Origin of the sequence: Agathobaculum sp. NTUH-O15-33 (assembly GCF_033193315.1) — a bacterium.
In the GTDB taxonomy this organism is placed as follows: Bacteria; Bacillota; Clostridia; order Oscillospirales; family Butyricicoccaceae; genus Agathobaculum; species Agathobaculum faecihominis_A.
Map to the genome: position 1 here is coordinate 1,763,281 of NZ_CP136187.1, position 115,343 is coordinate 1,878,623.

At 57.5% G+C, this 115,343-nt stretch carries 107 protein-coding genes, 2 tRNA genes, 6 pseudogenes, 2 riboswitches and 1 other annotated feature (1 of these 118 running past the window's edge); of the genes and pseudogenes, 78 read left to right on the top strand and 37 right to left on the bottom strand.

Annotated elements, in window-relative coordinates:
* Positions 1-13 precede the first annotated feature (13 nt).
* The 3 genes from grpE to RWV98_RS08945 all read right to left on the bottom strand — a co-directional run bounded on the left by grpE (position 14) and on the right by RWV98_RS08945 (position 3,229).
* Positions 14-610 (bottom strand): nucleotide exchange factor GrpE, encoded by a 597-nt coding sequence (grpE, locus tag RWV98_RS08935; RefSeq protein WP_280960373.1) that lies wholly within the window; start codon positions 608-610, stop codon positions 14-16.
* Between the two features lie 18 nt (positions 611-628).
* Positions 629-1,666, bottom strand: a complete 1,038-nt coding sequence (gene hrcA, locus RWV98_RS08940; protein WP_280960374.1) for a heat-inducible transcriptional repressor HrcA — start codon at positions 1,664-1,666, stop codon at positions 629-631.
* Between the two features lie 159 nt (positions 1,667-1,825).
* On the bottom strand, positions 1,826-3,229 hold the full coding sequence (locus RWV98_RS08945) for an NAD(P)/FAD-dependent oxidoreductase (RefSeq protein ID WP_317865342.1): 1,404 nt from the start codon (positions 3,227-3,229) through the stop codon (positions 1,826-1,828).
* A 178-nt stretch (positions 3,230-3,407) separates the two neighbouring features.
* Here RWV98_RS08945 and RWV98_RS08950 point away from each other — a divergent pair, with 178 nt between their 5' ends.
* The 3 genes from RWV98_RS08950 (at position 3,408) to RWV98_RS08960 (ending at position 5,285) form a co-directional block, all read left to right on the top strand.
* Entirely contained in the window at positions 3,408-4,337 is a 930-nt protein-coding gene (locus RWV98_RS08950) for a sugar phosphate isomerase/epimerase family protein (RefSeq protein ID WP_280960376.1), read from the top strand.
* Positions 4,338-4,676: 339 nt separating this feature from the next.
* On the top strand, positions 4,677-4,871 hold the full coding sequence (locus tag RWV98_RS08955) for a hypothetical protein (RefSeq protein ID WP_317865345.1): 195 nt from the start codon (positions 4,677-4,679) through the stop codon (positions 4,869-4,871).
* Between the two features lie 24 nt (positions 4,872-4,895).
* Positions 4,896-5,285: a hypothetical protein gene (locus RWV98_RS08960; RefSeq protein WP_317865347.1), complete on the top strand. Its 390-nt coding sequence runs from the start codon at positions 4,896-4,898 to the stop codon at positions 5,283-5,285.
* 68 nt (positions 5,286-5,353) lie between these two features.
* Here the strand turns inward: RWV98_RS08960 and ribH are convergent, their stop codons facing one another.
* The 4 genes and pseudogenes from ribH to ribD all read right to left on the bottom strand — a co-directional run bounded on the left by ribH (position 5,354) and on the right by ribD (position 8,761).
* Positions 5,354-5,815 (bottom strand): 6,7-dimethyl-8-ribityllumazine synthase, encoded by a 462-nt coding sequence (gene ribH / locus RWV98_RS08965; RefSeq protein WP_317865349.1) that lies wholly within the window; start codon positions 5,813-5,815, stop codon positions 5,354-5,356.
* Positions 5,816-5,830: 15 nt separating this feature from the next.
* A complete protein-coding gene (locus RWV98_RS08970; protein WP_317865350.1) occupies positions 5,831-7,027 on the bottom strand; it encodes a bifunctional 3,4-dihydroxy-2-butanone-4-phosphate synthase/GTP cyclohydrolase II in 1,197 nt (398 codons plus the stop codon).
* A 15-nt stretch (positions 7,028-7,042) separates the two neighbouring features.
* Positions 7,043-7,682: pseudogene (locus RWV98_RS08975) on the bottom strand (riboflavin synthase).
* A complete protein-coding gene (ribD, locus tag RWV98_RS08980; RefSeq protein ID WP_317865354.1) occupies positions 7,664-8,761 on the bottom strand; it encodes a bifunctional diaminohydroxyphosphoribosylaminopyrimidine deaminase/5-amino-6-(5-phosphoribosylamino)uracil reductase RibD in 1,098 nt (365 codons plus the stop codon). The pseudogene RWV98_RS08975 and the gene ribD overlap by 19 nt, the downstream one beginning before the upstream one ends.
* 146 nt (positions 8,762-8,907) lie before the next feature.
* A riboswitch (FMN riboswitch) is annotated at positions 8,908-9,032 on the bottom strand.
* A gap of 209 nt (positions 9,033-9,241) precedes the next feature.
* Here ribD and lepA point away from each other — a divergent pair.
* The 4 genes from lepA to RWV98_RS09000 all read left to right on the top strand — a co-directional run bounded on the left by lepA (position 9,242) and on the right by RWV98_RS09000 (position 13,960).
* Positions 9,242-11,050, top strand: coding sequence for a translation elongation factor 4 (lepA, locus tag RWV98_RS08985; RefSeq protein WP_280960385.1), 1,809 nt, complete (start codon positions 9,242-9,244; stop codon positions 11,048-11,050).
* Positions 11,050-12,192: a radical SAM family heme chaperone HemW gene (gene hemW / locus RWV98_RS08990; RefSeq protein ID WP_317865356.1), complete on the top strand. Its 1,143-nt coding sequence runs from the start codon at positions 11,050-11,052 to the stop codon at positions 12,190-12,192. Before lepA ends, hemW begins: the two co-directional genes overlap by 1 nt.
* 120 nt (positions 12,193-12,312) lie before the next feature.
* The gene (locus RWV98_RS08995) at positions 12,313-12,582 is read left to right on the top strand and encodes an ACT domain-containing protein (RefSeq protein WP_280960387.1); all 270 of its coding nucleotides are present in this window, start codon (positions 12,313-12,315) and stop codon (positions 12,580-12,582) included.
* Positions 12,583-12,595: 13 nt separating this feature from the next.
* Positions 12,596-13,960, top strand: a complete 1,365-nt coding sequence (locus tag RWV98_RS09000; RefSeq protein ID WP_317865358.1) for a PFL family protein — start codon at positions 12,596-12,598, stop codon at positions 13,958-13,960.
* Between the two features lie 395 nt (positions 13,961-14,355).
* Here RWV98_RS09000 and RWV98_RS09005 read toward each other — a convergent pair whose 3' ends face one another.
* A complete protein-coding gene (locus tag RWV98_RS09005) occupies positions 14,356-14,604 on the bottom strand; it encodes a hypothetical protein (RefSeq protein ID WP_317865360.1) in 249 nt (82 codons plus the stop codon).
* A gap of 128 nt (positions 14,605-14,732) precedes the next feature.
* Between RWV98_RS09005 and RWV98_RS09010 the strand changes: the two genes are divergently transcribed.
* Entirely contained in the window at positions 14,733-14,924 is a 192-nt protein-coding gene (locus RWV98_RS09010; protein ID WP_317865362.1) for a helix-turn-helix domain-containing protein, read from the top strand.
* Positions 14,925-15,067: 143 nt separating this feature from the next.
* On the opposite strand, the gene RWV98_RS09015 is transcribed toward RWV98_RS09010, so the two are convergent.
* Both RWV98_RS09015 and RWV98_RS09020 read right to left on the bottom strand, forming a co-directional pair.
* Positions 15,068-16,219 (bottom strand): IS481 family transposase, encoded by a 1,152-nt coding sequence (locus RWV98_RS09015; protein WP_317865364.1) that lies wholly within the window; start codon positions 16,217-16,219, stop codon positions 15,068-15,070.
* A 189-nt stretch (positions 16,220-16,408) separates the two neighbouring features.
* Positions 16,409-16,744: an arsenate reductase family protein gene (locus tag RWV98_RS09020; protein ID WP_317865366.1), complete on the bottom strand. Its 336-nt coding sequence runs from the start codon at positions 16,742-16,744 to the stop codon at positions 16,409-16,411.
* Positions 16,745-16,866: 122 nt separating this feature from the next.
* On the opposite strand from RWV98_RS09020, the gene RWV98_RS09025 reads away from it, so the two are divergent.
* On the top strand, positions 16,867-17,676 hold the full coding sequence (locus RWV98_RS09025; protein ID WP_317865368.1) for a TraX family protein: 810 nt from the start codon (positions 16,867-16,869) through the stop codon (positions 17,674-17,676).
* A 33-nt stretch (positions 17,677-17,709) separates the two neighbouring features.
* Here RWV98_RS09025 and RWV98_RS09030 read toward each other — a convergent pair whose 3' ends face one another.
* From RWV98_RS09030 to gpr, 5 genes are all read right to left on the bottom strand, one after another.
* Positions 17,710-18,534 carry a hypothetical protein gene (locus tag RWV98_RS09030; protein WP_280960392.1) on the bottom strand — a complete coding sequence of 275 codons (825 nt, stop codon included), beginning with the start codon at positions 18,532-18,534 and terminating at the stop codon, positions 17,710-17,712.
* Entirely contained in the window at positions 18,527-19,162 is a 636-nt protein-coding gene (locus RWV98_RS09035; protein WP_280960393.1) for a Ger(x)C family spore germination protein, read from the bottom strand. The genes RWV98_RS09030 and RWV98_RS09035 overlap by 8 nt, the downstream gene beginning before the upstream one ends.
* Positions 19,159-20,598, bottom strand: a complete 1,440-nt coding sequence (locus tag RWV98_RS09040; protein WP_317865370.1) for a spore germination protein — start codon at positions 20,596-20,598, stop codon at positions 19,159-19,161. Before RWV98_RS09040 ends, RWV98_RS09035 begins: the two co-directional genes overlap by 4 nt.
* Positions 20,599-20,656: 58 nt before the next feature.
* On the bottom strand, positions 20,657-21,721 hold the full coding sequence (gene spoIIP, locus RWV98_RS09045; protein WP_280960395.1) for a stage II sporulation protein P: 1,065 nt from the start codon (positions 21,719-21,721) through the stop codon (positions 20,657-20,659).
* Between the two features lie 248 nt (positions 21,722-21,969).
* Positions 21,970-22,857, bottom strand: a complete 888-nt coding sequence (gene gpr / locus RWV98_RS09050; RefSeq protein ID WP_317865372.1) for a GPR endopeptidase — start codon at positions 22,855-22,857, stop codon at positions 21,970-21,972.
* Positions 22,858-22,996: 139 nt separating this feature from the next.
* On the opposite strand from gpr, the gene rpsT reads away from it, so the two are divergent.
* From rpsT to RWV98_RS09085, 7 genes are all read left to right on the top strand, one after another.
* The gene (rpsT, locus tag RWV98_RS09055) at positions 22,997-23,260 is read left to right on the top strand and encodes a 30S ribosomal protein S20 (protein WP_280960397.1); all 264 of its coding nucleotides are present in this window, start codon (positions 22,997-22,999) and stop codon (positions 23,258-23,260) included.
* Positions 23,261-23,664: 404 nt separating this feature from the next.
* Complete coding sequence (locus tag RWV98_RS09060) at positions 23,665-23,937, top strand: autorepressor SdpR family transcription factor (protein WP_280960398.1); 273 nt, start codon at positions 23,665-23,667, stop codon at positions 23,935-23,937.
* Positions 23,934-24,587, top strand: coding sequence for an SdpI family protein (locus tag RWV98_RS09065; RefSeq protein ID WP_317865375.1), 654 nt, complete (start codon positions 23,934-23,936; stop codon positions 24,585-24,587). The genes RWV98_RS09060 and RWV98_RS09065 overlap by 4 nt, the downstream gene beginning before the upstream one ends.
* Positions 24,584-25,492 (top strand): CPBP family intramembrane glutamic endopeptidase, encoded by a 909-nt coding sequence (locus RWV98_RS09070; protein WP_317865376.1) that lies wholly within the window; start codon positions 24,584-24,586, stop codon positions 25,490-25,492. Before RWV98_RS09065 ends, RWV98_RS09070 begins: the two co-directional genes overlap by 4 nt.
* 148 nt (positions 25,493-25,640) lie before the next feature.
* On the top strand, positions 25,641-26,738 hold the full coding sequence (locus RWV98_RS09075; protein ID WP_317865378.1) for an S-layer homology domain-containing protein: 1,098 nt from the start codon (positions 25,641-25,643) through the stop codon (positions 26,736-26,738).
* Positions 26,739-27,136: 398 nt separating this feature from the next.
* Positions 27,137-27,955: a MerR family transcriptional regulator gene (locus RWV98_RS09080; protein ID WP_317865380.1), complete on the top strand. Its 819-nt coding sequence runs from the start codon at positions 27,137-27,139 to the stop codon at positions 27,953-27,955.
* 525 nt (positions 27,956-28,480) lie between these two features.
* On the top strand, positions 28,481-29,368 hold the full coding sequence (locus RWV98_RS09085; RefSeq protein ID WP_280960403.1) for a MerR family transcriptional regulator: 888 nt from the start codon (positions 28,481-28,483) through the stop codon (positions 29,366-29,368).
* Between the two features lie 86 nt (positions 29,369-29,454).
* On the opposite strand, the gene RWV98_RS09090 is transcribed toward RWV98_RS09085, so the two are convergent.
* From RWV98_RS09090 to RWV98_RS09100, 3 genes are all read right to left on the bottom strand, one after another.
* Positions 29,455-30,222 (bottom strand): aspartate/glutamate racemase family protein, encoded by a 768-nt coding sequence (locus tag RWV98_RS09090; protein WP_317865382.1) that lies wholly within the window; start codon positions 30,220-30,222, stop codon positions 29,455-29,457.
* An 82-nt stretch (positions 30,223-30,304) separates the two neighbouring features.
* Positions 30,305-31,480, bottom strand: coding sequence for an iron-containing alcohol dehydrogenase (locus RWV98_RS09095; protein WP_317865384.1), 1,176 nt, complete (start codon positions 31,478-31,480; stop codon positions 30,305-30,307).
* 202 nt (positions 31,481-31,682) lie between these two features.
* A complete protein-coding gene (locus tag RWV98_RS09100; RefSeq protein ID WP_317865386.1) occupies positions 31,683-32,450 on the bottom strand; it encodes a helix-turn-helix transcriptional regulator in 768 nt (255 codons plus the stop codon).
* 925 nt (positions 32,451-33,375) lie between these two features.
* Here RWV98_RS09100 and RWV98_RS09105 point away from each other — a divergent pair.
* The 6 genes from RWV98_RS09105 to RWV98_RS09130 all read left to right on the top strand — a co-directional run bounded on the left by RWV98_RS09105 (position 33,376) and on the right by RWV98_RS09130 (position 38,537).
* The gene (locus tag RWV98_RS09105; protein WP_280960408.1) at positions 33,376-33,690 is read left to right on the top strand and encodes a (2Fe-2S)-binding protein; all 315 of its coding nucleotides are present in this window, start codon (positions 33,376-33,378) and stop codon (positions 33,688-33,690) included.
* A complete protein-coding gene (locus tag RWV98_RS09110; RefSeq protein ID WP_317865389.1) occupies positions 33,687-34,772 on the top strand; it encodes an NAD(P)/FAD-dependent oxidoreductase in 1,086 nt (361 codons plus the stop codon). The genes RWV98_RS09105 and RWV98_RS09110 overlap by 4 nt, the downstream gene beginning before the upstream one ends.
* A complete protein-coding gene (locus RWV98_RS09115) occupies positions 34,769-35,260 on the top strand; it encodes a 4Fe-4S ferredoxin (RefSeq protein WP_280960410.1) in 492 nt (163 codons plus the stop codon). Before RWV98_RS09110 ends, RWV98_RS09115 begins: the two co-directional genes overlap by 4 nt.
* Before the next feature lie 18 nt (positions 35,261-35,278).
* Positions 35,279-35,563: a (2Fe-2S)-binding protein gene (locus tag RWV98_RS09120; protein ID WP_280960411.1), complete on the top strand. Its 285-nt coding sequence runs from the start codon at positions 35,279-35,281 to the stop codon at positions 35,561-35,563.
* Positions 35,560-36,708, top strand: a complete 1,149-nt coding sequence (locus RWV98_RS09125) for an NAD(P)/FAD-dependent oxidoreductase (protein ID WP_317865391.1) — start codon at positions 35,560-35,562, stop codon at positions 36,706-36,708. The genes RWV98_RS09120 and RWV98_RS09125 overlap by 4 nt, the downstream gene beginning before the upstream one ends.
* Before the next feature lie 221 nt (positions 36,709-36,929).
* Positions 36,930-38,537 carry a BCCT family transporter gene (locus RWV98_RS09130; protein WP_317865393.1) on the top strand — a complete coding sequence of 536 codons (1,608 nt, stop codon included), beginning with the start codon at positions 36,930-36,932 and terminating at the stop codon, positions 38,535-38,537.
* A gap of 54 nt (positions 38,538-38,591) precedes the next feature.
* On the opposite strand, the gene RWV98_RS09135 is transcribed toward RWV98_RS09130, so the two are convergent.
* A complete protein-coding gene (locus RWV98_RS09135; protein ID WP_317865395.1) occupies positions 38,592-39,005 on the bottom strand; it encodes an acyl-CoA thioesterase in 414 nt (137 codons plus the stop codon).
* A gap of 304 nt (positions 39,006-39,309) precedes the next feature.
* Positions 39,310-43,040: pseudogene (locus tag RWV98_RS09140) on the bottom strand (phosphoribosylformylglycinamidine synthase).
* Positions 43,041-43,318: 278 nt separating this feature from the next.
* Here RWV98_RS09140 and rpe point away from each other — a divergent pair.
* From rpe to RWV98_RS09160, 4 genes are all read left to right on the top strand, one after another.
* Positions 43,319-44,002, top strand: a complete 684-nt coding sequence (gene rpe, locus RWV98_RS09145; RefSeq protein ID WP_317865396.1) for a ribulose-phosphate 3-epimerase — start codon at positions 43,319-43,321, stop codon at positions 44,000-44,002.
* 306 nt (positions 44,003-44,308) lie between these two features.
* Positions 44,309-45,289 (top strand): ROK family protein, encoded by a 981-nt coding sequence (locus RWV98_RS09150; protein WP_317865397.1) that lies wholly within the window; start codon positions 44,309-44,311, stop codon positions 45,287-45,289.
* Positions 45,286-45,897, top strand: a complete 612-nt coding sequence (locus RWV98_RS09155) for an HAD family hydrolase (RefSeq protein ID WP_280960418.1) — start codon at positions 45,286-45,288, stop codon at positions 45,895-45,897. Before RWV98_RS09150 ends, RWV98_RS09155 begins: the two co-directional genes overlap by 4 nt.
* A gap of 4 nt (positions 45,898-45,901) precedes the next feature.
* Complete coding sequence (locus RWV98_RS09160; protein ID WP_317865400.1) at positions 45,902-46,420, top strand: methyltransferase family protein; 519 nt, start codon at positions 45,902-45,904, stop codon at positions 46,418-46,420.
* A gap of 326 nt (positions 46,421-46,746) precedes the next feature.
* Here the strand turns inward: RWV98_RS09160 and RWV98_RS09165 are convergent.
* From RWV98_RS09165 to RWV98_RS09175, 3 genes and pseudogenes are all read right to left on the bottom strand, one after another.
* Positions 46,747-47,062 (bottom strand): annotated as a pseudogene (locus RWV98_RS09165) (YbjQ family protein).
* Positions 47,063-47,080: 18 nt separating this feature from the next.
* The gene (locus RWV98_RS09170; protein WP_317865402.1) at positions 47,081-48,400 is read right to left on the bottom strand and encodes a hypothetical protein; all 1,320 of its coding nucleotides are present in this window, start codon (positions 48,398-48,400) and stop codon (positions 47,081-47,083) included.
* 177 nt (positions 48,401-48,577) lie between these two features.
* On the bottom strand, positions 48,578-49,543 hold the full coding sequence (locus RWV98_RS09175) for an alpha/beta fold hydrolase (protein ID WP_280960421.1): 966 nt from the start codon (positions 49,541-49,543) through the stop codon (positions 48,578-48,580).
* Between the two features lie 187 nt (positions 49,544-49,730).
* Between RWV98_RS09175 and RWV98_RS09180 the strand changes: the two genes are divergently transcribed.
* On the top strand, positions 49,731-50,072 hold the full coding sequence (locus RWV98_RS09180; RefSeq protein ID WP_280960422.1) for a phenylpyruvate tautomerase MIF-related protein: 342 nt from the start codon (positions 49,731-49,733) through the stop codon (positions 50,070-50,072).
* Between the two features lie 42 nt (positions 50,073-50,114).
* The gene (locus tag RWV98_RS09185) at positions 50,115-50,651 is read left to right on the top strand and encodes an HdeD family acid-resistance protein (protein WP_280960423.1); all 537 of its coding nucleotides are present in this window, start codon (positions 50,115-50,117) and stop codon (positions 50,649-50,651) included.
* Between the two features lie 39 nt (positions 50,652-50,690).
* On the opposite strand, the gene ung is transcribed toward RWV98_RS09185, so the two are convergent.
* Positions 50,691-51,365, bottom strand: a complete 675-nt coding sequence (gene ung, locus RWV98_RS09190; protein ID WP_317865406.1) for a uracil-DNA glycosylase — start codon at positions 51,363-51,365, stop codon at positions 50,691-50,693.
* 144 nt (positions 51,366-51,509) lie between these two features.
* Between ung and RWV98_RS09195 the strand changes: the two genes are divergently transcribed.
* The 11 genes from RWV98_RS09195 to RWV98_RS09245 all read left to right on the top strand — a co-directional run bounded on the left by RWV98_RS09195 (position 51,510) and on the right by RWV98_RS09245 (position 63,121).
* Positions 51,510-51,881 (top strand): GntR family transcriptional regulator, encoded by a 372-nt coding sequence (locus tag RWV98_RS09195; RefSeq protein ID WP_280960425.1) that lies wholly within the window; start codon positions 51,510-51,512, stop codon positions 51,879-51,881.
* Positions 51,878-52,777 carry an ABC transporter ATP-binding protein gene (locus RWV98_RS09200; protein ID WP_280960426.1) on the top strand — a complete coding sequence of 300 codons (900 nt, stop codon included), beginning with the start codon at positions 51,878-51,880 and terminating at the stop codon, positions 52,775-52,777. The genes RWV98_RS09195 and RWV98_RS09200 overlap by 4 nt, the downstream gene beginning before the upstream one ends.
* The gene (locus RWV98_RS09205) at positions 52,752-54,911 is read left to right on the top strand and encodes a hypothetical protein (RefSeq protein ID WP_317865408.1); all 2,160 of its coding nucleotides are present in this window, start codon (positions 52,752-52,754) and stop codon (positions 54,909-54,911) included. Before RWV98_RS09200 ends, RWV98_RS09205 begins: the two co-directional genes overlap by 26 nt.
* Before the next feature lie 155 nt (positions 54,912-55,066).
* Positions 55,067-55,507 (top strand): DUF2975 domain-containing protein, encoded by a 441-nt coding sequence (locus RWV98_RS09210; RefSeq protein WP_317865410.1) that lies wholly within the window; start codon positions 55,067-55,069, stop codon positions 55,505-55,507.
* Between the two features lie 16 nt (positions 55,508-55,523).
* The gene (locus RWV98_RS09215; protein ID WP_280960429.1) at positions 55,524-55,730 is read left to right on the top strand and encodes a helix-turn-helix domain-containing protein; all 207 of its coding nucleotides are present in this window, start codon (positions 55,524-55,526) and stop codon (positions 55,728-55,730) included.
* Between the two features lie 3 nt (positions 55,731-55,733).
* A complete protein-coding gene (locus tag RWV98_RS09220; protein ID WP_317865412.1) occupies positions 55,734-57,098 on the top strand; it encodes a DUF4153 domain-containing protein in 1,365 nt (454 codons plus the stop codon).
* A 442-nt stretch (positions 57,099-57,540) separates the two neighbouring features.
* Positions 57,541-57,771: a FeoA family protein gene (locus tag RWV98_RS09225; RefSeq protein ID WP_280960431.1), complete on the top strand. Its 231-nt coding sequence runs from the start codon at positions 57,541-57,543 to the stop codon at positions 57,769-57,771.
* Positions 57,768-59,780 (top strand): ferrous iron transport protein B, encoded by a 2,013-nt coding sequence (gene feoB, locus RWV98_RS09230; RefSeq protein WP_317865414.1) that lies wholly within the window; start codon positions 57,768-57,770, stop codon positions 59,778-59,780. The genes RWV98_RS09225 and feoB overlap by 4 nt, the downstream gene beginning before the upstream one ends.
* A gap of 25 nt (positions 59,781-59,805) precedes the next feature.
* Positions 59,806-60,609 carry an HAD family hydrolase gene (locus tag RWV98_RS09235; protein WP_317865416.1) on the top strand — a complete coding sequence of 268 codons (804 nt, stop codon included), beginning with the start codon at positions 59,806-59,808 and terminating at the stop codon, positions 60,607-60,609.
* Between the two features lie 29 nt (positions 60,610-60,638).
* Positions 60,639-60,740, top strand: a riboswitch (THF riboswitch).
* Positions 60,741-60,806: 66 nt separating this feature from the next.
* Entirely contained in the window at positions 60,807-61,403 is a 597-nt protein-coding gene (locus RWV98_RS09240) for a folate family ECF transporter S component (RefSeq protein WP_280960434.1), read from the top strand.
* Between the two features lie 110 nt (positions 61,404-61,513).
* Entirely contained in the window at positions 61,514-63,121 is a 1,608-nt protein-coding gene (locus RWV98_RS09245) for a mannitol dehydrogenase family protein (protein WP_280960435.1), read from the top strand.
* A 51-nt stretch (positions 63,122-63,172) separates the two neighbouring features.
* Here the strand turns inward: RWV98_RS09245 and RWV98_RS09250 are convergent, their stop codons facing one another.
* The 7 genes and pseudogenes from RWV98_RS09250 to RWV98_RS09280 form a co-directional block, all read right to left on the bottom strand.
* Positions 63,173-64,492, bottom strand: a complete 1,320-nt coding sequence (locus RWV98_RS09250) for an MATE family efflux transporter (protein ID WP_305147323.1) — start codon at positions 64,490-64,492, stop codon at positions 63,173-63,175.
* Between the two features lie 55 nt (positions 64,493-64,547).
* Complete coding sequence (locus RWV98_RS09255) at positions 64,548-65,033, bottom strand: DNA-deoxyinosine glycosylase (protein WP_317865419.1); 486 nt, start codon at positions 65,031-65,033, stop codon at positions 64,548-64,550.
* A complete protein-coding gene (locus RWV98_RS09260) occupies positions 65,030-65,893 on the bottom strand; it encodes an A/G-specific adenine glycosylase (protein ID WP_317865421.1) in 864 nt (287 codons plus the stop codon). Before RWV98_RS09260 ends, RWV98_RS09255 begins: the two co-directional genes overlap by 4 nt.
* A gap of 16 nt (positions 65,894-65,909) precedes the next feature.
* Positions 65,910-65,963: pseudogene (locus RWV98_RS09265) on the bottom strand (hypothetical protein); the annotation flags it as partial.
* 103 nt (positions 65,964-66,066) lie between these two features.
* Positions 66,067-66,501, bottom strand: coding sequence for a PaaI family thioesterase (locus RWV98_RS09270; RefSeq protein WP_280960439.1), 435 nt, complete (start codon positions 66,499-66,501; stop codon positions 66,067-66,069).
* A 77-nt stretch (positions 66,502-66,578) separates the two neighbouring features.
* Positions 66,579-66,663 (bottom strand) — tRNA-Tyr (locus tag RWV98_RS09275).
* A gap of 31 nt (positions 66,664-66,694) precedes the next feature.
* A tRNA-Thr gene (locus tag RWV98_RS09280) sits at positions 66,695-66,770 on the bottom strand.
* Positions 66,771-67,104: 334 nt separating this feature from the next.
* On the opposite strand from RWV98_RS09280, the gene RWV98_RS09285 reads away from it, so the two are divergent.
* The 6 genes from RWV98_RS09285 to RWV98_RS09310 all read left to right on the top strand — a co-directional run bounded on the left by RWV98_RS09285 (position 67,105) and on the right by RWV98_RS09310 (position 73,188).
* A complete protein-coding gene (locus tag RWV98_RS09285) occupies positions 67,105-67,974 on the top strand; it encodes an NAD(P)H-hydrate dehydratase (RefSeq protein ID WP_317865423.1) in 870 nt (289 codons plus the stop codon).
* A gap of 22 nt (positions 67,975-67,996) precedes the next feature.
* Positions 67,997-68,557, top strand: coding sequence for a hypothetical protein (locus RWV98_RS09290; RefSeq protein WP_317865425.1), 561 nt, complete (start codon positions 67,997-67,999; stop codon positions 68,555-68,557).
* A gap of 17 nt (positions 68,558-68,574) precedes the next feature.
* Positions 68,575-69,693, top strand: a complete 1,119-nt coding sequence (gene alr / locus RWV98_RS09295; protein ID WP_317865427.1) for an alanine racemase — start codon at positions 68,575-68,577, stop codon at positions 69,691-69,693.
* A 187-nt stretch (positions 69,694-69,880) separates the two neighbouring features.
* Positions 69,881-70,243: a type II toxin-antitoxin system PemK/MazF family toxin gene (locus RWV98_RS09300; protein WP_280960495.1), complete on the top strand. Its 363-nt coding sequence runs from the start codon at positions 69,881-69,883 to the stop codon at positions 70,241-70,243.
* Positions 70,244-70,493: 250 nt separating this feature from the next.
* On the top strand, positions 70,494-72,533 hold the full coding sequence (locus RWV98_RS09305; RefSeq protein WP_317865429.1) for a PAS domain-containing hybrid sensor histidine kinase/response regulator: 2,040 nt from the start codon (positions 70,494-70,496) through the stop codon (positions 72,531-72,533).
* An 82-nt stretch (positions 72,534-72,615) separates the two neighbouring features.
* Positions 72,616-73,188, top strand: a complete 573-nt coding sequence (locus tag RWV98_RS09310; RefSeq protein WP_317865431.1) for a hypothetical protein — start codon at positions 72,616-72,618, stop codon at positions 73,186-73,188.
* 21 nt (positions 73,189-73,209) lie between these two features.
* Here the strand turns inward: RWV98_RS09310 and RWV98_RS09315 are convergent, their stop codons facing one another.
* Positions 73,210-74,526 carry a DUF1015 domain-containing protein gene (locus RWV98_RS09315; RefSeq protein ID WP_317865433.1) on the bottom strand — a complete coding sequence of 439 codons (1,317 nt, stop codon included), beginning with the start codon at positions 74,524-74,526 and terminating at the stop codon, positions 73,210-73,212.
* Between the two features lie 267 nt (positions 74,527-74,793).
* Between RWV98_RS09315 and ptsP the strand changes: the two genes are divergently transcribed.
* Entirely contained in the window at positions 74,794-76,506 is a 1,713-nt protein-coding gene (gene ptsP, locus RWV98_RS09320) for a phosphoenolpyruvate--protein phosphotransferase (protein WP_317865435.1), read from the top strand.
* 80 nt (positions 76,507-76,586) lie between these two features.
* Here ptsP and RWV98_RS09325 read toward each other — a convergent pair whose 3' ends face one another.
* Positions 76,587-76,802 (bottom strand): alpha/beta-type small acid-soluble spore protein, encoded by a 216-nt coding sequence (locus RWV98_RS09325; protein WP_280960500.1) that lies wholly within the window; start codon positions 76,800-76,802, stop codon positions 76,587-76,589.
* Positions 76,803-77,054: 252 nt separating this feature from the next.
* On the opposite strand from RWV98_RS09325, the gene RWV98_RS09330 reads away from it, so the two are divergent.
* From RWV98_RS09330 to RWV98_RS09350, 5 genes are all read left to right on the top strand, one after another.
* The gene (locus tag RWV98_RS09330) at positions 77,055-78,842 is read left to right on the top strand and encodes a cache domain-containing sensor histidine kinase (protein ID WP_317865437.1); all 1,788 of its coding nucleotides are present in this window, start codon (positions 77,055-77,057) and stop codon (positions 78,840-78,842) included.
* Positions 78,839-79,816, top strand: a complete 978-nt coding sequence (locus RWV98_RS09335; protein ID WP_317865439.1) for a substrate-binding domain-containing protein — start codon at positions 78,839-78,841, stop codon at positions 79,814-79,816. Before RWV98_RS09330 ends, RWV98_RS09335 begins: the two co-directional genes overlap by 4 nt.
* Complete coding sequence (locus RWV98_RS09340; RefSeq protein WP_317865441.1) at positions 79,794-81,332, top strand: response regulator transcription factor; 1,539 nt, start codon at positions 79,794-79,796, stop codon at positions 81,330-81,332. Before RWV98_RS09335 ends, RWV98_RS09340 begins: the two co-directional genes overlap by 23 nt.
* Positions 81,333-81,543: 211 nt before the next feature.
* Positions 81,544-83,163, top strand: a complete 1,620-nt coding sequence (locus tag RWV98_RS09345; protein ID WP_280960504.1) for a solute:sodium symporter family transporter — start codon at positions 81,544-81,546, stop codon at positions 83,161-83,163.
* A 146-nt stretch (positions 83,164-83,309) separates the two neighbouring features.
* A complete protein-coding gene (locus tag RWV98_RS09350; RefSeq protein WP_280960505.1) occupies positions 83,310-83,738 on the top strand; it encodes an RrF2 family transcriptional regulator in 429 nt (142 codons plus the stop codon).
* Between the two features lie 62 nt (positions 83,739-83,800).
* On the opposite strand, the gene RWV98_RS09355 is transcribed toward RWV98_RS09350, so the two are convergent.
* Genes RWV98_RS09355 through RWV98_RS09365 form a run of 3 tightly spaced genes read right to left on the bottom strand, consistent with a single transcriptional unit; the run spans position 83,801 to position 86,802 of the window.
* On the bottom strand, positions 83,801-85,231 hold the full coding sequence (locus tag RWV98_RS09355) for a lipopolysaccharide biosynthesis protein (RefSeq protein WP_280960506.1): 1,431 nt from the start codon (positions 85,229-85,231) through the stop codon (positions 83,801-83,803).
* Between the two features lie 10 nt (positions 85,232-85,241).
* Positions 85,242-85,814: a phosphatase PAP2 family protein gene (locus RWV98_RS09360; RefSeq protein ID WP_317865443.1), complete on the bottom strand. Its 573-nt coding sequence runs from the start codon at positions 85,812-85,814 to the stop codon at positions 85,242-85,244.
* A gap of 22 nt (positions 85,815-85,836) precedes the next feature.
* Complete coding sequence (locus tag RWV98_RS09365) at positions 85,837-86,802, bottom strand: cation:dicarboxylate symporter family transporter (RefSeq protein WP_317865737.1); 966 nt, start codon at positions 86,800-86,802, stop codon at positions 85,837-85,839.
* A 385-nt stretch (positions 86,803-87,187) separates the two neighbouring features.
* Positions 87,188-87,426: a binding site (T-box leader), on the top strand.
* 48 nt (positions 87,427-87,474) lie between these two features.
* On the opposite strand from RWV98_RS09365, the gene RWV98_RS09370 reads away from it, so the two are divergent.
* The 16 genes and pseudogenes from RWV98_RS09370 (at position 87,475) to RWV98_RS09440 (ending at position 102,390) form a co-directional block, all read left to right on the top strand.
* A complete protein-coding gene (locus RWV98_RS09370; protein WP_317865445.1) occupies positions 87,475-89,016 on the top strand; it encodes a 2-isopropylmalate synthase in 1,542 nt (513 codons plus the stop codon).
* 18 nt (positions 89,017-89,034) lie between these two features.
* Positions 89,035-90,294 carry a 3-isopropylmalate dehydratase large subunit gene (leuC, locus tag RWV98_RS09375; protein ID WP_317865447.1) on the top strand — a complete coding sequence of 420 codons (1,260 nt, stop codon included), beginning with the start codon at positions 89,035-89,037 and terminating at the stop codon, positions 90,292-90,294.
* 16 nt (positions 90,295-90,310) lie between these two features.
* The gene (locus RWV98_RS09380; protein ID WP_317865449.1) at positions 90,311-90,802 is read left to right on the top strand and encodes a 3-isopropylmalate dehydratase small subunit; all 492 of its coding nucleotides are present in this window, start codon (positions 90,311-90,313) and stop codon (positions 90,800-90,802) included.
* A gap of 3 nt (positions 90,803-90,805) precedes the next feature.
* Positions 90,806-91,882, top strand: coding sequence for a 3-isopropylmalate dehydrogenase (gene leuB, locus RWV98_RS09385; protein WP_317865451.1), 1,077 nt, complete (start codon positions 90,806-90,808; stop codon positions 91,880-91,882).
* 216 nt (positions 91,883-92,098) lie between these two features.
* A pseudogene (locus RWV98_RS09390) lies at positions 92,099-93,631 on the top strand (tetratricopeptide repeat protein); the annotation flags it as partial.
* Positions 93,616-93,813, top strand: a pseudogene (locus RWV98_RS19440) (tetratricopeptide repeat protein); the annotation flags it as partial. The pseudogenes RWV98_RS09390 and RWV98_RS19440, both read left to right, overlap by 16 nt.
* Positions 93,814-93,909: 96 nt before the next feature.
* On the top strand, positions 93,910-94,575 hold the full coding sequence (locus RWV98_RS09395) for a tetratricopeptide repeat protein (RefSeq protein ID WP_317865455.1): 666 nt from the start codon (positions 93,910-93,912) through the stop codon (positions 94,573-94,575).
* Between the two features lie 102 nt (positions 94,576-94,677).
* Positions 94,678-95,418: a WecB/TagA/CpsF family glycosyltransferase gene (locus RWV98_RS09400; protein WP_280960514.1), complete on the top strand. Its 741-nt coding sequence runs from the start codon at positions 94,678-94,680 to the stop codon at positions 95,416-95,418.
* 4 nt (positions 95,419-95,422) lie between these two features.
* Positions 95,423-96,202, top strand: a complete 780-nt coding sequence (gene thyX / locus RWV98_RS09405; RefSeq protein WP_317865457.1) for an FAD-dependent thymidylate synthase — start codon at positions 95,423-95,425, stop codon at positions 96,200-96,202.
* A 12-nt stretch (positions 96,203-96,214) separates the two neighbouring features.
* Positions 96,215-97,132 carry a DUF2156 domain-containing protein gene (locus RWV98_RS09410; protein WP_317865459.1) on the top strand — a complete coding sequence of 306 codons (918 nt, stop codon included), beginning with the start codon at positions 96,215-96,217 and terminating at the stop codon, positions 97,130-97,132.
* Positions 97,129-97,929 carry a GNAT family N-acetyltransferase gene (locus RWV98_RS09415; protein ID WP_317865460.1) on the top strand — a complete coding sequence of 267 codons (801 nt, stop codon included), beginning with the start codon at positions 97,129-97,131 and terminating at the stop codon, positions 97,927-97,929. The genes RWV98_RS09410 and RWV98_RS09415 overlap by 4 nt, the downstream gene beginning before the upstream one ends.
* Positions 97,930-97,984: 55 nt before the next feature.
* Positions 97,985-98,536 (top strand): DJ-1 family glyoxalase III, encoded by a 552-nt coding sequence (locus RWV98_RS09420; RefSeq protein WP_317865462.1) that lies wholly within the window; start codon positions 97,985-97,987, stop codon positions 98,534-98,536.
* A gap of 7 nt (positions 98,537-98,543) precedes the next feature.
* On the top strand, positions 98,544-99,095 hold the full coding sequence (locus RWV98_RS09425; RefSeq protein WP_317865464.1) for a 5-formyltetrahydrofolate cyclo-ligase: 552 nt from the start codon (positions 98,544-98,546) through the stop codon (positions 99,093-99,095).
* Entirely contained in the window at positions 99,085-99,969 is an 885-nt protein-coding gene (locus RWV98_RS09430; RefSeq protein ID WP_317865466.1) for a CPBP family intramembrane glutamic endopeptidase, read from the top strand. The genes RWV98_RS09425 and RWV98_RS09430 overlap by 11 nt, the downstream gene beginning before the upstream one ends.
* A 50-nt stretch (positions 99,970-100,019) precedes the next feature.
* A complete protein-coding gene (gene mltG / locus RWV98_RS09435; RefSeq protein ID WP_280960521.1) occupies positions 100,020-101,177 on the top strand; it encodes an endolytic transglycosylase MltG in 1,158 nt (385 codons plus the stop codon).
* Positions 101,164-102,390: a peptidase U32 family protein gene (locus tag RWV98_RS09440; protein WP_317865469.1), complete on the top strand. Its 1,227-nt coding sequence runs from the start codon at positions 101,164-101,166 to the stop codon at positions 102,388-102,390. The genes mltG and RWV98_RS09440 overlap by 14 nt, the downstream gene beginning before the upstream one ends.
* Positions 102,391-102,463: 73 nt before the next feature.
* Here the strand turns inward: RWV98_RS09440 and glpK are convergent, their stop codons facing one another.
* A complete protein-coding gene (glpK, locus tag RWV98_RS09445; protein WP_317865471.1) occupies positions 102,464-103,954 on the bottom strand; it encodes a glycerol kinase GlpK in 1,491 nt (496 codons plus the stop codon).
* Between the two features lie 183 nt (positions 103,955-104,137).
* Between glpK and trpS the strand changes: the two genes are divergently transcribed.
* The 11 genes from trpS to glmS form a co-directional block, all read left to right on the top strand.
* On the top strand, positions 104,138-105,148 hold the full coding sequence (trpS, locus tag RWV98_RS09450; RefSeq protein WP_280960524.1) for a tryptophan--tRNA ligase: 1,011 nt from the start codon (positions 104,138-104,140) through the stop codon (positions 105,146-105,148).
* 25 nt (positions 105,149-105,173) lie between these two features.
* Positions 105,174-106,055 carry a glycosyltransferase family 4 protein gene (locus RWV98_RS09455; RefSeq protein ID WP_317865474.1) on the top strand — a complete coding sequence of 294 codons (882 nt, stop codon included), beginning with the start codon at positions 105,174-105,176 and terminating at the stop codon, positions 106,053-106,055.
* The gene (locus tag RWV98_RS09460) at positions 106,003-106,311 is read left to right on the top strand and encodes a hypothetical protein (RefSeq protein WP_317865476.1); all 309 of its coding nucleotides are present in this window, start codon (positions 106,003-106,005) and stop codon (positions 106,309-106,311) included. The genes RWV98_RS09455 and RWV98_RS09460 overlap by 53 nt, the downstream gene beginning before the upstream one ends.
* The gene (gene wecB, locus RWV98_RS09465) at positions 106,298-107,446 is read left to right on the top strand and encodes a non-hydrolyzing UDP-N-acetylglucosamine 2-epimerase (RefSeq protein ID WP_317865478.1); all 1,149 of its coding nucleotides are present in this window, start codon (positions 106,298-106,300) and stop codon (positions 107,444-107,446) included. Before RWV98_RS09460 ends, wecB begins: the two co-directional genes overlap by 14 nt.
* The gene (locus RWV98_RS09470) at positions 107,443-108,216 is read left to right on the top strand and encodes a hypothetical protein (protein ID WP_317865480.1); all 774 of its coding nucleotides are present in this window, start codon (positions 107,443-107,445) and stop codon (positions 108,214-108,216) included. Before wecB ends, RWV98_RS09470 begins: the two co-directional genes overlap by 4 nt.
* A gap of 6 nt (positions 108,217-108,222) precedes the next feature.
* Positions 108,223-109,479 (top strand): methionine gamma-lyase family protein, encoded by a 1,257-nt coding sequence (locus tag RWV98_RS09475; RefSeq protein WP_317865482.1) that lies wholly within the window; start codon positions 108,223-108,225, stop codon positions 109,477-109,479.
* A 107-nt stretch (positions 109,480-109,586) separates the two neighbouring features.
* A complete protein-coding gene (gene ruvC / locus RWV98_RS09480) occupies positions 109,587-110,078 on the top strand; it encodes a crossover junction endodeoxyribonuclease RuvC (RefSeq protein ID WP_280960529.1) in 492 nt (163 codons plus the stop codon).
* Positions 110,079-110,080: 2 nt separating this feature from the next.
* Positions 110,081-110,707, top strand: a complete 627-nt coding sequence (gene ruvA / locus RWV98_RS09485) for a Holliday junction branch migration protein RuvA (RefSeq protein ID WP_317865484.1) — start codon at positions 110,081-110,083, stop codon at positions 110,705-110,707.
* The gene (gene ruvB, locus RWV98_RS09490; protein ID WP_317865486.1) at positions 110,704-111,744 is read left to right on the top strand and encodes a Holliday junction branch migration DNA helicase RuvB; all 1,041 of its coding nucleotides are present in this window, start codon (positions 110,704-110,706) and stop codon (positions 111,742-111,744) included. Before ruvA ends, ruvB begins: the two co-directional genes overlap by 4 nt.
* A 91-nt stretch (positions 111,745-111,835) precedes the next feature.
* On the top strand, positions 111,836-113,188 hold the full coding sequence (gene glmM, locus RWV98_RS09495) for a phosphoglucosamine mutase (RefSeq protein WP_317865488.1): 1,353 nt from the start codon (positions 111,836-111,838) through the stop codon (positions 113,186-113,188).
* A 378-nt stretch (positions 113,189-113,566) separates the two neighbouring features.
* A protein-coding gene (gene glmS, locus RWV98_RS09500) for a glutamine--fructose-6-phosphate transaminase (isomerizing) (protein WP_317865490.1) crosses the window boundary here: on the top strand, positions 113,567-115,343 show its 5' portion. The gene runs 68 nt beyond the window's last position; 1,777 of the gene's 1,845 nt are visible here — the first part of the coding sequence; the start codon lies at positions 113,567-113,569; its stop codon lies off the right edge, out of view.

The following is a 115,343-nucleotide window of genomic DNA, read 5'->3' on the forward strand; positions in this document are numbered from 1 at the left end:
TTCTAACTCCTAATTAATTTGCGACTTTGACCATCGAATGGCGAATGACATGGTCGCCGATCTGGAAGCCCTGCTGGAACGCCTCGGCGATCACATTTTCCGCAAACGCCTCGTCCTCAATATGCATGACGGCGTTGTGCAGGTTGGGATCGAACGGGGTGCCGGGCGCTGCCTCAATTACGGTGACGTTCAGGCCCTTTAGGCTTTCTACCAGCTGGGTCATGGTCATTTCAACGCCTTTTTTATACTCAGCGTCCGTGGTCTCGGCCTTGACGGCGCGCTCCAAATTGTCATAGGTCGGCAGCAGCGCCTTCACCGCGTGCGAGACCGCGTCTGCGTGGATGCGATCGCGTTCGCGCTGGCTGCGCTTGCGGAAGTTGTCGTACTCCGCCGCCATGCGCAAATACCGGTCGTTCAGGTCGTCGAACTTAGCCTTGAGGTCGTCGTCCGGAACTTTAGCGGCTTCGGCTTCCGGGGCGGTCTCGGCTTGCGCTTCGGGTTCGGTCTGTTCAGCTTCGGCTTCAGCGGCCTTGGTATTCTCGGTTTCTACCTCGCTGCTTTCCGTCGTCTGCTCCTGCGCGGCAGCTTCCGGCTTCTTTTTCTTGCTCATGTTGATTTGATGCCTCCGTTATTCTTTTTCATCCAAAAAGGTTTCGGCGATCAGCTTGTTCAGGCCCTTCGCAAAGCGGGAAAGGCGGGCGGAAAGCGTGGCATAGTCCATGCGCGTCGGGCCGACGATGCCGATCGCACCTTGGCCGATCTTACCGATATCGTATTTTGCGTAAATGGCAGAGGTTTCGCTCATTGGGTTTTCACCGTTTTCCGGGCCGATGAAAATTTGCACGCCGTCGATCTTGCGGGCGACCGGCAGCAGATGCGTGTCGTCGTCCATGTAATCGAGCAGGGTCTGCGCTTTTTTCAGGTCCCGGTATTCGGGGTAGTGCAGCAGCTTGGTCGCGCCTTCTAAATAAACGCGCTGGCTGCCCAGCTCTTCAATCAGCTCGGCGATGTATTCGGCCACCGGCGCAAGCAGGGCGGACAGCCCGGCGGCGCGGCGGACAATATCGAACCGTTCGGCGGTGATATGGGAAAGCGGCAGGCCGGTCAAGGTTTGGTTGAGCACGTAGGTCAGCAGTTCGGCTTCATCCGCGGTCACATCGGCCAGCGTGCGCACCATTTTGTTTTTCACCGTACCGGATTCCGTCACAACGACGATAACGAAATTCAGCTTATCCACCGCGATGATCTCAAAACGGCGAATGGCGGTTTGCGTCATCGCGGGCGTGATCGCGACCGACGCATAATCCGTAAGGTTGGAAATCAGCTTGCCGGCCTCTTGAATCAGGCGGTCCAGCTCCTTCACCTTGTGCTGCATCATGCGCTGAAACGGCATTTCGTCGGTGTCCGGCGCGTCTTCCATGCGGGTCATCAGCTCATCCACGTACAGGCGGTAACCCAAAGCGGAGGGGATGCGGCCCGCCGAAGTATGCGGCTTTTCGAGGAAGCCCAGCTCCTCCAGCTCGCTCATCTCGTTTCGGATGGTGGCGGAGGAGAAGGGGAGCTCATGCCCGGCGGCCAGAGTTTTGGATCCGACCGGTTCGGCTGTGCGGATATAATCGCCGATGATGGCCTTCAGGATCTGTTTTTTGCGTTCAGAAAGCTCCATGCGGCGTCGCTCCTTTTTTGTGTTTAGCACTCATCTCCCTCGAGTGCTAAAACTAATTTACCACCGTCGCCCTGCAAAGTCAAGTCTCGTTTATGAATATTTTGTTAAATGAAAATGCGTCTTTGCCGCAAAACGGCAAAGACGCTGCTTTTCAAGGAATTAATTTGATTCCTCCGCCGCAAGGCGGCGGCCCATCAGCACGCCCATGGCGGAAGCCATCATCAGGCCGCGCGTCCAGCCGGAGGAATCCCCAAGGCAGAAAAGGCCGGTAAGGCTGGTCGTAAACGTTTGGTCCATCTTCACGCGGTTGGAGTAAAATTTCAGTTCCGGAGAATACAGCAGGGTTTCAATAGATGCGAAGCCGGGCACCACTTGATCGACCGCCTGCATAAAGCCCAGAATATTGACCATCGCGCGATAGGGCATGGCGGCGGTGATATCGCCCGCGACCGCGTCCGGCAGGGTGGGCGTTAGGTTGGAACGGGAAAGCTCCTGCTGCCAAGTGCGCTTGCCGTCCAGAATATCGCCGTAGCGCTGCACGAGGATGTGGCCGCTGCCCAGCATATTGGTCAGCTCGCCCACCTTTTGGGCATACGCGATCGGTTGGTTGAACGGCTCGGAAAAGTTGTGCGAGCACAAAATAGCAAGGTTGGTGTTGTTGCTTTTCAGTTCCTTATAAGAATGCCCGTTCACGACCGCGAGATCGTTATCGTAATTTTCCTGCGAAACAAAGCCACCCGGATTCTGGCAGAAGGTGCGCACCTTGTTTTTAAACGGATGCGGATAGCCGATCAGCTTGGATTCGTAAAGAATATTGTTCACGCGCTCCATCACTTCGCTGCGCACCTCTACCCGCACGCCGATATCGACCGTGCCGGGCTGGTGGGCGATGTGGTGCTCCTCACAGATGCACTCCAGCCAATCCGCGCCGCGCCGCCCAGTCGCGATGATGGTGTTTTTGGCGCGCAGCTCCCGCGTTTCACCGCTTCGCGCGAGCGATACGCCAAGGCAGGTCTCGCCATCCAGAATCAGGTCGCGGCATTCCCAGCCGAATAGAAGCTCCACGCCGTTGTCCAGCAGGTGTTTTTGAATCGCGCCGTAGATCTGCTGCGCCTTTTCCGTGCCAAGGTGGCGGATGGGGCAGTCCACCAGCTTTAGACCCGCTTGAATCGCGCGTTTGCGTATCTCCTTTACCTCTTCGGTGTTCTGCGCGCCCTCCACGTGCTGATCGGCGCCAAAGGAAAGATAGATACCGTCGGTATAATCGATCGTCTGCTGCGCGAGCGTCGGGCCGATCAGCGTGGGCAGATCGCCGCCGACCTCGTGGGAAAGCGAAAGCTTGCCATCCGAAAAAGCGCCCGCGCCGGAAAAGCCGGTGGTAATATGGCAATAGGGGCGGCAGTTCATGCATTTGCCGGTCTTTGCCTTGGGGCAGTGCCGCTTTTCGACCGGCTGACCCTTTTCTACCATTAGAATGCGCTGCTTGGTACCTTGATTCAACATTTCAAGCGCGGTAAAAATACCCGCCGGGCCCGCGCCCACGATAATAACGTCCGCGTCCATCCGTTTTTCTCCCTTCTTTCTATCAAAGCAACATGACTGTATCATAAAGCGCCCGGCTTTGCAAGGGAAAACGGGAAATCAGGGCGCGCCGCCAAACACCGGCCGAAACGCTTGCGGACCGGTTATATAGTATGTTAAAATGAGCACAAGAAAAGAAAAAAGGAGCGGAACCGGAATCATGAAACTTGCAGTAAAAACATGTACCCTCGATATGCCCTTTGATAAAATGCTCGATTTTTGCGTGGAGCAGCGCGTCGCTTCGTTGGAGATCGCCACCGGCAACTGGTCGGCCGCGCCCCATTGCGACCTTGACCTGCTCGTACATGACGCGACCGCGCGCCAGAAATGGTACGATGCGATCCGCGCCAAGGGCCTTACGCTGTGCGCGCTTAATTGCTCGGGCAATCCGCTTGCGTATGAGCATGAAATGGACGTAACGAAAAAGACCTTTGAACTGGCGCGTCAGCTCGGCGTAAAGAAAATCGTTATGATGAGCGGCCTGCCCGCCGGGTGCAAGGGCGACAAAACGCCGGTTTGGATTACCACCTCTTGGCCGCCTGAAACGCAGGATGTTTTGGACTATCAGTGGAACGAGGTCGCCATCCCGGTGTGGAAGGATATCGTTCAAATGGCAGAGGATTGCGGCGTTACGCGTATCGCACTGGAAAACCACGGCGCGCAGCTCGTTTATAACCCGGAAACCTGCCTGCGTTTGCGCGACGCGGTCGGCCCGATGGTCGGCATGAACCTCGACCCCAGCCATTTGTTCTGGATGGGCGGCGACCCGATCGAGGCCGCGCGTGTGCTGGGCGAGCATCAGGCGCTGTACCATATTCACGGAAAGGATTCGCGTCCGGAACGCCGCTACTGGCAGCCCAACGGCTTGCTGGACACCAAGCCGATCGACGCTTTCGCCGGGCGCGCGTGGAACTTCGTCGCGGTTGGCGCGGGACACGACGCCAAGTGGTGGAAGGAATTTTTCTCGGTCGCGCGCATGTCGGGGTACGATGAAGAGGTAGCGCTTGAGATGGAGGACTTGACCCTTTCCATGCTGGACGGCCACCTCGCCAGCCTGCGCACACTGCGCGAGGCGCTGGTGATCGATTGATCAGCGGAGCTCGGTGGTTCGCTGACGCTCACAATTAAATGCGCGGCGGTAGCCGCAAACGGCGGCGTGGGGTCACGCCGCCCTACTTTTAAGCGGCGCTGTAGGGCGGGGTGACCTCACCCCGCCGCTCGTAGGGAGATAGCAGGCTGCAAGGATGCAAAATATGTACGGAAACGAACCAATTTTGCCTAAGGGCTTGACAAACTGAAAATGTCGGTTAACTCAATTGAGGTAATCTGGTAATACAAAAAGTGATATCATATAGCTATCACGTAGACTGCATAAAAATACTTGATTTTGTTGTACCATAAAAATATACCCGCAAAGGAGGATGGTTTTATGGTTACCAACAAACGAGTTTTCACCTTACGCCTTGCCGAAGACGTTTATAATAAAATTGGTGTCCTTGCGACCAACAAACATCGTTCCATGACAAACTATATTGAATTTGTCTTAATCAATTATTTGAATGAGGTCGAGCAAGCGTACGGAGCCATTGAACCTCATGAAGCGAACGAGCTGATATGGAAATAGCATTTGGCTTATGGAGGACATACCATGAAAGACTTGACCGAGGCGTGGGAAGATGTTTACACCTATATTCAATATGGGGAACGCCTGTTTCGTGAATATCCCACGGCGCACCTTGCACTGGGAAATTATTTATGGCAAGCGGTGGAAAGCAGTTTATCCAAGGACAAGCGGGCCGGCGTGCATTTCAGTAATTATATCAGAGAAGCGCTGCTGTCGGTTTTAGAGGTAGAGGACATCAAAAAAATACCCATAACGGATAGGACCGTGACAGGCTTGGGTTCTATGTATTTTGTCCTGTTCCAAAGCCTTCGGGATGTGGAGCAACAAAAGATACCGCCCGTGCCGAGGGAGATTGAGACCCCGGAGATCATTCAAACGGTTATCACGAGATACCGCATGGCAAAGAAAAGCTGATAAGCATAGCAAAACGCGCGCGCAGGCGGTCATTGCCTGTGCGCGCGCGTTTTTTGATGCGATAAGATTTAGATCTGCCGCGCCAGATCGACCATTTCAAGCGCGGAGAGGGCGGCGTCCGCGCCCTTGTTGCCCGCCTTGGTCCCGGCGCGCTCGATGGCTTGTTCGATGCTGTCCGTCGTTAAAACGCCGAACAGCGTGGGCACGCCGGTTTCCAAACCGACCGAGGCAACGCCCTTGGATACCTCGGCGCAGACGAAATCATAGTGCGAGGTGGAGCCGCGAATGACCGCGCCCAGACAGATGACCGCCGCGTAGCGGCCGGTTTCCGCCAGCTTTTTCGCGATCAGCGGTATCTCGAACGCGCCCGGCACGCGGGCAAGCTCAATATCCTCATCCGCGACGCCGTGGCGCTTTAACGTATCCTCCGCGCCCTCCACAAGGCGGGACACGATAAAGTCATTAAACCGCGCGGCGACAATGGCGAATTTGCCGGCGGGCGCGGTCAGTTTTCCTTCGATCAGCTTCATTTTCTGTTCCTCCGTTTATTTGTATTCGGTCATGTGATCCATCTTGCTTTGCTTGGTCTTGAGGTAGAACGCGTCGTGCGGGTTGGCGGCGATCTGGATCGGCACGCGCTCGACGATTTCAATTCCATGGCCGCCCAAACCGACCACCTTGGTGGGGTTGTTGGTCAGCAGCCGCAGGCGGCGCACGCCCAGATCGCTGAGTATCTGCGCGCCCAGTCCGTAATCCCGCAGATCGGGCGGGAAGCCCAGCGCCACATTGGCCTCCACGGTGTCCATGCCCTTATCCTGCAATTCGTAAGCCTTTAGCTTGTTGATCAGGCCGATGCCGCGCCCTTCCTGCCGCATGTATACCATAACGCCGCGTCCTTCCTTGGCGATCATGCGCATGGCCGCGTCGTACTGCTCGCCGCAGTCGCAGCGGGCCGAGCCAAGCGCGTCGCCGGTCAGGCATTCGGAGTGCACGCGGCCCAAAACGGGCGCGCCATCCGTTACATCGCCCATGGTCATGGCGACGTGGTGCTCGCCGTTCAGCTTATTGACATAGCCGTAAATACGGAAATGACCGTACCGCGTGGGGAAATCCGCGCACGCCACCCGCTCGATCAGCGTTTCCGTGCGGCGGCGGTAGGCGATTAGGTCGGCAAGGGAGATCATGGTCAGGCCGTGCGTTTTGGCAAACGCGGTCAGCTCGGTCGTGCGCATCATCGTGCCGTCGTCCCGCATGATTTCGCAGCAAAGGCCGCAGGCGGGCAGCCCTGCCAGCGCGCATAGGTCGGTCGTTGCCTCGGTATGCCCGGCGCGCTTGAGCACGCCGCCCTCTACCGCGCGCAGCGGGAACATGTGGCCCGGGCGGCGAAAATCAGCGGGGGATACGTCCGGCGAGACGCACATGCGGGCGGTCAGGCCGCGTTCCTCGGCGGAAATGCCGGTTGTCGTTTCGCGGTAGTCGATGGATACGGTGAAGGCGGTCTCATGGTTATCGGTGTTCTGCTCGACCATGGGCGGCAGGCCGAGCCGGTCGGCCAGCTCGCCGGACATCGGCATACAGATCAGGCCCTTGGCGAAGGTCGCCATAAAATTGACGTTTTCCGTCGTCGCTGCATCCGCCGAGCAGATCAGGTCGCCCTCGTTTTCGCGTTCCGGATCGTCAATGACAAGAATGAGCTTGCCCTCCCGAAGGTCTTGGAGCGCTTGTTCGATGGTGTTTTGCATCAGATGGTTCCTCCTTTAAAAGAATCCGTTTTGGGCCAGAAAGGCCGGTGTAATCCCCTTGCCGCTGTTCCGTAGCCAGCAGCTTTTCTACATATTTACCGATCACGTCGCATTCCAGATTGACCGCGTCGCCCGGACGGCGGGTGAGCAGCGTGGTTTCCGCGCCCGTGTGCGGAATGACGGATACTGAAAAATCGCTTTCGGATACTGCGGCGATCGTCAGGCTGACGCCGTCGATCGCGATCGATCCCTTTTCCACCATATAGCGCGTCAGGGAAGGGGCGGCGCGAACCTTTACCCATACGGCGTTGTCCTCGCGACGCAGCTCGATAACGGCGCCCGTGCCGTCGATATGGCCGGAAACGATGTGCCCGCCGAAGCGTCCGTTCGCCGGCATCGCGCGTTCTAAATTGACGCTTGCGCCTGACGAAAGCGCACCGAGATTCGACCGGCGCAGCGTTTCCGCCATCACATCGGCGGCAAAGCTGTTTGCGGCTAGGTCGGTGGCGGTCAGGCACACGCCGTTTACCGCAATGCTGTCGCCGGGTTTCGTGCCTTCCAACACGGTGCGCGCGGAAACATACAGACGCGCGCCCTTCGCGCCGTGCTCGACCCGGGCAATGCGCCCCATTTCCTCTACGATACCGGTGAACATGCCAATTCTCCTTCCAGCAAAAAGTCCTCGCCCAATGGGATGACGGTCATATGCCGCAGCGGCAGCGCGTCCGCCATTTTGGCAAAGCCCTGACCGCCGACCGGGCTTTTAGCCCCCGCGCCGCCAATCAGCTTGGGCGCTATGTAGGCCTGCACCTTGTGGACAATACCGGCTTCCAGCGCGGCAAAATGCAGGGCCGCGCCGCCCTCCAGCAGCACGCTGTCGATTCCGCGCGCGCCAAGACGGCGCATCAAGTCGGCCAGATCGACGCGGCCGTTCACGGCGTTGCACAAAAGGATCTCCGCGCCCGCCCGCTCAAGCGCTTCCGCGCGCGCGTTCCGTTCGGCCGCCGCGATCAGCAGCGGCGAAACGCGCGCCGAGCGCACAAGCCGGCAGTCTGGCGGGATGCGCAGGCGGCTGTCGCAGACGATGCGCACCGGGTCGCGTCCGCCCTCCATCCGACAGGTGAGCAGGGGATCGTCCTGCAAGACCGTGCCAAGGCCGACCATGATAGCGGAAAGCCGGTTTCGCGTTCGGTGCACATGCGCCCGCGCCGTTTCGCCGGTCACCCATTTGCTGTCGCCCGTGTGGGCGGCAAGCTTGCCGTCCAGCGTCATGGCGTATTTCAGGGTCACAAAGGGCGTTTGGTTTTGGATAAAGTGAAAGAACACCTCGTTAAGCTTTTTACAGTCGGCTTCCAGCACGCCGGTAGCTACTGCGACCCCGGCGGTGCGAAGCGTTTGCACGCCGTTTCCCGCGACGAGCGGGTTCGCGTCCAGACAGCCGACGACGACGCGGGCAAGGCGGTTTTCCATGATCGCGTCCGTGCAGGGCGGCGTACGGCCCCAGTGGCAGCAAGGCTCCAACGTGACGTAGAGCGTGCCGCCCTGTGGGCTTTCCGCGCAGGCGGCCAGCGCGGCGCGCTCGGCGTGCGGGCCGCCGCATTTTTCATGCCAGCCTTCGACGATGACGCGGCCTTCCTTCACGATCACGCAGCCAACCATGGGGTTTGGGCTGACGCGGCCTTCGCCGCGCCTTGCCAGCATGAGCGCGCGGCGCATATAATCCTCATCGGTCAAAATGCATCCCTCCTAAAAAATAAAAAGCGCCCCGAAAAATACCTTCGGGGCGCAAAATGCCGTAAACAAAAAAACTGAAATGCGGATAAAACCACATTCCAGAACAGCAAACAAACGGAAAAGGGTACAACGATACCACCATCCGCATCATTCTTCTTTCATCCAGACTATACTGTCGGCCTCGGAGTTTCACCGAATCTGCTTGGTGCCAAAGCACCCGCTCGCGGGCTATACCGCCGGTAGGGAATTTCACCCTGCCCTGAAGAACATTATTCAGTTACCTTGTGAAACCATAAGTTTTCTTGTTTCACTGGGGTAAAGTATACACCGCGCACTGTGAAAATGCAAGCGTTTTTCGCAAGGTTTTTTTGTGCTTTTTTCATCGCCCGGCGTGTCAAAGAATCGCTTGTGGGATAGGGGCAAACGTGTTATAATATTTCCATATTGCAATTTTCGATTTCGGATAAGGAGCCATACGGTGTGAAAAATCGCGAACGGATACGGAATTTCTCCATCATTGCCCATATCGACCACGGCAAATCAACGCTGGCCGACCGCCTGCTGGAAAAGTGCAAGGCGGTTTCGCAGCGCGAAATGGAGGAACAGCTGCTCGATAATATGGATTTGGAGCGCGAGCGCGGCATTACGATCAAAGCGCGCGCCGTGCGCATGGAATATGAAGCGGACAACGGCGAAACCTATGAGATGAACCTGATCGACACGCCCGGCCACGTGGACTTTAACTACGAGGTCTCGCGCTCGCTCGCCGCGTGCGAGGGCGCGCTTCTGGTGGTGGACGCCGCGCAGGGCATCGAAGCGCAGACGCTGGGCAACACCTACCTTGCGCTCGACCATAATTTGGAGGTCGTGCCCATTGTCAACAAGATCGACCTGCCCGCGGCCGACCCCGCGCGCGTCAAGACCGAGATCGAGGACATCATCGGCATACCCGCCGAGGACGCGCCCGAAATTTCGGCTAAAATGGATATCAACATCCGCTCGGTGCTGGAACGCATCGTGACCGAAATTCCCGCGCCCGAAGGGGACGCGGACGCGCCTTTGCGCGCGCTGATCTTTGATAGCCAGTACGATCCCTATAAGGGCGTTATCGTCTACATGCGGCTGATGGATGGGCGGCTCACGCCCGGCATGAAGGTACGCATGATGGCGACGGGCGCGGTGTTTCAGGTGCTGGAATGCGGCTACATGCAGCCGCTCGGCCTTTCCGCGCAGCAGGAACTGACGGCGGGCGAGGTAGGTTACTTTACCGCTTCGATCAAAACCGTATCGGATACCCGCGTGGGCGATACCGTGACCGAGGCCGAACGCCCGGCTTCGGAACCGCTGCCCGGCTACCGTCCGGCGCGCCCCATGGTCTTTTGCGGCATTTATACGGAGGACGGCTCCAAATACCCCGACCTGCGCGACGCGCTGGAAAAACTGCAGCTGAACGACGCGGCGCTCTCGTTTGAACCGGAAAGCTCGGTCGCGCTGGGCTTCGGCTTCCGCTGCGGCTTTCTCGGCATGCTGCACATGGAGATCATTCAGGAGCGTCTGGAACGCGAGTTCGATCTTGATCTGGTCACGACGCTGCCCAGCGTAATTTACGAGGTCGTTAAGACCGACGGCACGTCCATCATGTGTGATAACCCGCATGATTACCCCGATCCCGTGATTATCGAAGAGGCGCACGAGCCGTTTGTCAAAGCCACGATCATGACCCCGCAGGAGTATGTCGGCAACATCATGCCGATGTGTCAGGACCGGCGCGGCGTATTCAAGGATATGAAGTATCTGGACGCGAACCTTGTTGAGCTGCACTACGAAATGCCGACCGGCGAGATCATTTATGATTTCTTCGACGCGCTCAAGGCCCGCACCAAGGGCTACGCTTCGCTGGATTATGAGTTTTTGGATTACCGCAAAAGCGATCTGGTCAAGGTCGATTTGCTGCTGAACGGCGATCAGGTGGACGCGCTGTCCTTTATCGCGCACCGGGAAAAGGCCTACGGCCGCGCCCGCCGCATCTGCGAAAAGCTAAAGGATAACATTCCGCGCCAACTGTTCGAGGTACCGATCCAAGCCGCGATCGGCGGCAAGGTAATCGCGCGCGAAACGGTAAAGGCCATGCGCAAGGACGTGCTGGCTAAGTGCTACGGCGGCGATATCACGCGAAAGAAAAAGCTGCTGGAAAAGCAAAAGGAAGGCAAAAAGAAGATGCGCACGCTTGGCACGGTACAGTTGCCGACCGAGGCTTTTATGGCGGTGCTCAAGCTGGATGAGGAATAATGGGAAAATTCAGTTATAAAAATAAACCGTTGGGGCTGTACCTGCACATCCCTTTCTGCGTTTCCAAATGCGGTTATTGCGATTTTTATTCCGTGACCGATGAAAGCCTGATGAAGGGTTACGTGTCGGCGCTGCTCAGCCATATCCGCGAGTACGGCAGGGTATGCGGCGGCTACACGGTGGATACCGTTTATCTGGGCGGCGGAACGCCGTCCTGTTTAGGGCCTAAGTATTTGACCCGTATTTTGCAGGAAGTCAAAAACAAGTTCGTGGTCGATGAAGACGCTGAAATCACCGTAGAGTGCAACCCGGAAAGCACGGATAAAAAACTGCTGGACGCGTTGCGCAAGGCGGGGGTGAACCGTCTGTCCTTTGGCGTGCAGTCGGCGGACGACGAAGAGCTAAAGCGCATCGGCCGTATCCACACGTTTGAACAGGCGAAGGCTGCCGTCGATCTGGCGCGTGAGCGCGGGTTTGAAAACATCAGTCTGGATCTGATGTACGGCCTGCCCGGACAGACGCGGCAGGGAGTGCTGCACTCGGCGACCGAGTGCTTGGCGCTCGGCCCGCGCCATCTGTCTTGCTATGGCCTAAAGCTGGAACCCGCGACGAAAATGGGGCGCGAAGCCCCGGTTTTGCCGGAGGATGACGAACAGGCCGATACATACCTTGCGCTGTGCGACCTGCTGGCAAGAAACGGGTTTGAACATTATGAAATATCGAATTTTGCAAAGCCCGGCTGCCGCTCGCGGCACAACCAAAAATACTGGGATCTTTCCGAATACCTCGGCCTTGGTCCGGGCGCGCATTCGTTTATGAATGGCCGCCGGTTTGAGTTCGCGCGGGATATCAAGGCCTATATCGGCGGCGAGGACATCATCCGCGACGAGGACGAGATCGCCACCTTCCAGCGGCAGGGCGAATACCTGATGGTGCGTCTGCGCACGGCGGAGGGCGTTGATTTTCTCGATCTGGAAAAGCGCTACAACATCGATTCCACGCCCTACGAGGAAGCGTTCCGCGCGCTGATGGGGCAGGAGCTCGTCGCCCACAAGGGCACGCGCTGGCACCTTACCGAAAAGGGCTTTTTGGTATCCAACAGCATCATCAACTTCATTGTTTCAGCAGGCACAACGGAATAATTAGTAATTAGTAGTTAGGAATGAGTAATTTTTGAATACCGCTCCTAACGCTTAAGCCAAGTCGCCATAAATTACTAATTACTAATTTCTCATTACTAATTAAAAAGGTGGTTTATTAAAATGCGCGCAGTTATTACAGTCGTCGGCAAGGATCGAACGGGCATTATCGCCAAGATTTCGGACACGCTGTACGCTCATCAGGTCAATATTGTTGATATTTCGCAGAACGTCATGGAGGATATGTTCGCCATGGTCATGCTGGTCAATATCGATCATTGCACGGTGGACTTCACCGCGCTGGTCGACCTGCTCGACAAGGACGGCGAAGAGCTCGGCATGAAGATTCACACCATGCACGAGGATATCTTCAACGCCATGCACACGATCTGAGGGCGGGAGAAACATGACGAATATCAATACACATGACGTTTTAGAAACGATCAAGATGATCGAGGAGGAACACCTCGATATCCGAACGATTACCATGGGCATCTCGCTGCGCGACCTCGCGTCGGACGATATAGGTGTCCTCAGCGATAAGGTGTACGACAAGATCACCCGCCGCGCGGAAAAGCTGGTATCCACCGGCGAGCAGATCGAGCGCGAGCTAGGCATTCCGATCATCAACAAGCGTATTTCGGTAACGCCGATCGCGATGATCGGCGCGGTGACGAACGCCACCAGCTACGTGCCGCTTGCCAAAGCGCTCGACCGCGCGGCGCATTCGACCGGCGTCAACTTCGTCGGCGGTTTTTCCGCCTTAGTGCAAAAGGGCTTTGCCAAGGGCGATGAAATACTGATCCACTCCATCCCCGAAGCGCTGGCCGAGACCGAGCTTGTCTGTTCGTCCGTCAACGTCGCTTCCACCAAGGCGGGCGTCAATCTCGATGCGATCGAGCTGATGGGCCGCATCATCAAGCAAACCGCAGAACTGACGCGGGATAATGAATCGATGGGCTGCTCCAAGCTGGTCGTTTTCGCCAACGCGGTGGATGATAACCCGTTTATGGCGGGCGCGTTCCACGGCATCGGTGAGCCTGAAACCGTGATCAATGTCGGCGTTTCCGGCCCGGGCGTCGTCCAGTCCGCGATTCGGCGGGCGGGGGACTGCTCTATTAATGAAGTGGCCGAGGTCATCAAAAAGACCGCGTTTAAAATCACCCGCATGGGCCAGTTGGTCGGCTCGCTCGCGTCCAGCCGCCTTGGCGTGCCGTTCGGTATTGTCGACCTGTCGCTCGCGCCCACCCCGGCGATCGGCGATTCGGTCGCCCGCATTCTGGAAGAGGTCGGCCTTGACGTGTGCGGATGCTGCGGCACGACCGCCATCCTCGCCATGCTGAACGATGCGGTTAAGAAGGGCGGCGTTATGGCGTCGTCGAGCGTTGGCGGCCTATCCGGTGCGTTCATACCGGTTTCCGAGGATGAGGGTATGATCGCCGCCGCGCAGGCGGGCGCGCTTTCTCTGGAAAAGCTGGAAGCCATGACGGCGGTCTGCTCGGTCGGCATCGATATGGTCGCCGTGCCCGGCGACACGACGGCGGAGGTGCTCTCCGGCCTGATCGCGGACGAGATCGCCATCGGCGTGGTCAATTCCAAAACCACCGCCGTGCGCGTCATTCCCGCCATCGGCAAAAAGGTGGGCGATATGGTGGAGTTCGGCGGTTTGCTCGGTTCCGCGCCGATCATGCCCATTTCGACGGGTTCCCCGGCGAAATTCATCCATCGCGGCGGCCGTATTCCGGCCCCGATCCAGAGCCTGAAAAACTAAAAAGTGAGGCCGCGTCACACTGACGCGGCCTCACTTATTGCGTTTACTGGTGGTTCGCTGCGCGAACGATTAAATGCGCGGCGGTAGCCGCGAGCGGCCGAGAGAGTCACTCGGCCCTACATTTGACGGTGCGCCGCCCGTATGCCCGCCGCCGTATTTTGCGGCGTTGGGAGAAAACCGGGGAACGGGGTGCCGGGGGATTCATTTGGATGGGTACCTCCGCTCGGCCGGGCCGAACTGTTTGGCGCGCCCACGTTTCTTGGCCTTCCCCCTACGAGGGGAAGGTGGCGCGCGCCATAGGCGCGTGACGAATGGGGGGCGTTACGACCGTCGCTATCTATGGTGGTTCGCTGCGCGAACGATTAAATACGCGGCGGTAGTCGCGGGCGGCCGCGTCATGCTGACGCGGCCTCTTCTTCAAGCCTGTGAATGAAAATTTTGACCACGGAATAAACATCGTCCGTATGCTGCTTTAGAAAAGTGTCCGCGCGGTGCAGGGAAGATCGCAGTACTTCGGCGTTCCATTCCTCCTTTGCGGGACAGCGCACAAAGCAGTCGATCACAAACAGGTCGATCAGCAGGTTTTCGACAGAGTATTTCAGTTCCTCGCGCAGCTCGGATAATGTGGATTGTTTGAATTCCATGATGACAGCTCCAAATTATAATGGCTATAAGCCATTATAACACGCAAATGCTATTCGGTCAATGGCTAAGGGCTATATTGTCTATACAATTGCTCTAAGCTATAATAAAGCATAAGGAAGTGAATGCTATGGTAGATTATCGAGTTTTAATTCGCAAACGTCGTTTGGAAAAACATTTAACGCAAAAACAGCTTGCTGAAATGTCAGATATTACGCAACCTTATTTGTATGAAATTGAAAGCGGCAGAAAAAGCCCGTCAATCGATGTATTGGCAAAAATTTGTGAAGTGCTTGAGATCAAGTTGTTTCCTGATGAATAGGAACGGCGCGCCGAGGGCGTCGCGCCCTACAAGGGAACGGGTCGCGTTGCTGTAAAGAGAGTATAACGACCCTCAAAGTAGGGCGCGACGCCCTCTGTATAGCCCACATGGTATACAACATGTCCAAGCACATGGTATACAGTTTATGTGGCCCAATAAATGTGCTTAGAAGTAATCAATCTCTCGCTGAGATTGATGGAAGCCACACGGAAGGAGCCATAGTGGAGGTCAACAGAATTCTCCCCCGAATCCGTAAGTTGGAGGTAGGTTCCAGCGAAAGCCTCAGAGAGATAGTAGCGATGCCTACAAATGCTAACGTAGCCCTTGTAGTTGACTTTTCTAAGCCTAGCTCCATCAGGATAATCAGGTTCCGGGGGCTGCTGAATGAACGGTCTGCTGCTGACTTTATAGTGCTTGGCAGGGACATCAAGGCCAAGCGCGGAGTGGGGACGTTCGTAGTTGTACTCATACTGCCAGTCATCAAATGCCTGTTGTGCATCACATAAGTTAAGCATTGTGCGGTGCCTAAGCAATTCTTCCTTCAACGTACGGTGAAAACGTTCCTCCTTGCCTTGGGTCTGCGGGTGCATGGGGCGGCCATGGATCGGCCGGATGTTCAGACGCATCATCCACACATCGAACATGGTGATACCCCCCTTGCTGTCGCCCCAGGGCTTCCCATTGTCGCACAACAGCTCATGCGGTAGACCGTACATCTCGAAAACTTGGACAAGGGCAGGATAAAACCTTTCGTAGGACAATGAGTCCTCAGCCTTTAGGCACAGAGAAAACCGGGAGTGGTCATCCAAAATCGTCAGTGGATAGCACCGCTGCCCATTGAGCATCGTAAAGTCGCCTTTGTAGTCCATTTGCCACAAATCGTTAGGACATTCTCTGGCAAAGCGATTAATGGGCTTGTGTTTCTGGCTGATTTCCGGTTCGATTCGCTCGTTTCGCTTAAGAATATTGCCGATTGTGCTTTTGCATGGCAGTTCTGTGTAGCCTTTATTTTGCAAATATCGCTCCAGCTTTCTGGGACCCCACGCCGGATGTTCATCCCGCGCGGACAATATCAGTTCTTGCGTTGCTGCCGATGTCTGGGTTCTTTGATGCGTCGGTGCCCGACTGCGGTCGGTCAGTTCCTCTCCAGCCTGAAACCTTCGTAACCACTTATAACCTGTTTTTCGTGTGATTTCGTGTTTTCTACATAGAGCGCTAAAACTTATCTCTCGTTGCTGTGCCTCCTTTACAAAAGTTTCTCGTTCTGACTTTACTGTTTTCTCTTTCCACGGCATAAGCAATTCTCCTTTTCCCACTTATACCGTTATTTTACTCCTAAACTGTATACCATGTGCTTGGACAAACTGTTTACTATGTGACTGGGCTATACAGACCTCTGCACGTCGTACGCCGCCGCGTATTTCATTGCGAGCAAAGCGAGCCACAACAAAAGCGCCGGCAGCCGCCGGCGCTTTTCCTATCTCTCATTCCCACGCTTCCCAAATCTCCGGCCGGAACCCGACCGTCGCCTGCCGCCCGTTTCGGACAATGGGCGTTTTGAGCAGCGTACCGTTCTCCAAAAGCTTTTCCCGTTTATCCGCTTCATACGCCAGATAGGCGAGCGAAGCATAGCCCTTGCTCTTTTCGTCGATCAGCGCGTCCAGCCCGCCGACCGCTTTTATAACGCTGTCCAGCTCGCCCGCGGACATACCTTTTTGCGCCAGATCGATCATTTGAAATTTAATACCGCGCTCCTTGAACCAACGCTGCGCTTTTTTTGTGTCAAAACATTTATTCTTGCCGAAAACCTGTATGTTCATAGATTAACTCTCCTTTTATACCCCTTTATTATAGCAGGACAAAACGATGCAGACAAGGGGTTGACAAATGAATTGCATTATTGTATTATTCATATAGAACAAACAGACAAAAGGAGAGAAACATGGAGCTTACACAAAAGAAGGGAATCAATGCGTTTCAGCTAAAGCTGCTTGCGCTCATCATCATGACGATCGACCATATTCATTATTTTGGTTCCTCGCTATGGAATGTGCCCGAAATATTAACGCTGATCGGACGGATCGCGGCCCCCATATTCGTATTTATGCTGGCAAACGGTTTTGGCTACACGCACAGCAGGGGTAAATACCTGCTGCGCCTATATATTGGCGCTACGTTAATGCAGCTCGGCAATATCGTGATGAATCGGCTGTTCCCGCTGCAAAACAATGTGATCGTGATGAACGGCATTTTTTCGACCATGGCGTTGATCGTTTTTTACCTCATTTGTATCGAGGGCCTGCGCGGCGCGGCGCGTATGCGTCAATATGGCCGAATGGCGCTGTGTATTCTGGGGATTCTGGCGCCTATCGCGCTCAGCTTCGCACTGCTGCCGCTGCTCAGCGCGGCGCCGCTCGCGGCCAACGCGCTGATGATCTTTGTACCTTTGCCGCTGATTTGCGAGGGCGGCCCGCTATTCGTCGTGCTCGGTATCGGCTTCTATTATTGCCGTAAGAGTAAGCTGGCTACGGGGGTATTCTACACACTGTATTGTATCATTACGCTGCTTTTAATCGGATTAACGCCCGAGAACATCCAATATATTTTCTTTATGTGGCTGTCGCTGCCGTTTATCTTACTCTACAACGGCGAAAAGGGAAGAAGCATGAAGTACCTATTCTACATCTACTATCCCGCGCACGTGTATATTTTGGCGATTGCCGCGTCCCTGCTGGGCAGCGCATTAGCATAACAAAAGGGACGGCTGCAAAGCCGTCCCTTTTTGTTATGCGTGCTGTTTGCTTCGCGCGGCGGTGAGCCGGCGCATGGGCGCGAGTACCGCGCAGGAAAGGGCGGCGGAGCGCCCAAGATCGCAAAGGATAAGCGGCACCGCGAAAAAAACTTCACCATGGCGCGCAAAGTCGCCCACGGCGGCAAGTCCGGCCGCTGTAAAATTGGGGTAGGGCAGCAGGGCCGCCGTGTGCGCGCCCAGAAGCAGCGCCGTGCGCAGGCAGAGCAGCGCCAGCAGCGCGCCGCCCGCGGACATGCCGCGCGCCGCCGCGCCGGAAAGCCCCTCCGGCAGCGTGAGCGCCAGCACGAGGGCGGCGGGAAGCAAGGCGTTCAAAATCTCGCCGGTCTGTCCCCATAGGCCCCATTGCGGCGCTTCCAGATAGGTGACGCGCAGATCGGCCACTGTCAGCACGCCCGAAAGCGCGCACACCGTCATGGCTACCGCCGCGATGGGCAGCGCCCACATGGCGGTACGGATCTGCCCGACACGGGCGATCAGCAGCGCGCTTACCGTAAGCGCAAAAATCAATCCCCACAGCGACCGCCCGACAAACAACGTCTTTTGCAGAAACACCGCCATGCGCGAGAGCGAGCGGCAAAGCGGCCACAGCGCGAAAACGGCCAGCGCCCATTGGGGAACGCGGTACTGCCGCGTGAACGGCGCGAGCTTTGCCGCGCCCGCGACGATCAGCGCGGTGATCAAGCTGGCAATCGCGGCCGCATAAGCCGTTTGCGTCGATACCCCGCAGTAAAGGAGCTCCGCCAGTGGCAGCAGCGCGAATAACGCCGCGCCCCAGCGGGGAAAAAGCCGCTCACGCATGGAACCCGTCCTCCATTTCTCCATCTAAATAGCAGGAAAGCTTTTCGTTAGCGAATACCGCGACGCCCGCGGGCGAGATCTGGTCGAATTCATCGACATGCAGCGCGGGCAGAATGGCCGTGCCGTTCGCATGCAGCACCTCGGTCACGCGGTAAAGCGGCATATCGGGCAGCGTGCCCTGCTCGGCGGCAAGGTCCAGCAGATCGGCAAGCGCGAATACCTCGCTGTCCTGCTGCATCAGAGCGGCGGCTTCACCGTCCCGTACCACGGCGGCGCGCAGCGAAAGCCGTACGTCGCTGAGCTGGCATAAATAGTCCGCCAGCGTTAGAATGCCTTCGTTGGCGACCGCTTCGTCGATCAGCAGCACCTGCGCGTGGTTCAAATACAGCTCGTTGCCCAGTACGCGTTCAATGTTTTGCAGCAATTCGGGCATGTCGCGCCCGGTGGCGGAGAGATAGGCGGGCGCGGCCGCGTCGTCCAAGCTGTCCTGCCGCACGACTTCGGCAGTCAGTCGGTAGCCGTCCTCCAGCCGGTCGAGCGCAAGGCTCGATACCGGCGAGACCTCGCGCGCGCAGCCGCAAAGCACAGTGAGCGCGGCGAACAGCGCCATCAGTGATCGTTTTTTCAATGCCTGTCCTCCTTTTTTACGGGGAAGCGGTCGTGCCGCATGAAAAACCAGGGTGCGCGCACATACGCGTCCTCGTGCTCGATGGAAACGCGCGGCACCAGATTGAGCAGATAGGGTACCGAACAGGAGCGCATGCCGCACAGCATGGCCAGTATGATCGCGAGCGCGATGCCGACGCCGTACAGCCCATAAGCCGCCCCGGCGGCCAGCAAGCCGAAGCGAAGGTATAGCGCGGCGGTTTGCAGCTTGGGCACCATCAGCCCCGTTACGCCCGCGATCGCAACGACGATGACGGTGGGCGCTGCGGCAAAGCGGGCGGATACCGCCGCCTGTCCCAAAACAAGGCCGCCGACGATGCTCATCGTCTGTCCCATGGGGCCGGGCGTTCGCGCGCCCGCTTCCTTGAGCGCCTCTAAAACAAGCAAAAGCAAAAACGTTTCCCAACCGGCTGGCAGGGGCACGCCGCGCTGCGCCGCCGATACCGCAAACAGCAGCCGGGCGGGGATCAGCTCGCGGTGGTACAGCATGAGCGCCGTATAAATGGCGGGCACGCATACGGAAAACAGAAAACCGATAAGCCGCAATAGGCGCGACAGGTTAGCCTGCAAAAAGCTGATATAGTAATCGTCGTTCGATTGGAAGCACTCTTGTAGCAGATAGGGTGCGGTCAGTACGACCGGGCTGCCGTCCACCACGATCGCGCAGCGTCCTTCTACCAAACGGGCGGCAACAACATCGGGCCGCTCGGTGGTGCCGAGGGTGGGGAAGGGCGACCAGCGGTGGTCGCGGATGCGTTCGGCCAGATAGTTGGAATCCAGCACGCTGTCCGGGTCAAGCGATTCTAAGCGCTTTTTCAGGTTTTGCACCAGCTTGTCCTCGCACACCCCGGCGAGGTAAGCGAGGCATACCACTGTATTGGTGCGTGTGCCGATACGCAAAAAGGTGAATTTGAGCCGCCTGTCGTTCAGGCGGCGGCGGATCAACGACAGATTGGGCATAAAGCACTCGGTAAAGCCCTCGCGTGGGCCGGAAAGCACGCGCTCGTTCGTGGGCTCCTGCGTCGAGCGCATGGTGAAGCCCTTGGTGTTGACGACGACCGGGCGGCTTTCCCCCTCGGTGAAAACCACCGTGTCGCCATATAGAAAGGAAGCGAACAGCTTGTCGGAATCGATCTCCACGCGGCTGTCGTTCACCTGCAAAATGGTCTGCGCCAACTCCTCCGACGAAACGCGCTTGCGGTCGGAGCAGACGATGGGCCGGATGATGCTTTGGTTGATGGCAATGGCGTTTACCATGCCGTCGAAAAAGAACACGGCGCAGGAAAGCCCCTTGGGGCTTTGCGCGCGCCGGGTGACAAGCGTGTTGTCCCCCTGAAAAATATCCTGCATCAGGCGGATGTTTTGCTCCAAATCGGTGGAGAATGTAATTTTATCCATGGCTGCACCCCTCATTTCAGAGACTTGCTCCCGGATAGCATGGCGCAAATGAGGGGTTTTATGCACCGTTTAGGTCATCTGCCAGAACCTCGCCGAACAAACGGATCGAAGCGAGCGCCTCTGTGAGCGTGTTGCCGGATGAGCCGACCTCAACCAGCATGGAACCCGCGCGGGCGTGTTGGTTGAAGCGCTGCGTGCGCAGGTTGACCGGTCGCATCAATCCGGGGTGCTGCTGGTTCAACTCGTATTGCAGGCCCGAGACATAGCGCAGGTTATCCCGCCAGTTGTCATGCGTCAGTCCGCCGTCGTTCGTGCCGACGACGAACATCAGCTGCGCCATTTCTTTGCCGTCAATCGTGCAGGAGGTTTTGTAGGCGCGGTTATCGTCCGTCAGGATAGAATCGCGGTGTACGTCGATCACGACCTTGATCGAGGGATGCGCTTCGATCTCGGCGTTGATCTCTTCGAGCGCGCGGTCGTAAGAGCCGGAATAGGCCGGCGTGTCGAACATTTCGCGGCAATGCAGCGTTTTAATGCCGTTCTTTTCGAGCACGCCGGCTAATTCGTCGCCCACGCGCACCACGTTGTAGCGGATATCCGTCGTGCGTTCAAACTCGGTGGGCGTGTAGGGGAAGGCGGCGTCCGGCGCGTAGCTTTCGCTGCCGTGCGTATGTACGATCAGCACCTGCGGTTCGCCGTTTGCTTCCGCGCGGATCGGGTAGGGATCGGCAAGGCAGGCGGCGGCGTCCACGGAATAAGAGGTTTCGTTATTGATGGTAATGGTCGCCGCTTTATCGGCGGCAGAAAGAACGGGCGCGTCGTTTGGCTCGGCCTGTGGGATATAAACGCTTTCGGACAGCGGGGTGTCCGCCTGCTCATCCCGCGCGGCGGAGGGCGCGCGGGGGGCGAATACCTCATCCGACGTAGCGGATAGGCCGAGCTCAAACGACACGGCGTGCGCGACAAAACCGCTGTTTTTTGCCAGATCGGTCAGGATCGCGCGCACCGTGCTTTCGCCGCCCGCGCGGGAGAAGAGCAGCAGCGAGGCGGCCAGACACAGCGTGACCGACGCCGGCAGCGCCACTGTGCGCCGCCGGCGGTATTTTTTTCTGTGCCGAACCATGTCCACCGCCTCCTTGTCTTTGTCTCTATCATACGCCCTTTGCCGCGCGAGTATGACAGAAAAGGGACGAATGGAATAGTAAGGAATTAGAAGTTAGGAATTAGGAGCTTTTTGAATTTGAATTAGTAATTAGTAATGATCGTTCCGCGTGTAGCGCGGTAATTTAAAATATCGGCCGTTGGCCGATTTCCTACAACTCCTACTTCCTAACTCCTAACTACTATCTTTCCTAAAAAGCCGATGGCTTTTTAGGAAAGATAGAGGTCGATATCGGTCACACTCAGGTGGGGGTGCAGCGCCATATTGATTGAATAGCCGATCATACGGGCAATATCGGCGACCTCGCGGTCGATGTCGCGCGTGGTGATCATGACCGGACTGGACAGGTCGTCCAGCGCTTCGCAGCTCGCGCCGTTCATCTGCGCGCCGATCTCGTGCGCAAGCGTCGCGCCGTCCACCACAGTGGGCACGCCTACCGCGATGACCGGTACGCCGAGCGTTTCCTTATTAAAGGCGGCGCGTGCATTGCCGACGCCCGCGCCCGGTGTGATGCCGGTGTCCGCGATCTGCACCGTACGCATCAGGCGCGATAGGCGGCCCGCCGCGAGTGCGTCCACCGCAATGACGGCGCCCGGGGCTATGCGGTCCATCACGCCTTGCACGACTTCGCCGGTCTCGATGCCGGTCTGACCTAAAACGCCGGGCGCTAAAGCGGATACCGCCCGCCAAGAAGAAAAAATATCCGGTTCATGCTCGACCAAATGCCGCGTGGCGATCACATGATCCGCGGCCTGCGGGCCGATCGCGTCCGGCGTGATCATCCGGTTGCCCAGACCGGTCACCAGAATAGGGGCGGATTTTGCCGTTTCCGGCAAAAGTTCGGATAAAAGCGTGCTGAGCGCGCGGCAGGCGCGCGGGAAAGCGTCCTCCTCGCGGCGCATCAGCGCCGTCAATTCCAGCGTTAGATAGCGGCCGCGCGGTTTGCCCAGCTCGCGCGCCGCCTCCTCGCCGAGGATATCCACCTCGCGCACGGAAAAGCCCTCCAGTGTGCGTTCAGTCTGTTCCACCTGCCGCAGCTCGGCGGCTTTATCACTGTTTTCAATCGCTTCAACCGCCAAATCGGTGCGAAAAGCCATGGTAACCACTCCTTTTCAGCTATTGTGCGGCAGGGAATAAATCTTATGCGAAAGAAATGAAAAAAAACCTTGCATTTTACAGAATCAAATGCTAAAATAGAACTACTGACGAATTGATAACGAAGGAGGTGTTTTCGGAATGCCCAACATCAAATCTGCGAAGAAGCGCGTCAAGGTCAACGGCGCCAAGAACCTGAACAACCAGATGGCGAAGAGCGCGCTCAAGACTGTGCTGAAGAAGTTCGACGGCGCTGTCGCCGCCGGCGACAAGGTGGAAGCGACTGCTCAGTATAAGACCGCTGTCAAGGCGGTTGATCAGGCGGCTGCCAAGCACCTCCTGCATAAGAATAACGCTGCGAACAAGAAGAGCTCGCTGACCACCAAGCTGAACGGCATGGCGTAAGGCCTCTCTTATAGCTGCAAAGGAAGAGACACCGGACCTCAATCGAGGGCCGGTGTTTTTTTGTTCGCAAGAATATTTAGACAATTATCAAAATGATATTGACATTCTCACCAAGAAAGATTATTATACGTTTAGATAAACATCTAAACGAGGTGAGACCAATAAAGCTCTGGCCCTTTACGGTTGGCGTTGCCGCCGCCGCTGCGTTTGTGATTGCGCTGGTAGGATTGCGTTTATCGCGCTGCAGCTTTACATGCAAGGCGTGCGGCAAAACGTTTCACATTCCGTGGCGCCGCGCCCTTTGGGTACAGCACTATAACAACGAATACATATTGCGGTGCCCGCATTGCGGACATAAGGGCTGGTGCGTGGCAGTCGCACCCAGTGAGAAGGAGGGGAATTAGGTGAGCTTTCAACAAAGCTTCAAAGCGTTGTCTGATCCGATCCGCCGGCAGATCCTGCATCTGCTGCGCGCGGGGCCGATGGCGGCGGGCGATATCGCGCAGCGGTTCGACGTATCGGGCGCGACGATCTCGCACCATCTGTCCATTCTGCGGGACGCCGGACTGGTGCTTGATGAAAAGAAAGGAAAGTACATTTACTACGAACTCAACATGTCGGTCGTGGATGAAATTCTGGGCTGGCTTTCTGCGTTAAAGGGAGACGATGAATCATGAAAAAGTTCAGCAAAATGCAAATCTTAGCATGGGTGCTCGCGGTCGTTCCATTGATCATGGTGGCCGCGGTCTATGGACGCTTGCCCGATCAAGTGCCCACGCATTGGAGTTTGGACGGTACGGTCACATACGGTTCAAAGACCACGCTTTGGATGATCGCGGGGCTTACGGTCCCGTTCGCGGTGCTGTTTCCCGTGCTGCCGCGTATCGATCCACGGAAGAAAAATTATCATAAGTTTCTACCGTCTTACGACCTGTTTCAGGTGGTTATGATGCTGTTTATGATCGTGATGAGCGGCATCGTGATTGTCGAAACCATGCGCCCCGGTACGGTGCGCGTCGGCAATGTGGTGACCGGACTGGTCAGCCTGCTGCTGCTCATCTTGGGCAATATGCTGCCGAAATTCCGCCAAAACTATTTCAGCGGCTTGAAAAACCCGTGGACCTTAGCCAGTGAGAGCGTTTGGGTCAAGACCCACCGTCTGGGCGGGCGGCTGATGTTTTTGGCGGGCTTGATCGGTCTGACAACCTGCTTTTTACCCGACCGGCCGCGTTTTGCCGTATTCTTCACCGCGTTGATCGTCGCGGTGCTCATTCCCAATGTGATGAGCTACATTTGGTTCCGCCGAGAAGGGGAGAGTCAGCCGTGAAACGAATCTGCATTTATCTGGCCGTCACCTTTCCGCTGACATGGGCGCTGTGGGGGCTGGCGACCAGCGGCCCGGTCGTTACCGGTATGCCGATGGCGACGCAGCTGATGATAGGGCTCGGCATGCTGTGTCCCACGATCGGCGTATTGATCACGTGGCTGATCCTGCGCAAACGCGAACCGTTTTCCCTTCCGCTGCGGCCGAAGTTTCGCGGCAACGCGAAAAGCTACCTGCTGGCTTGGTTCGGCCCCTCACTGGCGGTGCTGGCTGGCGCCCTGCTGTATTTTCTGGTTTTTCGTAATCAGCTCGATCCATCCATGGGCTTTGTACGGGAGATGGGCGGCAGCGCGGCGGCCTTATACGCGGATGGTACGATCCGCGCATCCGTTATCCTACAAATTGCCGTGGCGGTGCTGTTAGGCCCGCTGATCAATGTGATCGCGGGCGCGGGGGAGGAGATCGGCTGGCGCGGTCTGCTGTATCCCGCGCTGCGTGAAAAGCTCTCTCCAGCCGCGGCCTGTCTGGTGGGCGGTGTGATATGGGGCCTGTGGCATGCGCCGGTCACAATGCGAGGCCATAATTATGGGCTGGATTATCCCGGCTTCCCATGGCTGGGCGTGCTTGCCATGTGCGTGTTCTGTATTGCGATGGGTACGCTGCTGCACTATCTGACCGTGAAAAGCGGCAGCATCTGGCCCGCGTCGCTCGCGCACGCCGGGTTAAACGCGCTGGCCGCCGCGCCGATGATGTTCTTGCCGTCGGCCGCTACCGGCAGCCGCCTGCTTGGGCCGAGCGCTGCCGGTCTGCTGGCCGGACTGCCGCTTCTGGCGACGGCCGTCGCGTGGATGGTCGTAGAAAACCGGAAAATGGCGAAACCAGTCCCCACCGAACAGCCAAACCCTTAAAAATTTAGTTTCCAAAGTGGTGCTCGACATTTTTAGTCAACTTATAACTTGCAAAGTGGGGAAGAGTGTGTTATAATTTTGCAGTAAGTTTGCACAGGTGGTGAACCAAACCCTACCTGTGTTGGAAACATACTGCAAGGAGAAGATTATGACAAGAACGCGGAAGCTTCTGGCCGGTGGTTTGCTGGTCACTGCCGTCGCGGTCAGCGGTCTCACCGCAGCGCTCGCGACGGAAAACGTTTCGCAAACCTATGCGTATTTGCCCGATCACTCTGTTTATTTTTATGACGTATCCGACGGCTACGCGTGGGCTCACCGCGAGGTAGACGCGCTATCGCTGGCCGGTGTGATCAAGGGCAGCGGCGACCATTTGTTTAACCCGGAATCCCCCATCACCAGAGCGGATTTTATCGTGATGCTCGATCGGGCATACGGGATGAGCACCGCGCTGGATAACGGCCTGATCGCATCCAAGGGCGCCTTTGCGGACGTACCGGCGAATGCGTATTACAGCGAAGCCATCACGGCTGCCAAGGCCTTTGGCGTTGCCAACGGCGCGGAAGGGAACAAGTTTAACCCGCAGCAAAATATGACGCGACAGGACGCTATGGTATTTTTGAAGCGGACGATCGACCGCACGCAGATCAGCCTGCCCGCGGGATCGATGTCCGGCTTTTCGGATACGGCGCAGGTTTCCGGCTATGCGCGGGAATCCGTCGGTTCGCTGGTTTCGGCGCATGTGATCAGCGGTTCGGGCGGCAAGATCAGTCCCAAGGCGCTTGTCACGCGCGCGGAAATGGCGGTCATGCTATACCGGGCGACCCATTTGACAGAGCAGGACAGCGGGACCTTTTATGAAAAACGCGGCGACGTGGTCAATGTTTGCATCGGCGCGCAGGTCTATGCCGATGTGGAGATCGAAAACTACGATCCCACCGTTTACTACGGCGAGCTGATGCGCTACTCCAAGCTGCGGCAGTCCGGCGGAACGACTTATATTACGCTGGAGGAAAACCAGCCGATCGACCGAACGGCAACTTATGCGAACGGTACGCTCACACTGAACGATCCCGCGGGCGAAGCCGGGGCGACGGTCAGCTATCCCACCGCTTCCAACTGTGTGGCGATTGATGTGACCCATTATCACAAGATCGACGCGCCGACAGGCACGGGCGGCAAGTATCGATACTGCTACCCCTCGATCGTGGATGGCGAGGTCACGGCGATCTATTACACCGAAGGATAAAACAAAAAACAGACGGCTCGGGCCGTCTGTTTAGCGTGTCGACAAAGTCGACACGCTGTCTAGGGGGCACCCGGTGCCCCCTAGATACTCGACCAGTTCCGGAGAAACCGGTCTCGATACCCCCGGATTACGCGCCCGGTGGCGCGGGTCGAGGTGTTTTTTCGAGGTACACGCCCCCGAAAAAAACGGATTTTACGTCGCTTCGCTCCATTTTCCTTTCTATGCGCGCTGCGGCGAGAGACCTTTGTCTATAGTCTGAACAGACGGCCTCGGGCCGTCTGTTTTTTTTTGTGAAAAAGATTTTGACAAACCGCTTGACTCTGACATGGTGGCAGGTCCTATACTGTATTTGAGCTCAAGAAGAACAAAACAGATATCTGTGGGAGGGAACCAAACCTATGCTGAAAATCGGCGAGTTTTCCGGCCTGTCGCGCATCAGCGTGCGCATGCTGCGCTATTATAATGAACTGGGGCTGTTGCGGCCCGATCATGTCGACGAAACGACCGGCTACCGGTATTACCGGGAGGACCAGTTGGCGCTGGCCGCGCGGATCGCGGACCTGCGGGACATGGGCTTTGGCGTGACGGCGATCGGCGAGGTGATCTTTGGCGGCGATGAAGCGCTCGAACATGCGCTGCGCCTGCGGCGCGCCGAACTGATCCGCGAGCGTCAGGAGCTTTGGGAGCAGCTGAACCGTCTGGAAATCGCCCTTCAGCGCCTTGGAAAGGACGAGAGCAGAATGAAATACGAGGTTAGTGTAAAGACCTTGCCCGAACGGTATGTGGCAAGCGTACGCGGCGTGCTGCCCGTTTACGCGGAGGAGGGCCGCCTGTGGCATACAATGATGAAGGAGTTGGGGATGGCGAACGTACGGCAGGCGCAGCCGTGTTACGGGCTTGGCATCTACCATGATTTGGAGTATCGCGATCACGATGTCGATGTGGAGATCCAGCTTGCGGTAGAAGGCAAGCATCAGGATACGGAGCACGTCAAATTTAAGACCGTGCCGCCCATCCTTATGGCTTCCGCCACATATCAGGGCAGTTACGCTAAGCTGAGCGAGGTAAACGCCTCGGTGGCGGAATGGGTGCGCGATAACGGCTATGCGTTCGCAGGGCCGAATTTCACGATCGATCACGTCAGCCCGCACGATACGCAGAACCCGGACGAGCTGGTCACCGAAGTGTGCTACCCGGTCAAAAAGAAAAGCGAATAATTTAGCGTCATGCGCGCCGCGCTTGCTGCAAAGCGAGCCCCCGGACGGAGCAGTGTTTTTCACTGGCCTGTCCGGGGGTTCGTTTTGCGCGGCAGTTTTGTAAAAATTTGCGGTCGCGTTCGTACCGATGTCGAAGAATTGGACATATAAAACTATATTTCCAATATTTATATGGTCTGTAGAGCGGCATGAAGTGTTGGTTCGACATAAAAAGCCATATATTTTTATTATACACCGTTCCGCTGCGTAACAGTCAATACCAGCAATGCTCTGTGGTTTTTTGTAGAAAACGCACAGAAATACGGTGGTTTTTTCTTAAAAAAAGGGGAGTGTGCTGTGATTATGATGTATTACATGTTACGTAATGTCAATGTTTGGAGCTATATTTTTGTGCAAAATCATCAAAATCGGATTGATTATGGTAAATCCTCATGATAAAATATTATAAAGTCATCAACGACGTAAAACGAAAAAGACGGCCGCATAATCGTGCCGCGATCGCCATGGCGGAGGGAATGATTCTGTATGGAAAATTGTTCAGCTCAAAATGAAGATGCCATTATTATTGGAGATTTATCAAAAATTTACAGTGTATCCAAAAGAACGCTGCGTCTGTATCATGATATGGGACTGCTGATCCCTTATTATGTAGATGAAAAAACCGGCTACCGCTATTATCTGTCCAAGCAATTCCCGCGTTTGGAAATGATTCTGCAAATGAAAAATGCCGGGCTTTCCCTAAAACAGATCAAGCAAATGCTGGACACGCAAAATCTATCCCTGTTTGAAGCAATTTTGGGAGAGCAGCTCGACCAGCTGGACGAAAAGATCGCGGAATGCCAGATGTGCCGGGAATCCCTGTCCAAGCAGCTGGAAGGCTGCAAGCTGATCCAAAACCCGCCGGTCTTTAATTCGATCTTCACCGAGTATATGCCGCGCCGAACGGCCTTTATTTATCGCGATATCGACAGCTACGATCTTGTCAACAAATATCCGGAGCATTCTCCGTGGAAGGACGCGCTGGATAAGGTGAAAAAGGTTTTCATTCAAGAGGGCGTACCGCTCACGCTGTTCCAGCAGGTGGGGGGCATCGTTTCCAAGGAGGATCTGGAGCGCGGCCGCCTGCATTGCAGCGGTACCTTCATACAGATGGATAACGGTTACCGCTACCACCTGCCGCAGACCTCTGTCGACTCCGGCATTTATGTGTGCATGTATCAAAAATACAATGCCATGGATAACTCGGAAGAGGTACGTGGCATTCGGATGCTGCTGAACTATATTCGAGAGAACGAATACCAAATCTCCGGCTCTTACATTGGACAAGTCGTTGCGGAATCATCTATTTTCGACTATAACGATACCCAGATCATTCTGAAACAGCAAATACCGGTCAAGGTTATCCCGCATTAAAAAACCCCAAGCGCATCCGTAAAGCAGCGCTTGGGGGTGTAGGCGGGAAAGGACGCTGTGGGCAGCCGGTCTTCCGGCCCGCCGTTTTAGATATATCCGTAGAAGGGCTTTCTGCAAACCGCGGATTCAACCCAGCGGATCATGGTGGTGAAATCGTAAACCGGCAGGTTGACGGCGGCCTGCACGGCGGCCGCATAGGGCGGCATATCGCTGCATTCCAGCAGGATCGCGCCGATATCCGGGTTTTCCGCTACCATTTCCTTGGCGGCATGCACCATTTCCGCGCGGACCTTGGCGTTGTTCATGGTGTCGCGGTCTCTGGGGATCGCGGAGAATTCCGCGGCCTCCTCCATCGATTTTACGACCAGCATGGAAGGATCGTCCACGCCGCAGCAAGACAGCAACTCATCGTCAAACGTGCGGGTGACCGCGCACAGAATGCCGATCTTTTGGCTCTTTTTCAGACCGATTCGGATCATCGGAATTTGGGTCAGGCTGGAGGCGTATACCGGAACGTCCAAGCGCTCGGTCAACTGCTTCTGCCAGCGGCCAAAATAACCGCAGGCGCAGATGATGGCGCGCACGCCGTCCTCTTGCAGTTCCTTGCCCACCGCGGTCAGATCGTCGATGATGGTGGGATCCTTGGTGTGCAGGCGCGGAGAGTCCACGGTCCGTACCCTTGCATAGCGCACCGGGAAATCATAGGTGCAGGCGTTTGCAACGTTGCCGGGAACGATGGGATAGCCCACGTTGAGCAGCATAATGCCGATCGGATAGCCGGACATCTGCTGTGCGAGCGGCTTGACGACGTCGAAATCATCATCGCCCTTGCCAATATAGCCATAATGCTTCATGATACCGTTTCTCCTTTATAACTGGGCGCGGCGGGGGCGGGCGGAGGGGCCTTTTCCCCCGCCGCGGCTCCAGTGCGTTTTTTTACATAGCCGAGCGGTAAATCTCTTCCGCGATCTCCGGGGTCAGCTTGACGAAGTGGCCGTGGTTGGGCGCTTCGTGGAACATGCCCGCCGCGAGCTTGGGCGCGTCCTCCGGCTTGCCGCCGATCTCGCCGATCGTCGTGGGCATGCCGATGGACTTTACAAAGTTCTGGAACGCCGCGATGCCTTCGAGCGCGGTGGTCTCGGGGTCCTCAAAGTTCATCTGGCAGCCGAACACGCGGGTGGCGAACTGCACGAAACGGTCTACGCCCTCGTGCTTCATCGCATAGTTCATCCAGTACGGCGTCAGAATCGCAAGGCCCGCGCCGTGTGAGCAGCCGTAGGTGGTGGACAGCTCGTTCTCCATATGGTGGGTGCCCCAATCCTGTTCGCGGCCCACGCCCGTGATGTTGTTGTGCGCGATCATAGCAGCCCACATGATGTTGGCGCGCGCTTCATAATTAGAAGGATCGGCCATGACGCGCTTGGCTTCCTTGACGATGGTCAGCATGACCGCTTCGAGCAGACGGTCGGTCAGCTCGACATCTCTGGTGTGCGAGAAATAGCGTTCCATGCTGTGCGACATAATGTCGGAAATGCCGCTCGCCGTCTGATACGGGGGCAGGGTAGTGGTCAGCTCGGGGTTCATGATGGCGAACATCGGGCGCAGCACGTCGCCGTCCGCGCATCTCTTGTGCATGCCGTCCTCGTTGGTGATAACCGAGTCGGTCGAGCCTTCGCTGCCGGTCGCGGCCAGTGTGAGCACAACGCCGATCGGCAGAGACTTGGTGACTTGGCCCTGCTTGCCGCAGTAGAAGTCCCAGAAATCGCCGTCGTAGAGCGAGCCGAACGCAATGGCCTTGGCCGAGTCGATCGCGCTGCCGCCGCCTACCGCGAGCACAAAGTCGATCTTTTCCTTGCGCGCCAGCTCGATGCCTTCGTAGACCAGACCGCTGAGCGGGTTCGGCTTCGCGCCGCCCAGCTCGATGTAGGAGATCCCTTCCGCGTCAAGCGATTTCTTCACGCGGTCCAGCAAACCGGAACGAACCACCGAGCCGCCGCCGTAATGGATCAGGACCTTGCTGCCGCCGTAACGTTTGACGCACGCGCCGGTCTGCTCTTCCGAATCTCTGCCGAAAACAAAATAGGTAGGGCTGTAAAAAGTAAAGTTGTCCATAATACGTTCCTCCTGTAATCCTTTAACGATGTGACCCTGCGCTTTAGCGCTTGCAACAACTGTTCCAATTTTCCCTTTCGGCTGCCGAAGCCGCCTGCTTGGAAAATTCGCGGTTTGCCTCCTTTCCTACATCTTTTCGCATAAAAATGGTTTGCTCAGGGTGTGGGTTCCTGATAAAACCGTATTTATGATGGTGCTCCTGTTAGCCTGTGGTTCGCCTTAGTCCTTGCGATTCAAACTCGGCCGGCGCGTCCGGTCTGTTTTGCCGTTTGGCGCAGGCGCGCTCCCGATAGGCCTTTGGCGTCATGCCTGTAATGTTGTGGAACGCGCGGGTGAAGGTCGCGTTGCTGCTGTATCCAACCATGATGGCGATGTCCATCACGCTGTAATTCATGCCTTCCAGCAGCTCTTTCGCCCGGTTGATACGGATATAGCGCAAGTAAATGCTGGGGGAGAAGCCTGTTTGCTGCTTGAACCAATCGCTGTAATAGGTCGCGTTATAGCTTTCGATCTTGGCAAGCTGGCTGATCGTGATAGGCAAATGATAGAATTCGCTGATATAGCGGATGGAAGGAGAGGCGCAGTTGCCCATCAGCTTGCTATATAGATAGCTGTAAAGATGGTGTACCGACCGGCTCTCTGGGTTTTGCTTGAGCTCCGTTTGTATCAGCTCGACTAATTGCGTGATCTGATCCCGGATGGCAACGATGAGCGGATAGGATAGCAATACGTGGTTTTTCAGCTCCGGCTCATCCTTTGGTATATTGATCACTTGCAACAGTCCGGAAAAATCACAGCGGTGCAGCAATCCCGGCGGGATAAAGCATAGCTCCTTGGGCGTTACCTCGTATTCTTCCGACCCGATCCATATATGTAACGGCTGCTCCAGCGGGATCAGGATTTGCGGATAACCGTGCGCATGCTCTCCATAGCACTCATGATAGAGGTGACAATCCAGTGTATTGTTCATGCTCCGGCCTCCTTATCAGCATGCGTTCGGGGGTTCGTGTTCATTTTCTTTCTTCAGTTGTATTGTAATGTGTGACGCAATGGAACAGTCAACCACAAATTATTTATGCATTGATGGGGCAAAAACGTATGAGTTTGAGGAGATGATTTTATGCATAGTGTACAGACTTTCCGGAGAAAAGCCCGTGTTATCGTTTTTTTGCCCCTGTGAGCACCGTTCCGCAATGGAATACTTTACAGACGCGGCGCCGCGGCGCGCCGGCCCTTTTACGCGTTCTGCGGATTGGCGAGATCCATAGTTTTTAAACGCCGCAGGGAAAAACCCGCACAGTCATCGGATCGATAAAAAATCCGTGGTAACTGCTGATTACCACGGATTTTTTTATTGATAACGTATCACAAAAGCGGCGGCTGCCGCACATAGGTCGCCGCGGAACAAACAGCAACCGGCGCTCTTGCCGACCGATCGTTTTCGTTGCCGCCAAAAATCGCGAACCGTTCCATCGCGGAACAGTAGCGGAAAAGAACTCCTGACAGAAAAAGTGGCTTTGCAGCACGAAATATGTTTAGTTTGCACAATGAAATGAGAATGAAATCATCTGTTTTTGCCATAGCGGTGCAGAAACAATTTGGAATTGACTGTTCCATTGTGTAACATGCTAAACTAGATTTCAAGAACAACCGCAGTATTTCGTGCAAAAAGCCGATCCAGAGGCCATGGCAAACTTTCCGCCATACGACCGGCTTTGCATATAAAAACGATCGGGAAGGGAGCGGGTACGGCATGACATAGAGCGAGCCTATGTTAAAAAACATGGAACAAGATTTTTTTCAGATGAGCAGCGTCCGAATGATAGACAACATAATATTGCGGGTTATACTCAGCCGGCCGGCTTGAGATAACACAGCGCCTAGGAGGGACAAACATGAGAATCACAGAACATCCTGTATTGGAATTCCAGCACGGACAGGAGGTCGAATTCACTTTTGAAGGTCGCACTCTGGTTGGTACGGAAGGTGAGCCGATTGCGGCGGCGCTCCATGCGAATGGAGTCCGTGAACTGCGCGAGCACCACGGACGTCCCAGAGGTTTTTTCTGTGCCATCGGTAACTGCTCGTCCTGTTTGATGGAAGTCGACGGTGTTCCTAATGTCCGCGTCTGCGTCGAACCTCTTAAAAGTGGAATGGTCGTAAAACTGCAACAGGGCAACGGCTCGTTGATGGGAGGTAGCATGACATGAAATTTTCAGACGTTGTAGTGATCGGGGGCGGCCCCGCCGGGATGAGCGCAGCGCTTGCCGCCGCCGATGCCGGCGTCCGTGTGACGATTATGGATCGCTGGGGTGAATTGGGCGGTCAGTTGATCAAGCAGACCCACCGCTTTTTTGGATCGGAACGGGAAAAGGCCGGCACGCGCGGCATCGAGATCGTGCAGCAGCTTCGCAAGCAGATCACGGAAAATCCGCGGATCGAGGTCAAGGTGAATACCGATGTTCTAGGTATCTATTCCGACCGTGTCATCTCCTATGAAGAAGGCGACCACTACGGCCGCATGACGGCGGAAAAGATCGTGGTCAGCACCGGCGCCGCGGAGAAAATGCTGTTATTTGAAAACAACGACCTGCCCGGCGTATACGGCGCGGGCGCGGTACAGACGCTGATGAACGTTTACGGGATACAGCCCGGACAAAAGGTTTTGATGATTGGCGCGGGCAATATCGGCCTGATCGTGACCTATCAGCTGCTGCAGGCCGGTGTGAACGTTGTAGCGATCGTCGAGGCCGCGCCCCGGATCGGCGGCTATAAGGTGCACGCTTCCAAGGTTCGCCGTATGGGCGTGCCGATCTATACAAAAACCACGGTCAAATCCGCGCTTGGCAGCAACCATGTCACCGGCGCCGTGCTGGCGGATATGGACGATAAGTTCCAGATCGTTCCGGGCACCGAACGCGAGATCGAGGTGGACACCATCTGTCTGTCCGTCGGTCTGGCTCCACTGAGCGAGCTGGTATCGCAGACCGGCGCGCAAATGCATTATATCCCGCAGCTGGGCGGCTTCGTGCCGGAACGGGACGACACGCTCGAAACGACCGCGCCCGGCGTTTATGTGGCGGGCGACGTATCCTGCATCGAGGAGGCCACCGCCGCCATGATCGAGGGCAGCATCGCAGGCCTGTCCGCCGCGATCGCCACGGGGATGAACCATCCGGAGATGCTCGCCAAGCGCGACGAGTGGATCGAGCAGCTCAGCATTCTCCGTTCCGGCAAAACCGGCAAGAAGATTCGTGATGGACTGGAACTGATGGGGAGGGAACAAAATTGACTGGAACATTGGAGAGCACCGGCATTGCAAGCCGTGAAATGTTTGAAAAGCTTCTTCCTTCCGCCGAGCGGAGGGCGAAAGGCCCCTACGCGGTGATGGAGTGCTATGAAGAAATTCCGTGCAATCCCTGCAGCACGAGTTGCCCCTGCCACGCCGTCAAGATGGGTTCGCTGAACGAATGCCCCATCTGCGAATATGACGACTGCACGGGCTGCGGCAGCTGCGTCAGCCGCTGCCCCGGTCTGGCCTGCTTCGTGATCAACGAAACCGTGGGAAACGGACTGATTGATATCACATTCCCCTATGAAATGCTGCCGGTACCGGAAAAGGGCGCTATCGTGCAGGCCCTTGGCCGCGACGGCGCCGTGGTCGGACAGGCGGAGATCGTCCGTGTCCTTCATTCTCCCAAGCTGGACCACACCAACGTGATCACCATGCGGGTTGCGGCGGAGCTCATTTATGACGCGCGCAATATCCGCTGCGAATGAAAGGAGGCAGGAACCGTAATGGATGAAAGCAAAATCATCTTGTGCCGCTGCGAAAACCTGACGCTGGCCGACCTGCATAAAATGCTGGACGAGGGCATGACGTCGATGCAGGAGATCAAAAAGAAATCCCGCTGTACAATGGGCCCCTGCCAAGGACGCACCTGCAAGGAAATGATCGCGAAGGAGATCGCCAACTATTTACATAAGACGGTGGACGAGGTGGATGTACCCGTCAGCCGTATTCCGATCAAGCCCATCACGCTGGGCCAGATCTATGAGAGCATCGGAGGTGACGAGACGTGAGAAAGACCGCTGACGTAGTGGTGATCGGCGGCGGTAACGCCGGCACATCGGTCGCCTACCATCTAGCAAAGCTGGGTGTAAAAAACGTAGTAGTTGTAGAGCAGCAGTATACGCCCTTCGGTGGCTCGGGCCGCTGCGCGGCGCAGTTCCGGCAGCAGTTTGCCACGGAATCCAACCTGCGGCTGGCGCTGCTCTCCACCGCTGAATTCGATGTTCTCGGTGAAGAGACCGGCTTTGGCGATCTGGAGATCGACAAGCACGGCTATCTTTTGCCGGCTTACACCCCCGAACAGGTCGAAAGCCTGAAATACAATGTGGCGATGCAGCGCGCCATGGGTATCGATTCCTATGTGCTGGATCAAAAGCAGTGTAAAGAAACCGCCCCGTATCTGGAGGTGGGCGAGGTTCTGGCAGGCTCTTACTGCACCGGTGAAGGCGTGATTAACCCCATGAAGCTGGCGCTGGCCTATAAAAAGGGCGCGGAAGACCGTGGGGTCGAGTTCAACAACTACACATCCGTAACCGGTTTTCGGATTGAAAGCGGAAAGATCAAGGGCGTTGTGACCGACAAGGGCGAAATTGCCACGGATTGCGTCGTCAACGCCGCCGGTGAATGGGGCAAGTTTATCGGCCGCATGGCGGGCGTATCCATCCCGGTGGAACCCGAAAAACACCAGATCGTGGTGACGGAGCCGCTGGAATATATCCGCGCGCCCATGATCTATTCGCTTTACAAATACGGCACGTACATTACGCAGGTCAAGCACGGCGGCTTCCTGATGGGCTGGTCGGACCCCGACGTCGAAGCGGGCATTATCGATTTCCAGCCGGAATGGAAGTTCCTTGAAGAGCTCTCCAAGCGTATCATCGCGCAGGTACCCGCGCTGGCGAATGTGCGCATCGTCCGCCACTGGGCGGGCCAGTACGGCAACTGCCCGGACCACGGCGTGGTCGTCGGCGCGGTTCCCGAAGTGGAAGGGTTCATCTGTGCCTTGGGCTGCACGAAGGGCACCATGTTCGCTCCGGCGATCGGTATCCTAGCGGCTGAATGCGCGGTGGGAGTTGAGACCACTCTGCCCATGGAAACCCATTCGATCGACCGCTTTGCCAAGGGAAACCTTATCATCGACCCCGCGCTCCTGTAACCAAAGCTTTTTCTGCAAGCATATTACCTACACCTTATCATGAGCGGTGCGGTATACCATACACCGGCTCACAAGCGTGAGAACTATCATTTGGGCCAACAGCGAAAACTGTTTCTTGTTGATCACAATAGAAAATTACACGGCCCAAAGCGCCCCCTAGGTATCAGTTAGGTTCCCAAGGGGCGCTTGGGCTTCGTGTAAACCGCAAAATGAGGTATGTAATGGGTAAGAAAAAAATAAAAATCGAAAAGGGTATCTTTATTCCCGGCGCGATCGTTTTAATTGCGATGATCCTGTTCGGGTTTCTATTCCTTGATAAGTTCAATGAACTCATGCTGCTGCTCTACGATGCGACCACCAAGAGCTTTGGCTGGTTCTATCTGCTATGCTCCGCGTTCCTGATTTTCTTCTGCTTGTTCGTTTGCGTCACACCGTTTGGCAAGAAGATACTCGGCGGCAAAGAAGCCAAGCCGGAGCATAATGTATTTACTTGGTGCGCAATGACCATTTGCTGCGGTATTGCCACCGCGGTCGTATTCTACGCCGTGGGCGAGCCGCTGACATATTTCCACAATCCGCCCGCGTTCACCGGGCTGGAGGCGGAAACCGCCGCCGCCGCGGTGCGCGGCATTCAGATCGCCGCGTTCCACTGGGGTTACGTCTACTACGGCATCTTTACCTTCTGGGGTCTGGTAGTGGGCTATATGGTATACAACCATAACCTGCCGCCGCGGCCGAGTTCCGGCCTTTATCCGGTTTTAAAGGATAAGATCTACGGGCCGATCGGCAAAGTCATCGACGTGCTGTGCCTGCTGGCCCTGATCGGCGGCATGGTGACCTCTCTGGGCTTTGGCGTGCAGCAGTTCGCTTCCGGACTGGATTATGTATTTGGCATCAAGCCCAGCAACCTGATCTTTGTGGCCACCATTTTAGTGGTGACCCTCAGCTACACCGTGTCCAGCGGACGAGGGATCAAGAAAGGCATGGCGATTATCAGTAACGTCAACGCCTATATCTATATTGCCCTGATCGCGTTTCTATTCCTTGCCGGCCCGACGGTGTTTGAGCTGAATATGACGGTGGACGTGCTGGGTTCCACCATCAACAACTTTATTGGCACGGCTTTGAACGCCGACGCGTTTGATGTGGGCAACGGCTGGAGCCGGGGCAATACCGTATTCTTTATGGCTTGGATCATGGCTTACGCGCCGCTGATCGGCCTGTTCCTCGCAAAGATATCACGCGGCCGCACCATTCGCCAGTTCCTGCTGGTCAATATTTTGGTGCCCGGCACCTTTGTGGTGCTTTGGTTCGTATCCTTTGGCGGCAACGCCATTTATCAGGATGCTTTCAATAATGCCAATATCATCGGCACGATCAATGAAATGGGCTTCCCGGTATCCAACTACGCGCTGCTGGGGCACCTGCCCTTGAAATCAATCACCATTCCCATCGTCATTCTCGCGCTGTTCTTCTCCTTCATCACGCTGGCCGACGCCATGACAGGCACCATGGCCACGATGACCTGTAAGAATATCACCGAGGATGAAGCGCCTGTGCTGATCAAGGTGTTCTGGGGCCTGCTGTCCGGCGGCGCCACGATCCTGTGCCTGTTCTGCCTCGGCACCAGCGGCACCACCTCGCTGCAAAACATGAGCATTGTTTACGCTTTGCCCATTTTCCTGTTCACCATCCTCGCCGTGGTTTGCGTATGGCGGATGATGAACGGTACGGTCGACAAGGAAATGGAACAACTGGCAAAGCAGGCGAAAAAGGCTGCGCCGGTCTCCGCTAAGACCGCGGCAAAGGAAGAAGCGGCGGCCCCGTAAAAGAGAAATACATCAAAAAAAGCTGCCCTTCCTAAAAGGAGGGCAGCTTTTTTCTTAAGATTCTGCTTGCGCGGCGGTTACAAACACCTCGTGCAGTTCCGGCCAAACGCGGCGGAGCGCCACGGGCTTGCCCGTTCGATCGGTAAAGCAATGGCTGGTCTCGCCGGTACAGCATAGGATGCCGGTGGCTTTGTTATACACCTCGTAGGCGAGGAAAAGCTTAACGCCGGTGTAACCGGTGACGCGCGCGGCGACCTGCACCACATCCCCGAAACGGGTCGACGCCTTGTAGGACGCGTTTGCCGTTAACACCGGGCTGCCGATCCCTTGCTGCTCGATTTCCTCATAAGGATAGCCGAGGTATTCCAGCAAAGCCACCCGCGCTTCCTCAAACCAGCGGATATAGTTGGAGTGGTGTGTGATGCCCATGCCGTCCGATTCGTAATATTGGACCTTATGCTCGTACAAATTGCAGCGCTCCTTTAATTTACGGGTTCATAGTCGGGGCTGTTAAATAAGTTCTCACAAATGAATAGAAAACTATTGCAAAGCGAAAAATGCTGCTAATTTTGTCATTCTGAGGAGCGAAGCGACGAGACCGTAGTCTGCTATCCTTAATCTGCCGCTTGGTGGCATTTTAATGAGTGCGAATCTCGCGCGAACGCGCGAAATTTATGCTGGGAACGCGCGTTCGCGCGAGATTCTTCACTTCGTTCAGAATGACATGTGGGTACTCTTCTATTTTGCAACAGTTTTTTTATAGCCTCTCTCTTTACTTAAAGTATTTTACGCCGTTTTCAAAGATCGGCTGATACTTGTTGCCGTAAATGTTGCGGCCGACAAACGGGCTGTAGCGTTCGGTGTGGCCCATCTTGCCCAGCACGCGGCCATCCGGGCTGGTAATGCCTTCAATCGCGCACATCGAACCGTTCGGGTTCCATGCGATGTCCATGGAGGGCTTGCCCATCGCATCGACGTACTGAAGCGCGACCTGTCCGTTTGCGATCAGCTCATCGATTACATGCTGCGGCGCGACAAAGCGGCCCTCGCCGTGGGAAACGGCGATCGCGTGCATTTCGCCCACCTCGCAGGAGGACAGCCAAGGCGACTTGACCGAAGCCACGCGCGTGTTCACATAACGCGACTGGTGGCGGCCGATTAGATTAAAGGTAAGCGTCGGATCGTCCGGCGTCATTTCGCTGCGAATCTCGCCGTAAGGCACAAGGCCGAGCTTGATGAGCGCTTGGAAGCCGTTGCAGATGCCGAGCATCAGGCCGTCGCGGCGGTGGAGCAGCTCGTGGATACCATCCTCGATGCCGGGGCCGCGCAGGAAAGAGGCGATGAACTTGCCCGAGCCGTCGGGTTCGTCGCCGCCCGAGAAGCCGCCCGGCAGAATGACCATCTGCGCGCGGCGGATCGCCTGCTCCAGCTGCTCGGCCGACTCGGCGAGCGCAGCGGGCGAATAGTTGCGCACGACGATGACCTCCGCCGCGCCGCCCGCGTTTTCCACGGCGCGCGCGGTGTCGTACTCACAGTTGGTGCCGGGGAAGACCGGAATGACCGCAAGCGGCTTCGCCGTTTTGATGGCGGGCGCCGCGGCGCCGCGCGCAGCGAAAGATACGGCTTGAAGGTGTTCATCCTCGGCGGGCGCCTTGGTCGCAAACACGCTTTCCAGTTTGCCCTCAAAGGCGGCGGTCAATTCGTCAAGCGATACCCGCTCGCCAAAGGCGCAGACCGCTTCGTCGCCCGTCGTATGGCCGACCAGCCAGCAGGCGGGCAGCGGCTCGGTCGCTTCGAGCAGGATGCCGCCGAAGTTTTTCAGGAACAGCGCTTCCGCCGGGAAGCCCTCGTCAAACGCAAAGCCGACGCGGTTGCCGAGCGCCATCTTGCACACGCCCTCGGCCACGCCGCCCACGGATAGCGCCCAAGCGGAAACCGCCTTGCCGGAAGCGATCAGATCGGCGGCTTCGTTCCACATCTGCATGATCGTCGCGTAATCGGGCGAGCCGTCCGGCAGGTAGGAAGCGTCAAGCAGGTAGACCGGATGCCCGGCGGCCTTGAATTCGGGCGAGATCAGCCGGCCCGCGTCCTGCGGCGCGATCGCGAAGGAAACAAGCGTGGGGGGCACGTCCATCTCGTCAAACGAGCCGGACATGGAATCCTTGCCGCCGATGGCCGCGAGGCACAGCTCCTCCTGCGCGTTATACGCGCCGAGCAGGGCGGAAAGCGGCTTGCCGAAGCGCTTCGGATCGCGTCCCAAACGCTCAAAATACTCTTGGAAGGTGAGATAGGCGGTCTCGTAATCGCAGCCCGCCGCGACGAGCTTGGCCACCGATTCAATGACCGCGCACGAAGCGCCGAGGAAGGGATTTTCAGCGGTGAAATAAGGATCAAAGCCGAACGCCATGACAGAGGCGGTCGCGCACTGACCCGACTGCGCGGGCAGCGTGGCGGCCATGACCTGCGTGGGCGTTAGCTGATATTTGCCGCCAAAGGGCATAAAGACGGAGTTGGCGCCGATCGAACCGTCAAACCGCTCGACAAGGCCGCGCTCCAGACAAATGCCGAGCGTTGCGGCGTGCGCAAGCAGCTTGTCGCGCATGGTGTCGCCCGCGGGCGCGCACTCGATGGAAGGCGCGGGCAGGGGGGCGATCTCGGCCGTTACATGCTTGGCGCAACCGTTTGTATTAAGGAAATCGCGCGAAACATCGGCAATCATCACGCCGTTCCACGTCATGCGCAGACGGTTTCGATCGGTCACGGTCGCGACGACGACCGCCTCGATATTTTCCTTCGCGGCTTCTGCGATAAATTTATCCGCATTTTCAGGCGCGACGACGACGGCCATGCGTTCCTGCGATTCGGAGATCGCAAGCTCGGTGCCGTCCAGACCGTCATACTTCTTGGGCACCTTGTCCAGATCGATGTCAAGGCCGTCGGCCAGCTCGCCGATGGCAACCGATACGCCGCCCGCGCCAAAATCGTTGCAGCGGCGAATCATGCGGGTGACCTCGCCGTTGCGGAACAGGCGCTGGATTTTGCGTTCCTCGGGCGGGTTGCCCTTCTGCACTTCCGCGCCGCAGGATTCGAGCGACTGGTCGGTGTGCTTTTGGAGGAGCCGGTCGCGCCGCCGCAGCCGTCGCGGCCGGTTTTGCCGCCGAGCAGGATGACGATATCGCCCGGATCGGGCACTTCGCGCACGACGTTTTCCGCCGGCGCCGCGCCCACGACCGCGCCGATCTCCATACGCTTGGCAACGTAGCCGGGGTGATAAATCTCATGCACAAGACCGGTGGCAAGGCCGATCTGGTTGCCGTAGGACGAATAACCCGCCGCCGCCGTCTGGCACAGCTTGCGCTGGGGCAGCTTATGGGCAAGGGTGTCGGAAAGGGGCACGGTCGGATCGCCCGCGCCGGTCACGCGCATGGCCTGATAAACGTAGGAACGGCCGGAGAGCGGGTCGCGGATCGCGCCGCCCAGACAGGTGGCCGCACCGCCGAAGGGCTCGATCTCGGTCGGGTGGTTGTGGGTCTCGTTTTTGAACATCAGCAGCCAGTCCTCGAAGTGCTGGTCCACCAACGCCTTGACGCGGATCGAACAGGCGTTGATCTCTTCGGACTCGTCCAGATTTTTGAGGTAGCCGCGCTTTTTCAGCACCTTGGCCGCGGCGGTGGCGATATCCATCAGCGTGACCGGGCGCTTGCTCGCCTTTTCCTCGCCGTACACCTCGACACGGGCGGCAAGGTAGCGGTCAAACGCCTGCTGCACCATCGGATCGTCGATCTGAACGCCGTCGATCTCGGTCAGGAAGGTGGTGTGGCGGCAGTGATCCGACCAATAGGTATCGACCATGCGCACCTCGGTGATGGTCGGGTCGCGCTTTTCCTCGTTTGCAAAGTAGCTTTGCAGGAATTTCAGATCGTCCAGATCCATGGCAAGGCCCATGCCGGACAGCAGGTCGCGCAGGTCGTTTTCGTCCATATGCGTAAAGCCGGTGACCGAGGCGACCGAAGAGGGGATCGCGTATTCGACAAAAAGCGTTTCCGGCTTGTCCATCGAAGCCTCGCGGGCGTCGACCGGGTTGATGAGATAGCCGCGGATCTTGTCGAGATCGTCAGCCGTGAGCGCGCCTTCCAGCACATAGACCTTTGCCGCCGCGACGCGCGGTCGGTCGCCGCCGGTCAGCAGCTGGATACACTGGGCGCAGGAATCCGCGCGCTGGTCAAACTGGCCGGGCAGCGGCTCAGCGGCAAGGATCGTGTGCGGGCCCTCCGGCCGCGCGAAGTCTTCGTCAAAGCACAGATCGGCCATGGGTTCGGAAAAGACGATGCGCTTGGCGCGTTCGTAGTGCTGCGGCGCAAGGCCCTCGACATCGTACCGGCACAGGGTGCGCACGTGCGTCAGCCGCTCAATGCCTAGAAGGTCGCGCAGGCTCTGGCACAGGCCGCGCGCTTCCACATCAAACCCGGGCTTTTTTTCGGAATAGCAACGAAAAACGCTCATATTCTTTAGTCCTCTCATCATAAAAACTCAAATTTCGCTAATATATTTATTCTACCTGCTTTTCCTCTATAAATCAATCGGTGAGGCAGACAAATTCCTTTGAAATTATGAAGAAAACGTGTATAATAAAGTCAAAGGGGAGCGGGCGCGGGACGATACCGCCCCGCGCGCCGCTCCCGTATCTAAAAAAAGCGGCCCGGAGCCGGCCGGACGCCGGGAGCCGCTTACCATCAAATTATGCCGCGCAAGGCCGCGCGGTCACAGGAGGAATATAAAATATGGAAATCAAATTATCGCCGTCCATCCTTTCGGCGGATTTCGCCAACCTCGCGCGGGATATCAAGGTCGCGACCGACGCGGGCGCGGAATATGTCCACGTGGACGTTATGGACGGTCACTTTGTGCCCAATATTACGATTGGCGCGCCGGTCGTCAAAGCGCTGCGTAAGGCGACCGACAAGGTGCTCGACGTGCACCTGATGATCTCCGACCCCGATCAGTACTTAGATGATTTTATCGCCGCGGGCTCCGATATCATCACCGTGCATTACGAATCGAACGGCGATACGCTGGAGCAGCTCAAAAAGATCCGCGCCGCGGGCGTGAAGGCGGCTTGCACGATCAAGCCCGGTACCGATGCTACCGTGCTGTTCCCGCTGCTGCCGCACTGCGATATGGTGCTGATTATGACCGTGGAGCCGGGCTTTGGCGGGCAGGGCTTTATCCCGGAATGTATGGATAAGATCAAGGCCGTCCGCGCGGAAATTCAGAAAAACGGCTATGCGTGCGAGTTGGAGATCGACGGCGGCGCAAAGCTATCCAATACCGCCGATATCGTCGCGGCGGGCGCGGATGTGATCGTCGCCGGTTCCGCCGTGTTCGGCGGCGATATTGCCGGTAATGTCAAGGCGTTCCATGACGTGTTTGAGCAAGGCGCCGCCAAGGCGGGCTGGAGCAAGTAAATCGTCATACGAGAAGCAGCAAAATAAGTTCCCACAAATGAATAGAAAACTGTTGCAAAGCGAAGAATGCTACCAATTTTGTCATTCTGAGGAGCGAAGCGACGAAGAATCTCGTGCGAACACGCGGAATTTACGCTGGGAACGCGCGAGATTCTTCACTTCGTTCAGAATGACATTTGGTACTCTTCTATTTTGTAACAGTTTTTTTTACAGCCCTTTTTTTGCTTGACAAGATAGCGCGTCTGCGGTATAGTAAACATAGAAATTAAAGTACTATTAAAAACTTTGTAAATAAGAGGTGCTTGCATGGCGGACGCCGGAAAACTAAAACAGGAAAACACCCGGCTGCTTCGCCGCGCGCTGCGCGGCGGCGAGCGTTTTGGAAAAAATGAATTGGCCCGTTTAACCGGACTGAGCTTTCCCACGGTCAGCCGCATTGTAGACGGACTGGTGCGGACAGGCGAGGTGCGGGAGCTTGGCGCGGGCACGTCCACAGGCGGCCGATGCGCCATGCAAGTGGCGCTTGACCCGGAATACCGGCTGTTTCTTTGTTTGCGGCTGGAAACCGATACGCTGCACTGGTTTGTCAGCGATTTGGACGGCAGACGGATCGAAGAGCAGGAAACCGCCTGCAAGGGAGATACCCTACAAGCGATCAGCACACTGCTAACGTGTGTGCGGGCGCGTTACCCGCGGCTTGGCGCCGCCGCTTTCGGCCTGTCCGGCACGCTGAAAAGCGGCACGGTCACCGAAACGTTTGGCCGGACCGAGCTGCGGGGCGTGAGCCTCGCAGCGTTTTTACAGGAAAAACTGGGCCTGCCCGCCGTGGTGCAGCGCGATATGCACGCGGTGGCGCTCGGCCACGTCGCGCGAAGCAAAAAGAAACCGCGCGCCGTGGCCTGTATTTATCTGGGGCCGACCGGCATCGGCTCCAGCCTTGCGCTGGATGGCCGGGTTTGGAGCGGCGCGAACGAATTTGCGGGCGAGCTGCATTATCTGCCCATCAAAAACAATCTGGAATATGCCAAAACGCACTTTGCGGGCGTGGATATGGTGGCATACTATTTGCAAGTCATCCGCGCGTACGCGGCGCTGGTCAACCCGGACCGCGTCGTCCTTTACCGGGATGCGCTGCTGGAGGGGAAGCTGGAACGAATCCGCAGCGCCTGCGAAAAGACGCTGCCGCCGCAGGCCGTTCCGGAGCTGATTCTTTCCGGGGATTTTTACAGCGACTATGAACAGGGATTGTTCGAACTTGCCGCCGGACTGACCGAGGAGAAACTATGAAACGAATCTTTGCTTTTGATATTGACGGTACGCTGATCGACACCGTGCAGGTGGACCAGTACGCCATCCAAACGGTGCTGCGCGAGCAGGGCAGGGAGTACACACTCGAGGAGCTGCGCTTCTCCTTTGGCATGCCGGGGCGGGAAGCGCTGCGCATTTTGCAGGTGCCCGATATCGAGGGCACGATCGCGCGGTGGGAACAGCTGGCCTACGCGGAACTGGATAAGATCAGTCCGTATGAAGGCGTGATTGAAACCCTTTGCGCGCTGCGGGCGCGGGGCGCGAAGCTCGGCATCGTGACGGCGCGCACCCGCGCGCAATACGAAGCGGGCTTTCAGCCGCTCGGCCTTGAAAAATACTTTGATACAGTTGTCTGCGCGGACGAGGTCGCCCACCCTAAGCCCGCGCCGGACGAGCTGCACGAGTGCCTGCGCCGTTTGGGCGGCACGGCCGAAGAAGCCGTTTATATCGGGGACAGCCGGTATGATATGGCGTGCGCCAGATCGGCCGGCGTGACGGCGGGCCTTGCGCTCTGGGGCTGCGAGGAAGCGGACGCGTTGGATGCGGATCATAAGCTGAGCCATCCGTCCGAAATCTTAAAGCTGTGACCGCATGGGCGTTTTTTTATTGCTGCCTTTTTTTCTGATACGGTTCGGGCTTTTATCCCGACTCAGTCAGGATGCGGTGAAGCGCGCCGCCTACTTTGCGCCGCTGCTGGAAACAGAAAGAGCGGCCTATTGGATTTACCCAATTTCCAATGCGGCGATCGTACTCTATCTACTTTTCCTTTCGGTCAAATGCATTCCAACGTGGATATTCGCCACAGGGCTGACCATGTATGCGGTAGGTTTGCTGCTGCTTGCGGTGTCGGTTGTGAATTTTGCAGCTCCTGTGGAAAACGGGTTTCACAAAAACGGACTTTATAGGCTGTCCCGCAACCCCATGTACGTTGCGTATTTCGTGTTTTTCATCGGCTGCGCGCTGTTGACGCGATCGCTTCTTCTGTTTGTTTTGGTGCTTCTATTTCAAATATCGGCGCACTGGATCATTCAGTCGGAAGAACGCTGGTGCGTGCAGCAATACGGAAAAGCGTATCTACAGTACATGGCTAAAGTACGGCGGTATCTTTAAAAAAGCTAGAATAAGTTTGCAATAAAAATAATGCCTGCTGCTTATAGTGCAACAGGCATTATTCAGTTTGTCAAAGCCCCCCCGCGCCGCAGCGCGCATAAAATAGATTTTACCGCATGCGGCAAAATCCATAAAAACCGGGAGCATGTATCTCGGTTTTTATACAAACCGACTTCAAGTGTGCCTGTAAGGCGCGCGCAGAAGCCGGAATTTTCGATCGAAATGGGGCTTTGTTTCGATCGACAGACTGTCAAAAATAGTTTTTTGACAGTCTGAATAATGCCTATTGCTTATAGTGCAACAGGCATTATTTGTTTATCCGTCATTTAGTTTTCAAATTTTACCGCTGTGCCATAGGCCATCACTTCGGCCGCGCCGGGCGCGATCTCGGAGGAAAGGTAACGCACGCCGACGATCGCGTCCGCACACATGCGTTCGGCCTGCGCGGTCATTCGTTCGGTGGCGATGTCGCGGGATTCGTTCATCAGCTCGGTATAGGATTCCATCTCGCCGCCGACTAGATTTTTTCAGGCCCGACATGAAATCATGTCCAAAGTTTTTGCACTGTACGGTGCTGCCGCGTACTAACCCTAAAATCGTGAATTTCGTACCCGGCAGGGTCTCGGTGGTGGTGAGCAGCATCATAAAACCTTCTTTCTTTTATTCGTCTTTCGCTAAATGCATGCCGTCGTAGCGGGTTACGTGGTAGGTGTAGGGCATCGCGTCGGTCTCAAAGCCGATCTCGCGCAGCACGGCGCGCACATTTTCAACAAGCTTATAATTGAAATCCCGCTGAGAGAGCGAGACCTTCAGCACATCCTTGTACGAGCTGACCAGCACGCCGAAGGGCTGGAAGGCGCATGGCAGAATGGCGGAATAATCGTCGATTAGCGCTTCCATCTCGGGCGGCACCTTAAAAGCGCCGATGTTGGTAAGGATAAAGCTGTCGCGGCGTATGTAATCGCGCGCCTGCTGGCGCATCATTTGCTCTTTTTCATCGATCGGCATGTCGCTCTTGTGCGAGCTCGCCACACGGTTCGCGTTTTTCAGCGCCCAGTAAACGGCGTGCGGTAAATGGCGCTGCGTATCAAAATACGCCTTGCAGGCCTGACACGCTTCCAGAAACGGCAGGCTAAAATAATCGTAGAAAAAGGGCAGATCGAGCAGGGATACAAAGAAACGCGTCGTCGTTGTTTTCACATAGGCGCGCAGGTCCATCGGGATCTCGGCGATGATGGGCTCCTTGCGGTCAGTGCCTTCGTAATAGGTGCGGTACATGCCCATAGAAAGCGCGGTCATCAAAAAGGTCATGGGCGTAACGCCGTTTTCCTTGGTGTAGTGCAATACTTTCGGCAGGGAAAGCGTCAGCTCGGTGGTCAGCTCGTCCTCGTCGCTCGACGAGTCGTACTCGGGCATATGGAAGGCGGGCACGTCTTCGTGATGCTCGGCGTCCGATTGGGGCATGCCGCGCAGGCGCAGATAGCCGTCCTCGCAATCGCTGGGGGTAAACGCGGTCTCCTTGGTGCGGATCGAGCCGTCGTTTACCACGTCATGCCCCATGCCGCGCAGATAATAAAACAGAATGGTGCGGATAAAAGCGTCGAACCCGCGCCCGTCCGATGTACAGTGCTGGTATTCCAGATAGATCGTGCTTTCCTTGTAGCCGCAAAGGAACAAATAACCGTTCGTATCGTCTGAACCAATGTAGTAGGGCGAAATATCCTCCATGGGCAGCACGACCGGCGGCTTGGTCAGCAGGCGGTAGGCGTATTTCGTGTCGCCGCGCGTCAAGCCCAGCGCAAACTGCGGGTAGCGCTCGAGCGCCTGTCGCACAGCGGCCAGCAGCACACGCGGGTCGACCGGTTCGGTCATGCGGATGATATGGCGCGGCGCGGTGGTCAGATCCTTGTGGGTGGCGTACATGAAGATACAGCCATAGCTGTCCACATGAAGCAAATCGTCGAGATAAGCATCGTACATTGCAAAGCACCTCCAGCGGATGTTTTTTTAAATCCTCTTGTCTCCTTTTATATTATAAATCGTTTTGCGCGCGAAAAACAGAGAGCGGTTGTACAGATTTGCAGAAATTGGGACGGTAACTTTGGAAGAAATTACAAAGGAAAAGCGCCGCTTGGGGAAAGCGGCGCGGAAATAGGGTCAGTTTGCAGCTTCTTCGGGTGCGGTCTCACCGGCAAGCCGGTTTTCCAGCCAGCGTGAGATATCGCCATATACATCAAGCCGGTTCAGCTCGTTTAAAATTTCGTGGCGGGCGTCCTTGTAAAAGATCACATCGATACCCCGCACGCCGGCGCCGCGATACAGGCCGACGACACGGCGCACGCCGTCCCCGTATTTGCCGACCGGGTCGCCGTCGCCTGCGAGGAAAAGCAGCGGCAGCGAGCGGGGCGTGGCGCGGAACGTATGCGCGGCGTTCGCTTTAAAGCACAGCGTGTATAAATCGCGGAAACCGGTCGCGGTAAAGACAAAATTGCATTTGGCATCGGATTCGTATAGGGCGACGACGTCCTCATCTCTGGAAAGCCAGTCAAAAACGCTGTGCGCGTCCTTGATGCGGCGGTTATAGCCCTTGTAGGTCAGGCCTGAGAGAAAGCCGCTTCGGTAGGTCATGCCGCGCGAGCGGGCGATGGAATCGGCCAGATGGGCGCAGGTGGCCGCCGCGGGGTTGGGACCGATGGTGCCGGATAGGATACAGCCGGAAAGCCGCTCTCCGTATTCGGTCAGGTACAGGCGGGCGATCAGCGAGCCCATTGAATGCCCCAAAAGAAAATAGGGCAGGTCGGGGTAGCGGCCCTGCATCAGGTCGGTCAACTGCTGCACATCGCGTACAAGATACCGCCAGCCGTCCTTTGTGGCAAAAAAGCCGAGTTCGCCCGGGCGGGAGACTGATGCGCCGTGTCCGATATGGTCATTCCCGCAAACGATAAAGCCGAGGCTGCAAAGATACTTTGCAAAGGCGGTATAACGAGAAAAATACTCACACATGCCGTGTGAGATTTGGACGATCCCGTTCACCGTGACGCCTTCGGGTACAAGGATGTAATAGGTGACGTTGGACACACCGTTGGCGCTGCGGAAAATATTTTGGGTACACTTGATATTCATAAAATACACTTCCGATCCGACGGGTGATAATTTGCTGGCAATATCATATCACATTTTCGGCCGTTTGTGCTGTAAAATGTACAAAGTTAACAAAGCGTTCAAAACTGTACCAAGCTGGACACAGGCTTGCCGGGTGACGGAAAGCGTGCTATAATGAAAGAAATATAAGGAAAGAGGCGCTTAAATTATGCCGTATATTGCAATTCGCACCTCCTGCGCGCTGTCGCAGGAGCAAAAGGATGAACTGAAATCGGGCCTTGGCGAGCGTATCGCGCTCATTCCCGGCAAGGACGAAAGCCGGCTGATGGTGGACATCGCGGACGGGCACGCCATGTATTTGGCGGGCGTGCAGCGGGAACTGGCCTATGTGGATGTAAAGTGCTACCGCGCCGCGGAATTTGAAAGCAAAAAGAGATTCACCGAAGCGGTGTTCCAGCTGCTGGAGCAGACCGTGGGCTTGCCGAAGGACGCGGTATACCTTACCTACAGCGAATTTGAAAACTGGGGCACGCTGGGCTCGATGAAGTAAACAGCGTTTATCACACACTAAGGACAGCGGGGAGGGATTTCTGTGAAGGATTCAGTCAGCCGCGCTTTGTGGGGCGCCGCCGGTTTGTTTCTGGTTGTAACAGGCGTTTATTTTATCATCCATCCGGACGCCACGCTGGTCTCCATCGCGTTTATGATGGGGCTGGCGCTGCTGGTATCCGGCGGCGCGAATTTGATCGTTTATGTAACGCGCCGCCGCGCGTATCTTGCATCCGGCTGGTTTTTGGCGGATGGATTGGTCGATGTTTTGATCGGTCTGGCGTTTCTATGTAACCGCTGGATCGCGACTTCGCTATTGCCGTTTATCTTTGCGGTCTGGGCGGTGATCTCAGGGCTTACCAAGCTGGTCAACGCCTCCATTCTCCGAAGGTTCGGCTCCATGGCATGGGGCTGGTCGTTGGTGATCGGTATTATTTTGGCGGCGCTCGGCGTCGCTACCTTTATCAAGCCGCTCGTCGCGGCGGTCGCGATCGCCGTGCTCGTAGCGGTTGTCCTGATCGCGCAGGGGCTGCTCGCGATCATGCGCTGCCTCTTCATCAGCGATATGTACAAAAAGTAACGAAAACCGCCGCGGGGACAATCCTCGCGGCGGTTTTTGTTACGGCGTATTGAGATTCCAATCGATCGGTTCCATGCCGTTTTGTTCTAGAAACGCATTGCATTTGGAAAAATGCTTGCACCCGAAAAAACCGTTGAACGCAGAGAGGGGAGAGGGGTGCGCGCACTCCAGAATTAGATGCTGCGGCGCGGTGATGAGCGGCTTTTTGGAACGGGCGCCCGCGCCCCATAGCAGAAAGACCACCGGCTTTTCGCGTTCGTTCAGCCGCTGAATCACATGATCGGTAAAGGTGGTCCAGCCCAAATTTTTGTGGCTGTTGGCAAAGCCCTGCCGCACGGTAAGCACGGTGTTTAAAAGCAATACGCCTTGTTTGGCCCATTTGGTCAGCGTGCCGTTCGGCGGCGCGTCAAAACCCAGATCGTCGTGCAGTTCCTTAAAAATGTTTTGCAGGCTCGGCGGCGGCTGTACGCCTTCTTTTACCGAAAAGCACAGCCCATGCGCCTGACCCGGTCCGTGATAGGGATCCTGTCCGAGCAGCACGGCCTTCACATCCGAAAAAGAGGTATAGCGCAGCGCGTTGAAAATATCGCTCATAGGCGGGAAAATCGTCTGTTCCGCATATTCCTTCTTCAAGAAATAGCGTATTTTCTTATAATACTCCTGCTCGAATTCGTCCGCGAGCAGGTCGTCCCATTCGTTTCCGATATGCACCATTTCATGTTCACCCCAAGTGTTTTTTGCCATTATAGCACAGGCGCGCGAAAAAAGCTATTGACAAGACGGGAGGAAGCGGGTATATTTGAAGTGTACTAACACAAATAGTACAGATGATACAGTGAGAAGAAAGGAGGCGCGCTCGTGATACAGATCGATTACCGGGACGCCCGGCCGCTTTATGAGCAAGTGGCGGATGAGATCGAGCAGCTCGTGCTGCGCGGCGTGTTGGCGCCGGACAGTCAACTGCCCAGCGTGCGCCAGCTGGCTACCGAGCTTTCCATTAACCCGAATACGATCCAGCGTGCGTACAGCGAGTTGGAGCAGCGCGGCGTGGTCTATGCCGCGAAGGGAAGGGGCAATTTTGTATCGGGCGATTTTTCCGCGCTGCGGGAACGCAGGCTGAGCGAGATCGAACGTGAGGTGCGCTCGCTTGTAGCGGTGGCGCGCGATCTTGGCGCGGACGACGCGCGGCTGAACAGCTGGATACAGACGAAAGGGGAGAACAAACGATGATAACGGCGAAAAACGCCACCAAGCATTTTGGCGGACTGACCGCGCTTGACCATGTGGACGCCGAAATAAGGGACGCTTCGGTTTTTGGCCTGATCGGTTCCAACGGCGCCGGCAAAAGCACGTTCCTGCGCATGCTGGCCGGTATTTTGGCGCCGGATGAAGGCACGGTGGAGATCGACGGCGCCGCAATCTTTGAAAATGTGGCCTTAAAGCAGCGCTGCTTTTTCATTTCCGATGAACAGTTCTTTTTTCCGAACGGCACGCCGGCGGAGATCAAGGACTTTTATAAGAAATACTATCCGCGTTTCGACGAGGCGCGCTATCAAAAGCTGATACACGCCTTTGCCATAGACGAGACCCGCAAGATCCGTACCTTTTCTAAGGGTATGAAAAAGCAGGTGTCTGTCATTTGCGGCGTATGCGCCGGAGCGGACTACTTATTTTGCGATGAAACCTTTGACGGCCTTGACCCGGTCGTGCGGCAGGCGGTCAAAAGCCTGTTCGCGGAGGATGTGGCCGAACGCGGCCTAACGCCTGTGATCGCCAGCCATAACCTGCGCGAACTGGAGGATATCTGCGATCATGTGGGTTTACTGCACCGCGGCGGCATTCTGTTCTCCCGCGATCTGGACGAAATGAAGCTTGGCATGTTTAAAATGCAGATCGTGTTCCGCACGCCGCCGGAAAAGGATGCGTGGGAGGGAATCAACGTGCTGCACCTCGACCAGCGGGGTTCGCTGTATACGCTGACCGCGCGCGGTGGGCGCGAAGAGCTGCAAGCCCGCGTCGCGGGGATGGACCCGACTTTCTTCGAGCTGCTCCCGCTGACGCTGGAAGAGATATTTATCAATGAAACGGAGGTGGCTGGATATGACATCAAAACACTCCTTTTCTGAGGGCGCGCTCCTGCGCGACGGCCTGCGCCGGAACCTCTGGTGCGTTGTCCTTTCCACCCTTGGATTTTTAATGACGCTTACCCTGCCTGTATTGATGCTGATGCAGCGTGCGCTGGAACGGCAAAAGCAGATCGCGGAGGGACTGCTGGGGCCGGAGGTGAATGCGGCGCACTATTGGAAGAGCGATATAAATGCAGTTGGGGCGATGATCGGCGGCAACAACCCGCTGCTTAAGCTGATGTTTATCGTTTTGGCAGTGGTATGCGGTGTGGCGGCGTATATCTACCTGCATTCGCGCCAGCGGGTCGATTTTTATCACGCGCTGCCGATTTCCCGCACGCGGCAGTTTTTGGGCCGTTTTTCGGTCGGCATTTTGTGCGTGGCGCCGGTCTATCTGATTGTGCTGGCGCTGACGATCGGTTGCACCTACGCCATGGGCTTTGGAGAGGCGGTCCAGTGGAGCTATATTGGCGGGGCGGCGCTTAGCATGCTGGTCGTATTTCTGCTCACCTATGCGCTTTCGGCCTTGGCGGCGATTTTGTGCGGCAACACGATTATTTCGTTATTGCTCCTGCTCTGGATACTGTTCGGCCCCGTAGTGGCTGTTCTATTGAAAAACGGTCTGTGCAGAATGTTTTTTGATACCTATGCTTCTACCTATATGGACGGTATACAAATGCTGCGTCTATCTCCTGTTTTACAGATGTTTGAGTTCAACGGTCTGGAGTATGTGACCAGCAATATTGATATGGTGCAGCTATCCGCCGGCGCGCTTCATGTGGTGTACCTGCTTGCGGCCGTGGCGGTCACGCTGTTGTGCCTGTACCTCTACCGCATCCGCAAAAGTGAGCGCGCGGGCATGGCCCTTGCGTTTGAACCGCTTAAGGCGCCGCTCAAGAGCGTGATGTGTCTGATGATGGGCTTGGCGGCCGGTCTGTTGTTTGAGACGATGTCCGGCGGGTTCTGGTTCTGGCCGGGGCTGCTCATCGGCGCGGTGCTGTTTCACTTTTTGGTCGAGATCATCTATGCGTTCGATTTCCACGCGATCTTCAAAAAGCCGGTTCATTTGATTGTGATTCTGGCGGTGTTGATCGGCGGCTGCCTGCTTCTGCGCGCCGATGTGCTTGGCTACGACCGCTATCTGCCGTCGGAAAATAAGGTCGCGGCAGTTGATTTGGATAACGGTTCCGCTCCGATGCTGCAATCACCGGAGAATATTCGCACCGTTCTCCGAATTGCGGAAATGGGTGTTGAAGCGACCGCCTCCGTTCCTCCGGTGGAAAATGCTCCGCAGGCGACATATGACGAGAAAATGGAACCGAGATTTGAATATGTGACGGTTACGTACCGCCTCAAGAGCGGACGCATCGTCAGCCGTGCCTATACCATTCCGATGACAGAGGAACTGGATATGTTGCAGCGGCAGATCACCTCTTCTGAGGAATACAAGCACTGCAAATGGACGTTGTTCACCTTTGATCCCAAGGGGGATACCGGCGAAGAAAAGGCCGCGATCGAAATTATAAACGAGCAAGGCTATGAATCGCAGGGTATCATTTATGATGAAGGACAGGTGCGGCAGATCCTTGACACCCTGCGCGAAGAAGCGCTCACACGGCCGGATACGGCGGTACCCGCGCTGCGTTTGAATCTGGGCTATCAGAAAAAGTGGGACGACGGCAGATCCTATCTGCAGGAAGAGGGCGGCGCGCTTGTCACCCGAGCGGATACGAAAACGCTGGCGCTGATCAAAGAGTTCAGCGGCGTAACGCCGCAGTCCCTTACGGTTGAGGATGTGCGATCCATTGAGATCGCGCCGCTGGGCGATGAAAGCTGGTCGGCCGAGGTGACAGACGCGGTCGACATCGCCCAGCTGATGAAGGACGCGGTCAACTGTGATGTATTCAGAATGTGGGGCGAAGAGGCCTACGAAAACGCATTTGACAAACAGGCGGGCGTACGTGTAATCGCATACAGCAAGCATGGCTCCGACAGCTATACCCTGTATTACCCGCTCGGTAAAACGCCCACGGCGCTGATCGAAGCATACAGCGCCGCGGCGAAGGCGGCGCAACCGGAGGATAACTTGCAAATGGACGGCGAAATCGCCGCCGAACCCGCGCTGCCTTGGTAACACGTCCGTTTAGATCAAAAGCAGGAGAACTCCCCGAAAGGGAGTTCTCCTTTTTGCATATCAACAATTATTTATCGAAAAACGATAAATAATACTTGCAATACAACAAGCCGTATGGTATGATGATCCTAGTAAACATCAAGGGAGGAAATCGCATGAACTGGACGAAGGACAAAAGCCTTGTGTTGTCCCGCGTGAGCGTTATCCTGTTTTTCGCGGCGCTTGTCGCCGTCTGCATTTTTGCACCCAAGCTGCTGGGTTGGCGGCTGGGCTACCACGCCTATTTAATGCCGTTTTATTTGGCCAGCATCTATTGCTCGGCGCCTTTTGCCGCCGCGGTGCTGTGGCAGCTGCACCGGCTCCTGCGCAATATCGGCAGGGGAGAGGTGTTCGTTCAAACGAACGTGCGCTGTCTGCGCGCGATCTCGTGGTGCTGCATCGGCGCGGCGGCGGTTCTATTTGCGAGCGGGTTTTACGATTTCCTGTTTTTCGCGCTGTCGGCCATGGCGGCGTTCGTCGGCCTGATCCTGCGCGTGGTCAAAAACGTCATTGCCGAAGCGGTGGCGATCAAGGCCGAAAACGATTTTACAATTTGAGAAAGGAATTGCCGATATGCCCATTGTGGTCAATATCGATGTGATGATGGCCCGCCGCAAGATGAGTGCAGGCGAGCTGGCTGAGCGCATCGGCATCACCCCCGCCAATCTTTCTATTCTGAAAAATAACAAGGCCAAGGCCATTCGTTTTTCCACACTCGAAGCGCTTTGCAAGGCGCTCGACTGTAAGCCGGCCGACCTGCTGGATTATACGGAGGAATAAACCATGCAACCGAATATCACTTCGGCGAGCGGCGAGATCCGCGCGCCTCAGGTTTCTATACCCAAAACGCCTCAGGCATCGCCCCAAAAGCCGCCCTTTGCCTGTGATCGGACGGATACGCTGTTCGCGGTTTTGGCTTTCGCCTTCGGCTATTTCTATATTTGGTCGTTTGAGAAAACCATGAACAGCCCGCTGATCGCGCTGATTACGGTGGGATACGCGGCCCTCGTGTTGACCTATCTGTATCTGCGGGGACGCCGCCCCGGAGCGGAAAGCTGGTTTTGGATGGCGGTGCTGTTCAGTCTTGGCTTGCCGGTCACGCTGTGGAGCCTAGCGCCAACGCTCCAGATATTTCTGCTGCACGGCGTTGCGCTTTATTGGACCCTGTCGGCCGCCGGCGTGCTGTACGGCGGCAAAACCAGTAATTGGCTGCCGTTTGATTGTCTGTCCGCGCTGCTCGTCGTGCCGGCCGCCAATTTCCCCGCGGCGTTTCGCGCGCTGCTCGTCAAACGCGGCGGCGGAAAAACGCGGCGGCAGGTGGGCATGGTGCTGCTGGGCGTATGTATCGCGGTGCCGCTGCTTGCGTTGGTGCTTCCGCTGCTCGCCAGCGCGGATCAGATGTTTGCCGAAGGCATGCGGCAAACGGGAACGTGGTTCCTGAACAACTGCGGTGATGTGCTGCTGCGTCTTATACTGGCTGTGCCGGTCGGCGCGTGGGTGTATGCCGCCTGCTATGGCGCGGCGCGCGGAGTTCATACCGAACCGTATGACCGCGCTACCGTGCGGCGGATGGCGCAAAAGGCGCATTTGGTGCCCGCGTTGGCGAGCGTGACCGCGCTCATGCTGGTATGCGTGGCTTATGCCCTGTTTATTGCGTTGCAGGGCGGGTATCTGTTTTCCGGTTTTTCCGGCCGTCTGCCGGCCAGCTTTTCCCACGCCGCTTACGCGCGGCAAGGCTTTTTTGAGCTTTGCCGTATTGGTGTAATTAACGTATGCCTGCTGCTGGTAACGCACCTGTTCAGCCGCGCTGAGGATGAGAAAAATCGGGCGCTGCGCCTAGGCGGCGTCGCGCTGAGCGCGCTCTCCCTGCTGCTTTGCGCGACAGCGATGAGCAAAATGGGGCTTTATATCGCGGCCTATGGGCTAACGGTCAAACGCGTGGTGGCAACGGTATTCCTCGTCTGGCTGGCGCTGGTCTTTTTGAGCGCGATCGCGTATCAGTGCAAGCGCTTCGGCATCGTGCGTTTCGCGGCGATCTCCGGCGCTATATTGGTCTGCCTGCTATGCGTGCTGCCGGTGGAACGGCTGATCGCTTCCTACAACGCCGCGCATACTTTTTCCAGCGCCATCGGGTTTCTGTTCACATAAAATAACGGCATCAATCGGGGCCCGCTGCGTTCTATCGCGGCGGGCCCTCAGACTGTCAAAAAACAATTTTTGACAGTCTGTCGATCGAAACAAAGCCCCATTTCGATCGAGTATTCCGGCTCTAGCGCGCGCCCTTTGGGCACACTTCGCCGCCGGTTTGTTCAAAAACCGAGATACATGCTCCCGGTTTTTGGTCAAATTGAAGCAAAGCTTAAATTTTCAATTTTATTACGCGCTGCGGCGCGAATGGTTCTTTGACACGCTGGGGGCCCGCTGCGTTCTATCGCGGCGGGCCCTTGGCCTGTGCGGCCGGGGGCGTTGCTGCCGCGCTTCGCGAAAGCTTTGTGTTGTTGCGTTTGTCCGCCGCTCGCCTTGACAAGTAGCGCTTGGCGGCGTACAATATTAGCGGTTAGCGAATGCGAACAGAAGAGCGGGGGAAACCATGAAAACACTGAACAATCTGCGTCCCGGCGAGGTCGGCGTCGTCGCGCAGATCACGGCGGAGGGGGCGCTCAAGCGCCACTTTCTTGATATGGGCATTACCAAGGGCGTGCCCGTTATGATGGAGCGGATCGCTCCGTTTGGCGACCCCGTGGCCGTGCGGCTGCGGGGCTACAGCCTTTCCCTGCGGCGTGAAGAAGCGAAAAAAATCGTGTTGGAGCAAAGCCGATGAAAAAAAGAACCCTTGCCATTATCGGTAACCCAAACAGCGGTAAAACGACGCTCTTCAACCGGCTGACCGGCGCAAACCAGCACGTGGGCAACTGGCCCGGCGTAACGGTGGATCGGAAAAGCGGCGGCGTGTGTTATAAGGGCACCTCGGTCGAACTGGTCGATTTGCCCGGCATCTATTCGCTTTCCCCCTACACGCAAGAAGAAATCATTGCGCGGGAATACGTTCTTTCCGACGAGCTGGACGGTATTTTAAATATCGTTGACGCCGCCAATATCGAACGCAATCTGTATTTGACGCTTCAGCTGATCGCGCTTGGTCTTCCCATGGTCGTTGCCCTTGGCTTCATGGATGATGTGCGCGCGCAAGGTATCGAGATCGACTGCGCCGCGCTATCCGAGCGTCTCGGCGTGCCGGTCGTGCCGATTAGCGCGAAAAAGGGCGAGAATATGGACGAGCTGCTCTCGGCCATAACCGGTGAAATGCGTCCGCCCGCGCGCCAGCCGGCTTATCTGCACGGCGTGAGCGCGGCGATCCGCCGCGCGGCGACCTTGTTGGAGCCGCTGCCGCTGCGTCGGTGCAGCCTGCCGTTTTACGCGGCAAAGCTGCTGGAAGGCGACGAAAAAATGCGCGAACAGGTCGATCTGCCGCGCGGAACGCGGGATGAGCTGCACGCCATCGCAGCCGGTATGCACAGCCACGCCAATTCGACAGACAACGAAATGGTGCTGGCGGACGCGCTTTATGATTACATAGAAGAGATCGTGGCAGCAAGCTACCGCCACCCGCACGGACGAAAAATCACCGTGACCGAGCGGATCGATAAAATCGTGCTGCACCGGTTTTGGGCGCTGCCGATCTTTGCGTTTTTCATGTTCCTCATGTTTTGGAGCACCTTTGGGCCGATCGGTTCGGCGTTGGCGGATGGGATGGAATATCTGCTGCAAGGGTTGCTGGCGCCTGCGGTGCGCGGCGCGCTCACCACGGTCAATGCGCAGGGCTGGCTGATCGGTCTGCTGTGCGACGGCGTGATCGGCGGCGTGGGCGGCGTTTTAAGCTTTTTGCCGCAGATCGTCATTTTATTTTTCTACCTTTCGATCTTGGAGGATACCGGCTATCTGGCGCGCGTTGCCTTTATCATGGACACGCTGCTGCGCCGCATCGGCCTTTCGGGCAAATCGTTCGTGCCCATGCTGATGGGCTTTGGCTGTACCACGCCCGCCGTGATGGCCGCCCGTACGATGGAAAACGAGAAGGACCGCCGCATGACCATCATGCTCACGCCCTTCATGTCCTGCGGGGCCAAGCTGCCGGTGTACGCCCTTGTCGCGGGCGCGGTGTTTAAAGAGCATCAAGGGCTGATCATCCTCAGCCTGTACGTGCTGGGTATTTTAGTCGGCATATTGGCGGGATTCATTTTAAAGAAAACTGTTTTTCGCGGCGTTTCCTCCGGTTTTGTGCTGGAACTGCCGACCTACCGCATGCCCTCCTTTAAGGGCACGGTGCTCAATATGTGGCAGAAGGCCAAGGATTTTATCACCAAGGCAGGTACGATTATTTTCTTGATGAGCGTGGTCATCTGGCTGCTGCAAAACTTCACGCTGTCGCTCGCCGTGGCGGGTAACAGTGCGGAAAGTATTTTGGGCGTGCTTGGCGCCGCGATCGCGCCGGTGTTCGGTCCGCTCGGTTTTGGACACTGGCAGGAATCCGTGGCGCTGCTGACCGGCCTTGTCGCGAAGGAGGCCGTCGTTTCGACGATGAGCGTGCTCTACGGCGCGGCGGGGGACAGCGCGATGCTGTCCGGGCTGATCGGCACGGTTTTCACACCGCTTTCCGGTTATGCGTTTTTGACGTTTACGCTGCTGTACATGCCCTGTATGTCCGCCTTCGCGACGATCCGGCGCGAAATGGGCGGCTGGCGCTGGGCGCTCGGCGCGGCCGCTTTCCAAACCGGGCTGGCCTATATCGTCGCGCTCGTCATCTACCAAGTGGGCGGTTTGTTCCTGTAAGCAAGAGAAGAAAGGTGGAAGTATCATGGCGATCAAACTGGTCGCGGCCGATCTGGACGGCACGCTGCTGGATAGTGATAAGCAGCTTTCTCCCGATCTGTTTCCTTTGATCGGGGCGCTGGAAAAGCAGGGCGTGCGCTTTGCGCCCGCGTCCGGGCGGCAGTATTATAATTTGCGCGAAATGTTCGCGCCCATGGCGGACGAACTCGTGTATATCAGCGAAAACGGCGCCATGGTGTGCGACGGTGCAAAGGTCATTTCCTTTTCCGCCATGCCGGCGGAGGTGGTACAGCGTGCGGTCGAAACGGCCCGTGAAATTCCGGGCGCGTCGGCGATCTTGGCCTGCCGGGAAGGCGCGTTTTACGAAAACGACAAGGACGGCGTATTTCTTGAAAATATGGCGCATTATTACGCGCGCCGCCGCTATGCGCCCGATCTTTTGCGCTTAGCGGAGCGGGAACCGGTATGCAAGGTCGCGGTCTTTTGTTCGCGCAAAGCGGAATCGACCGTGCTGCCCGCGCTCGCGCCTTTTGCCGCCGAGGCGCAGGTCGCGCTCTCGGGCGCGGACTGGGTCGACCTGATGCGGCCGGGCATGAACAAGGGGCAGGCCATCGGCTCGCTGTGCGAAGCGCTCGGCATCGCGCCGGAGGACTGCATGGCGTTTGGCGATTACCTGAACGATCTGGAGCTGTTGCAGTCGGTCGGCGAATCGTTCGCCATGGCAAACGCGCACGACACACTCAAAAAAACGGCAAAATACATTTGCCCCTCTAACGATGAAGACGGCGTTTGCCGTACCATCCGCCATATCTTAGGTATTGACAAGTGAAAGATTCGTGATAAAATAAAGGCAGAAAAAGCAGAGTAGATCATTTTGCGTTAAGTGCCGCCGAGACGGGGAGTTGTTCGGCGGACGAAAGGGAGTAATTCCTTGCGGTAAAGTGATCGCATCCCGCTGCTGCAACTGTTTAGGCATCTCCTAAATCGCTGTGGCAACAGAGAATTTTTATGGAGGTGTCTTTTTCTATGTCCAAAAAACAAAATATCTTTATCCGTTCGCTGCACGAACTGAAAAGTGTGCGTTGTCTGGCGCTCACGGCATTACTCATCGCGGTGAATCTCACGCTCGATCTGTTGGGCCTCACGATCAAGCTGCCGCCCAATCTGCGGATCGGCTTCGGCTTTTTGTGTAACGCGGCGATCGGCATGCTGTTCGGGCCCACGGTGGCCATGCTGGGCGGCATTGCGACCGATGTGCTCGGCTATTTCGCTGGCGGCTTCACCATGGGCGGCTATTTCCCGGGCTTTACCGTCACCGCCATCGCGGCCGGTTTGATCTGGGGGCTGTGGCTTTATCCGCGCAAGCTCACCGTATGGCGCGCGATCGGCGCGAAAGCCTGCATCAATCTGTTTTGCAACATCGGCCTCAATACCCTGTGGCTGACAATCACGGGCGGCAAGGCAATGGGAGCGCTGCTGGTGCTGCGCGTACCCAAAAATCTGCTCATGCTGCCGGTCGAGATCGCGCTTTTATATTTCGGCATGCGTTTGATCGACCGGTTCTACCGCATGCTGCCCGGCGTGACGGCGCCGCCGCGTCCGGCAAAGCAGCGCACCACATAAACCTTTCGGCAAATAGACTATTTTTTTCTATGCAGGCGGCTCTTTTTTTGGTATACTATAGATATTGGAAAGAACGGAGCTTTTCCGTTTACTGAAAGGATGTGCCGCTGATGAAGCTGACAAGAGAGAGTATTAAGCATCATGCGTCTTGGCGCGGTTTCCGCCTGCCGCAATACGATATCGACGAGACGCGCCGGCTGACGCAGGAAGCGCCTGCCTGGCTGCATTTCGGCGCGGGCAACCTGTTCCGCGCGTTTCCCGCCGTGCTGGCCCAGCGCCTGCTGACCGCGGGCCTGTCGAAGACCGGCGTGATCTGCTGCGACGGGTACGATGAAGACCTGATCGACCGTTGCTATCGCGACCGCGACCACCTGTCCCTCGTCGTGACCGTTTATTCCAACGGCACGCTGAACAAGGAAGTCGTCGGTTCAGTCACGGAAAGCCTCAAGCTGAGCGAGGACGGCGCGCGCCTGCAAGAAATTTTCTTGGCGCCCAGCCTGCAAATGGTCAGCTTTACACTGACGGAAAAGGGCTATGTAATCCAAACGCCCGAACGCGAATTCTTGCCCGCCTATGAGCACGACCGCGTAAACGGCCCGGACGAGGCGGCGTGTTTCTTCGGCAAGCTGAGCGCGCTGTGTCTGGCGCGCTGCCGCGCCGGTCTGCCGCCGCTGGCCCTTGTTTCGCTGGATAACTTCCAGAACAACGGCGAGCGTTTGGAACGCGCCGTTCGCCTGATGGTCGAAGCGTGGCTGGAAAACGGCTTGATCACCGAGGAAGAGTGCGATTATCTGCTTCGCCAGTGCACCTATCCGGTGTCGATGATCGATAAGATCACGCCGCATCCGGATGAACGCATTGCCAAAATGCTTGAGAAGCAAGGGATCGAAGGCATGCTGCCGTTTGTTACCGCGAAAAACACCTATGCCGCCGGCTTTGTCAACACCGAAAGCCTGCAGTATCTGCTGATTGAAGATGCGTTCCCGAACGGTCATCCGGCGCTCGAGCAGTGCGGCGTTATCCTGACCCGCCGCGACATCGTCGAACGTTCGGCGCATATGAAGGTAAGCACCTGCATGAACCCGATGGATACGGCGCTGGGCGTTTTCGGTTGCTTGCTCGGCTACAATAAGATCAGCGATGAAATGAAGGATCAGGAATTGGTCACGCTGGTCACCCGTATGAGCGAATTGGAAGCCATGCCGATGGTGGCCGACCCGGGCGTGATCGATCCGGTCGAGTTCCTGCACCGCATTCTGGGCGAGCGCTACCCCAACCCCTTCCTGCAAGACACGCCCCAGCGTATCATGACCGATACCTCGCGTAAGCTTTCGCTGCGCTTTGGCGAAACGCTGTACGCCTACTATAACTCCACCTCGCCGATGCACAAGGCCACCAAGCTGATCTACATCCCGCTGGTACTGGCCGGTTGGCTGCGCTATCTGGTCGGCGTGGATGATCGCGGCGAGGCGATCGAGCTGAGCTCCGACCCTAACCTCGACACTGTGCGCGCCATGATGGGCGCGGTCAAGCTCGGCGATCAGGTGCCGGAAAAACAACTGTACAAGCTGCTCAGCAGCCGTATGTATTTCGGCGTCAACCTGTTCGAGGTCGGCGTGGGCGAGATCGTGGTGCAGCTCTTTAATGAGATGAACCGCGGCCCGCGCGCCATCCGCGAAACGCTGAATAAATACTGCGGCGAAGGCAGCGAAAAATAAAAGCTGCTATGTAAAACCCGCCCGGAACACGTTGGTGTTCCGGGCGGGTTTTTACGTTTGGGGCTGCGCCTCCTGCAAGGGCGCGTTTTTCAGCCATTTGTCCCCGCGGAAGCGGGTGACAAAGCAGATGGAGCGGCACAGCCAGTCGCATACCATGGCAATCCAGATGCCGAGCGCGCCCAGATTAAACTGTACGGCAAGCACATAACCGGTCGCGAGCCGCACGAGCATCATCGAGGCAATGGCGCACACCATGGGGTAGCGCACATCGTTTGCCGCGCGCAGAGCGTTGGTGAGCGTGAAGGAGGCGGGCCACAGCAGAATGGCGCTGCCGTTATGGATCGTCACCAGCAACTGGGCAAGCGCGAGCGTTTCGGGCGATAAATTGTAGATACGCAAGATCAGCGGGCACAGTAAGATTGTGACAATGCAGACCGCGGCGGAGATCTGATAAGTAAGCCGCATCAGCTTTTTGACCATTCGCCGTGCCTGCGCCGCGTCGCCCGCGCCGATGCATTGGCCGACAACGGTGATCATCGCAAGGTTGATGGCTTGGCCGGGCAGCACGCCGATCGCGTCCAGATTGTTTGCGACCGCATTCGCCGCGATCTGCGTGGTACCGAACAGCGCGATGATGCTGACGACCAGCACGCGGCCCAGCTGAAACAGGCTGTTTTCCAGCCCGTTCGGCACGCCGATCTGTAGGATGCGGCGGATCAGCCCGCCGTCCGGCTTGAACGAGCCGCCGCGGGAGAGCGATACTTCGTGCTCGGGCGCGCGCAGCAGCAGTAAGATGGCGACGGCAGCGACCAGCCGGGCAAAAGCGGAGGCGGCAGCCGCGCCGGTCACGCCCAGATGGAAGCCGAAGATTAGCAGCGCGTTGCCGCCGATGTTGACGATGTTAATCAGGCCCGCGATCATCATGGACACGCGCGAATTGCCCTGTGCGCGAAATAGGGCCGCGCCGGCATTGTACAGCGCTAACGCCGGAAAGGAGATCGCGCTGATCGTCAGGTAGCGGAGCGAGCTGCTCATCACGTCGTCCTCGATCGAGCCGAACAAGAGGCGGAGCAGGGGCGTGCGGAACAGCAGCACAAGGCCGGTGATCACAAGCGAGATCAGGGCAACGACGGTGAGCAGCTGCTTGGCCGCGCTGCAAGCGCGCTCTCGTTCTCTGGCGCCGAGCAGCTGCGCCACAACGACCGCGCCGCCCGTGGAAAGCGCGGCGAAGATGTTGAAGATCAGTACATTCAGCATGTCGACCAGAGACACGCCGGAGACCGCCGCCTCGCCAACGGAGGATACCATAATAGTATCCGCAAGGCCGATGGTGAGCGAAAGCACCTGCTCGATGATCAGCGGCACAATCAGCTTTTTAAGCTTTGGTTTGTCAAATAGATCCTTATTCGTTTTCGTGCGCCTTCTTTCAAAGAATGATGCGGTAGGCCTCGGTCAGCCGTTCAAGCGACCATGCGGCGTTGGCCGGGCTGGTTGAGGGCAACTGGGTGATCGGTACGTGCAGCGTGGGCTCGATCAAGCGGCGGTACAATTCGGCTGATTTTGCGCCCGTGGCGAAAATACGCTTGATCTGCGTCTGCCGCAGCAGCGCGCCGATATCGTTCGGCACGGCGTTTTTGATCGAAACGTCGGATGCGCCCGCGATCTCGCACCGCGCGATCGTATCCCACAGGGCAATGCCGTGGGTCAGGCAAAGCGTCCGCTTGTCCTCGATCGTCTGCGGCGCGGATACCTCCAACACGGCGGCCAGTACGCGCCAGAACCGATTTTGCGGGTGGGCGTAGAAAAACTCCGCCTGCCGCGATTTGGGGCTTGGGATTGAGCCGAGCAGCAGCACGCGGGAGTTTTCGTCATAAAGCGGCGGTATGTTGTGTACGACAAGCTCGGGCGTCATATTTCCTCCTCAATGACCGATAAAAACGGGCGGAACGCGCTAGGCAGCGCATAGTTGGCGCGCAGCGCGGCGAGGGTGACGAATTGCAGCTCCTCTGGGCGGCCCGACAACTCGACGTAATAGCCCGTCATATGCCATTCCACATGCGTAAAAATATGTTTGGCAGGGCGTAGAGAGAACAGGTTGTCCACCTGCCAGCCGCGCGCGGCAAGGGCTTGGCGCACCTCGCTTGGCGTTAAATGGCCGGCCAGAGCGGGCAACTCCCAAAGCCCGGCGAGCAGGCCGGTTTCCGGGCGCTGTGACAGCCCTACAAGCGCGTCGGCACGCACGAGCAATACCGTGTGCTCCTCGATGCGGCGGGGCTTCTTAGGGGCGCGTTTGGGCAGCAGGGAAGCGGTGCCGTCTTCCAAAGCGGCGCATAGATGCCGCACGGGGCAGGCGCCGCAGGCGGGCGCGCCGTGCGGCAGGCAGACGGTCGCGCCAAGTTCCATCAGCGCCTGATTAAAATCGCCCGGACGGTCGTGCGGGATCAGGTCGGAAAGCCGCCGCGCGATTAGCTTCTTGTATTTAAGGTCGGTGATCGGGGTCTCATCCGCGGTCAACCGGGCGGCGACGCGCAGCACGTTGCCGTCCACCGCGGGCTGGGGCAGGCCGAAGGCGATCGAAGCGATTGCGCCCGCCGTATAGTCGCCGATACCGGGAAGCCCGAGCAACGCGTCGTAATCCGCGGGCAGCGCGCCGCCGTACTGCGCGCAGACGATTTTGGCCGCCTTGTGCAGGCTGCGCACCCGGGAATAATAGCCAAGGCCCTCCCAAAGCTTCCAGACATACCGCCTCGTCCGCTTCGGACAAGGCCTCAATGGTGGGCAGCGCCTCCATCCAACGCTCGAAATAAGCGCGCACCGCCTCCACGCGGGTTTGTTGCAGCATGATCTCGCTCACCCAAACGCGATAGGGCGTTGGCTGGGCGCGCCAGGGTAGGTCGCGCCCAGCGCCGTCATACCAATCGAGCAGGGGGAGATGAGCGCCTCGCTCAGTCCTCCACGGGGCATATCATATCCTCCAGCGTCTGGCCGGTATAGTACATGGTAAAGGTCGCGTCCGCAACGTGCTCGCCGCGGTCGTCGAACACCTCTACCAGAAATACGCCGGTCGTCCGCCCGGCCTTTCGCTCGGTCGCAACGGCGCGCAGCGTGCGGTCGGGCTTGCCGGGGCGCAGATAATTGGTGGAACTGTTCAGCGTCACCGCGACCCTGCCGCGCGAGGCCGCCGCCGTACCGGCCGCGACGTCGCACAGGGAATAGATCGTGCCGCCGTGCGCCATGCCGAGGGGGTTGAGCAGTGCGGGAGATAGCGCCAGCGTGACCTCCGCGTGCCCCTCGGTCAGTTCGGTAATCTGCATGTTCATCAGGCGGTTCAGGCCGCTTTGCTGCTGCCGCCATTTTAAAATTTCATGTGTGCTAAGCATCGTTCGCTCTCCTTACATCGTTTCAGAAAAAAGAGAAAACAGGTCGATTGCTCAAAGAAACAATCGACCTGTTCACATGGTGGGAGGTGGTGGATTCGAACCACCGAAGTCATAGACGACAGATTTACAGTCTGTTCCCTTTGGCCACTCGGGAAACCTCCCATATGAAATTGTGCGCCGGTTTGAAGGGTGGTGGAGCTGGTGGACGGACTTGAACCCCCGACCTGCTGATTACAAATCAGCTGCTCTACCAACTGAGCTACACCAGCATTTTGCAGGTTTTGTTTTTCGCTCGGCGACGGTATTTATAATACCATAGGAGGCGGGGACCTGTCAACAGTTATTTTAAATTTTTTGTAATGTTTTAGGTTTTTGCCCGGAAAGACCTTCGAGCGCGTCGGATACCTGCTGCAGCACGGTGAGCAGAGATTTAGAAACAGAGGGATACCGGCGCAGCAACTCGTCCGGCGAAATGGAATATAGTGTCGAAATTTTGAGGGCTGATAAATATAGTATTTTCAACAGTTTATTTGTCCGGAAATGAAAACCGATTATGCAAAACGGCAGAGACTTATGATATACTTTGACGAGGAGGAAAGAATTATGAAACAGATTATTGACTGGGATTTTGCAGATTCCGTCCTGCCGCTCCGCGCGGCGGATTCCAATAAAAACAATTATGGCCGCGTTCTTTGTATATGCGGCAGCGCTATGTATTCCGGCGCCGCTTATTTTGCCGCCATGGGCGCGGTCCGCATGGGAAGCGGGGTGGTGACGCTGGCGTCTCCGCGCGCTGCTTGGCAGGCGCTGGCGGCAAAGCTGCACGAGCCGGTCATATGTCCGATGCCGGAGGACGACGAGGGCCGTCTGCATCAAGACGCGCTGCCGCAGCTATTATCACTGGCCGGTAAAGCGGACGCGGTGCTGATCGGTTGCGGTTTGGGCCGGTCGGATAACGTGACAAAAATCGTCGGTACGCTGCTGCGCGAAACTTTATGCCAAATCGTATTGGATGCGGATGGCATAAATGCGCTTGACGGACATATGGATATAGTACGGCAGGCTGCGCGGCCGGTGGTACTGACGCCGCATGCGGGAGAGTTCGCCCGCCTTAGTGGGATTAGACAGCCGGACGAGTCGTCGCTCGCTCATTTTGCGGTGGACAACCGCTGTATCCTTCTTTATAAAGGGCATCGCACACGGGTCGCCACGCCGGAGGGGCAACTGTTTGAGAACACCTCGGGCAATCCGGGCATGGCCAAGGGGGGAAGCGGTGATGTTTTGGCCGGCATGATCGTATCGCTCTGCGGGCAGGGGCTGTGTGCGGCAGACGCAGCCTGCACCGGCGCTTTCCTGCATGGCAAGGCGGGCGATCTGGCCGCCAATGAGCTGAGCGAATACGGTATGACGCCAAGCGATATGCTGCACTATCTGCCTCGCCTGCTGAAACGCTATAATACAAGGGAGTGGTGATCTGAAAAGGAAGCTTTTGCCGTTGCTCGCACTTTTTCTATTGCTAACCGCCTGCGGCGGCGCGGTTGCGAACGATGAAAGCGTGCGTACACATTTTAGCGAAGTACCGGGCTTTACCGCCCATATAAAAATTTTATCCAATTTAGGGCAATCAGTACTGGAATATGAGCTGGACTACGTTTATAATAAAGAAGATAGCGACTCCTTCACCGTGACCGCGCCCGCATCGCTTTCCGGCATTTCGGGCACCATTGCCGGTACGGACAGCGCGCAATTTTCCCTTCAGTACGATGGCGCGGCTCTGGACGACGCCATGCCGCAGCGCACCGGACTGACGCCGGCGGACGGTCTGTTCTGCCTGCTTTCCGATTTGCGCAGCGACGTACCCGCCGAGCGGTGGAGCGAAGAGGTGGCCGGACAGACCCTGCTGGTGCTGCGATATGAAAGCGACAGCGCGGACGGCAAGATTGTAAAGCAGGTATGGCTGACCGAGGACGGCCGCCAGCCCGTGTGCGCCGAACTTTATGCGGACGACACCTGTGTGCTGACAATTCAAGTGATGGAGTATCAGGAAAAGACGTAGATCGAGGATGAAGAGGAATGGAGAAAAACCGACACCGCGTGTGGGCCGAGATCGACCTGCGCGCCATTGAAGAAAACTATAAAGCCATCTGCGCGGCGGCGAAATCGCCGGTCCTGTGCGTGGTAAAGGCGAATGCTTATGGCCACGGCGCGGTGCGCGTCGCACAGCTTCTTGCGTCGTGCGGCGCGCCTTACTTTGCCGTGGCGACCGTGCAGGAAGCGGTCGAATTGCGGGAGAACGGCATAGAAACGCCAATCTTGAATTTGGGCTATATTGACGAAAACGATATGGATACCGTGGTACGGCAGCATATCACCGCTTCCGTGTACGACCGCGAGACCGCCGAATTGCTTTCCGCCGCCGCGGTAAGCGCCGGGGAAGAAGCTACCGTACATTATAAGCTGGACACAGGTATGACGCGTCTGGGGTTTCCTGCGTGGGAAAAAGAGGAGACGGTGCAGGCCGTTCTGGCTGCAAGCCGGCTGCCCGGCCTACGTTCAGAGGGGATATTCACGCACTTTGCGGTTGCCGATACGCTGGATGGACAGGCATATACCGCCATGCAGTACGAACGCTTTGACGAAATTTGCGCGGCCCTTGCCGCAAACGGTTTGGAGCTGCCGCTGCGCCACTGCGCCAACAGCGGCGCGATCCAGCAGTACGCGGAAACACACTGTACCATGACGCGCGCGGGCATTATCCTATATGGCTACTCGCCCGATCCGGCGCTGCCGCGTCCGATCAAGCTGCGGCCCGCCATGACGGTCAAGGCCCGCGTCGTGCAGGTGCGCGATATCCCCGCGCACACTTCGGTCAGCTACGGCCGCGCGTTTGAAACGGAGGAGGCAATCCGCATGGCGGTCGTCGCCATGGGCTATGCGGACGGATATTTGCGCACGGGTTCGGGTAAAGCGCACGTGTTGCTCGCAGGACAGCTTACACCGGTGCTCGGCCGCATCTGTATGGATATGTGCATGGCGCGCGTACCGGATGGCGCGCCGGTCAGCCGCGGGGACGAGGCTGTGATCTTTGGCCCATCGGGCCTGACGGCGGACGATGTCGCTGAAGCCGCGGGCACCATTTCGTACGAAGTGATGTGCGCGATCAGCCGCCGCGTGCCCCGGATATATTTTTGATTGACAAAAGGCGCTGCCTTTCCATAAGATGAAACGGGAGAACAATATTTCTCCCGACGCAGTTTTTCGCGCGGCTCATAAAAATAGTGCTTTTTATGTGGGATTAGTATAACTTTCCGCCGCGCGGGGAAAATAGATTTGCAGCCGCAGATGCGGTGCAAATCTATTTCATCGGAGTGTGAACCAAGTGGATAGCAGCATCAAACGAGGAGACATTTACTATGCCGACCTCAGCCCTGTGGTCGGTAGCGAACAAGGTGGTATCCGTCCCGTACTTATTGTCCAAAATAATGTGGGCAATCGGTATAGCCCGACGGTCATTGCCGCCGCTATTACCTCGCAAGTCAATAAAGCCAAAATGCCGACGCATATCACGCTCGGCGCGCCCAATTTCGGACTGACCAAAGACTCGATTATTTTAGCCGAACAGGTTCGAACGTTGGATAAAAAACGCCTGCGAGAAAAAATGGGTTCGCTTGACGAGAATGCTATGCGACACGTCGACGAGGCGCTCGCCGTCAGTTTCGGGCTGGGTTCCGTACAAGGTTGATTGGGCTGTTTTGCATGCAATGCAAACGGTCCGCTATAATATAAGCTGATAAGAATCGCAAAGAAAAACGGGTCTGCTGTTGCAGATCCGTTTTTCTTTGCGATAGGTGATCCGGCTCATCCAAACGATCAACTTCATCAAAATGTGTTCACATACCCGTATAAGCGATTGCATTTGCAGACTTCATCCGATATAATGAAAATTAAAGTACATGCTTGCTCTCGGGCTATCGGATGAAGGAGAAACAGCGATGGAAAACCAAAAGACGGAACATAATCCGGAGAATGCCGGAGCTTCGGCGCAACCCGACGCGGACAGCCGGCTCCTAGCGTGCCGCCTGTGGAAGAAGCGGGCGCAATATTTCAAATGGATGCTGGATGAATATGCCGATAACGCTTACGTGGCGGATATGGATACTTATGAGCTTTTGTATCTCAACAAGGCCTCCTGCCAAACAGTAGGCCTGTCGCTGGAAGAAACGTTGGGGCGAAAATGCTATGAAGTGATCCAAGGCCGGTCTTCGCCCTGTCCGTTCTGCACCAACCATTTGCTTTCCGAGGATTCATTTTACGAATGGGATTATTATAATCCCCATTTGGGTCATGCTTACATCCTGAAGGACCGCATCATCGACTGGGAGGGCCACCGGGCCCGTCTGGAGCTTTCGCACGACGACCTCAGTTTGGAATATACGCTGGAAAAGAAGGAGCGGGAGCGTGAAGCGATTATCCGCACCATTCCGGGCGGCTTTGCGCGTGTGGACGCCCGGGATATGCGGACGGTCCTCTGGTACGGCGGCGGATTCTTGCAGATGATCGGCTACACGGAAGAACAGTTCCATAACGAACTGCACGATAAGTGCACCTATGTGCACCCGGACGATATCGAACGCGCGGCAAAAGTCATGCAAAGCGCCAAGGAGACCGGCGAGGACACGATCGCGGAAGGGCGAATCATCACCCGAGACGGCGCGATCAAAATTCTTACCATGACATATAGCTATGTCAGCAGCGAAGAAAGCTGGGATGGAATCGAGTCGTTTTACAGCGTCGGCATCGACATTACAAAGGACCGGGATGAACAGCAACGGCAGCGCGAGGTGCTGGAGGACGCTTATCATGCGGCCAAGGTGGCCAACGCGGCCAAGACCAATTTTCTTTCCGCCATGTCCCATAATATCCGCACGCCCATGAACGCGATCATGGGCATGATCACCATCGCGCGGGCCAACCGTGATTCGCCGGAAAAAGTGTTTGACTGTCTGGACAAAATCGATACCTCCAGCCGGCACCTACTGGGTCTGATCAACGAGGTTTTGGATGTATCCAAAATAGAAAGCGGAAAGATCGATCTTTTGTTGGAACCAGTTTGCTTGCCCGTTCTGCTGCAAGGGATCGAGGACATGTGTCAGCCGCTTGCGGGGGAGAACCGGCAGCAGCTGCGCATCGTAGCGGAAAAGCTCTGTCATGAACATGTGATCGCGGACGGAGACCGCTTGCAGCAAATCCTAATGAACCTGCTGTCCAATGCGATCAAATACACGCCGGAACACGGAACAATCACCCTGCGCATCAGCGAATTGTATTCCGCGGCGCCCGGAAAGCGGCAATATGAGTTTGTTTGCAGTGACAACGGCATCGGTATTCCGGCGGAATCCATTGCCTCGGTATTTGAACCGTTTTGGCGGGCTGAGGATCCGCGTATCAGTAAGAACCAAGGCACAGGCCTTGGCATGACCATTACGGAAAACCTTGTGCGGATGATGAACGGCACCATCGAGGTGGAAAGCACGCTGGGGGCGGGCACTACCTTCACCGTATCCGTACCGCTGGAGGTGTGCAGCGACGCGCAGCTCCCGAGCGGAGAAACAACGGGTCCACCGGTTCGGGAGGCGCAACAAGCAGCGGCTTACGCCGCGCGCCGCGTGCTTCTGGCGGAAGATAACGAGCTGAACCGCGAGATCGCGGTGGAACTTCTGCATATGCAGCAGATTGATGTCGACGCGGTGGAAGACGGCAAGCAGGCGCTGGAAGCGTTTCAGGCCGCCGGGCCGGGGAAATACGGCGCGATCCTAATGGATATTCAAATGCCGGTGATGAACGGCTACGATGCAACGGCCGCGATCCGCGCCTTAGACCGGCCGGATGCGAAAACGATCCCGATCATCGCGCTTACAGCGGATGCCTTTACGGTCGACGTGGCGAAGGCACGCAATATCGGCATGAACGATCATATCGCAAAGCCGATCGAAGTGAGCCGCTTGCAGGAAGTGCTGCAAGCTTGGCTCTAAAACAAGTCATACAAGGTGTCAAAAGCGCGTATCCTGTTAAAAGGGTACGCGCTTTTATCGAGCGGAAGGGGGGCGGCGTTGTATGAAAGCCGAGGTACGATATTTGGGCGAGCCGGTGGGCTCGCTCGATTGGACGAACGACGCATACGGCGCGCTCGTCGCACTGGACTGTGCACTGACCGGGGACCCGCTGGCGCTGCTGCGCTGCTATGGACAAACAGCAGACGGAGGCACCCTTCTGATCGGCCTGCCCGAGCCGCGGCAGGGCCGCCTGCGTTTGGAGCGCCGTCTGAGCAGGGAAACGCTCAAGGCGGCGGGGTGCGAGCATACGGTGCCGCAGGATTTCTATCTTGCCTTGCAGCCGGAGGACAGAGCGCCCGCGCCCCCGCAGAAACAGGAAGATCCGCCGGAGCCGCTGCAAGCAGCACAGCAGCCGGAGAGAGCCCTCTTAACGACGGGCGAACCGCTTCTGGACGCGCTGATCCGGCAAGGCGAGGTGCAATGCGAAATGCAGGAGGGGGACGCGGTGGTGAGCTGTCCGTTTGCGCATGATCAGCCGTTTGCGCTGGCCCCGGCCTTTGTGCTGTGTTCCGTCGAAGCCGGCCGGGCCGCGCTGCGGTGGAGCCGGACAAAAAAGATCCCGCCCGGCGAATAGTGTCGCAGGGCGGGATCTATGTTACTTGACGATCGCTTTGGCCTCCAGATAATAGCGCTTTTCATGCGCTTCACCCATCGAGAAGGTCTTGCGGGGCAGCACGCCGTCGAAGATCACGCCGCGGAACAAATCGTTCTTGGCGATATCGGGCAGGAAAAAGCCCATGTTGCCCGGCTGTGTGCCGCGGGCTTCAATCACATCGGTGCCGTGGATATAGTCGATCTTAGCGTCCGCGTGGGCGGCGTAATAATCGTCCAGAAACGCTTGCAGCGAAGCCAGCGGCAGCGAGTAAGGCGCGTTCTTGACGATCAGATCGCCGCAACGCTTATCGGAAATAAAGGGGAACACCTGTGTGTGCTCGTCCGCCTTGCCGGTGCCGGCGGCGGCAATCTCCGCGGAGCAGCCGTGCTTTGCAAAATACGCAACGGACGCGTCCAGCAGATCGTCCACGTCGACATTGAACAGCAAGCGGTGGATCGGTTCGATGATCAGGCTTTCGTCATGGATATTGACGACCTCGACCAGCACAAAGCGGGCGGGATGATCGGCGCGTTCAGCTTCGGAAAGCTCCTGCTTCACCTCGTCCCAATAGGCCTTGGCGGTCGCCACGGAGTGGTTGCCGTCGCCCACGGCGTAGGGCAGCAGCGCGTGCGCGTCGGTGCAGCCGTACTTCTTGTTGAAGGCGTCGCGGTCGCACAGCGCTTCCAGATGCTGCTGGATTGCCTCGGTCTCGTCGCCCTCCGGGATGAACCAGCCGGTGATGTGGCCGCCGTTCTGCATCAGGTCGGTGTCATACAGCGTCTCGAAGGAATGCTTCTTGGCGAACAGCGGCTCGATCACGGTGCGCTCCGGATCGTCGATCAGGATCATGATATGCGGCAGTTCCAAACTTGCGCCACGGCGCACGGCCAGACGGGGCGGAATGCGCTCTTCCACCGTCTTTTCCGTCGGACGGATCAGGGACTGGGAGCCTGCTTTGTATTCGTAATCCTCAAGATCCATGGCCAGCACAAGGCCGCGGCGCGGGTGCGCGCCGCCGGATTGGCGCTCGGTCAAAACAAAACCGGCGGGCAGGGTGTACAGCGTGCCGTCCGCAACATACTGCTGCATGGTCTGGTGAATGGTGGAAATGCGGGCGGATACGTCCGCCTCCTCCAGATAGACTTCGGGAAGGGTCAGGCGAAGGGTGGAAGGCGCCGTGCCGACGACGCGTTCGGTTTCCTGCCAATACTCCGGCTCGGAAGTGTATTGGTCACAGGCTATGACAGCCCATTTGGATAAATCGGTCCCTTTCTTGGGCATGATGATGTGTGGCACACGGGTGCAACGCTTGTCCATAAAAGTCGTTCCTCCTCAAACAGGTTTAAAAATGATTGTAGTAAGCGAAACTATGTTATGCATAAGGGGGAAAGCCGTTGTTTTGCATGGCGGCTTTCAGCGATAGACAATATTATACCAGATATTTTAAGGGGCGGCACGTGCATTCGGCAATTTTTTTAATGTTTTTTGAAAGTGTCTGTCCGCACTTGACGAAAACAACAAGATACCTTACAATAGTAATAGTATTTTTGGTGAGAAAGAACAAGGAGCAGGAGGGAATAGTGAATGCTTAAATGGAAAGCGATCGGCGTATCCGAGGGCTTGGCCCACGCGAAAGCGCTGATTATTAAAGAAGAGGATCTGACCGTTGTAAAGGACACGATTACCGATGTCGCCGCCGAACAGCAGCGCGTGACCGATGCCGTGGAAAAGGCTCAGGTACAGATCGCACAGCTGCGGGACGAGGCCGAAAAAAATATCGGCGCCGCCGAAGCGGAAATATTCGACGCGCATCTTTTAATGCTGGACGACCCCGATTTTGTCGAGGGCATGACCGGCATCATCGCGGATGAAAAGGTCTGCGCGGAATACGCCTGCTTTGTCAACTGTGAAAATTTCCAGCAGATGTTCCGCGCGATGGACGATGAATACATGCAGGCCCGCGCGGCCGATATCGGCGATATCTCAAAGCGGGTGCTGAAAAACCTGAAGGGGATTGCCGATAACGCGATCGACGCCGTGACCGAGCCGTGCATCCTGATCGCGAACGACCTGACGCCGTCCGATACGGCGCGCATCGGCGGCAAGCCGGTCATGGGCTTCATCACGCGCATCGGCGGCCGTACCAGCCACTCGGCTATCATGGCGCGTTCGATGGGCATTCCGGCGATCGCGGGCGCGGGCGACCGCGCGGACGATATCGCGGACGGCGACGATCTGCTGCTTGACGGTTCGACCGGCGAGGTCGTCATCGCGCCGGACGCGGAAACGCTCGCAGATTTTAAAACCAAAAAAGCCGAGGAAGAAAAGCGCCGTGAATTCCTTGCCACCTACCGCGACCGCGAGGGCGCGACCGCCGACGGCCGCCGCGTCGTGATCGAGGGCAACATCGGCAAGCCGGACGACGCGGTGCGCGTGGCCGAGCTTGGCGGCGAGGGCGTGGGCCTGTTCCGCAGTGAATTTTTGTTTATGGACCGCGACGATCTGCCCAGCGAGGAGGAGCAGTTTGGAGCATACAAAAAGGCTTGCGAGGCCATGGCCGGCAAGCCGGTGATCATTCGTACGCTGGATATCGGCGGCGACAAGGAAGTGCCCGCGCTTTCGCTTGAAAAAGAGCAGAATCCCTTCCTTGGCTACCGTGCGATCCGCATTTGCCTGAACCAGACCGATCTGTTCTTGACCCAGCTGCGCGCGTTGCTGCGCGCGGCGCAGTACGGCGATCTGCGCATCATGTTCCCCATGATCTCCTCCGCGGAAGAAATCCGTTCGGCCAAACAGGTGCTGCAACAGGCCAAGGATCTTCTAACGGCGGAAGGCGTTGCGTTTAATGCGAATGTCAAGGTCGGTATCATGATCGAAATCCCGGTGGCGGCGATTTGCGCCGACGCGCTGGCGAAGGAAGTGGATTTCTTCTCGATCGGCACGAACGATTTGATTCAGTATTCCTGCGCGGTCGACCGCATCAATGAAAAGATCTCGTATCTGTACCGCCCGCTGCATCCCGGCGTGCTGCGTCTGATCCGCATGACGGCGAAGGCGGCGAACGAGAACGGAATCGAGGTCGGCGTGTGCGGCGAAATGGCGGGCACGCCCGGCATGGCGCCTATCCTTTGCGGTCTGGGTGTCACGAACCTGTCCATGTCCGCCTCCGCGATGCTCGCGGCCAAGGCGGATCTGGCGGATCACACCTTTGCCGAGTGCCAGACGTTTGCCGAGCAGCTGCTGGCAGCGCCCAGCGCTACTGCGGCGGAAGAACTGTTTGCGGGCTGGCGTAAGTAAAAAATTTATTGTAACAAAAGGGAAGACGCTGTTTCCGGAGCTTAGACCGGAAACAGCGTCTTTCTTATTTGGGATCAGTTTCAGCCCTGACCGGCCAGCTTCTGCTCGTAAGCTTCGATCATTTTCTTAACCATCTGGCCGCCGACGGAGCCAGCCTGACGGGAGGTCAGGTCGCCGTTGTAACCCTGCTTCAGGTTTACGCCTACCTCAGCAGCAGCCTCCATCTTGAAGCGATCCATAGCCGCGCGTGCTTCCGGAACCATACCCTGATTAGAACCGTTGTTCGTGTTAGCCATAATTTTTTCTCTCCTTTTGTTTTTGTGTGTTTGGGTTTCGCTGATAGTATTGTGTGCGAGAAAATTTGCGATATGACAAGAAATTAGTGCGTCCAGTGGCAAAAACATACTGCAAATACGTTTTTATAACACATTGGTTTGAAAATGAATGAAAAACGGCCGCGCGGCTGCCGACGGCGATTGACAGCCGGATGCAAAGTGGTTAAACTAAAGGATGATTCTTTTAAAAATCGGGGCGAATAAATGGGGAAGATGAGCTTTCGTTCAAAATTGGTGTTTGCCATCCTGCTGCCGGCGCTGCTTTGTATCGCCGTCGTTTGGGGCAACAGCTATCACCGTTCGATGGAGCAGATCGAGCGCGGCAGCATCGATTCGATCGAGCGTACGCTGAAAAATAAATCGGAACAGCTGGACGGCTATTTAAAAACCGCTTATTTTGCGGCGGTGCGTCTGGCGGCGGATGCGGACTTCCTTAGGGAAGGCGCTGCTTTCGCCGCACCGGGCGAGCAGACGGCCGCGCAGGCGCTGCGCCTGTCTGAGCGCATGAAAAGCCAAATTCCGGAGGGCGGACTGATCGACGCGATCTATCTGTACTTACCGGCGGCAGACACCGTTGTATCCTCGGATGAGCACCATATGTTGGAGGCCGCCGGTACGGCGGCGCCTTTTGATGTTTCTTTTTGGCAAAGCGCGCCGCAAACCGGCATTCAGCCCGTCGCGCGAAACAGCACGGGCGGCACGCCGGAGCTGTACTATGCCTATGTGCGCGATCTTACAGATGAAAATGGCGTAGCGATCGGCCGTCTGTTGGTCGGCATCAAGGAACGGGTGCTGTATTATGCGCTGCTGGATGAACTTGGCCGCGATGAATACACGCAGTGTTATCTGTTGGACAACGCGGGGCAGGTGATCTCCTCGCGCTATATCGGCGATATCGGGCTTGCCGCGGATTCGCTGGCCGAGATGCCCGCGCTTACCAGCGCGGTGCAGTCCGGCGGCTGCAGCAAAGCGGGTTCGCGCATGCTATATGCCTCGGTGCAAGGCGGCTTTTCCGATTGCCGCCTGCTGTATCTGACCGACCGCGCTCGACTGACGCATGATCTGCGTCAGCAGCAGATCATGCTGCCGTTTATTTTACTGATCGTTTTAATCGCGGTGCTCTTGGCGCAGCTGCTGTCCCGCTGGATTTACCGGCCGGTAGGCCAACTGATGAACGCCATGGACGCTGTGGGCGAGGGCAAGCTGGAAACGCGCGTGCAACTCGCCGCAAGCGACGAGTTGCAGCAGCTCGGCCGGCGATTCAACGCAATGGCAAGACGCATTCGCGAACTGGTCGAACAGCAGGTGCGCGACCGTCTGGCGCGCAGACAGGCGGAGATGCGGGCGCTGCAGCATCAAATCAAACCACACTTTATGTATAACACGCTGAACACCATTCGATACACCGCGCTTTTACAAAATGATAAAAAGGTTGGTGAGCAGCTGGCGGATTTCATCGCCCTTCTGGAAGCAAGCACCAATAAGCAAGGCACATTTATAACGCTGCGCGAGGAAACGGCGCTGGTTGAGCACTATGTGGCGTTGCAGCGCTACCGCTATATGAATTGCTTCACGGTGGCGTACGAGATCAGCGATGACGCGCTCCCATGTTATGTTCCGCGCTTGCTTTTGCAGCCGCTGGTCGAAAACGCCGTGCTGCACGGCATGGACATCAAACGGTCGGACAATCGGATCGAGATCTCGGCGAAAACAGAAAACGATTTTTTACGCATCACGGTGCGCGACAACGGAAAAGGCATGACAGAGGAACAGGCACAGCAGCTGCTGGAAGGACAGAATGACGCGCACCGTCAGTTCACCGGTATCGGCTTGTCCAACGTGCGGGAGCGGCTCGCGCTTTATTATGGGGAGCAAGGCGGCTTTTCTCTGATCAGCGCGCCGGGCGAAGGGACCGAGATCGAACTGGTGCTGCCGGCCAGCCGCGATCCCTTGGCGTTTGCGATCGATACAGATTCGGAAGAAACGGAGGAGCAGGCATGAAAAAACGGTTGAGCGCGCTCCTTTTATTGGGTTTGTTGCTTTTGACGGGCTGTGCCGACACGGCGGCGTCCGCCGCCGATTCCGCATACCGTGTCGGGGTAGTGCTCAAGGCGCTGAACAGCCAACACTGGCACGAGGTACAGTCGGGCATGGAGCGGGCTGCCGAAGAGCAGCAGGTAGAGCTGCTGCTGCTTTATCCGCGCACAGAAAATGATGAGGCGGAGCAGCGCCTGCTCATCACCGATCTGCTGCAAACCGGCGAGCTGGACGCATTGATTGTTTCTCCCTGCAATTCGGGCGAAACGTCTTGGATGGAGCAGGAGGCACAGGCCTACGGCGTGCCGCTGTTCATGGTGGATACCCGCGCGACCGATCGCCCGCTGCCCTATATCGGCGCGGACAACCGGCACATCGGCGAGTTGGCGGCGGACTACCTGCTGGAGCAGCTGCCGGAGGGCGCGGAAGTGGCTGTGATCGCGGGCAGCAGCCTGCAATCCTCGCATAACGACCGTGTGCAGGGTTTTACCGAGCGGCTGCAGCAGGCTGGCGGACTGCGCCTTGCTTCTGTGACGCACGCGGACAGCGACCTTGGTCAGTCGATTGACGCGATGCAGCAGATCTTGGACCAGTATCCCGGAGTAACCGGCGTTTTTTGCACCAACGCGGTCATGGGGCTCGGCGCGGTGCTGACACAGGAACGCGCCGGTACGGCGCGCCCGTGCAGTATCGTCGCGGTCGACACGCAGGATGACGCGCTGCAAGCCGTGGCGAGCGGTCGCATGGCGGCGCTCGTCACGCAGGCGGGGGACGAGATCGGTGCGTTGGCGATCGAAACAGTGACGCGCGCGCTGGCAGGACAGGAGATCGGCGGCAGCGTCTATATTGAAAGCCGGTTGCTGACAGCGGATAACGCGAAACAATACTGGGATGAAAGACGGGAGGAGAGCGGGAATGTACAAACTGCTGATCGTTGACGACGATACGCTGGTGCGGATGTTCCTGCGCAATTTCTTCCCGTGGAAGGAAAAAGGCTACCAGATCGTCGGCGACGCGCGGGACGGTGAGGAGGCCGCCGAGCTGACCGCGCATTTGCAGCCCGATCTTATCTTGACGGATATCAGCATGCCGGGCATGGGCGGCATCGCGTTTATCAGCGCATTGCGTGAAAAGAAGTATGACGGCGGCATCTTGGTTCTAAGCTGCCATGACGACTTCGGCTATGTCAAGGAAGCGATGCGTTTGGGCGCGGACGAGTATGTGCTGAAAAACCATCTGGACGAAGAAACGCTAGGAGAAGCGCTCGAACGAGTGACCGACGCGATGCGGCGCCGCCGCGCGGAGGCGGAAGGCCGCCACGCGCTGCACCGCATGGCGGAAAAGGGAAGTCGCCTGACGCAGCGCGAGCTGCTGCAATCGCTGCTGGCTCGTGAGACAAGCTGGGAAGAGCAGTACCGCGAAACACAGGCCGTGGGGCTGCGCTACCGCTATTACCGCTGCGCGGTTCTTTTGGCCGCCGCGCAGCAGGGTGATTCGCTGCGCGAACAGGGGCTGTACGAAGCGTGCCGCCATGTCGCGGGCGGCTACACGGCGGAAGTGATCGATCTGGAACGAACGCGCTATGCGATCCTATACGATTTTTCCGATACGCCCTCCGCTTCCCGTCAAAACGAGGTGCTGGCCGAACAAAGCGCGAGTCTGCACAGCTTTGTAAGGGATTATCTCGCGGCGGATTGTCACATCAGCGTAAGCGAGGTGTGCGAAGGCGGCGGCTCGATTGCCCGCGCGCTGCGGCAGGCGCGGGAGGCCGCGCAGGAGCATTTTTACGGCAAGGAGATCGTACGGTACGATGGGCGAGCGCCTATGGGCAGTCAGGTGCCGGCTCCGGCGCTGGCATTTTGCGAGGAGCTGCCCGCCTGCCTGAGAAAGGGCAACGGCGCGCGGCTGCAAAGCGGTTTTCACGCTGCCCTTGATACGTTTCGTGCGGAGCGGGTGCAGATCGGCGTGCTGCTCAGTTGGCTCAAGCAATGCGATACCGCGGCGGGCCTGACGCGGGACGAACCGTTTTACGCATCGATCATCTGCCTTGCGGACTGTGCGGCTTGTCTGTCGGACTATCAGTCCCGCATGCGTGAAATGTCGCTGCCCGCCGGACTGGAACGGCTCAGCCCGGTCATCGCAAGGGCGGTATGCTATACGCGCGCGCACTTTGCCGAGCCCATTGGGCTGGGATATGTCGCGCGCGAGGTGGGCCTGAGTATAGCCTATCTTAGCCGCGCGTTCAAGCAGGAAGTCGGCGTCGGCTTTTCCGAATATCTGCTGGGATGTAGGCTGGAGCAGGTGCAGCGCCAGCTCACGGAGAGTCTGGATACGATCGGGCAGATCGCCGCGCGGGCGGGCTTTCAGGATTACCAGCATTTTTGTAAAATGTTTAAAAAGAAGCTAGGCGTTAGCCCGGCGCAGTACCGCAAAGAGCGGCAGGCGAACAGGTGAGCGCAAAAAGACACCGGTAAACCGCAAAAAAAGACACTTTTCTTCCGCGCCGTTCTCATGAAAACGGCGGGGAAAGCGTCTTTTTTTATTTGCTGCGCCGTAAATAAGCAAAAAACAACAGGTAATCGTAAGAAATGCGTACGGTATGCCGCCCTTGTCTCTGTTAACATAAAGGCAGTGAAAGACAGAAAACAAGGGGGACGCAATTCTTATGGCATGGATCGTAGGCACATTTATCTTTTTCACCGTCTTGGTCGCGGTGATCTCTTGGCTGAAAACACGCGGCGATAATTTGGAGACCGCGGAGGGGTATTTCCTCGCCGGACGCGGCCTGCCGGGCATCGTGATCGCGGGCTCGCTGCTGCTGACCAATCTTTCAGCCGAACAGTTGGTCGGTGTAAACGGACAAACGTGGTTTACCAATATGAGTCCGATGGGGTTCGAGGTGATCGCGGCGATCGCCTGTCTGGTGTTGGCCAACTTTATCGCGCCGCGCTACCTGAAAAGCGGCGTTTCGACCATTCCGCAGATGATCGGCGAGCGGTATGATCGCGGCACCAAGCTGTGGTTCTCAATCGCATATATCTGTCTGTACATCTTCATTCAGATTCCGGTCATCCTGTATTCGGGTTCGCTGGTTTTTGAAAACATTTTCGGCGTTTCCGGCATGTTGGGCATCACCAAGTTCCAATCAATTATTTTAATCTGCGTACTGGTCGGCGTAATTGGTTCCATCTATGCGATCTTCGGCGGCCTGAAGGCGGTGGCCGTGTCGGATACGATCAACGGCGTGGGTCTGATCATCGGCGGGTTTATGATTCCCTTCCTCGGCCTTGTTGCGCTTGGCCATGCGTTTGGCACGGGGGAGGGCAGCGCGCTGGCGCAGGGGCTGGATTATCTGCTGCACGCCGCGCCTGAAAAGCTGAACGCCATCGCGCCCGCGGATTCTGTGCCGCCCGCCGTGCCGTGGCCGACTATCCTGACCGGCCTGCTGTTTCTGCATTTGCAGTCGTGGTGCACGCACCAGTCGTTCGTGCAGCGGGTGCTGGCGGCCAAAAACCTGAAAGAAGCGCAAAAGGGCGCCATCTTCTGCGCATTTTTGAAGATCATTGGCTTTATGTATCTGGCGCTGCCGGGCATTATCGCATTCTTCCTGCTGGGCGATCAGGTAACCATGATGGACGAGGCCTACCCGATGCTGATCGCACGTATCGTGCCCGCGCCTGTTATGGGTTTCTTCGCGGCGGTCATGCTGGGCGCCATTCTCTCCTCGTTCAATTCGGTGCTCAACTCGATCGTCACCATGTTTACGCTCGATATCTATCGGGACTTCATCCACCCCGAAGCGGCCGACCGGAAACTCGTTTCAATCGGCAAGCTGGTCGGCACGATCTGCGCGGTCGCTTCCATTGCGGTTTCGCCGTTTATTTTCTACGCGCCGCAGGGCCTCAAGACGCTGCTGGATGAAATGGTCATGCTCATTGCGCTGCCAGTTTTGAGCGCGGTGTTCGGCGGCTTCTTCTTTAATCGGCTGCCCAAATACGCGGCCAAGTTCATCTTCGTGTTTCATATCGTCATGTACACCTTGTTCCTCATTACGCTGGGCGAGGAAGTGCACTATCTGTACGCGATCGCGGTGCTCTGGCCGTTTGAGATTCTGCTGATGTATCTGATGCACCGCCGCAACAAAGCCGGCGAAGTGTATGTGCAGCACGATGTGGGCGCGGTCGATCTGACGCCGTGGAAGTACCGCTATGTGGTCTCCGCCGTTGTCATTGTGCTGGTGATCGTGGTTTACGCTGTGTTTTCTCCCCTCGGCATTGCAGCTTGACCGATATATCGCTGATTTCTTTTCTCTTCATCCTCCGGTTTTGCGAAAGCGATACCGGGGGATTTTCCTTTCTACGCCGTGTGGAAGAGATTGCACTTGAAAATCATAGTAATTTTGTAGTATAATAAGCCTCAGAGGGGATGCTGATGAAAATTTCTACAAAGGGGCGATATGCGCTCCGTCTGATGATCGACCTTGCGGAACAGAATACCGGCGGCTATGTGCCGCTGCGCGACATCTCCAAACGGCAGGAGATCTCCGCCAAATATCTGGAACAGATCGTGGTGCAGCTTGCCCGCGCGGGTTTCCTGCGTTCCACGCGCGGCGCGCAGGGCGGTTATCAGTTAGCGCGTCCGGCTGCCGAATATACGGTGGGCGACATCTTGCGTATCACGGAAGGCTCGCTCGCGCCGGTATCCTGTTTAGAGAACGAGCCGAACGAGTGCGCCCGCGCCGCAGAATGCGCCACGCTGGACTTTTGGAAGGGCCTGTACGAAGCGGTCAACCGTTACGTGGACAGCGTCACGCTGGAGGATTTGGTGAGCCGCGAAAGACCGCTGGATTTTTCGATTTAAAAACAAAAAAGTGCGTTGTAACATCGGTTACAACGCACTTTTTGCGATATAAGATAAGGTGTTCAGGCGCGGTGCAGCAGCTTTTTTGCACCGTAGAGCAGTTCCCGGCAGTTGAGAAGAAATACAAGCCCGAATAGCAGCACCTGCCAAAGCAGCCACAGCGGCGGCTCGCGCAGCATCAAAAACACCTGCAAACTCACAAGCAGCACGGTCAGCGTCAGGCGAGGCAGTTTCCAGTGCACGGGCATGAAGCGGCGGCTGTCGATCATGCGGTAAATGAACAGGGCGAAATAGCTGATCAGCGTGGCCAGCGCCGCGCCGTTACCGCCCAGATCCAAATGGTCGGGCGAGATGAACAGGTAATTCAGGCCGATATTGAGCACAGCGGAAAAGGCGGTGGAGACAAAGGACGATACCGTTTTCTTTTCCAGCAGATATACGCTTTTCTGAAAGCTGGACAGGCAATTAAAGCCCGCGCCAAGGGCCAAAAGCGGAATGAACGCCCACCCGATATAATAGCTGGGCACGGCCAGCACCTTCATGGCAAGCTTGGAGCACATCACGCCGCCCGCCGCAACGATGAATACAATAGACGAATAGGTGTTGCCCACATTGGAAAAGAAGCGGATCTGCTCCTTCCGCGAATTGTCGTTGACCATGGAGAGCTGCCAAGCGTCCACAAAAACCGAAGCGACCAGCGCGATCAGCGTCGGCACCCGGTATGCGACCGAATAGATGCCGCTTACCGCGGTATCCTGATAGTGCGCAAGGAACATTTGGTCGGAAAAACCGATGATAAACACCAAGATCGCGTCCGGCACCAGCGGCAGCGCATAGGCGAGCATACCGCGCCAAAGGTGGAAATTCGGCTTGCGTACTTTAAAATACTTCCAAAGCCCGGCGATCAAGCACAAGCACACCGTGGAAAGCGCATCCGCACAGATGATGGAAAACACATAGCCGAAGATGTTCCACTGAAATACCTTCAGATACAGAATGTTGAGCAGTATGGTGAGCAGCGTGCGGAAAATGCCGTCGACCGCGTACAAACGCACAAAGCCCAGTGCACGGATGAACTGACTGCACACATTCTGCGTGCACGAGGTAAGCACATAAAGGTAGATGAGCGGGGCGTATTCCCGAAGCGAGCCGGAAGCGCCGAGCGAGGTGTTGTAATGCACCAGACCCAGCGCGGGGTGAAAGGGAATGGCGACCAAAAAGCCGATCAGCACCGTTGCGATACCAATGGTGAACACATCGGATTTATGATTCGATTTTTCCAGACCATAGCGGATCACGGCCTGACCGATCGAAAGCGAAACGACGGGGTAGAGGATGCTGGTCGTTTTGATGATGAGATCGGCCACGCCCATCTCGTCCGGTGACAAAATGCCCGTGTAAAAACGGAGCATTAGGATGACAAGAATCTTGGAGCTGAACGTGCCCATGGCGAAAATAAAGGTATTGCTCAAAAGGCGCTTATACTGGTTCATGGCATACTCCTTACGCGCCCTTGCGCAGGCGGATCGTATGGGTGCGGTCTATCATCCGGTCGGTCAGCCACGCGGCGAGCAGGCCGCAGAGAATGCCGATCACCACGCCGCCCAAAATGTCCGTCGGGTAGTGGACGCAGGCGTATAGGCGGGAAAAGGCGATCAGCGCCGCCGGTATGTAGGCCGCCGCGCCGGGCAGGCGGTGGTAGTAGCATAGAGCCGTGGCCGCAGCGAAGGAAGAGAGCGTGTGCGCGGAGGGAAAGCTCCACTGATCGCCGGGGTCAAAAAGCGCGATAAGATCCGGGTGCGTGACGAAGGGGCGCGGTCGCATGATCCAGTGCTTAATCAGCACATTGCCGACCAATACGCTGAGCAGCAGCGAAACCAGCATGGCGATGCCCGCGCGCCGCGTCTTGTGAAAGAACAACAGCGCAACGGCAATGGCGATCCAAAGCGCGCCGTAATTGCCGAGCCAAGTGATCATGGTCCAAACCGTATCGGAAACGCCGCCGCGCATGGACTGAGACAGATGCAGCAGAATATCGTAATCAAAGGTATGCATGATGTCAAGCAAAATATCCATTGGGGTCAGTTCTCCTTATCTGTCAGCGGGCCCGCTCTTCGGCGCTGTTTTTATGATCCAGCTCATTGACGATCAGCGCGAGCGCCTGATCCCCCGTGACGTTTGCCGCCGTGCCGAAGCTGTCCTGCGAGAAGTGCAGCGCGATGATCAGCTGCTGCATCGGATCGGTAAAGCCAAGCATGGTGGAGATCAGCCCCAGCGCCGCCATCACGCCGCCGCCGGGCACGCCGGGCGCCGCGACCATCGTGATGCCGAGCATCATGATATAGGGGGCGAAGGTGGCGAGCGTGGGCACGCCGCCGCTTGCCAGCATGATGCCCATGGCGCCCAGCACCAAACAAATCGTATCGCCGTTCAGGTTGATCGTGGCGCAAAGGGGAACGCAAAAGTCGGCAACATCCTGATCCACCTCGTTGTTGTAGGCGCTTTGCAGCGCCACCGGAATGGTGGAGGCGGAGGACTGCGTGCCCAGCGCGGTGAAGTACGCGGGCGCGACGTTTTTCAGGCTTTTAAAGTGGTTCTTCCGGCATACAAGGCTGGCCAAACCGAATTGAGACAGGATATAAAGGAACTGCAACACCAAAATGACGATATAGAGCGAAGCAAACATCTTCACGGTGGCGAACAAGCGGCCTTCCGCCGCGATATTGCAGAATAGGCCGGCGATATGCACCGGAATAAGCGGTATGATAATCTTGCCCAAAACCGCCGTTACGATGCTTTGCAGATCGCGGCACACGCCAAGCAGCGAAGCGCCCTTGATGTTCGCCATACCGATGCCGAGCACAAAAGCGAGAACGAGCGCGGTCATCACGCCGAATACCGGCGGAATCTCAATAGAGAAGAAGGGAGAAAACCCCGCGGCCTCCAGCACGTCGCCCGTGATCGGGCGGATCAGGCCGGGCAGAAACGCCTTGCCGATCAAAAAGGTGAGAAAGCCGGAGCATACCGTGGTGCCGTAAGCGAGCAGCAGCGTAATGCCGAACAGGCGGTTCGCCTTTTTTGCCGAGCTCGGCCAGCCCCACCGTGATGAACGATAAAATGATCAGCGGGATCATAAAGGCCAAGAAGGTGGAAAACAGCGAGGTGAACGTGGCGAACAGCCGCACGACCGCGACGAACGCGGCGGAATCCGCAATGCCGAAAAAGCCGCCGGACAGGCCGATCAGCGTGCCGATCGCGATACCGGCGATCAAACGGGTTAATAATCCGAGATGTTTCAATTTCTTAACGCTCCTTTTACACTCTGTCAACCACTATACCAGAAAAATCGCCTTTTTTCAAGGTAAGCGTACCGCCGGGCGCAACTTCTATAAAAATCGCAAATACCTCTTGACAACCGGCGGCAAAACAGATAAACTATTGCCATATTGAAAAATGTGATGAACGGGTAAAGTAATCGTACGATGTTTTCAGAGAGCCGCCGGCCGGTGCAAGGCGGTAACAGCAAACGATGAAACTCGCCCGGGAGCTGTCCGCTGAAAGCTTTTGCTTGTAGGCGCGAACGGATGCCCACCGTTATGAGGGCGGCGCATTGTTTGATGTGCACTGAGTGGCCGTGTTTTTTGCGGCAACAAGAGTGGTACCGCGGAGCATTCGCTTCGTCTCTTACTTTCGAGTAAAGGGACGGAGCTTTTTTTGTCCCTAGAAACAAACTTTTGTGTATGAAAATCAGAAAGAGAGGACAAGAACCATGGAAAGAACCATCAAAATTTTCGACACCACCCTGCGCGACGGCGAACAGTCGCCCGGCTGCAGCATGAACCTGAATGAAAAGATCGAGGTCGCCCGCGAGCTCGAAGCGCTGAGGGTCGATATCATCGAAGCCGGCTTTGCGGCCGCTTCGCCCGGCGACGCGGCGGCTGTCGCGGCGATCGCGGATATCGTACACGATTCAACCATTTGCTCGCTGGCCCGCTGTGTGGAAAAGGATATCGACGCGGCGTATAACGCAATCCACCACGCGAAGGACGCGCGCATCCACGTATTTCTGGCCACTTCGCCGGTGCACATGGAATATAAGCTGAAAATGACGCCGGACGAAGTGATTGCGTCCATAGCGCACAACGTGGCCTATGCGAAAAAGCACTGCTCGAACATTGAGTTCTCGGCCGAGGACGCTTGCCGTTCCGATCTGGACTTCCTGTGCCGCGCGTTCGAGGCCGCGATTAAGGCGGGCGCCACTACGCTGAACATCCCGGACACGGTCGGCTACATGACGCCGGACGAATACGCCGCGCGCATCCGCTATCTCCGTGAGCATACGCAGGGCATTGAAAACGTCGTCCTCTCCTGCCATATGCATAACGATCTGGGCATGGCGGTCGCCAATTCTCTGGCGGGCGTTCAGGCCGGCGTAGACCAGATTGAGTGCACGATCAACGGCATCGGCGAGCGCGCGGGCAACGCTTCGCTCGAGGAGTGCGTGATGGCGCTGGATACCCGGCGCGACCACTACGGCGTCGCCTGCAATATCGAGACCACGCAGATCTACCGCGCCAGCCGCATGATCCAGACGATCACCGGCGTGCCCGTCGCGCCGACCAAGCCGATCATCGGCGCGAACGCCTTCGCGCATGAGGCCGGCATTCACCAGCACGGCGTGATGGCCAATAAGGAGACCTACGAGATCATGACGCCGGAATCCGTCGGCATCCCGAAGAACGCCATCGTGCTGGGCAAGCACTCCGGCCGCCATGCGTTCGAGGACCGCCTGCGCGAGCTGGGCTACTCGCTCGATCAGGCCAAGCTCGACAAGGTATTCGCCAAGTTCAAGGTGCTGGCCGATAAGAAAAAGGTGATCAAGGACCGCGATCTGGAAGCGCTGATCGGCGTTGTGCCGGTATCCGGCGAGGAGCGCTACACGCTTGACCGCTTTGTCATCAACTCCGGCAACTCGATTACCGCGACCGCCGTGATCCGCGTCAAGAAGGGCGACGAGACGTTTGAGCGCGTCGCCGCGTCCGACGGCCCGGTCAACGCCGCGTACCGCGCGATCAACAAGATCGTCGACAAGGACGTCGTGCTGGAGGATTACTCGCTGAAATCCATGACCGACGGCGAGGACGCGCAGGCGGAAGCGATCGTCAAGATCGTGATCGACGGCGGCGAAATGGTGACCGGCCGCGGCGTATCGACCGACGTTATCGAAGCGTCGATCAAGGCCTATATCAACGGCATCAACAAGTATTTTATCGACTGACAGGGGGATTTGAGTATAATGGGTATGACGATGACGCAAAAGATCCTTGCAAAGCACGCGGGGATGGAAAGCGTAAGCGCCGGCCAGCTGATCGAGGCAAACGTCGACCTGACGCTCGCGAACGATATCACCGGCCCGGTAGCGATCCGCGAAATGGAAAAGGCGGGCTTTGAAAAGGTGTTCGACAACCGCAAGATCGCGCTTGTTATGGATCACTTTGCACCGAATAAAGATATTAAATCGGCGGAGCAGTGCCTTGAATGCCGCCAGTTTGCCAGAAAGCATCAGATCGTCAACTTTTTTGACGTGGGCGAAATGGGTATCGAGCACGCGCTTCTGCCGGAAAAGGGCCTGACCGCGCCCGGCGAGCTCATCATCGGCGCGGACAGCCACACCTGCACCTACGGCGCGCTCGGCGCGTTCTCTACCGGCGTCGGTTCGACCGATCTGGCCGCCGGCATGGCGACGGGCAAGGCGTGGTTCAAGGTGCCGGAGGCCATCCGGTTCGAGCTGACGGGCGCGCTGCAGCCGGATGTTTCCGGCAAGGACGTTATTTTGCACATCATCGGCAAAATCGGCGTGGACGGCGCGCTTTACAAATCCATGGAGTTCACCGGCGAAGGCGTTTCCGCGCTTTCGATGGACGACCGTTTCACGATCTGCAACATGGCGATCGAGGCGGGCGCGAAAAACGGCATTTTCCCCGTGGACGATAAAACAATGGATTACATAAAGGGCCGTGTCGACCGCGAAATCACCGTGTTTGCGGCTGATGACGACGCGGTGTACGGCGAGACGATCGAGATCGACCTGTCCGCCCTCAAGCCGACCGTCGCCTGCCCGCACCTGCCGGAAAACACCAAGACCGTCGACGAGATGGGCCGGGTGGAGATCCAGCAGTCTGTGATCGGTTCGTGCACGAACGGACGCATTGAGGATATGCGCGCCGCGGCGGCTATTTTGAAGGGCCGCCATGTGCATCAGGATGTGCGCACCATCATCATTCCCGCCACGCAGGAGGTTTATCTCCAGTGCATCGAGGAAGGCCTGACCAAGATCTTCATTCAGGCGGGCGCGATCGTTTCCACCCCGACCTGCGGCCCGTGTCTGGGCGGCCACATGGGCATTCTGGCCCATGGCGAGCGCTCCGTTTCGACGACAAACCGCAACTTCGTCGGCCGTATGGGACATATTACCTCGGAAATCTATCTGGCCAGCCCGGCGGTAGCGGCGGCCTCGGCGGTAGCGGGCTACATCTGCACGCCGGCCGATCTTTAAAGGGAGGAAGCAGACCATGAATGCAAAAGGCAAGGCTTTTAAATACGGGGATAACGTGGATACCGATGTTATCATTCCCGCGCGTTACCTGAATATCGCAGATGTCAAAGAACTTTCTTCGCACGCGATGGAGGATATCGACACGGAATTTGTCAAAAAGGTGCAGCCGGGCGACGTCGTTGTCGCCGCGCGCAACTTCGGCTGCGGCTCGTCCCGCGAGCACGCGCCGCTGGTTTTAAAGGAAAACGGCGTTTCCTGCGTGATCGCTTCGTCGTTCGCGCGTATTTTCTACCGCAACGCGATCAATATCGGCCTGCCCATCCTCGAATGCGAGGCGGCGGTGAACGGTATCGCGGCGGGGGACGCGGTTTCGATCGATTTCGACAGCGGCGTGATTACTAACGAGACCAAAAACGAGACCTATCAGGCGCTGGCGTTTCCGCCGTTTATCCAAAGCATTATCAAAGCGGGCGGCCTGCTCGCGTCGCTCAAAGAGAGAGGGGTCTAAGCCATGCAGTACAATATCGCGGTCGTAAAGGGCGACGGTATCGGCCCCGAGATCGTCACCGAGGCGATGCATACCCTACAAACGGTGGGCGGGAAGTTCGGACACAGCTTCTCCTTTCAAGAGGTGCTCGCGGGCGGCTGCTCGATCGACGCGCACGGCATCCCGCTGACCGATGAAACGATTGAAATCTGCAAGGCGGCGGATTCCGTGCTGCTCGGCGCGGTAGGCGGCCCCAAGTGGGACGAAGTGCCCTCCGACAAACGGCCGGAAAAGGCGCTGCTTGGCCTGCGCGCGGCGCTCGGCCTGTTCGTCAACCTGCGCCCTGCACAGATGCACGCGGCGCTGTCGCAAGCCTGCCCGATCAAGCCGGAGATCATCGGCGCCGGGTTTGACATCCTCGTTTGCCGCGAACTGATCGGCGACGTGTACTTTGGCCGCCACTACCGCTGCGAGAGCGACAAGGGCTGGGGAGAAACCGGCTGCGACGAAATGAACTACTCTACATTTGAAGTGGAGCGCATCGGCCGCCGCGCGTTCGAGCTGGCCAGAAAGCGGAACAAAAAGGTGTGCTCGGTCGATAAGGCCAACGTGCTGGAGACCAGCCGCGTCTGGCGCGAGACCATGCACCGCATCAAGGACGAGTACCCGGATGTGGCGTATTCCGATATGTACGTGGACAACTGCGCCATGCAGCTTGTCCGCAATCCGGGCCAGTTCGACGTAATCGTGACCGGCAACCTGTTCGGCGATATCCTGTCGGACGAAGCTTCTATGATTACCGGGTCGATCGGCATGCTGCCCTCTGCCTCGATGAATGAATCGGGCAAGGGCATGTACGAGCCCATCCACGGTTCCGCGCCCGATATCGCGGGCAAGGGCATCGCCAACCCGATCGCGACCATTCTTTCCTGCGCCATGATGCTGCGTTACTCCTTCGGCCTTTCCGCCGAAGCGGACGCGATTGAGCGCGCGGTGGAAGCGGTGCTGAACGAGGGCCACCGCACCGCCGATATCGCGGCGGCGGGTGAAAAGGTGCTTTCCACCTCGGAAATGGGCGCGCTGATTCGCGCGAAGCTATAAATCATAAAAAAACGATAAACGGCGCGATATGCATATGAAGTGCACCGCCAACGTTAGTTTCAGTATACCATGCTGTCTAACTTTGGGGGTGCACTTCACTGCGGCATATCGCGCCGTTCATATTCCTTTTCTTGCTTGTTCCATGCATATGTTTTATACTAATGAGCGAGGATACTCGCTTTGGAAAGGACGACGATGATGGACACTGAACAGAAAATGCCCGACCAAACGGATAATAAACGAGCGGAAAATACATATACCGCGGTCTTTCTGTCGCCCGAGCTGATTAGCGCGGCCACCGCCAGACAACAGCGCAATTATAGCGAGCTTGTGCGCCGGGCGGAAGACGGCGACTTATCCGCGCAGGATGAACTGGGCGTGCACTATTGCAACGGCAGCGGCGGCGCCGAGCAAGATTTTAAAAAGGGATTCTTTTGGTTTTTGAAGGCGGCGGAGCAGGGAAACATTACCGCAATTTATCATCTTGCCATCTGCTATGAATATGGCTACGGCGTGCAGGCGGATATGCGGCATGCCGCCTCGCTGTATGAGGAAGCGGCGGAACAGGAATTTCCGCCCGCCCAGTGTGCGCTGGGCCTGTGCTATGAACTGGGGGAAGGCGTTCCGGAAGACAAAAATTTGGCGCGGGAACTATACCAGCAGGCGGCGGAGAACGGCTATGCCCCGGCACAGTGTAATCTGGGCTTTTTCTATTATCAGGGCATTACGGTGGACGAGAACAACGCCGAGGCTGTCAGATGGTTTACCCTCTCGGCCAAGCAGGACTATCCCCGCGCACAGTTTCTGCTGGGGGAGTGCATGGAGTGCGGATATGGCGTGCCAAAGGACGAAGCGAAGGCATCCGCGCTCTATGAAGCAGCGGCGGAGCGCCGTTTCGCACCCGCGCAATATCGGATAGGCCTGCGCTATTATTATGGCGTCGGCGTCGCGCCGGATCAGAAAACAGCCGTGACTTGGTTCCAAAAAGCGGCGGAGCAAAACGATCCGGATGCGCAGTGCATGCTGGGGGAGTGCTACGAAAACGCCAGCGGCGGTCTTGACGAGGACCGGGAGAAATCCCGCGCGCTGTATGAGAAAGCCGCGCAGGCGGGCGTTGCCCGCGCGCAGTGTGATTTAGGCTATTTCTATTACTACGGGATCACGGTGGAACGGGACGGCGCGCAAGCCGCTCGTTGGTTTGAAAAAGCCGCGGCGCAGGGTCACCCAAGGGGACAGTATTATCTGGGCCTATGCCGCGAAACAGGCTACGGCGTGGAGAAGAATCCGCAAGCCGCCGCCGGGTTGTATGAAAAAGCCGCGGAGCGGGCGTATTGGCCCGCCGTTTGCGCGCTGGGACTGCTGTACGAAACGGGAAGCGGCGTGCCGGAGGATAAAGACAAAGCCCGCGCATTGTATCTGCAGGCCGCGGAGGGCGGCTATGCGCCCGCACAGTGCAATTTGGGGTTTTTCTACTTTCGCGGCATCGCTGTTGAGGAGGACGATATCGCGGCCGCAAAATGGTTTGCAGCCTCTGCGGAACAGAATTACCCCCGCGCACAGTTTTATATGGGCGTGTGCTATGAAAATGGCTATGGGGTAAAGCAAAGCTGGGAGCAAGCGTTTGCGTGGTACAGTCAGGCCGCGGAACAGGACAATGTGATGGCGCAGTGTAATTTGGGGTTTTGCTACGAAAAGGGGCTCGGGACGCAGTGCGACCTGCCGCTGGCGGTATCGTGGTACAGGAAAGCCGCGGAGCGGGGGATGCGCAGGCGCAGCATAATCTCGGATACTGCTATAAAAACGGCTTTGGGATTGAGCGAGACTATGAGCAGGCGGTTCGGTGGTACCGTCTTGCGGCGGAGCAGGGTCACCCGGTATCGCAAAACAATTTGGGCTACTGCTATACGCACGGGCAAGGCGTCGAGCAGGATGAGGCGCTTGCGATCGCGTGGTACAAAAAATCCGCTGCGCAGGACTACAGTCAGGCGTATGTCAACCTTGGCTGGTGCTACGAATTTGGAAAAGGCGTGGAAAAAAACCTGACGGAGGCAGCCGCCTATTACCAAATGGCGGCGGAGCAGGACAATATCGTGGGGCAGAATAATCTGGGCACCTGTTTTCTGAACGGAAGCGGCGTACAGCAGGATGAAGGTCGGGCGGCGGCGCTCTATCGCCAATCGGCGGAAGCAGGGTATGCCGCCGCACAGTATAATCTTGGCTACTGCTATGCCCTTGGACGAGGGGTGGAGCGAAACGCTGCACTGGCCGTCCATTGGTACGAAAAAGCCGCCGCGCAGGGCGACGCGGATGCGCAGTTTAATCTGGGCCGGTGCTACGAATGCGGGCAGGGCGTGAAGAAGAGCCGTCGGCTTGCGGCGGCGTGGTACACGAAAGCCGCGGAACAGAGTCACGCGCCCGCGCTGTGTAATCTGGGTGAGTGTTACCGATTTGGCCGCGGCGTGCCAAGGGACAAGGCAAAGGCCGTGGAACTGTACCGGCGGTCCGCCGCGCAGGGAAACCGGGTGGCCATGTTCAACCTTGGCGAATGCTACGAAAAAGGCACAGGCGTGCCGAAGGATAAAGCCGAAGCGCTTGCATGGTATCAGCAATCCGCCGGTCATGGTTACGAGGAGGCCAAGAAGCGCGTCGCGCGGCAGACGAACAAACCATTAAAATGGCTTTGGGGCGGTTAAGCGCTCTGCGTTGCAGCAGGAAATAGTTTTTCTTGAGATTTTTGGGCTTCTGGTATATAATAAAATAGATTTTGGATATACAAAGGACAGGAGATACTTGGAATGAAAACCGCTTCTATCTTGGGCGTCCATTTCCATGCAGTGACCCTAGGTCAGGCCGTGGAGGTCGCGATGGACCGTTTGCGCGCGCGCAGACAAGGGTATGTGGTGACGCCGAATCCGGAGATCGTGGAGCTTTGCCGGAAGGACGACACGCTGCGCGGCATCGTCAACCGGGCCGCGCTGGTACTGCCGGACGGCATCGGCGTGATATACGCGGCCAAGATTTTGGGCGAGGAACTTTGCGGCAAGGTGGCCGGCATTGATTTTGCCGAACAGCTGGCCGCCGCTATGGCGCGCGAGGGCATGCGGCTGTACCTGCTGGGGGCCAAACCCGGCATCGCGGAAAAGGCGGGGCGCAATTTATGCGAAAAGTATCCCGGTCTGGTGCTCGCGGGCTGCCACGACGGCTACTTTGCCGATCCCGGCGAGGTCGTCGAAGCGGTGAACGCCTGCGGCGGCGCGGACGCGGTTTTTGTCTGTCTGGGCGCGCCCAAGCAGGAGCGTTTTATCGAAGCGCATATGGAGGAGATGCACGCCACGCTTTTTTGCGGACTCGGCGGCTCGCTCGATGTGTTCGCGGGCGAAGTAAAGCGCGCGCCGGATATTTTTATCAAGCTGGGTCTGGAATGGTTTTACCGGCTTTTAAAGCAGCCCAGCCGCTTTGGGCGCATGCTGAAGCTGCCGAAGTTTTTATTTATTGTGATCGGTCAGCGCCTTACCGGCAGAAAGGGGAAAAGCTAACTCAATGAAAGTCAAACTCATCGCCCATACGCCCGAACCGGAAAAGCTGGTGGCCGCGGCCGCGAAAAACTGCTACTCCGCCACCGATGTGGACGGCGTTTTGGAAGGGCTGACGCCCGAAAAGACCGAACGCTTTGTTGAAATGCTGTCCGAGATCGGGCATGAGAGCCCGATCGAGCACGCCTCCTTCACCTTTGCGATCGAAGGGGTTTCGCGCTCGCTGCTCGCGCAGATCACGCGGCACCGTATGGCCTCGTTTTCCGTGCAGAGCCAGCGCTACGTGCGCGCGCACGGTTTTGAATATGTCGTGCCGCCCGCGATCGATAAAATCCCCGCCGCGCGGGAACAATTTATAAAAGCCATGGAAGACGACCAACGCACCTACGAGGCGCTTACTGAAATGCTCATGCAGGGTTATCTGAACGAGCTGCTGGAGCAGGGCGTGCCGGAAAAGAAGGCAAGGAGCGACGCGGAAAAGCACGCGATCGAGGACGCGCGCTATGTCATGCCGAACGCCTGCACCACCCGCATCGTCATGACGGCCAACGCCAGAAGCCTGAAAAACTTTTTCGCCCTGCGCTGCTGTAACCGCGCGCAGTGGGAAATTCGCGCGCTGGCGGAAGAAATGTACCGCCTGACCTATGCCGCCGCTCCCACGCTTTTTTCGCATTGCGGCCCCGCCTGTGTGGACGGCGCGTGCAGCGAAGGCAAGATGAGCTGCGGCAAGGCGGCCGAGGTGCGGGCACATTACCAAATGCTGCGGGGAGACGCGGCAACCGAATAGAAAGTGAGTTTTATGTTACTGCCATTTCGAGAGATCACGATAGAAGACAAAGCGGCCGTGGACGCCTGCGGCGCTCACCACAATTACCACCTGTGCGAGCGGTGCTTTACCGACCTGTTCATGTGGCGCGGCCATTATGAGACGCAGATCTGCTTTTTAGACGGCTTTCTGCTGGTCAAGATGCGGCCCGAGGACGGCGGCTTCGAGCGTTATCTCGCTCCGATCGGCGACGGCGATCTTGCCGCCGCGATCAAGGCCTTGGAAGCGGACGCCGCCGGGCGCGGCAATCCCTTCCTGATGGTTTCCATCGCCGAGGAAATGATCGAGCGTGTGGAAGCGGACTGTCCGGGCCGGTTCGAGTTTCTGCACGAGAACGAGGATGGGGACGATTATATCTATCTGGCCGAAAAGCTCCGCACGCTATCGGGTAAAAAGCTGCAAAGCAAGCGCAATTTGGTCAATCGTTTTTTGGCCGCGCATGAAAACCGTTGGAGCTATGAGGATATCACGCCCGAAACAACGGGCGAGGCGTACGAATATCACCTGCGCTGGTGCCGCCAAAACGGCTGCGCGCACAACGCATCGTTTGAAGGGGAGACCTGCGCGATCAAGCAGGCGCTCGATCACTTCGCGGCGCTCGATCTGCGCGGCGGCATGCTGCGGCTGGACGGCGAGGTAATCGCCTTTACGCTCGGCTGCCGGGCGACCGAGGATATGTATGTGGTGCAGATCGAAAAGGCCGATCACGACATCCCTGGCGCTTACCAAATGATTAACCAACAGTTCGTTTTAAGGAACTGCGATGAGGTGGAATACGTCAATCGGGAAGAGGACCTTGGTCTGGAAGGCCTGCGCAAGGCGAAAAAGTCCTATTATCCTGTCATGCGCGGTGTGAAATACGCGGCCCGGATTAAGGACGCCGCCGTATGATCCGATTTGCCGACACGGGCGATTTAGAAGCGGTGCGCCGCCTTTGGGAGACCTGCTTTCCGGATGAGGGCGGCTTTAACGATTGGTTTTTTGAAAACCGTTACGCGCCCCGGCACACGCTGCTTTTCACGGATGAGGGCGTGATCTGCGCCATGCTGCAAATGCTGCCCTACCGCCTGCGCTTTGGTGCAAGGACGGGAGACGCCACCTATATCTACGGCGCGTGCACCGATCCCGCGTTCCGCCGCCGTGGGCTGATGGCGCGGCTGCTGGAGCATTCGTTCGCGCTGGACAGGGAAGCGGGCCGCGTATGCTCCATGCTGATCCCGGCGGAGAAATGGCTGTTTGACTTTTATCGCCCCTTTGGCTACGAACCCGCTTTTTTTGCAGACAAGCGCCGCGTGGAACGGCAAGCGGTTTCCGCCTTGCTGCCGCGGCGGCTGACAGGCGCGGATATTCCCGCAATGGACGCGCTTTATGCGCGGTCGGCGGGCGAGTTTGCCGTTTTGCGGGACGATGCGTTCTGGCGCATGCAGCTATCGCTGTTTGATGCGCTCGGCGCGGGCGTCTACGGCTGGTTCGGTGAGGACGGCCTTGCCGCTTACGCCTTTTGCTGGGCGGACGGCGCGCAGGAAGCCGTTGGCATGCGTCCGGCGTACGAGCAGGGCCTGCTGCAAACGTTGGGGCTGGCCGCGCTATCGTATACCGCCCCGGGCGGCCAGACGCCGCTTGGCTGTGTCAAGTGGCATATTCCGTCGCCGAACCAAACGGGTTATTTCAATTTAATGCTGAACTGAACAAATATAGTTGCAAGCGTGCTTGCAAGCGACAACTGGAAAGGTGTGCTGAAACATGGTATATGTATTGCTGGCGGAAGGCTTTGAGGAGATCGAAGCGATCACGCCCGTCGACCTGCTTCGCCGCGCGGGCGTCGAGGTACAGACGGTAGGCGTGACCGGTAAAACGGTCGGCGGCTCGCACGGGATCCCGGTGGTGGCCGATATCGAGATGGATGAGGCTGACTGGGACGGGGCCGAAATGGTCGTGCTGCCGGGCGGTCTCAAGGGCACCAACAACCTCAATGAGGATGCGCGCGTGCACCGCGCCATTGAAGGCATGCTGCAAAAGGAAAAATACGTTACCGCCATTTGCGCCGCGCCGTCGGTCATTCTGGGCGGCATGGGCGTTTTGCAGGGCAAGAAAGCCACCTGCTACCCCGGCATGGAGGACGGCATGAAGGGCGCGACCCCGCTTTCCCGCAACTGCGTGGTGGATGGACACATCATCACCGGCCGCGGCGTGGGCGGCGCGCTGGATTTTGCCTGCGCGCTCGTATCCGCTCTTTGCGGCGAGGAGCAGGCGCGCCGGGTTGCCGCCGCCGTTGTGCACCATGCGGGAGCCTAAGAGCGCGTTGCGTGCGCGTTTCCGGCAAGAGCGGAGCGCGGTATCACCCGTTGAAAAGCAACGGATCGACGAGGGCGTCGCCGCAAACGTGCTGCAAAGCGGGGTCTACCGCGCGGCTAAAACGGTTTTCCTTTATGTTTCCACGGCGGCCGAGATTGACACTAGCCGTATTTTAGCGGACGCGCTGCGGCAAGGCAAAACGGTATGCGTGCCCCGGTGCGAAGCGGCGCGCGAAATGACCGCGCGCCGCATACGCACGCAGGAAGAACTTTGCGGGGCCGGCGCCTTTGGCATTTTGGAACCGTCGCCGGACGCGCCCATCGTGTCCCCGGATCAGATCGACCTGATTCTCGCGCCAGCGCTCGCGTGCGACAGGCGCGGGGTGCGTTTGGGCTATGGCGGCGGCTACTACGATAGGTTCCTGCACCGGTCGAATGCTTTCCGCGCGGCGCTCTGCGCGGAAAGCCGCCTGCTCGAAGCGCTGCCCGCGGAACCGCATGACGAGCGCGTGCAATACATTTTTACCGAAAGGCAGGTCTGGCAGGTTCATGAAACGTAAAACCGCATTGTTTCCCGGACTGTCGCTGTTCCTGTGCTTTTGTCTGCTGACCGGCTCGGGCGCGCTGGCTACTTATTTCGGCGGCGGCACGTTGCTGATCGCGGCTTCGGAATTGATTTCGTTCGCTTTGCCCATGCTGCTGCTTTGGGTGACCATGCGGCAGCGCGAGCGCCTCTCCAAACGGCTCAGGCCAAAACCGCTGCCCAAGGGGGCGATCGGGTTTTCGGTCAAGCTGGGCGTAACGGTCGCCGTTTTATCGCTTTTTCTCAATTTTCTGATCTATCAGCTCGTGGGGCTGGCCGGGGCCGATCTATCGGCCACCGCGCTCGACGCGCCGCAAACCGGGCTGACGGCGCTGGGCAGGGTAGCAGTCATCGTCGTCCTATCCTCGCTGGTGGAGGAACTTTATCTGCGCGGCTCGCTGCTCGCCGCCCATGAACAGTTGGCAGGCACGGGAGCGTGCCTGCTGGTCAGCGGCATCGCGTTCGCCATGCTGCACGGCAGCTTGATGAATTTTATCGGCCCGATGGTGGCCGGCGTGGCCTACGCTTATTTATCTTATTCTTTTGGCAGCCTTTGGCCCGCGATCATCGCGCACGCCGTCAACAATATTTACTATGTGCTTGTCGTATGGATCACGGAGACTTACTCCGCGTTCGGCATCTGGAATTATTTCGCGGCCGTCAACGCGCTGATCCTGCTATTATTCCTGTACCTGACGCTGCGCGCGGCCGAGCGGCTGCTCGTCAGAGGATCGATCCCGCATTTTGAAAAGGGCGCGGGCCGCAGGGATTTTTGGCGGCTCACCGCAAACCCCGGATTTTTGGTCTTTGTGCTGGCCTTTGTGGCAAAGGCTGTTCTGCACTGGATATAGAGCGGTGCCGCCCCAAGCGGTACGTTTTTTAAAACAACAGAGGTGATACTATGGATAATATGGAAAACAACGTAAATCAGCAGCCCGAGCAGCCGGAACGGCAGCGGTCCGGCCGCCGACGCAGCCGGCGGCAGAAAAACGGCGGGTGCGCGGGCACGGTGGTCTATGTGATCGCGGTGCTCGGCATTTCGATCGTGCTGTCGCTCGTGGCGATCTTTGTGGCAAACGATGTGTTCGCCTTTGTTGCGGACGATGCCGAAAAGCCGATCACGGTTTCGGAAAATACCGATGTGGTCTCGCTCAGCAAGCAGCTGGACGACGCGGGCATCATCCACTACGGCTCCATTTTCAAACTGTATATCAGCCTGACCGGCAAAAACGCCAGCGTGCTCGCCGGCACCTATACGCTCAACCCGAATATGGACTATGGGCAGATCGCGCGCGCGCTGGTCAGCTCGGAAGACGCGGAGGTTGTCGAGCTGATCATTCCGGAGGGCTACTCGGTCGCGCAGATCGGCCAGCTGATGCTGGAAAAGCATGTGTGCACCGAAGAAGCGCTGAATAAGGCGCTGAACGAATACCCTTTCAAGCACGAGTTTTTAAAGGACCGCCTGCCGCCTAAGGAGGGCTGGCTGGAAGGCTACCTCTTCCCGGATACCTATCAGGTATTCGCCAATAACAACGCGGTAGAAGCGATCAATAAAATGCTCAATAACTTCGGCGACAGCAAGTACGACGATGAGATCAAGGCGGGCGCCGAGCAGCTGGGCCGCTCGATGCACGAGATCGTCACCATCGCGTCTCTGATCGAACGCGAGGCGCAGAAGGACGACGAGTACGCGCGCATCGCGGGCGTTATCTATAACCGCCTGAATAACGCCGGACAGTTCCCGTACCTGCAGGTGGACGCTTCCGTGCTGTACGGCCTTGGCCGAACGAGCGGTAAGCTCACGCAGGAGGAATTGCAGCAGGACACGCCGTATAACCTTTACACCCAGCAGGGCCTGCCGCCCGGACCGATCTGTAACCCGGGTTATAAATCGCTTTACGCGGCCACCCATCCGGAGGAGCACGGCTACTACTACTATGTCGCCATGCCGGACGGCTCGCACCTGTTCGCCTCGACCAACGACGAGCAGAACAACAATATTGCGATCTCCAATCAGGCGCAGGCGCAGGCTGCCAACCAGTCGAATGAGGGTGAATAAGCGGCCGGAGCTGCTCGCTCCGGCGGGCGATCCGGAAAAGCTGCGCTACGCGGTCGCCTACGGAGCGGATGCGGTGTATATGGCGGGGCGCCAGTTTGGCATGCGCGCCGCCGCCCAGAACTTTGATGATGACGCGCTGCGCGAGGGCGTTGCCTTCGCGCACGCGCACGGCGTAAAATGCTATATCACGGTCAACGTCATGCCATCCAATGCGGATTTGGACGCGCTGCCCGCGTATCTTGCTTTTTTGCAGGAGATCGGGGCGGACGCGCTGATCGTGGCCGATGTGGGCGTGATCCGTTTGGCCAAACGCCATGCGCCGCGCGTGCCGCTGCACATCTCGACGCAGACGAGCATTCTAAACCATGAAGCCGCCAATTTTTGGGCTGAGCTGGGCGCGGAACGCATCGTATTAGCACGCGAGCTGTCGCTGGCCGAGATCGCGGAGATCCGCGCCAAAACGCCGGAAAGCCTTGCGATCGAAGCGTTTGTGCACGGGGCGATGTGCATTTCCTATTCGGGCCGCTGCCTGATCTCGCAGTACTTGACCGGGCGCGACGCCAACCACGGCGCGTGCGCGCAGCCCTGCCGCTGGAAGTATACGTTGATGGAGGAGCAGCGCCCCGGCGAATACTTTCCGGTCGAGGAGGACGGTCGCGGCACCTACCTGTATAACTCCAAGGATCTTTGCATGATCGGCCACATACCGGAGCTGGCAAACGCGGGCGTCGATTCGCTCAAGATCGAGGGACGGAACAAGACCGCGTATTACACCGCCTGCGTGACAGGCGCTTACCGCCGCGCAATCGACGCATACGCGGCGGGGCGGCCCTTGCCGCAGGATTGTCTGGACGAAGTGAACAAGGTGAGCCACCGCGTATACTACACCGGCTTTTATTTTGGCGGCGCGGAAAACGGCCAGCATTACGAGGATAGCCAGTATATCCGCGACTATGAGGTGGCCGGTATGCCGCTTACGATCGGGCCGGAGGGACACGCTGTGTTCGCCCTGAAAAATCGCATTTTTAAAGGGGAGGAGCTGGAGCTGCTCCAGCCGGACGCCGCGCCCTATGTTTTTTCCGCATTTCCACGAAACGACGAGGGGGAGGCCCTCGATCTGTTCAACGTGCCGCAGATGCGCGTGCATTTTGATTTTCCGTTTTCCATCCACCCCTATGCCATTTTGCGCAAAAAAAAGGAGCGCCCCACATAAGGGCGCTTCAGGTGCTGACGTGCGTTCAGCGGAGCGGCTTCTTGATGAAGCGGCTTCCGCTGAGCGCATTTTTTTATTCTTCCCGGGCCCAGCCTTTGCTGCGCCCCACGGCCTTGTCCCAGCCGCGCAGCAGTTCCTTGCGCCGCTCTTCGTTCATCTCCGGCTGGAATAGCGTATCGCAGCGCCACAGGCGGGTCAGCTCGTCCCGGTCGCGCCAAACGCCGGCGGCCAGTCCCGCCAAATAGCACGCGCCCAGCGCGGTCGTTTCGCGAATGACCGGGCGGCGGATGGCCAGCGCCGATATATCGGCCTGAAACTGCATCAAAAAGCCGTCCCGGCTCGCGCCGCCGTCCACCGAAAGCGTGGTTAGGGGCGCGCCCGTGTCGCGCGCCATGGCGGCGAGCAGATCGTTCACCTGATAGGCGATGGATTCCTGCGCGGCGCGGATGATATGCTCGCGCTTGGTGCCGCGCGTCAGCCCCAGCAGCGCCCCGCGCGCATACATGTCCCAGTGCGGCGCGCCAAGGCCGGTAAAGGCGGGCACCAGATAAACACCGCCGGTATCCGGCACCTTGCGGGCATAGTATTCCGCATCCCGGCTTTCGGAGAAAAAGCGCAGCTCGTCCCGCAGCCACTGGATCACCGCGCCGCCGACGAACACGCTGCCCTCTAAAGCGTACTGCGTCTCGCCGCCGAGCTGGACCGCAATGGTGGTCAAAAGCCCGTTTCGGCTTTCGCAGGGCGTTTCCCCCGTGTTCATCAGTAAAAAGCAGCCGGTGCCGTAGGTGTTCTTTGCGTCGCCGCGCTGAAAGCATGTCTGCCCGAACAGCGCGGCCTGCTGGTCGCCCGCGATGCCGCAGATCGGCACCTCGCCGCCGGGCAAAGAGACCGTGCCGTAAACCTCGCTGGAAGAACGCACCTCGGGCAGCATGGCGCGCGGGATATCGAGCGCCTCCAGCAGGGTGTCGTCCCAATCGAGGCGGTGGATGTCGTACAGCATGGTGCGGGAGGCGTTGGTCGCGTCCGTGATGTGCGTTTTGCCGCTGGTAAGCTTGTAAACGAGCCAGCTGTCGACCGTGCCGAACAGGATTTCGCCCCGCGCGGCCTTTTCCCGCGCGCCGTCGACATGGTCTAGGATCCATTTGATCTTGGTGGCGGAAAAGTAAGCGTCCGGTACAAGGCCGGTCACGCTTTTGATATGATCGGTCAGCCCGGCGGCTTTCAGTTCGTCCACGATATCGGCGGTGCGGCGGCACTGCCAAACAATGGCGTTGTAAATGGGGCGGCCGGTGGCCCGCTCCCACAGAATGGTCGTTTCGCGCTGGTTGACGATCCCGACGCCCGCGATCTCGGCGGGGGAAGCGCCCGAAACGGCCAGCACCTCCATCATCGCGGCGTATTGGGTCGACCAGATCTCCATCGGGTCCTGTTCGACCCAGCCCTCGTGCGGATAGTGCTGTTCCAGCTCGTGCTGGCGGATGGCAAGAATGTTCTGCTCCTGATCGAACAGGATGGCGCGGGATGAGGTCGTGCCCTGATCCAGCGCCAGTAAGTATGGGGCCATAACGGACTTCCTCCTTTCGGTTAAGCCTATCATACCCTCTTGCGGGCGGGCTTGTCAACCGGTGCAGGATCAGCCATTTTTAGTTGCATAAAGTGTAAAAATATGATATGATACTAACCAAGCATGGGGTCATGTATCCCAAAGCCGCTATATCGAATTTTTTTGTAAGGGAAGTCGTCATAAATGAGCGAAAACCAGAAGCAAACGATCTTTTCCGGCGTGCAGCCTTCGGGCAAACTCACGCTGGGCAACTACCTCGGCGCGATCCGCAATTTTCCGATCCTGCAGGAGGACTATAACTGCATCTACTGCGTGGTCGATATGCACGCGATCACCGTCCGGCAGGACCCCGCCGCGCTTCGCCGCGCCACGCTTGAGGTTCTGGCGCAATATATCGCCTGCGGCCTTGATCCGGAAAAGAGCACGCTCTTCATCCAGAGCCATGTGCCGGCGCACGCCGAACTGGCGTGGGTGCTCAACTGCTTCACCATGTTTGGCGAGGCCTCGCGCATGACGCAGTTCAAGGATAAGTCCGCCAAGCATGCCGACAACGTAAACGTCGGCCTGTTTACCTATCCGGTGCTGATGGCGGCCGATATCCTGCTGTACCAGACCAATCTGGTGCCGGTCGGCGTGGATCAGAGCCAGCACATCGAAATTTGCCGCGATATCGCAAACCGCTTTAACGGCGTGCACCCGAACACCTTCACCATCCCGGAAGGCTATTACCCCAAGGCCGGCGAGGGCGCGAAGGTGATGAGCCTGTCCGAACCGGAAAAGAAAATGAGCAAATCCGATGAAAACGAAAACGGCTACATCCTGCTGATGGATCAGCCGGACGCCATCATGCGCAAATTCAAGCGCGCCGTGACCGATTCGGACGCGCGCATCATCATGGACCCGCAGAACAAGCCGGGCGTTTCCAACCTGATCCAGATCTATGCGCTCGCCACCGGCAAGACGACCGCCGAGGTCGAAGCGGAGTTCGACGGCAAGGGCTACGGCGATTTCAAACCCGCCGTCGGCGAGGCCGTGGTAGAGCTGCTGCGCCCGATCCGCGAAACCACCGAGGATCTTTTGAACAACAAGGACTATCTGGAAAAGGTATATAACGAGGGCGCGCAGAAGGCCGCCTTCCTTGCGCGTAAAACGCTTGATAAGGTCTACAAAAAGGTTGGCTTTGTAAAACGCTGAACGCGCGCCGGAGAGGAATGGTGAAATGCCGGAATATACGGTAATATGGATGATTGTCGCCGCGTTTTTGGTCGCCGGCGTGTTATCTTATTTCTTTACGCCCTACGTGAAAAAATTTGCGCACAAGATCGGCGCGATCGACGTGCCCAAGGATACCAGACGCATGCATAAGGAGCCCATCCCGCGACTCGGCGGGCTTGGCATCTTCATGGCGTTTTTGTGCTCGATCCTGTTGTTCGGCAAGCTGGATACGCCGATGCTGTGCGTGCTGCTCGGCGCGCTCCTGATCGTTGTGCTCGGTATCTTTGACGATGTGATGGCGCTTGGCGCAAAGCTCAAGTTTGTCGTGCAGATCATCGCCGCGGCGATACCGGTCTGCATCGGCGGGCTGCGCATCGATATGTTTACCAATTTAAACCCCTTTTCGGATGATATGTATTTCCACCTTGGCATTTTCGCCATTCCGGTCACCATCATCTGGATCGTGGGCATCACAAACGCCGTCAATCTTATCGACGGGCTGGACGGCCTTGCGGTCGGCGTTTCGTCGATCGCGGCGATCACGATGCTCGCCGTGGCGCTGCTCACCGGCGAAATGGGCATCGCCATCACCATGGGCGCGCTGGCGGGCGCGTGCATCGGCTTTATGCCCTACAACCTCAACCCCGCCAAGATATTTATGGGCGATACCGGGTCGACCTTTCTCGGCTATATGCTGGCGACGGTGTCGATCATGGGCCTGTTCAAATTCTACGCGGTCATTTCGTTCGCTGTGCCGTTTCTTATTTTGGGCCTGCCGATTTTCGACATGGCGAACGCCATTATCCGCCAGCCTGGCCGAAGGGCGCAGCCCGATGAGCCCGGATCGCGGCCATGTGCACCACAAGCTGATCGATATGGGCTTTAACCAAAAGCAGGCGGTGGCCATTCTGTACGCCGTGAGCGGCACGCTGGGGCTTACCGCGGTCATCCTTACCTCGTCCGGCGAGGTCAAGGCGATCTTCCTGCTGCTGGCCGTGCTGGTCGCCATCATTGTGGGCGCATGCGTGATCTACGGGGCGGAGCACCACATGCGCCGCCGCCCGCCGGAAGGGGAGGAGCCGAAGAACGTCCCGCCCGCGCAGCCCGAAGAGAAGGAGAAAAATAGCGATGAACAAGATTAAAGTCATGACGGTTTTCGGTACCCGGCCGGAAGCGATCAAAATGGCGCCGCTCGTGCACGCGCTGCAAAAGAGCGATACGCTGGAATCCATCGTCTGCGTGACCGCGCAGCACCGTGAAATGCTCGATCAGGTGCTTGATATTTTTGATATCAAGCCTGATTACGATCTGAATATCATGCAGCCCCGGCAAACGCTGGCGCTCATCACCGAAAAATCCCTGCACGGCCTGGACGAGGTGCTCGAACAGGCGCAGCCCGATATCGTTCTGGTGCACGGCGATACCTCCACCACGTTCGCCGGCGCTTTGGCGGCGTTTTATCACAAGATCCCGGTCGGACATGTCGAGGCGGGCCTGCGCACCTATGATAAATACTCGCCCTTCCCGGAAGAAATGAACCGCAAGCTGGTCGGCCAGATCGCGTCCCTCCATTTCGCGCCGACCGTGCGCAACCGCGACAACCTCGCCCGCGAGGACATCGCGCAGGGCGTGTCCATCTGCGGCAACACCGTGGTGGACGCGATCCATATGACTGTGAAAAACGATTTTGCATTTCGCGACGAACAGCTGAAAGCGCTCGATTTTGCAAACAACCGCGTGGTGCTGGTCACCGCGCACCGCCGTGAAAACTATGGCGAGGCGATGGAGAATATCTGCCGCGCGATCGCTGAGCTTTCGGCGGCGTATCCGGACGTTCACTTTGTCTACCCGGTGCACCTAAGCCCCTATGTGCGGGAGACCGCGGAGAAATTCCTCGGCGGCAACGAGCGCATCCACCTGATTCATCCGCTCGCCGTGGATGAAATGCACAACCTGATGGCGCGCTGCTACCTTATCATGACCGATTCCGGCGGCTTGCAGGAGGAGGCGCCCAGCCTTGGCAAGCCCGTTCTGGTGCTGCGCCGCGAGACCGAGCGGCCGGAGGCCATCGAAGCCGGCACGGTAAAGCTTGCCGGCGTTGACCGTGAAACCATCGTTTCGCTGGCGCGCGAGCTGTTTGACGATCCGGCCGCCTATGCCGCGATGGCGCATGCGGTCAATCCTTATGGCGACGGCAAGGCCTGCGAGCGCATTTTGCAGGCGATCGAGCACTTCTTCGGCCTGCGGGACGACGGCCCCGCGCCTTTCCAGCCGTGAAGCCGCCGAAAAAGCGCCGCCTTACGCCGCCCATGATCGCGTCGATCGGCGCTACGGTGCTGGTGATAACGCTGTTTTTAAGCTATCTGTTTTCTTCCGGGCTGCTGCATCCGCGCGGCGCCGGAATCGAGCTGCCGGGAGAAAACGACGGCGCGCCCGTTGTGACCACGGGCAGCAAAACGCTGACCGTGCAAAGCGTGTACGATGTTGAGATCGGCGTGTCCAACGCAAAGCAGGTGATCGCCTCGCTTACCCGGCCCGAAGCATACAGCTACCGGGTGGAAAACCGGCTTGCCTACACGGGCGGTTCCTCCGCGCTTTATTGCCAGCGCTACGCGCGGGGCGGCGCGGTGCGCACCGATACCGTGGACGCGGCGGGAACTGTGCAGTCCACGCTGTTGCGGGTGGACGGCGTCGCCTACGCCTGGAACGCGGGCGACAGAAGCTTTTACAAAGGCTCTTGGGGCGATTTTTCCGACGATGCCGCCGCCATGCTGCCCACCTATGAGGATGTGCTGGAGGACGGGCTCGCCTACACCGCGGCGGGCAAGCAGGAGATTGAGCTGGAGCCTTGCGTCTATGTAGAATTTGAAAAGGACGGCTACCGCTGCCGGTACGATATTTCGGCGGTGAGCGGTCTTTTACGCGCCGCCTCCTTTTACGAAGGGGAAACGCTCGTCCGTCAGGTAACGGTGAGCGAACTGAAACTGGAAACCCCGGCGGACGAGCTGTTCCAGCTGCCGAACGGGCAAAGCATATTGGGAGAATAAAAGTTTATGTCTGACTACCTTGCCATATCAGAGGAGATTCGCGCGCTCGGCCGGCAGGCCGAGCGCGAAATCATGCCTTATTTTTCGCGTATCAATGAGATCTGCGAAGAAAATACAGAGAAAGTTCTGGCGGCGTTTGCCAAGAACCGCGTGTCCGACAACCTGTTCGCGGGCACGACCGGCTATGGCTACGACGACCACGGGCGAGATACCTTGGACCGCATCTATGCCGATCTGTTCGGCACGGAGGCGGCCCTCGTGCGTATCGGCTTTGTAAACGGTACGCACACGTTGTCCTGCGCCATGTTTTCCGCCGTTTCCACGGGGGATACCGTGCTTTCCGTCACCGGCCCCGCGTACGATACGCTGCAAAATACCATTACCGGCGATGGGTGCGGCAGTATGAAGCGCTACGGCATCGGTTACAAACAGGTCGATCTCGTGGACGGCCGACCCGACCTGCCCGCGATAGACAAGGCTGTGCGGGACGACGCGGTAAAGCTCGTCTTTATTCAGCGTAGCCGCGGGTATGCGGTGCGGCAAACGCTGTCCTGCGCCGAGATCGGCGAAATCTGCAAAACAGTGCGCGAGGCTGGCTCGCGGGCGGTTATCATGGTCGATAACTGCTACGGTGAGTTCGTGGAAACGATCGAACCGACGCAGGTCGGCGCCGATCTGGTCGCGGGTTCGCTGATTAAAAACCCCGGCGGCGGCCTCGCGCCCACGGGCGGCTATATCGCGGGCCGCGCCGATCTGGTGGAAAACGCCTCCTACCGGCTGACCGCGCCCGGCATCGGCGGCGAATGCGGCGCCACGCTTGGGCAGAACCGGCTGCTGTATCAGGGCATTTTCATGGCCCCGCATACGACGGCGCAGGCGCTCAAAACCGCGATTTTTTGCGCAAAGGTCATGGAAATGCTCGGCTATGAGGTCAGCCCCAAGGCGGAGGAGCCGCGCTACGACATTATCCAGACCATCGCCTTCGGCGCGCCCGATCCGCTGCGCCGCTTTTGCGAAGGCATACAGGCCGGCGCGCCGGTCGATTCGTTCGTAACCCCGGAGCCGTGGGCAATGCCGGGCTATGACGATCCGGTGATCATGGCGGCGGGCGCATTCGTGCAGGGCGCTTCCATCGAGCTTTCTGCCGATGCGCCGATGCGCGAGCCCTATGTATGCTACATGCAGGGCGGTCTTACCTATTCCTCCGGCAAGGCGGGGATTTTGCTAGCGGCCGAGCGCATCCAAAAACAGCGCCGCGCTTGAGCGTTTTTTCTATGCGCCGGCAAGCGTCGGAATATTGCATCGTTACGCTGTTTATGGTACAATATTTTGGATAAGAACGTTAATTTGCGTAAAGGATTCGTTTTTATATGACAATAATCGGCATTGATCCCGGATATGGCACGATCGGCTACGGCGTGGTGCGGTATGAAAAGTTTCAGTTTACGCCGGTGCAGTACGGGGCCATCAAAACCAGTCCCGGCATGCCGATGCATCTTCGCTTGGCTGAGATCTATGACGACCTGTGCACGCTACTCGATACCTTTCACCCGGATGAGGCTTCGATTGAAGAGCTGTTTTTCAACTCCAATATCACAACCGGCATTCAGGTGGCGCAAGCGCGCGGGGTCATCTTGCTCGCACTGGCGCAGAAGGGGCTGCACCCGGCTTCCTATACGCCAAGTCAGGTCAAGCAGTCGGTCGTGGGCTATGGCAAAGCCGAAAAGAAGCAGGTGATGGAAATGACCAAGAACATTCTGCACCTGACCAGCATCCCACGGCCGGACGACGCGGCGGATGCGCTGGCGCTCGCCATTTGCCACGGGCACTCGGCGGGTTCGATCCGCTATCATGAGAGGTAACTATGTTTTATTATCTGGAAGGAACGGTCGCGCTGCTTCAGCAAGGGCTGGTGGTGATCGATTGCGGCGGCGTGGGCTATGCGTGCCATGCTTCGCAGAACACCGTCGGCAGCCTGAAAATGGGCGCGCGCGCCAAATTGCTCACCCATTTAAATGTGCGTGAGGATATTTTTGAGTTATACGGCTTCAGCGACGAGGAAGAGCGCTCTTGCTTTGAAATGATGATCGGGGTGTCGGGCGTCGGCCCCAAGGCGGCGCTTTCTATTTTGTCCGTCGCGCCGCCCGACCGGCTGGCGCTCTCCATCATCACGGGCGATGAGAAGCTTTTGACGCAGGCCCCCGGCATCGGCAAGAAAATCGCCCAGCGTATCATTTTAGAGCTGCGCGACAAAATGAGCAAGGAGCAGCTCGAAGCGGGCGCGTCGGCCGTGCCCGCCGCGCAGGCGTTTGCCGCGGGCGGCGCCAACCATACGCAGGAGGCGGTCGCGGCGCTCATGGTGCTTGGCTACAGTCAGGCCGAAGCGCTCGCCGCCATGAAGGGCCTCGACACCGCTCATATGGAGGCGGACGAGATCATCCGCCAGAGTCTGGAAGAAGCTCGCGGCACAGTAAGGAGCAGGAACACTTGAGTATAGAATTTTCCGGCGGTATGACGGATGACGAGCGCATCATCTCATCCCGCCCGCTGGACGGCGACGAGACCGATCCCTCCCTGCGCCCCAAAACCATGGCGGACTACGTCGGCCAAACCAAGGCGAAGGAAAATTTACAGGTTTACATCGAAGCGGCAAAGCTGCGCGGTGAATCGCTCGATCACACGCTGCTGTACGGCCCGCCCGGCCTTGGCAAGACCACGCTCGCCGGTATCATCGCTGCTGAGATGGGCGTTAACATCCGTGTGACCAGCGGTCCGGCGATCGAAAAAGCGGGGGATTTGGCGGCCTTATTGACAAATCTTTCGGAAAATGATATTTTGTTTATCGACGAGATCCATCGTCTCGACCGCAGCGTGGAAGAGATACTCTATCCGGCGATGGAGGATTACGCGCTCGATATCATCATCGGCAAGGGCCCTTCGGCCCGGTCGATCCGGCTCGACCTGCCGAAGTTTACGCTCATCGGCGCGACCACGCGGGCGGGGCAGATGACCTCGCCGCTTCGCGACCGTTTCGGCGTTTTGCTCCGGTTGGAGCTGTATTCGCCGGAGGAGCTGTGCCGCATCGTCGAACGCTCGGCCGGTATCCTAAACGTGCCTTGCGAGCACGAAGGCGCTTTAGAGATCGCGCGCCGCAGCCGCGGCACGCCACGTATCGCCAACCGTCTGCTGCGCCGTGTGCGCGATTTCGCGCAGGTGCGCGGGCAGGGGACGATCGATAAGAAAAACGCCGATATCGCGCTGCGCGCCCTAGAGATTGACGAGCTTGGGCTTGACAACATCGACCGGCGCATGCTGCAAAGCATTATCTTAAACTATGGCGGCGGCCCGGTCGGTCTCGACACGCTGGCCGCGACCATCGGCGAAGAATCGATCACGCTGGAGGACGTGTACGAGCCGTATCTCATGCAGATCGGTTTTCTCAGCCGCACGCCCCGCGGGCGGTGCGTGACGCTGCAAGCTTACCGCCATCTGGAAATGGAACCGGCGGACGGGCAGCAAATGATGTAGCGGATGATAAAATGAAAACAGGAAGCGGCGCTCAAAAGGTGCGTTCCTTACAATAGCGATCCTCAAAACTTGGAAAGTTGGGTGTTTTAATTTGGGTAGATACTTTGGAACAGACGGCGTGCGCGGCGTTGCTAATTCGGAGCTGGACGCACTGCTCGCCTTCAAGATCGGCGCGGCTGCCGCTTATGTACTGACGCAGGAACTGGAGAAGGACGGCAAAGCCAAGCTGCTGATCGGTAAGGATACGCGCATTTCCTCTGATATGCTGGAAAACGCATTGGTCGCGGGCATTTGCTCGGTCGGCGCGGATGTGGAGCTGCTCGGCGTTATCCCGACCCCGGCGGTCGCCTTCCTTACCATCAAGCACAAGGCGGACGCGGGCATTGTGATCTCCGCGAGCCATAACTCGTTTGAATACAACGGCATCAAGATCTTCGCGGGCAACGGCTATAAGCTGTCCGACGACATGGAGAGCAAGATCGAGGACTTGATCGACGATCTGGATTCCATCCCCAAGGTAACGCACGAAAAGCTGGGCCGCGTGCTGCGCAGCGCGATCGACCCGGTCGTGGAATACACCGACCATTTGGCCGAGACCATTCAGGGCGATCTTTCCGGCCTGCGCGTTGCGATCGATTGCGCCAACGGCGCGTCCTCCACCACGATCCGCCGCCTGACCCGTTTGGTCGAATGCAAGAGCGAGATCCGCTTTAACGAGCCGGACGGCATCAATATCAACGACGGCTGCGGCTCCACCCATTTGGAGCAACTCAAGACGCGTGTGCGGAACGGCGAGTTCGACCTCGGCGTTGCGTTTGACGGCGACGCCGACCGTTGCCTGATCGTAGACGAGACCGGTGAGGAGCTGGACGGCGACCGCATCATGGCGGTTTGCGCGGCCCGTATGAAGCGCGAGGGCAAGCTGCGCGGCGGCGCGTTCGTGGCCACCGTGCTGTCCAACATGGGCCTGCACGCCTATGCGGAAAAGAACGACATGCGGATCGAGTGTTCCAATGTGGGCGACCGGTATGTGCTGGAAATGATGCTGGAAAAGGGCTATATACTGGGCGGCGAGCAGTCCGGCCACGTTATTTTCTTAGAATACGCTTCCACCGGCGACGGCGAGCTGACCGCGCTGCAGTTTATGTCCATTCTCAAAGAGAGCGGCAAGAAGTGCTCTGAGATCGCGCAGGAGGTTGTGCCGTGGCCGCAGCTCATGGTAAACGTCAAGGTGCCGAACGATAAAAAGTCGAAGCTGCACGAGCTGCCGCCCGTGCGCGAGGCGATCGAGGCGGCCGAGGCGGAGCTCGGCGAGGACGGCCGCATTCTGGTGCGTCCTTCAGGCACCGAAGCGCTCGTGCGCGTCATGGTGGAAGCCAAGGACAGCGCGAAAGTGGATTCTTTGGCAAAAAGTGTTGCAAAGGTCATAGAGTCTGTCGTATAATAGAAAAATAGCCAAAGCTATTTTCTCATAAAATCATATTTTTATTGCGCGGCAATAAAATGCACCAATGGGGGTGGGCGTGGTTTTCTCACGTCCACCCGTTTTTTAGCAAAGGAGGGGATGCGGCCCGATACAACTGAATTACATGAAGCGCCAGAACTGCGGTGCAGCCGGTATCGCAGTTGACGAGGAAAGGGTAAATCGAAGTTTTCGGCGGATGCCCTTCGGCCACGAGTGAGTTGGTCGTCAGCAGGCTGAGGAAAACGCGCGGGCGACCGCGCGGACAGAGCAGACCTGCGTAACGCACTATTTTTATGCCCAAAATTAAAAAACTGCGAGAAATTAAATCATTCGTATATTGAGAGGATCATTTATAATATGTGTGGAATCGTTGGATTTACCGGGCGCGAAAACGCGCTGCCTGTATTGATCAAGGGCCTGTACAGTCTGGAATACCGCGGCTATGACTCGGCCGGCGTCGCGGCATTTACGAAGGAAGGGCTGCGCGTCGTCAAGACCCAAGGCCGTATCGCGAATCTGGAAGAAAAGATCAAGGAAGAGGGAGGACTTTGCTGCACCTGCGGCATCGGCCATACCCGCTGGGCGACCCACGGCGAGCCGTCCGACCGCAACTCTCACCCGCATCTCGGCGGCAAGGACGGCATGGGCAAGGTCGCCGTGGTACATAACGGCATTATTGAAAACTATCAGGATCTGCGCACGCGTTTGGAAAAGCATGGATACGCGTTCCAGTCCGAGACCGATACCGAAACCGTCGCCCACCTGATCGACTATTTGCACACCGGCAAGCAGGAGGATCTGGCGCAGACCGTGCTGGCCGCCGTGCAGCGCATTCGCGGTTCCTATGCGCTCGGTGTCGTTTCGCTCGATAATCCGGATGAGATCGTCGCCGCCAGACGCGATAACCCGCTGGTCATCGGTTTGGGCAAGGAAGAAAACATGATCGCGTCCGATATCACCGCCATCATCAGCCGGACCGACCGGTACATTATTTTGGACGATAACGAGGTGGCGATCGTCCGCCCGGACGGCGTTACCGTGATGAACGAGTTCGGCGAAACGCTCGATAAGCCGGTGCAGACCGTGACTTGGGACATGTCCGCCGCGGAAAAGGGCGGTTACGAGCACTTTATGATCAAGGAGATTATGGAGCAGCCCAAGGCGGTCGGCGACACGGTACGCCCCCGCATCCAGAACGACAGCATTTTGTTCGAGGAGTGCGGCCTAACGGATGAGCGCCTGCGCGAGATCGAAAATATTCATATCGTCGCCTGCGGCTCGGCGCTGCACGCCGGTATGGTGGGCAAGCGCGTGATCGAAAGCATGTGCCGCGTGCGCTGTTCGGCTGAGGTGGCAAGCGAATTCCGCTATGAAAACCCGATCATCGGCAAGAAGGATCTGTGCATCGTCGTCAGTCAGTCGGGCGAAACCGCGGATACGCTGGCCGCCATGCGTCTGGCCAAGCAGGCGGGCGCGTTTACGGTCGCAATCGTCAATGTGGTCTCTTCTACGATCGCGCGCGAAGCGGACGGCGTGCTGTACACATGGGCCGGGCCGGAGATCGCTGTCGCTACCACCAAAGCCTATTCCGCGCAGCTTGCGGCGCTTTATATGATCTCCGTGCGGATCGCGCGGGTGCGCGGCCATATTTCGATCGGCGACGAAAAGGCGCTGTGCGCCGAGCTGCGCCGTTTGCCCCGTTTGATCGAGCAGACGCTTGCCTGCAAGGAACAAATGCAGCGTATCGCCACCCGATACGCCAACCGCGCGTCCGTCTTCTTTTTAGGGCGCGGGCTGGATTATGCCGCCGCGCTGGAAGCCTCGCTCAAGCTCAAGGAGATCAGCTATGTACACTCTGAAGCCTATGCGGCGGGAGAACTGAAACACGGAACCATCTCGCTGATCGAGAAGGGCACGCTCGTCGTTGCGCTCGCCACACAGCCCGCCCTATTTGAAAAAACCGTGTCCAACATTCGCGAGGTGGTATCGCGCGGAGCAAGCGTCGTTCTCGTCACGACGGACGATTTTACCGGCGATGAATCGGTTTGCCGCCATATCGTGCGTTTGCCCAAGTGCCTTTCGGAATTTTCCGCGTCCCTTTCGATTATTCCGTTGCAGCTTCTGGCATACTATG

Bases quoted from the DNA above. Each gene is read 5' to 3' on its own strand.
- RWV98_RS09065 (WP_317865375.1), top strand. From the start codon at position 23,934: ATGAAAAAGTTCAGCAAAATGCAAATCTTAGCATGGGTGCTCGCGGTC.
- feoB (WP_317865414.1), top strand. From the start codon at position 57,768: ATGAAAAAAAGAACCCTTGCCATTATCGGTAACCCAAACAGCGGTAAA.
- RWV98_RS09205 (WP_317865408.1), top strand. From the start codon at position 52,752: ATGACATCAAAACACTCCTTTTCTGAGGGCGCGCTCCTGCGCGACGGC.
- gpr (WP_317865372.1), bottom strand. From the start codon at position 22,857: ATGGCTTTTCGCACCGATTTGGCGGTTGAAGCGATTGAAAACAGTGAT.
- RWV98_RS09210 (WP_317865410.1), top strand. From the start codon at position 55,067: ATGAACTGGACGAAGGACAAAAGCCTTGTGTTGTCCCGCGTGAGCGTT.
- ptsP (WP_317865435.1), top strand. From the start codon at position 74,794: ATGCTTAAATGGAAAGCGATCGGCGTATCCGAGGGCTTGGCCCACGCG.
- RWV98_RS09455 (WP_317865474.1), top strand. From the start codon at position 105,174: ATGCCGGAATATACGGTAATATGGATGATTGTCGCCGCGTTTTTGGTC.
- RWV98_RS09305 (WP_317865429.1), top strand. From the start codon at position 70,494: ATGGAAAACCAAAAGACGGAACATAATCCGGAGAATGCCGGAGCTTCG.
- RWV98_RS09245 (WP_280960435.1), top strand. From the start codon at position 61,514: ATGAAGCTGACAAGAGAGAGTATTAAGCATCATGCGTCTTGGCGCGGT.
- RWV98_RS09420 (WP_317865462.1), top strand. From the start codon at position 97,985: ATGGTATATGTATTGCTGGCGGAAGGCTTTGAGGAGATCGAAGCGATC.
- RWV98_RS09095 (WP_317865384.1), bottom strand. From the start codon at position 31,480: ATGGACAACTTTACTTTTTACAGCCCTACCTATTTTGTTTTCGGCAGA.
- RWV98_RS09200 (WP_280960426.1), top strand. From the start codon at position 51,878: ATGATAACGGCGAAAAACGCCACCAAGCATTTTGGCGGACTGACCGCG.
- RWV98_RS09150 (WP_317865397.1), top strand. From the start codon at position 44,309: ATGGCGGACGCCGGAAAACTAAAACAGGAAAACACCCGGCTGCTTCGC.
- RWV98_RS09355 (WP_280960506.1), bottom strand. From the start codon at position 85,231: ATGAACCAGTATAAGCGCCTTTTGAGCAATACCTTTATTTTCGCCATG.
- RWV98_RS09360 (WP_317865443.1), bottom strand. From the start codon at position 85,814: ATGGATATTTTGCTTGACATCATGCATACCTTTGATTACGATATTCTG.
- RWV98_RS09010 (WP_317865362.1), top strand. From the start codon at position 14,733: ATGGTAGATTATCGAGTTTTAATTCGCAAACGTCGTTTGGAAAAACAT.
- RWV98_RS09000 (WP_317865358.1), top strand. From the start codon at position 12,596: ATGACGAATATCAATACACATGACGTTTTAGAAACGATCAAGATGATC.
- RWV98_RS09315 (WP_317865433.1), bottom strand. From the start codon at position 74,526: ATGGACAAGCGTTGCACCCGTGTGCCACACATCATCATGCCCAAGAAA.
- RWV98_RS09345 (WP_280960504.1), top strand. From the start codon at position 81,544: ATGGCATGGATCGTAGGCACATTTATCTTTTTCACCGTCTTGGTCGCG.
- RWV98_RS09235 (WP_317865416.1), top strand. From the start codon at position 59,806: ATGGCGATCAAACTGGTCGCGGCCGATCTGGACGGCACGCTGCTGGAT.
- RWV98_RS09025 (WP_317865368.1), top strand. From the start codon at position 16,867: ATGGAGCTTACACAAAAGAAGGGAATCAATGCGTTTCAGCTAAAGCTG.
- RWV98_RS09080 (WP_317865380.1), top strand. From the start codon at position 27,137: ATGCTGAAAATCGGCGAGTTTTCCGGCCTGTCGCGCATCAGCGTGCGC.
- RWV98_RS09110 (WP_317865389.1), top strand. From the start codon at position 33,687: ATGAAATTTTCAGACGTTGTAGTGATCGGGGGCGGCCCCGCCGGGATG.
- RWV98_RS08950 (WP_280960376.1), top strand. From the start codon at position 3,408: ATGAAACTTGCAGTAAAAACATGTACCCTCGATATGCCCTTTGATAAA.
- mltG (WP_280960521.1), top strand. From the start codon at position 100,020: ATGGATAATATGGAAAACAACGTAAATCAGCAGCCCGAGCAGCCGGAA.
- RWV98_RS09410 (WP_317865459.1), top strand. From the start codon at position 96,215: ATGTTACTGCCATTTCGAGAGATCACGATAGAAGACAAAGCGGCCGTG.
- rpe (WP_317865396.1), top strand. From the start codon at position 43,319: ATGGAAATCAAATTATCGCCGTCCATCCTTTCGGCGGATTTCGCCAAC.
- RWV98_RS09085 (WP_280960403.1), top strand. From the start codon at position 28,481: ATGGAAAATTGTTCAGCTCAAAATGAAGATGCCATTATTATTGGAGAT.
- RWV98_RS09255 (WP_317865419.1), bottom strand. From the start codon at position 65,033: ATGACGCCCGAGCTTGTCGTACACAACATACCGCCGCTTTATGACGAA.
- RWV98_RS09270 (WP_280960439.1), bottom strand. From the start codon at position 66,501: ATGCTTAGCACACATGAAATTTTAAAATGGCGGCAGCAGCAAAGCGGC.
- RWV98_RS09130 (WP_317865393.1), top strand. From the start codon at position 36,930: ATGGGTAAGAAAAAAATAAAAATCGAAAAGGGTATCTTTATTCCCGGC.
- alr (WP_317865427.1), top strand. From the start codon at position 68,575: ATGGAGAAAAACCGACACCGCGTGTGGGCCGAGATCGACCTGCGCGCC.
- RWV98_RS09325 (WP_280960500.1), bottom strand. From the start codon at position 76,802: ATGGCTAACACGAACAACGGTTCTAATCAGGGTATGGTTCCGGAAGCA.
- RWV98_RS09155 (WP_280960418.1), top strand. From the start codon at position 45,286: ATGAAACGAATCTTTGCTTTTGATATTGACGGTACGCTGATCGACACC.
- RWV98_RS08945 (WP_317865342.1), bottom strand. From the start codon at position 3,229: ATGGACGCGGACGTTATTATCGTGGGCGCGGGCCCGGCGGGTATTTTT.
- grpE (WP_280960373.1), bottom strand. From the start codon at position 610: ATGAGCAAGAAAAAGAAGCCGGAAGCTGCCGCGCAGGAGCAGACGACG.
- RWV98_RS09180 (WP_280960422.1), top strand. From the start codon at position 49,731: ATGCCGTATATTGCAATTCGCACCTCCTGCGCGCTGTCGCAGGAGCAA.
- hemW (WP_317865356.1), top strand. From the start codon at position 11,050: ATGGGAAAATTCAGTTATAAAAATAAACCGTTGGGGCTGTACCTGCAC.
- RWV98_RS08970 (WP_317865350.1), bottom strand. From the start codon at position 7,027: ATGCAAAACACCATCGAACAAGCGCTCCAAGACCTTCGGGAGGGCAAG.
- RWV98_RS09160 (WP_317865400.1), top strand. From the start codon at position 45,902: ATGGGCGTTTTTTTATTGCTGCCTTTTTTTCTGATACGGTTCGGGCTT.
- ung (WP_317865406.1), bottom strand. From the start codon at position 51,365: ATGGTGCATATCGGAAACGAATGGGACGACCTGCTCGCGGACGAATTC.
- RWV98_RS09285 (WP_317865423.1), top strand. From the start codon at position 67,105: ATGAAACAGATTATTGACTGGGATTTTGCAGATTCCGTCCTGCCGCTC.
- RWV98_RS09400 (WP_280960514.1), top strand. From the start codon at position 94,678: ATGAAAACCGCTTCTATCTTGGGCGTCCATTTCCATGCAGTGACCCTA.
- RWV98_RS08995 (WP_280960387.1), top strand. From the start codon at position 12,313: ATGCGCGCAGTTATTACAGTCGTCGGCAAGGATCGAACGGGCATTATC.
- RWV98_RS09170 (WP_317865402.1), bottom strand. From the start codon at position 48,400: ATGTACGATGCTTATCTCGACGATTTGCTTCATGTGGACAGCTATGGC.
- RWV98_RS09240 (WP_280960434.1), top strand. From the start codon at position 60,807: ATGTCCAAAAAACAAAATATCTTTATCCGTTCGCTGCACGAACTGAAA.
- RWV98_RS09020 (WP_317865366.1), bottom strand. From the start codon at position 16,744: ATGAACATACAGGTTTTCGGCAAGAATAAATGTTTTGACACAAAAAAA.
- RWV98_RS09430 (WP_317865466.1), top strand. From the start codon at position 99,085: ATGAAACGTAAAACCGCATTGTTTCCCGGACTGTCGCTGTTCCTGTGC.
- glpK (WP_317865471.1), bottom strand. From the start codon at position 103,954: ATGGCCCCATACTTACTGGCGCTGGATCAGGGCACGACCTCATCCCGC.
- RWV98_RS09380 (WP_317865449.1), top strand. From the start codon at position 90,311: ATGAATGCAAAAGGCAAGGCTTTTAAATACGGGGATAACGTGGATACC.
- RWV98_RS09225 (WP_280960431.1), top strand. From the start codon at position 57,541: ATGAAAACACTGAACAATCTGCGTCCCGGCGAGGTCGGCGTCGTCGCG.
- wecB (WP_317865478.1), top strand. From the start codon at position 106,298: ATGAACAAGATTAAAGTCATGACGGTTTTCGGTACCCGGCCGGAAGCG.
- ruvA (WP_317865484.1), top strand. From the start codon at position 110,081: ATGTTTTATTATCTGGAAGGAACGGTCGCGCTGCTTCAGCAAGGGCTG.
- RWV98_RS09460 (WP_317865476.1), top strand. From the start codon at position 106,003: ATGAGCCCGGATCGCGGCCATGTGCACCACAAGCTGATCGATATGGGC.
- RWV98_RS09175 (WP_280960421.1), bottom strand. From the start codon at position 49,543: ATGAATATCAAGTGTACCCAAAATATTTTCCGCAGCGCCAACGGTGTG.
- RWV98_RS09040 (WP_317865370.1), bottom strand. From the start codon at position 20,598: ATGGATAAAATTACATTCTCCACCGATTTGGAGCAAAACATCCGCCTG.
- RWV98_RS08960 (WP_317865347.1), top strand. From the start codon at position 4,896: ATGAAAGACTTGACCGAGGCGTGGGAAGATGTTTACACCTATATTCAA.
- leuB (WP_317865451.1), top strand. From the start codon at position 90,806: ATGCAGTACAATATCGCGGTCGTAAAGGGCGACGGTATCGGCCCCGAG.
- RWV98_RS09220 (WP_317865412.1), top strand. From the start codon at position 55,734: ATGCAACCGAATATCACTTCGGCGAGCGGCGAGATCCGCGCGCCTCAG.
- RWV98_RS09105 (WP_280960408.1), top strand. From the start codon at position 33,376: ATGAGAATCACAGAACATCCTGTATTGGAATTCCAGCACGGACAGGAG.
- RWV98_RS09215 (WP_280960429.1), top strand. From the start codon at position 55,524: ATGCCCATTGTGGTCAATATCGATGTGATGATGGCCCGCCGCAAGATG.
- RWV98_RS09335 (WP_317865439.1), top strand. From the start codon at position 78,839: ATGAAAAAACGGTTGAGCGCGCTCCTTTTATTGGGTTTGTTGCTTTTG.
- thyX (WP_317865457.1), top strand. From the start codon at position 95,423: ATGAAAGTCAAACTCATCGCCCATACGCCCGAACCGGAAAAGCTGGTG.
- trpS (WP_280960524.1), top strand. From the start codon at position 104,138: ATGAGCGAAAACCAGAAGCAAACGATCTTTTCCGGCGTGCAGCCTTCG.
- RWV98_RS09440 (WP_317865469.1), top strand. From the start codon at position 101,164: ATGAGGGTGAATAAGCGGCCGGAGCTGCTCGCTCCGGCGGGCGATCCG.
- ribH (WP_317865349.1), bottom strand. From the start codon at position 5,815: ATGAAGCTGATCGAAGGAAAACTGACCGCGCCCGCCGGCAAATTCGCC.
- RWV98_RS09120 (WP_280960411.1), top strand. From the start codon at position 35,279: ATGGATGAAAGCAAAATCATCTTGTGCCGCTGCGAAAACCTGACGCTG.
- RWV98_RS09340 (WP_317865441.1), top strand. From the start codon at position 79,794: ATGTACAAACTGCTGATCGTTGACGACGATACGCTGGTGCGGATGTTC.
- RWV98_RS09415 (WP_317865460.1), top strand. From the start codon at position 97,129: ATGATCCGATTTGCCGACACGGGCGATTTAGAAGCGGTGCGCCGCCTT.
- RWV98_RS09075 (WP_317865378.1), top strand. From the start codon at position 25,641: ATGACAAGAACGCGGAAGCTTCTGGCCGGTGGTTTGCTGGTCACTGCC.
- rpsT (WP_280960397.1), top strand. From the start codon at position 22,997: ATGCCCAACATCAAATCTGCGAAGAAGCGCGTCAAGGTCAACGGCGCC.
- ruvC (WP_280960529.1), top strand. From the start codon at position 109,587: ATGACAATAATCGGCATTGATCCCGGATATGGCACGATCGGCTACGGC.
- RWV98_RS08955 (WP_317865345.1), top strand. From the start codon at position 4,677: ATGGTTACCAACAAACGAGTTTTCACCTTACGCCTTGCCGAAGACGTT.
- RWV98_RS09310 (WP_317865431.1), top strand. From the start codon at position 72,616: ATGAAAGCCGAGGTACGATATTTGGGCGAGCCGGTGGGCTCGCTCGAT.
- hrcA (WP_280960374.1), bottom strand. From the start codon at position 1,666: ATGGAGCTTTCTGAACGCAAAAAACAGATCCTGAAGGCCATCATCGGC.
- leuC (WP_317865447.1), top strand. From the start codon at position 89,035: ATGGGTATGACGATGACGCAAAAGATCCTTGCAAAGCACGCGGGGATG.
- RWV98_RS09100 (WP_317865386.1), bottom strand. From the start codon at position 32,450: ATGAACAATACACTGGATTGTCACCTCTATCATGAGTGCTATGGAGAG.
- RWV98_RS09015 (WP_317865364.1), bottom strand. From the start codon at position 16,219: ATGCCGTGGAAAGAGAAAACAGTAAAGTCAGAACGAGAAACTTTTGTA.
- RWV98_RS09350 (WP_280960505.1), top strand. From the start codon at position 83,310: ATGAAAATTTCTACAAAGGGGCGATATGCGCTCCGTCTGATGATCGAC.
- RWV98_RS09005 (WP_317865360.1), bottom strand. From the start codon at position 14,604: ATGGAATTCAAACAATCCACATTATCCGAGCTGCGCGAGGAACTGAAA.
- RWV98_RS09330 (WP_317865437.1), top strand. From the start codon at position 77,055: ATGAGCTTTCGTTCAAAATTGGTGTTTGCCATCCTGCTGCCGGCGCTG.
- RWV98_RS09090 (WP_317865382.1), bottom strand. From the start codon at position 30,222: ATGAAGCATTATGGCTATATTGGCAAGGGCGATGATGATTTCGACGTC.
- spoIIP (WP_280960395.1), bottom strand. From the start codon at position 21,721: ATGGTTCGGCACAGAAAAAAATACCGCCGGCGGCGCACAGTGGCGCTG.
- RWV98_RS09475 (WP_317865482.1), top strand. From the start codon at position 108,223: ATGTCTGACTACCTTGCCATATCAGAGGAGATTCGCGCGCTCGGCCGG.
- RWV98_RS09030 (WP_280960392.1), bottom strand. From the start codon at position 18,534: ATGCGTGAGCGGCTTTTTCCCCGCTGGGGCGCGGCGTTATTCGCGCTG.